Genomic DNA, 115,343 nt, shown 5'->3' with positions numbered 1-115,343 from the left:
ATACGATACCGACACGGCGTTTTTCCGGCGGCACGAATTGGCCTTTGCCGGTCACCAGCTTGTCACCAACATAGATCACACCGTCATTCGCCTGTTCAAATCCGGCAATCATGCGCAGCAATGTCGTCTTGCCACAGCCGGAAGGCCCAAGCACGGCAATAAACTCACCATTGGCGATATCCAGAGACACATCGGTCAAAACTTTTGTGTCATTAAAGCTTTTGGAAAGCTGAGAGATAGTCAATCCCGCCATGGCAGAACTCCGTCAGGCAGATATCTGGCGAACATATTGGTCACCAGCATCAGTAAGAATGTAATCAGCACGACCAGCACAGAAACTGCCGCCGCATAGGGTGAATCGCCACCCTGCTCAAAAGAGAAAATTACCACGCCCAGCGTTTCCGAGCCTGACGACCATAGTAACGCAGAAACTGTCAGTTCTGAAAAAGCGGTCATAAAAATCAGCACACCGCCAGCCAAAGTTGCCGGTGCCACCAGCGGAAACACAATGGTACGCAGGCGTGTCATCAACCCTGCCCCTGCCACCTGTGCTGCCTCTTCCAGAGCACGGTCAATCTGATGCAGACCAGTAATGGTCGGGCGCAAGGCCAGCACCAGAAACCGTGCCAGATAGGCGTAGAGAATAATCCAGATCGTATTATAGAGATGAAGCCCGACAACCGGCAAAGGCTTGAGGAACATCAGCAATGCAGCAATCGACAGCACCACACCTGGCAGAGCATAGGGCAGTTCGGCGGCAAGATTGAGCAAGCGTGTCCACCAGCGCGACCGCCATGTGATGAGATAGCCGAGCGGCACCGCCACCAGCACCGCAAAACCGGCAGCAGCCAGCGACAGGGTGAAGGAATTGACCAGCGCACGGCGAGCACCGGCATGGTCAAACAGCACGAATTTCAGATTATCCAGTGTGGCCGTCTGCCAGCTTAATGGAATACCGAAAGCCGGTACCAGCGCCGTCAGCAACAGACCGAACATCGGCAGTACCAGCACCACGGTAATCAGCAGCCAGCAAGCGATCTCGACAATCAATCGCCATGAGCCAAGCTCGAAAGGCGCAGCAGGCAGCGAGGTTGAAGCAATACGATAATCGCGGCGGCGCGCCATATAATCCTGACAGAGAATACCCGCCATCGCGATCACACCAATCAGCAGTGAAAGCACAGCGACTTCAGACAATACAGATGGGCCACCACCGGCGAGTTTTTGATAAATCAAGGTCGGCAACACCAGTACATTGGCCGGAATGCCCAAGAATGCAGGAATACCGAAATTGCCCACACAGGACACAAAAGCCAGTGCAGAGGCACCAATCACCGATGGCGTCATCAGCGGTACAATAATTGTCCGCGTCACCTGCCATTTGCTGGCACCGCTACTTAACGCTGCCTCCACCAGCTCACGCGGCAATTTACGCAAACCGGCGCGGACAATCAGGAACACCAGCGGTGCATATTGAATGCCGAGCAGGACAATAATGCCGGTAGTCGAATAAAGCGGATTACGGCTGCCAAGCTCCGGCGCCATACCGATCATTTTAAGAAAAGGGCTCGCAGGGCCAAAGAGTTGCAGCCATGCCAGCGCTGTCACCTGCGGCGCAATCAACAGCGGCACCACAAACATCAGCACGAACACGCCGCGCCCGCGGATATTGGTAAGACTCACCAGCAGCGCCACAGCACTGCCAAGAATGACAGCCGCAAAGGTGCCGCCAAAGCCGGTGATTAAAGAATTACGGGTGGCAACCCATGTCGAAGTTGAAGAAAGCGCCGAGCGCAAAGCACTGTCAGAGAGCTGACCATTCGGCGCGATAATCTCGCTCGCCAGTCGCAGCATAGGCCACAAAGACAGCGTGAACACCACTGCCGCCACAAGGAGGATCAGAGCCGTATCCCGGCTCTGACCAAATATTTTATCTGACATCAAAGAATGCCTTAACCGCCGAACAGCTCAGAAAAACGCTTTTTATCGGCTTCTGTCACACCCAGAACTTTGAGCGTATCAATCGGCATGATGTTGATTTTGGTGCCTTCCGGCAACCAGCTCGGGCGACCGACAGATTCTTTGGCAGGCAGATAGCCCTGCTCCAGCGCCAGTTTCTGGCCGTCATCCGAGAGGATGAAATCGACGAACTTTTCCGCACCGGCAACATTCTTGGCTGTCGCCATGATTGCAACAGGCTCAGTTACCGCAGGCACGCCTTCTTTCGGGAACACGAACTCAACCGGTGAGCCTTTTGCCTTGGCATTCAGCGCCATGAAATCCACGAGGATACCGTAAGGCTTTTCACCGCTGGCAACGGATTTCAGCACCGCGCCATTGCCGCGCACGCTGATCAGCTCATTGACTTTCAGCTTTTCGAAATAATCCCAGCCAAGTTCTGAATTCAGCGCAAAACCGGAGAGCATATAGGCAGCCGCACCGGAATAGAGCGGGCTCGGCATCACGATCTGGCCTTTGTAATCTTCTTTGCCAAGATCAGCCCAGCTTTCAGGCTTGCTTTTGGCCTGCGTATTATAGGCAATACCGGTAGTGATCAGCTTGGAACCGAAATAGGTTTTGTCCTTGTCAAAAGAACCCTCGGTCAGACCATCAGTCTTCGCACCTTCATAGGCTTTCAGACGATTGTCTTTTTTCAAAAGCTCCATCGACACAGCATCGGCGATCAGCAGCACATCCGGCTGCGGTGCACCGGCAGCAAATTCAGCGGCCAGTTTGCTGAGGATATCGCTGGTGCCCGAACGGAACACCTGCACATCAATATCAGGATTGGCTTTGCGGAAGGCTTCAACAGTCTTGGTCGCATCGGCTTCCGGCTGCGACGTATAAAGATTGAGCGTTTCTGCATTGACCGCCGTTGCGCCCATAAAGATCGCCAGAGCAGTAGCCAGAACTGTTTTACGTGACGTGCGTTTCTGCAACATGATTCTTATCCCTGAAATCATTCATCCGATACCGGAGCGAGCCGGTTACTCGCCGCTCATTTATTAAATGAACACTACAAGTATATGACAAAGAATAAACTCACCACAGAAATCAAAAAGAAACAGGGCATTGAACCAACAATGCCCTGTTAAAAATCTGTTGAGCTTGTTCGCTCAGAGAGTTTTCAGCACTTAAAATCGCGCGCCGGTAAAATGTGCAATCTGTGCGCCGGTTTCATAATAGGCTTCACGGACACCGAGGAAAGACTGTGTTTCCGGCTCAGATACCGGCAATGGCAGATCAGCTTCGCTGAGTTCACCACTGATGTGACGCGCCAGCAAATTGCCAAACACAGTACCAGTGGCAATACCACGGCCGTTATAACCGCTGAAACCGATCACATTCTTGTCAAAGCGATGAAGTTTCGGCAGGCTGTCATTGGTCATGCCAATCAGACCATACCATTCATAATCAAATTCGACTTTACCGAGCTGCGGGAACAGACGCTTCATTTCGCGCTTTGCCCATGCTGTATGAATGCCGGTACCGGTGTTGCGCAATGCGCCCACACTACCAAACACCAGACGACCTGCCTGATCATAGCGATAGGACGACAACACTGTCTTGGTATCCCATACGCCCTGACGTTCCGGCAGAATCTGCGCCTGCTGTTCTTTAGTCAGCGGCTTGGTCGCCAGATTGAAGTAAGGCAGGTGCATAATTTCTGCACGGATCTGCGGCCACGGTGCCTGTGTATAGGCATTGGTTGCCACAACAATCCACTGCGCGCGTACCGTGCCTTGTGCGGTTTTCACCACCCAGTCATTGCCCTGACGTTCTGTGTCGATCACCGGCGATCCGGTGAAAATCTGTGCTCCGGCAGCAACTGCCGCGTGAGCCAAACCACGCACATAGGCCAGCGGCTGAATTGTACCGGCGCGCATATCCAGCAGCGATCCGGTATAGGCTTTCGTACCAACCTTCTTTGCGGTTTCTTCAGCGCTCAGCAGCGTTACCGGCGCACCACGGCGCTGCCATTGTTCCGCACGATCCTGCAATTCGCGTAAGCCTTTCTGACCGACAGCGCAATGCAATGTACCGGTACGGGTCGCTTCACAGGCAATATTGTGCTTTTCAATACGCTCGAAAACCATTTTCGGGCCATTGCCGAGTTCTTGCAGCAGACGGTCGCCATATTTCTGGCCGAGCACACCCGGCAGATCATCCGGCATAACCCACATACCGGCATTGACCAAACCGACATTGCGGCCTGAACCGCCGAAACCGATTTCAACACCTTCCAGCACAGCAACTTTGCTGCCGCGTTCACTCAAATTCAATGCGGTTGAAAGTCCGGTAAAACCACCGCCGACAACAACAACATCAACGGTCAGATCGCCTTTCAGCGCAGAAGTAACCGGAGCAGCCGGTGCGGATTTTTCCCAGAGACCGTGCGAACGAGGATTATTCAACATGTCAGTTCATTTCTCAAAAACAACGTTGCCACTTGCATCAGCCTGTATTGCAACAGCAAGCCTGCGATTATGCGCCTGAAAATACACGCATCACGCAAGAACGCTGAGACAAAAGGTCAACGATCAAAATGGATAAAGAGCGCCGTATATATAATGCGGATACACACACAACACTCTGAGTGTTTGAAATTTGAAGCACAACACGGAAAATCGTCCGGTCTGTCATTTACCAGTGTTCTTATAGTCTTTTTCTTCTGGCGCCTGAGTAGCCATACACCTTTCGGTTTTGGCAACAGTAGCAATTTATGCGCAACAGATCATTCATTCACGGAATGACCTGTTACACTTTAGTTGTATTATATATCTTATTCTGCGTTCAAATGCACCAGCGCCATATAGTCATGCTGTCCGACCTGCCCGCGAATCCAGCCGGAGAATGTCTGTATCAGCGGATTTTCATGCTTGCCTTCCGGCACCACCAGATAATAGTCATTCTCGGTACGCATCGGCTTGTCGAACAGAATGCGCAGACGACCTTCCTGCAATTCCTGCTCAATCAGATATACCGGCAGCAGGCCGATGCCAAGCCCGGCAGCCGCCGCCTCAATCACCATAGAAAACTGATCAAAACGGTGTCCGCTATAGGTGGTACGTGCATCAACTTCGCACTGCTCAAACCATTGTGTCCACATTTTCGGACGGGTGGTCAGATGCAGCAGAGGCTCTTTCTGCAAATCTTCCGGCTCAACAATGCGGTGACTTTCAATCAAAGCGCTGCTGGCAACCGGCACAACCATTTCACTGCACAGATAGTTACAGGTGGCATGTGCCCAGACCGGCTGACCATAATGAATAGCCATATCAAACGGATATTCTTCAAAGTCGAATACGCCGGTGCGTGAACCGACATTAAACGCCACGCCCGGATTTTCTTCGATAAAATTCGGAATACGCGGCATCAGCCAGCGCGCGCCGAATGTCGGCAATGTCGCCACGCTGAAAGCCGAAGACGATTGTGCTGAAGCCATCGCCCGCAACATCGTGTCTTCAGTCTGATTCAACAGACGACGGACTTCCGGTAAAAACTTGCGTCCCGCATCGGAAAGCAGGATGCGCTGACGGATTCGTTCAAACAGCAAAACGCCAAGCTGGCCTTCAAGATCCTTGATCTGACGACTCACCGCACTTTGCGTCAGGTTCAGCTCGTGGGCTGCCTGTGTAAAACTTCCATGACGTGCAGCGCATTCAAAAGCCTGCAAAATGGCGATATCCGGTATCAGCCGGCGACTGAGCTTCATTCCTGCCTCGCATAAACATAGTCGATTTCGTCGCAATCATGCGGCCACTACAACTGATATGATCAATTTTAGTCATGATATCAACATCTGATACGTGTTTCCGACAGTCGAAAATCGATTTAAAAAGAAATTACGTGTCAAATTTAAAGCATATCCCGAATTCTGGCTGACATTTTTCGGATCAGATATGCGTTTATAGCAACATCAGGATGGTTTTGTGCTGCTCCCAAACAGCATAGATCCTTCCCGAAAAGCAGTTTCAGGAAAAACGCCCCCGATTTTCTTTATGAAACCGCATCAAGAGCAAAACAGACAGGGCTTTATCTTCTCCCAAGACAGATAACAGCTCCCAATACGGAAAGCCCCTAAGGAGGCAAACCATGAACTTCGTATCAGCCGACAGCATCCGCGCTGCATTCTCGGCCGCAATGTCCGCAATGTACCGTACAGAAGTGCCTGCTTACGGCACGCTGATGGAACTGGTTGCAGATGTGAATGCTGCGACACTGAAAGCCCAGCCTGAACTGCTCGCCCGTCTTGAAGATACCGATTCTCTGGATCGTATTTCCGAAGAGCGTCACGGCGCGATCCGTCTCGGCACCGCCGCTGAACTCTCCATGATGCGCCGTGCTTATGCGGTTATGGGCATGTTCCCTGTCGGTTACTACGACCTGTCCGCTGCCGGTGTACCTGTGCATTCCACAGCTTTCCGCCCGGTTGCAGATGCATCGCTGAAGATCAATCCGTTCCGCGTTTTCACCTCGCTGCTGCGTCTCGACCTGATCGCGGACGAAAAGCTGCGTAAGGAAGCTGAAGAAACACTCGCACAGCGCAATATCTTCACTGCCGGTGCGGTTGAGCTGATCGAGATTGCTGAAAAGCAAGGCGGCCTGACACAAGAACAGGCTGACAAGTTTGTTGCTGAAGTTCTGGAAACCTTCCGCTGGCACGATAAGGCCAATGTGAGCGCAGAACTCTACCACCGTCTGCACGACGCCCATCGTCTGATTGCTGACGTTGTGTCCTTCAAAGGCCCGCACATCAACCACCTGACACCACGCACACTCGACATTGATGCCGTACAGGCACAGATGCCAGCGCGCAATATTTCGCCTAAAGCTGTTGTTGAAGGCCCGCCAACCCGTAAATGTGCGGTTCTGCTGCGTCAGACCTCGTTCAAAGCTCTGGAAGAAGCTGTTTCTTTCACCGATGCTGCAGGCGAATGGAAAGCCGGTACACACACTGCCCGTTTCGGTGAAATTGAACAGCGCGGTATTGCACTGACACCAAAAGGCCGCGGCCTTTATGATACGCTGCTCGACAAGACCCGTGCACGTATCCGCCCTGCGCCGGATGGCTCGAATGCTGCTGAATATGTTCGAATCTTAAGTGAAGTCTTTGAAGAATTCCCGGATACATGGGCAGAAATCCGTGAACAGGGTCTCGGCTACTTCGCTTATAGCATTGCAGACCGCTCGAAAGCCAAGAGTGAACTGACCGCCGCCAATCTCGACAGCCTGATTGCTGAAGGCGCAATCCAGTTTGACCCGATTGTCTATGAAGACTTCCTGCCGGTCAGTGCCGCTGGTATCTTCCAGTCCAATCTCGGTGACGATGATACACAGGAATTCACTGAAAGCCCGAACCAGAAGCGTTTCGAAGCTGATCTCGGCGCAACCGTGCTCAATGAATTTGAACACTATGCCCGCATCGAGCGCGAATCTGTTGAGGGTGCATTGAAGGCTCTCGCCTTTACTGCCGCTGCAGAATAACTACATAACATATGAAAACGGCAATCTGCCCTCAAAGCGGATTGCCGTTCAGCTGTTTATACTAGAGCGTGTCCATTTAATTGAGTCCGCCACGCTCGCTCTAGTTTCATGAGTTGTCGCATTATCGCGGTCGTTAACTGCAACCAGTTAACTGCGAAATGCTCCGGAGCAGATTACTGCTCCACCGTACCAGATAGAATATCGAGCCTGTTCCCTTACCCGAACAAACGCCTGATATTCTGAACGATAAACAATAGGGAATGCGATTTATGAGCACCGAAAATAAAAAAGTGAACGTTAAGCAGGAAGCTGCTGACATTCTCGCCAAGCTTGGCGTTGACAGCGCTGCCTATACAGGCGGTGATCTTGCCTCGTTCAGCCCGGTTACCGGCGAACAGATCGGCGCCCTCAAGACTCATTCGGCTGCAGACACTGCCCGCATGATCGAAGAAGCTGACGCAGCATTCCGCACATGGCGCGATGTTCCGGCTCCTCGCCGCGGTGAACTGATCCGCCTGCTCGGTGAAGAACTGCGCGCTTCCAAAGCTGATCTCGGCCGTCTCGTTTCCATCGAAGCCGGTAAAATCATCTCTGAAGGTCTTGGCGAAGTTCAGGAAATGATCGACATCTGCGATTTCGCAGTTGGTCTGTCCCGTCAGCTTTACGGTTTGACCATTGCGACTGAACGTCCGGGTCATCGCATGATGGAAACATGGCATCCGCTTGGTGTTGTCGGCGTTATCTCCGCCTTCAACTTCCCGGTTGCTGTTTGGTCATGGAACGCAGCTCTGGCACTGGTTGCCGGTGATGCTGTTGTCTGGAAACCTTCCGAAAAGACCCCGCTCACAGCACTTGCTTGTGAAGCGATCTTCAACCGTGCGGCTGCCCGTTTCGGCGCAGATGCTCCTAAGGGTCTGTCCGCTGTTATCATCGGCGACCGTACAATCGGTGAAGTTCTGGTTGACCATCCGAAGGTTCCGCTGGTTTCCGCAACCGGTTCAACCCGCATGGGTCGCGATGTAGGTCCACGTCTGGCCAAGCGTTTCGCACGCGCTATCCTCGAACTCGGCGGCAACAATGCCGGTATCGTCTGCCCGTCAGCCGATCTCGACATGGCTCTGCGCGCGATTGCTTTCGGTGCCATGGGTACTGCAGGTCAGCGTTGCACCACCATGCGTCGTCTGTTCGTACACGAAAGCGTATACGACACACTGGTACCACGCCTGGTCAAAGCCTATCAGAGCGTATCCATCGGCAACCCGCTGGAAACCCCTGCACTGATCGGCCCGCTGATCGACAAAGCTTCTTTCGACGGTATGCAGAAGGCTCTGGCAGATGCCAAAGCACACGGCGGTAAAGTTGTCGGCGGTGAACGCGCATCAGTAGGTAGCGACACAGCTTACTACGTACAGCCAGCAATCGTTGAAATGCCAGAACAGGCAGGTCCGGTTCTCGAAGAAACCTTCGCACCGATCCTCTATGTGATGAAATACAGCGATTTCGACAATGTTATCGAACTGCACAACGCAGTTGGTGCCGGTCTGTCGTCTTCGATCTTCACACTGAACCTGCAGGAAGCTGAGCGTTTCCTCTCTGCATCCGGTTCGGATTGCGGTATCGCCAACGTTAACATCGGTACATCCGGTGCTGAAATCGGCGGTGCATTCGGCGGTGAAAAAGAAACCGGTGGCGGTCGTGAATCCGGTTCGGATGCATGGAAAGCTTACATGCGCCGTGCAACCAACACTGTAAACTACTCCAAGGCACTGCCGCTCGCACAGGGCGTATCCTTCGATATCGACTAATCGTCAGTACTGATGACAAAGAAAAGCCCCGCTATGCGGGGCTTTTTTATTGACTAAAATCGAACACAGGGTCTCTATTACATACGGTATTTACGTATATCTCATCGGAACTCTCCACAATGGAGGCTCGCATGCGTTTCGCTTTAGCCGTGCTGATAGCTATCATTTATATGGTGCATAGCCCGATTGTTCATGCGAGTGAGAACAATGCTGTGTTCTGCTCTAAGCTTGGTGAACTTGCAGGGCGCTCTATGGCGGCACGCCTGGAGGGCAAACCTCTGACGGATCTTCTCAAGGTTAAATTCGATCCGGCGGTCAGGGAAATTTTTCAGACGATTATCAGAGAGGCTTATGCGAGACCGCTGGTTGACGGTGATAATGCGTGGGTCAGAAATATGTCTGATTTCCGCAATGATGTTGAAGAGAAATGCCAGTCGTCTTTGAATTAATAACAAGAAACTAGAGCATCACCATGAATTAAGTACGCCTTCACCATGTCTCAATCTATATGCTGAATCGCTATAGTTTGAAGTGAATTTAGCCAGTGATGCTGCCTCACTTCCCAAGCTGAAATTGAAGGTGCTGAGAAAGCAGGGTCTGCAAAAGCTCCAACGGCAACAGCAACATGATCAGGCAATGCTTCTCCCTCCCAATAAACGGTTGACCCGCATGATGGGCAAAACTGAAATGATACTGAACGACCGGCATCAGACTGACGGGTAAACTGCGTTGATTGACCCGAAATTGTCACCTGCTGTTGCTTGAACCATGCCTGATTGCCGAAAACGGCTCCGGTTCGACGCTGACATTCAAGACAATGACACATCGAGACCCGCAGCGGTTCCCCCTCACAAATGATTTGCAGTTTTCCGCAGCTACAGGCAGCCAGATAGCTACTCATAAGATGCTCCATTTAATCAGCAGTGCTGGACGTTATGTTGCCCACTGCAATTGACAGGAGTGCCTACATTAGCATCGCCATCTTCTTTGAATGATCCCAACAAATTCTAAGACGTGCAAATTTTGGTTATGGCGTGGCGAAAATGGTGATTTTTGAGAACCGGCGCGCAGCGTACCCGCATAATCCTTCATCCTCTGATAAAAGGATTATGCAGTCTTAAAAATCACGGCAACCTTTACACGTCCTATTGGACGTGCGGTGCCGTGTGTACGTGAGCACCGGAAGCGCAGAAAATCGCCATTTGCAGCCCGTCAGAGCCGAAATTCTCTTAGCCCATGCGCTCAGAAGCGTAGGAACCCGGGCTCGCCGGAAATACGACGGTACGATTACCATTGAGGAAGACGCGGTGATGGATATGCGCATGGATGGCGCGTGCCAGAACCTGCGCTTCGACATCGCGGCCGATAGAAACATAATCGGCAGCCGACTGCGCGTGGGTAATACGGGCCACGTCCTGTTCGATAATCGGCCCCTCATCAAGATCGGCAGTCACATAATGCGCTGTCGCACCGATCAGCTTCACACCGCGTTCATAGGCCTGCTTGTAAGGATTGGCACCTTTGAAAGACGGCAGGAAGGAGTGGTGAATATTGATGATCTTGCCGGACATTTTCTGGCTCAGCTCATCAGACAGAACCTGCATATAGCGTGCCAGAACCACCAGTTCAGTGCCGGTCTGGTTGACGATATCCATCATCTTGGCTTCGGCTTCAGCTTTGTTTTCCTTCGTCACCGCAATGTGGTGGAAAGGAATATCGTGGTTCACAACAACCTTCTGATAGTCAAAATGGTTGGAAACCACGCCAACAATATCAATCGGCAGGCCACCAATTTTCCAGCGATAGAGCAGATCATTGAGGCAATGGCCGAAGCGCGAAACCATCAGCAGGGTTTTCACCGGCTTACGAGTATCGTGGAAATTATAGACCATGCCGAATTTGTCAGCTGTTTCCTGAAAACTGCCGGAAACCTCTTCAAAGCTTTTGCCTTGCTCGGAAATAAAGCTGACCCGCATGAAGAATTTATCAGCGCTGAGATCATCGAACTGGGCGCTGTCAACGATGTTACACCCCATACCCGCAAGATATCCGGAAATAGCGGCAACTATACCGAGGCGTGACTGGCAACTGACGGTCAACACATAATTCTGCATGGGGGTATCCCTTAAGCTTCAATGTTCCAATGATTACAGAGCCGAAAATTCCGGTTCCGTATGAAGCTCTTACACAGAATTTCCAGGCATAACAGTCCCGATTACGCTTTTGTTTGACGGATTCCTGCCATTTGCAGACAAATATGCAGAACCTATAATCTCAGGCTATAGACGTTGTTTTCTGAGATTATAGTTCGCAGCCTGTTTCAAAGATGCGGGTTACGCGCTTTGTATTTTTCGATCAAGCGGTCATTGATTTCTGTTGCACCCGGCATGTTAGCACTGCGATAGACCGGCACATCACTGCCTTCTTCTGCCAGTTCCGCCGCAACGGCGGTAAAGATCGCATGAAGAATGGTTGCGCAAACCGCTGTCGAGACAGCTCCGGCCTTCATCTCGCTGTTGGGCAAATCCATCATCGCATCACCCGCCGGAATTTCATTATCCAGCACCAGATCAGCCAGTTCGGATAGTCGTACACGGCCATTGGCAGCGCTGGCAGAATAAGAAACCGAAGTCAGCGCAATCACTTTTGCACCAACTTCGCGCCCGTATCGTGCAGCATCAACCGGCGCAGCATTCACACCGGAGTTGGAAACAATCAGCAGAATGTCCCCCGCACCAATATCATAGCGCTGCAACAAAGGCAGCACCATGCCACTGATACGCTCAAACTTGGTGCTGGAAGACGCGCCCTCATGCAGCATCGTAAAGGCTGAGAGAACCGGCACGGTAATCGCCAAACCACCGGCACGATAATGCACTTCTTCCGCCAGCATATGTGAATGACCGGTACCGAACACGAAAACGCGCTTATCATTGCGCGCAGCTTCGCCAATCATGGCAACAGCCTGTTTCATTACTTCGGCCTGACTGTCACGCAACTGCATAAGATGCGCTGTCAGCTTGTCAAAATAGTCATTGATAATGCTCATGCCCGCTGATCCTGTCGCTCACCGGAAATCCACGTAGAGCGAACATGGCACTGGTCATCCAGCCAGACCAGATCGGCTCGTTTTTTCGGTGCCAGCACGCCACGGTCTTTGAGCCGCATAAACTCTGCCGGATAGGAGGTTGCCATGCGCAAAGCCTCCTCGCAGGAGAGATCCAGCATCGCCATACCATAGCGGATACCCGATGCCATATCGAGATCAGAACCTGCTAATGTCACACGGTCTTCCAGCACCAGTTTCGGACAATAACCACCCTCGACGCGATAGACTGTACGACCGTTGAGCTGGAATGTATCGCGGCCTGAGCCGACCAGCGACATCGCATCAGTAACAAAGAACAAGCGCCCCTGCCCTCGTTTTGCCCGTAATGCCACCCGCAGAGCTGCAGGCTCAACATGATGACCGTCCGCAATAATGCCGCCCCATACGGACGGATGATCCAGTGCCGCACCGACAAGATTAGGCGCACGATGGCCGAACTGGCTCATCGCATTGAACAGATGGGTCACGCCACGCGCACCGGCATCAAAACGCGCCATCGCCATTTCATAAGTGCTGTCGCTATGGCCGATACTGACAATCACGCCGCCTTCAGCCAATTCACGCACCTGCTCCGGTGTCACCTGTTCGGCAGCCATTGTCACCAGCAGACAACCGATTTTCTGTGCCGCTGCAATCATCGCCTGAATATCGGCATCCTGCACAGGACGCATCAGTTCAGCCAGATGCGCACCTTTTTTCGCCGGTGCCAGATGCGGGCCCTCAAGATGCAGGCCGGCAACCCCTTTGTCTGTTGCAACGGCTTCAACCGCAGCAACCATTGCCTGTGCCGTTACATCACCGGTATCGGTGATTAAAGTCGGCAGCAGGCTGGTTGTGCCGTAAGGACGATGCCCTGCCGCAATGGTGAACATGATTTCCGGTGTCGGGCCGTCATTGAGCATTGCTCCGCCGCCGCCATTGACCTGCGCATCAATAAAACCGGGGCTGAGAATGCCGCCCTCCAGTTCAATGACCTGCACATTGTCCGGCAAAGCATCGCCATCCTGTACGAGGCGGACAATTTTGCCCTCCCCGATCAGCAAGGCTGTTCGTTCATGAAAACGATTGCCGTCAAAAATACGCGCACCACGCAGCAGCTGAAAATGCATCAGACAGTCTCCGTTACCTTATTCAGATTAAGCGGCTTATCAGGGTTGAAACCACGACGGCGGGTAACCGCCTCGATAATACGATAATAAGCGCCAAGTGACACCAGCGGATCAAGCAGAGCCGAACCCGTAGCCGGTGTTTTAATCTGGCTCCACGGTAAATCCAGTGGGGAAATTGTCAGGATATTACCGCCAATGCTTTCCAGATGTTTCAGTGCCTGCATATTGTGCTGATAGGCCTGATCCTGTGAAATAAACGCCACAATCGGGAAGCCTTTTTCCACCAGACGCATCGGTCCGTGCATCAGTTCGGCCAGCGAGAAAGCCTCTGCATGAATGGCTGAGGTTTCCTTTGCCTTCAATGCAGCTTCAAGCGCAATTGCCATCGACGGCCCGCGACCGCCGATAAATAACGACTGCTTTTCAGCCAGTGTATTTTCCAGCGCATTGCCTGCATCGACCTGAACCGCAGCCAGTGCATCCGCCAGATGATCAAGGCCGCTCTGCATCTCATTATCTTTGCTGACCGCAGCAATCACACCGGCCAGAGCCGCAGCAGATGCAATAAAGGATTTAGTCGCCGCAACACTTTTCTCAGGCCCTGCACCAATCCCCAGCACGATGTCGGCCTCATTGCCGAGCGGGCTATCGGTGACATTAACCACTGCAACCGTGACCGCACCGCCTTTTTTAGCCGCGCGCTGCATCGCCACGATGTCAGGGCTGGCACCGGACTGCGAAACCGTGAAATGCACGGCAGAGTCAAGTTGCAGCGGCGCATCATAAACTGACGCTACCGAAGGGCCCAAGGCCGCGACCGGTAAGCCGAGCTGAATTTCAGCGAGATATTTAAAAAATGTCGTCGCATGGTCAGATGAGCCGCGCGCGCAGGTCGAAATCAACGCAGGCTTGCGGGATGCAAAAAGCTTCGCGATTTCTTCAAAAACCGGCTTCTGCTCTTTCAGCATCTTCGCGACAACAGACGCTGCCTGTTCGGTTTCCTGAAGCATAAGTGTTGGTGATGCGGTCATCGGACCTCCCCCGTTTTAAGTTCCGCAATAAAATCATAAGCATCGCCGCGATAAAGCGAGCGTGTATATTCCACAATCCGGTCTGTCTGAGTGCGCGAGACGCGTTCCATCTGCAGTGCTGCGGCCTTATCCGCCACGCCAAGCAAACGTGCATTGACCGGATCAAGCACCACAGCCGTCAGACGCTGCAGAGCGCGCACCGGCTTATAACCCTGATCTTCCAGTGCTGCATAAAGTGACAGTGCACCGCTGAGCACCGCCTGTGCCAACTCGGTTTTCTGCCCTGCTTCATCGCGCGCAAGCGTCGCTGTTCCGAGCAATCGCTGCGGCACCACAGCACGCTCAATCGCCATGGGCATATCATCGGCAAGGCGCAAACGCTCAACACGTACCACCAGATCCTGCATGGAAATGCCAAGCTGAAACGCCTCTTCCGGTGACGGATGTCCGATATCACCGGACAGGATACGCACACCCGGCACTTTACCACGGGCGATCATATCCTGCGAGAAGGAGGTGAGCTGCCAGAGCGGCTGACTGATCTTTTTCGGACGTTCGCAAATATAGGTGCCGCTGCCGTGGCGGCGCTCCACCAGCCGGTTTTCCAGCAATGCCTGATAGGCCGAGCGGATGGTGACCCGCGCCAGTCCAAGCGCCTGCGCCAGCTCACGCTCCGGCGGCAGACTGCTACCTGCGGCAAGACTGCCATCTTCAATCAGATTGGTCAGAACCACGGCGACCTGCTTATAAAGCGGCCCGCCGGTCGTTTGCGCTGCTAATCCGCGCTGAAGAAGAGGAAGCAATCTGGTATTATCCATGGCACTGATACAATACCATTTTAAGACCAGTTGCAATTGAAATTATCTGTTTCACAAAAATAAAAGGGCAGCTCCGTTTCAGAAAGCTGCCCTGTATTTTTTTAAGTTACTGCACCAAGACCGGCTCGGCCGGCGGCACGTCAGAACTGCCTTCCGGCTCCTGCGGTTCCGGCTCTTTTATACGGAACCATGCCACGTAAAGCGCTGGCAGGAACAACAGCGTAATCACTGTGCCGACAATAATCCCGCCCATCATTGCATAGGCCATCGGGCCCCAGAACACTTCACGCGAAATCGGGATCAGCGCCAGACTGGCAGCCGCTGCCGTCAGCGCAATCGGGCGCATACGATGCTGGGCAGAATAATGAACTGAATCCCAAGGATGCATGCCCTCTTTAATATGATCCTCGACCTGCACAATGAGGATCACCGAGTTGCGTATTAGAATACCGATCAGCGCCAGCACACCGAGAATAGCCACAAAACCAAGCGGCTTTCCGCTCGGCAGCAAGGCCGCAACCACACCGATCAGGCCAAGCGGCGCGACCGCCACCACCAGAAACAGCCGCTGGAAACTCTGCAACTGGATCATCAGAATTGTTGCCATTACGAACAACATCAATGGCACAACGGCAGCAATAGGCCCCTGACTTTTAGCACTTTCCTCAACCGTACCGGCAATATGAACGGAATAGCCGAGCGGCAGTTTCTGCGCAAAAGCGTCAACCTGCCCCTTCATTTGCTCAACCACCGTATCCGGCATTGTCTTGTCGAGAATACCGGCAGATACCGTAATCGTCGGCATACGGTCACGGCGCCAGACCACAGGCTGTTCAATCTCGTAGCGGAAGTTGGCAATCGAAGCGAGCGGAATGGATTCCCCGTTACCCGTGCCGATTTGCAAGTTACGCAATGTTTCAATCCGGTCACGCTCCTGCGCCTGTGCCCGTACCACCACATTGATGAGATAGGTGGCATCGCGCACCTGCGTAATCGCCAGACCGCCGACCACACTATTCAGGGTCATCGATATATCTTTGGAGGAAACGCCGAGTTTGCGTGCTTTATCCTGCAATACATCAACCCGCACCACACGTGCCGGTTCGTTCCAATCAAAGGCGACCACACCCAGACGCTCATCTTTGCCCATAATATCGGCAACCTGATGCGCATAATTACGCACCGTCTGAATATCCGGCCCGCTGACGCGATATTGCACCGGACGACCAACCGGCGGCCCCAGCTCAAGAAATTTTACATAAGCATCCGTGCCGATATAATCCTTGCGCAAAACCGCATCAAATTTCTGCTTAAGGCGGTCGCGTGCTTCCACATCCTTGGCAACAATAATCATCTGACCGAAATACGGATTGACCGGCTGCACATCAAAGGTCAGCACGAAACGTACCGCACCCTGCCCGATATAGCTGCTCCAGTGATCAATATCCTCATTGCCTTTGAGCATAGTGTCTTCAAAACGCAGCATCTGCGCCTGTGTTTCGGCAATGGAGCTGTTTTCCGGCAGCTTCCAGTCAATCACCAGTTCCGGACGATCCGAAGACGGAAAGAACTGACGTTCAATCAGCGTTACGCCGCCCAGCGACACCAGAAACAGCGCAATCGTTGCAAAAATCGTTGTCCAGCGATAGCGCATACACCACAGCAAAGCAGCGGAAAAAGCCGCTGTCACACGACGTGGCTTTTCCTCATGTTTCTTCATGGTTTTTGGCAGGATGGTCACGCCGAGCAGCGGTGCAAAGAGCACCGCAACCACCCATGACACCACCAGCGACACCCCGATCACGACGAACAAAGTATAGGTATATTCACCGGCCTGACTGCTGTTGAGGCCAATCGGGATAAAACCGGCAATCGTCACCAGCGTCCCTGTCAGCATCGGAAAGGCCGTATGCGTATAAACATAGGTCGCCGCTTTATTGATCGGATCACCCGCCTCAAGCCGTGCAACCATCATTTCCACCGCGATCATCGCATCGTCCACCAATAGACCGAGCGCGATAATCAACGCGCCGAGTGACACACGTTGCAGCGAAATATCCATATATTGCATGGTGAGAAACGTGATCGCCAGCACCAGCGGGATCGACAGTGAAACCACAAAACCGGCACGCACACCAAGACTGATAAAGCTCACCGCGAGAACGATAACCACCGCCTCAAACAAGGCTTTGGTGAAACCGGACACCGCATCATCCACCACTTCCGGCTGATCAGCGACCTGATGCACTTTAATACCAATCGGCAGTTCGCCTTCGACATGCACCATCAATTCATTCAGCGCTTTACCAAAATCCAGCAGATTTTCATTCGGTTTCATACCGATTGCCAAACCAATTGCCGGTTCGCCATTCACACGAAACAGACTTTCCGGCGGATTGGTATAACCACGCTTGATCTCCGCCACATCGCTGAGGCGGAAGAAGCGGTTATTGACACGAAGATTAACCGCCTTCAGGCTTTCTTCCGAGGTGAACTGTCCGCTCACCCGTACCGAAAGCCGTTCAGGACCGGCATTAATCACACCGGACGGCGTAATCGCATTCTGATCCTGCAAGCTCTTTAAAATCGCCTGCTGATCCAGTCCCAAAGCTGCAATCTGTCGGGAGGAGAATTCAAGAAAAATCACCTCATCCTGCGCACCGATCAGATCAACTTTGCCTGCACTTGGCAGTTGCAACACCTGTGTGCGAACCGTTTCCACATAATCGCGCAATTGTCGGTGACTCAGACCATCTGCGGTGAAAGCATAAATATTGCCAAACACATCGCCAAACCGGTCGTTGTAATAAGGTCCGTATACGCCTTCAGGAAAGTTGCCTTTGATATCATTGATCATATTGCGGGTCTGGAGCCAGATTTTCTCCACATCCCGTGCTTTTGTCGTTGCTTTCAGATTAACGAAAATAACCGCTTTTCCGGGCGTCGTCACCGATTTGGTAAAATCGAGACTGTCCAGCTCCTGCAGTTTCTTCTCAATCCGGTCAGTGACCTGATTGATTGTCTCATCCACCGATGCGCCGGGCCAGTTGGCCTGTATCAGCATGGTTTTAATGGTGAATTGCGGATCTTCTTCGCGCCCCAGATTAATATAGGCAGCACTACCTGCAATCAAAAACACCAGCATGAAATACCAGACCAGCGAACGGTGATTAAGCGCCCAGTCAGAGAGATTAAACTTCTTCATTATTTCTCTCCCTGCGGCAGCTTAACTTTTTGACCATCGCGCAAACTGTTCACACCCGCACTAACAATATGCTGACCCGCCTCTATTCCCTGAACGATAAAGTCCTGATCTGTGCGGCGGACAACTTCAACCGGCTGACGGCGAACAGTCTGGCTTTGCGCATCGGCAATCCAGACATAGGCCTTGCCATCCCGCTCCAGCAAAGCAGAAAGCGGCAAACTGATCTGTTCCTGATGATTACCATTACTGCGTAACGCCGTAATGGTTGTACCCAGACGAAATGCTTCCGGCGCTTCATCCAAAGTGATTTTCACCCTGCGCAAACGGGTTGCACTGTCGGCCTGTGGTGCGATTTCCCGCACATGACCTTCTGTTTGCACAACCGGATCAGCTTGCAAGAAAATGATAAATTTATCTCCGGGTTTAACGTCTTCGGCAATATTATCCGGCACATCCACGACCGCTTCACGCACATCAGGCCGCGCAATGGTCACTACACTTTGTCCTGCCGACACAACCTGTCCGACCTCGGCACTTACCGCAGAAACCACACCGGCAAAGTCGGGCTGTAATTGCGCAAAACCACGCTCATCCTCAGCTTTACGCAAGGCAGCTTTAGCCTTTTCCAATCCGGCAGCAGCGGTATCGCGCGCCTGTTTGGCATTGTCATAAATTGCCTGAGAAATACTGCGCGTTGCCAGCAGGCGTACTTGCCGCTCTTCGGTGGCCTGCGCATTAGCATATTGCGCCTCGGCACTGGCCATATCCGCCTTAGCAGCCTGCAAATTCAGATCAAGTTGTGCGGGATCAATCATCGCCACGACCTGACCTTTTTCAACCATATCACCAATATCAACATTGCGCTGGATCAGCCGCCCGAGCACACGAAATGCAAGATCGGTGCTATATTGCGGCTCCACTGAACCGGCAAAGCCTGTTTGCTGGGATGGTTCTGCCTGCGCTGTCACAAACAAAACAGGACGAACCACTTCCGCTGCTTCGTCCTGTTTTTCACCACAGGCAGCAAGCATCACCAAAGATCCTGCGACTGCGGCGCCGAGAAGTTTGCGTTGCATTGTTCTGACGCTCACGACTGTCTTTGCTCTGCTCATTGCGTAACACTCTTTTCATCTACCATCAGCAGATCAACAACAGAGCCTTCACCAAGCATCTGCCCACCGCGTGTGATCACCATCTGACCATCCTTCAAACCGTCAGAAATGATAATTTTCTCACGCTCATAATCCAGAACATCTACCAGCACAGATGTGACACTATTTGTCTTCGGATCAAGAACCCAGACGGCAGGTTTGCCATCCTGTGCGGTCATTGCGCTCCACGGCAAAACCACTGCACGCACTGCCGGTAAAGACAGCGTGCCGGTGACCGGTGCCGCGAGCGTCATTGCTGCCGGTGGTGTATCCAGTTCTACTTTAATGCGCACAGTACCGGTCGTGGCATTCACCACCGGCGCGATTTCACGGACATGGCCGGTTGCCGTAACTGTCGGATCAGACACCAGCGACAGGCTCACCGGCGGCAAGCCTTGCATGTCAGGCTTGCCTCCAATGGTTTCAGCATGGGCGGCCAGAGCTTCCTGCACATCAAACACAGCATCACGCTCACCATCTGCGGCGATCGTAAAGGCCGTCTGTGCAGCCTGCACCAATTGTCCGGTTTCAATATTACGCGCCGTTACCACACCGGAACGCGGTGCACGCAATTCGGTGTAGCTCATCATATCCTGTGCATTTTTCATCTGGCTCTGAGCAGAAATCAGTGCAGATTCTGCCCGCTGTTTATTTTCTTCCGCCGTGCCGAACTGCCCGCGTGTGGTAAAGCCTTGCTTCAGCAAAGCCTGCTGACGTACATAATTCGCTGTTGCCTGTACCAGCTGTGCCTGCGCTGCGTTCAAAGAGGCCTGAGCGGAACGTAAAACCGCTTGCTGCTCAACAGCGTCTATCCGCGCCAGAAGATCTCCAGCCTCGACCTTTTGCCCGACATCAGCGTTGCGTTCCGTCACCTGACCGGAAGCCCGAAAAGCAAGATTAATCAGATTACGTGCAGCGACAGTACCGGTTAAAACCAGTTGCGGGCGATATTCCGTGACCTTCACGGTTTCAGCACTGACAGCCACGCGATGTGCACTATAAAGGGCTTTATCTTTCAGTTGATCTGTTTGCGACTGTGCTACCGCAACGGAAGCTGTGACACACAACAAAATCCCTTGAGAAAACAAACGTAAAATAAGCTTACGCGCACCGGTTATCATCAGTACAACCTTTTAAAAATCATCGTTGTACAGCAAAGATAGCTGAACATCCGTTTTTTAACAGCCAGTCTTGTACTGACCTTATAAAAATTGAATAATATTAAATAACTTAAGAAAAAAATTCAGAAAGCAAGCACTATGAGTACTGTTCTTGAAATCGCTGATCTGAAAAGACTGGCTCAACGCCGTGTACCGAAAATGTTTTTCGATTACGCAGATTCCGGCGCATGGACAGAATCAACCTATCGCGCCAATGAAAGCGACTTCGCTAAAATCAAACTGCGTCAGCGCGTGCTGGTCGATATGACTGACCGCTCATTAGCCAGCACCATGATCGGCCAGAATGTTGCGATGCCCGTAGCCCTCTCTCCGACAGGTCTCGCAGGTATGCAACATGCAGACGGGGAAATTCTGGCAGCGCAGGCCGCAGCAGAATTCGGCGTGCCTTTTACGCTTTCCACCATGAGCATCTGCTCGATTGAAGATGTGGCAGAGGCAACCAAAAAACCATTCTGGTTCCAGCTTTATGTGATGAAAGACCGTGATTTTGTACGCAATTTGATTGAACGCGCCAAAGCGGCCGGTTGTTCTGCTCTGGTCTTGACCCTCGACCTGCAAATTCTTGGCCAGCGCCATAAAGATCTGCGCAATGGTTTGTCTGCCCCGCCGAAATTCACGCCGAAGCATATCTGGCAGATGATGACCCGCCCGCAATGGTGCCTTGGCATGATGGGCACCCAGCGCCGCACATTCCGCAATATTGCCGGCCATGCCAAGGGCGTCAGCGATCTCTCCTCCCTGTCCTCATGGACTGCGGAGCAGTTTGATCCGAAACTGAACTGGGATGATGTGGAATGGATCAAAAATCTCTGGGGTGGCCCGCTGATCCTCAAAGGCATTCTAGATGAAGAAGATGCCCTGATGGCTGCAAAAACCGGTGCCGATGCGATTATCGTCTCCAATCATGGCGGCCGCCAGCTCGATGGCGCACCATCTTCCATCTCCATGCTGCCACGTATCGTGGATACAGTTGGCGACAAGGTGGAAATCCATCTCGACGGTGGTATCCGCTCCGGTCAGGATGTGCTGAAAGCCGTCGCCCTCGGCGCCAAAGGAACTTATATCGGCAGACCGTTTCTCTATGGCCTTGGCGCAATGGGCAAAGCCGGTGTAACCAAAGCACTGGAAATCATCGCCCGTGAGGCCGATGTCACTATGGCATTGTGTGGCAAACGCCGGATCACGGATGTGGACGCCTCAATTTTACACAAAGACTGAGCATTACAACAAGCGCAGAGCGCCCATCATTTCACCGGCGCTCTGCTCAAAAGCACACTGCGGATTGAGAAGCTTGAGTGAATACGAACCACTCCTGGCAGACGTGAGAGAATTTCTTTGTGAATGACCTCATAGGCCGCCGTATTTTCTGCCTCAGCGCGCAAGATATAATCCGCATCACCGGTCATCAGATAACATTCCTGAATCTCCGGATGACGGCGCACCGCTTCTTCAAACCGGTTGAGATATTCCTCCGTCTGCCGCTCCAGCGTAATACGCACCAGCGCCACCAACCGGTCATCAGCATCAGGTGCCGCAACAATCGCCGTATAACCGCGGATAACCCCGCTTGTTTCCAGCATCTGCACCCTGCGCAAACAGGCCGATTGTGATAAGCCCACCTCTGTGGCAAGCTGACTATTGGTCATGCGACCGTCACGGCGCAGACAACGGATAATATTACGATCTATAGCATCTAAGGTCGACACGCAGAATATTCCAATTCTCAGTATTTTATCGTGCTAACTTACCCATAATTCGCATAATTTGCGAAAAATAGCAAAAACATTCGAAGACTATTCGATTAAACTTCGAAATAGGGAGAGAGATACGGCTCAGCATTTCGCGCATGAAATTCCGGCGCTGAAGCGATGCTGCCTCTTATACAAAATTGTTTGCCCTTTCTGCGGTATTTGCCTCAGCCTCGTCACCGAACAGCACCGGCTGTTTCGCCAGACAGAGGTTCAGGCTAACCGCATGAAAGGCCAGACATTGACAATGCGGAAGTGCTTATGTCTGTAATCTTTGCTGATACTCGTACGCCTGAGTCAGTTGACACCTCTGATAACCAGTTGGCACTGGCTGCAGGCGGCATTCTGACCATCGATCTCGGTGCTCTCCGCGCCAATTATAAGCACGTCGCCGATGCGATCACTCCGACCCGCACCGCTGCTGTTGTCAAAGCCGATGCCTATGGTCTAGGCGCAGATAAAGTCGCCCCGCAATTTTATGCAGCCGGTTGCCGTGACTTTTTCGTTGCGCATCTGGGTGAAGCCCTCAACCTGCATCCGCATATCGGCAAAGACGCCACGATTTATATTCTGAACGGCTTACAGCCACAGACAGAACAGCTCTGTGCAGGGCATAATATTGTGCCGGTGCTGAACTCCCTTGAGCAACTCAGCAACTGGGCAGCTTTAGCCAACTCCCAAAACCGCAAGCTCCCTGCCCTTCTGCAGCTCGACACCGGCATGTCCCGTCTCGGTCTGTCTGAACAGGAATTGCAGACACTCGTCGCCGACCTTTCCCTGCTTGACGGCGTGGATGTAAAATTCATCATCAGCCATCTGGCCGCCGGCGATAATGTTCAAAGCCCGCAGAATAAAGCGCAGCTGGAACGCATGCAGGCAGCACTCAAGCTTTTGCCGCATCATGCCGTTGCCTTTTCCAATTCCGGCGGCACTTTTATGGAACGCAGCTATCATTACGATCTGGCGCGTCCCGGCATTGCCCTTTATGGCGGCGCTCCGCAGGAAAACCTGCCAAACCCGATGCGGCCGGTCGTATCATTACAGGCGCGGGTTATTCAGTGCCGCACCGTACCGGCCAAAACACTGGTCGGTTATGGTGGCAGCTACGAAACACAGGCTGAAACTCGCGTTGCAACAATTGCAGTCGGCTATGCTGACGGCTGGCTGCGGCACCTGAGCAATAAAGGCTGCGCCTATTATGGTGATGTGCGCCTGCCAATTATCGGCCGCGTTTCCATGGATTCGATTACACTGGATGTCAGCGCATTGCCGGAAGGCACATTGAAGCTCGGCAGTCTGGTTGAACTGATCGGCCCGCATCAGACACTGGAGCAAGTGGCTCAGGATGCAGGCACCATTGCCTATGAGGTGCTGACATCTCTGGGGAACAGATATCATCGCATTTATATCAACGACATTCTTGCTTGAAAATATATCGCGACTGCATAGGCAGCATTTCAAGCCAAGCTCTGACAGAGGCAGACCATGAAAGTTACAATACTCGGCAGCGGTGTTATCGGCGTAACAACCGCCTATTATCTGGCAAAAGCCGGCCATGAAGTGACAGTGATCGACCGTCAGGAAGGACCGGCGCTTGAAACCAGTTTCGCCAATGCCGGCCAGCTTTCCTATGGTTATTCCACACCTTGGGCTGCTCCGGGTATTCCGCAGAAAGCGGCGATGTGGCTGTTCAAAAAACACTCCCCGCTGATTTTCCGTCCGACCTGCAATCCGGCAATGTATAGCTGGCTGATGTCGATGCTGGCCAATTGCACTGCATCGGCCTATGCGACCAACAAAGCGCGTATGCTGCGTATTTCCAACTATAGCCGCGAATGCCTGACCGAACTGCGCAATGATACCGGCATCAGCTATGATGAAGGTTCAAAAGGCACCCTGCAGCTGTTCCGCAGTCAGAAAGATTTTGACGCGGTTATGACCAAGGATATTGAAAGCCTGCGTCAGGACGGCATTAAATTCGAAGTGCTTGATGCGGAAGGTTGCACTCAGGCAGAACCTGCTCTTGCCAATGTAAAGCACATGATCGCCGGCGGCCTGCGTATGCCAGATGACGGTACAGGCGATTGCTTCACTTTCACCAATAAGCTGGCCAAAATGGCCGAAGAGCTTGGCGTTAAATTCCACTACAATGTGGATATTAAAGGTTTCCAGCTCAACAGCGGCAAGATCGTTGCGGTTGAAACCAACAAAGGCACCTTTACTGCTGACCGTTATGTTGCAGCGCTCGGCAGTTTCACCCCGCATCTGGTAAAAGGCCTTGGCCTCAATGTGCCGATCTATCCGGTGAAGGGTTATTCCATCACTATTCCGATCATTGATGAATCCCGCGCACCGGTTTCCACCATTCTCGATGAAACTTACAAGATTGCGATCACCCGCCTCGGCGACCGCATCCGCGTTGGTGGGATGGCTGAAGTCACAGATTATGTGACCCGCCTGTTGCCGGAACGCCGCGAAACACTGGAACTCTCTGTTGGCGGCCTCTTCGGTGGTGCCGGCGATCTGTCCAAGGCAACCTTCTGGTCTGGTCTGCGTCCGATGACACCGGATTCAACCCCGATCATCGGGGCAACCAAATATGATAATCTTTACATCAATGCCGGTCACGGCACACTCGGCTGGACAATGTCAGCCGGTTCTGCCCGCGTGATGGCCGATCTGATCTCCGGCAAAAAACCGGACATCGATACATCCGATCTCGGATTGTCGCGCTATAAATAATCGCGATCACTCCTCCCAGAAAAGCCGCTACATTTTGCAGCGGCTTTTTTTGTTCAGAGCAAACCGATCAGATGCGCCTTCATCACCGCATGAACTTTGTTAGAAACAATTAGTTTGTTCAGCACATTATTCATATGAAAATGCACTGTGCGCGGTGTGATGTTCAGAATGATAGAAATATCCTCAGCGGTTTTACCGTCCCCTGTCCAGCGCAGGATTTCCCGCTCACGCAGCGTAATAATCTGATCTTCCGTATTATACGTCTCATCAAGATGATAAAAATCATAGATTTTACTGAACAGAGACAGACTGATCTGGCGCAACTCCGGCTCAAGATCTTTTAGTTCGGCTTTACTGATCGCTCCGCTCTGCCGACTGAATGATAGAAAGCCTGCGATTGATTGCGGCCCCCAACATGACTGGGTAACGCCAACGGAATGCCCGTCGCGCTTCATCTCCTGCCACAAAATCTTGTTCTGCTGATAGAGCTTTTCAGTCCAGACCACTGGCCTGGAGGAGCGCATAGCCATCTGAATAGCAGGGTCACTCAGGATACACTCATTATGCGCATAATAATGACGCCAATTTTCTGAGTAATTATCAAAACCCTGAATTTTCGGGCGGGTCAAAGACTGCGGAATCCGGATTACAAAACTATAATACTCAAAACCAAACCGGATAGCCTGGCTACTGATAATATCGACAAGTTCAAATTCCTGCATATCTGTTAAACTGGCATCATAAAGTATCGGCCGTGATATGTTCATCGGAAAAACCTTATATTATTGCGAAGTATCAATAAAAATAAAAAACATAAAATTCAGAACACCCAAACAATAACAATACAAATAAAAAATAACAATAACTTAGATTAAAATTCAATAAAAACAACAAAATCACAAACAACACATATTTATTTCAAAATAAAAATGTTTATTTATTGAATCGCATTGATCATAAATTAATTCAATCTAAATAAAAAATGAAAAACAATAACAGTTTTTTTATGGCGTGACATTTTTGCCATGCTTTTCTGAATGTGAATCTTACGATTTCTGAATTACCTATTCCAGATCTGACGGAAAATAAAAAAGCCTGCTCTCAGAGCAGGCTCACTATTTTAGAAATCCAGAAAATAAACTATTTCTTTTTGCTCAAGACCTTTACGAGCTTATAGTTCAGGCTGGAAGCATCCGCCGGTGGGTTCTTAACTTTGGTTATATTCACCCTCAGCTTATATTTATAACCCGGTTCATAGTCGAAACCGTCAATTCCGTTATAGAACAGTGTCCACTCACCCTTAGGGCTGGTACGCACCTGCATACATTTTTGCGGGCCCACACCAACACAATCCACCAGCTTGTTATTCACATAGAGTGTCTCGGTTTTACCGGCGGCATTTGCCTGCGCCACCGGCAACAAAGCCGTGCTAAAAAGAGCAGCAGCAATAGCCGGAATGATCAGGGTCTTTTTCATAAGCATCTCCATGGTTGCTTCTTACTTGCGTCAGCTTCGAACTTAGCTAAAACAAGCTGAACTGCAGGTGAACCGAATGACATTGACAAACACAACCACAAACAACGCGACCATTGCGATTATCGGCGGGGGCCCGTCGGGACTTGCTGCTGCCGAAATTTTATCCGCAAACGGACATGATGTTACAGTTTATGAAGCAATGCCAACCGTTGCCCGCAAATTCCTGCTGGCAGGAAAGTCCGGGCTCAATATCACCCATTCAGAGCCCTATGAACGTTTTCGCACCCGATATGGTTCCGCCGCACAGCAATTAATTCCGGCACTTGATAGTTTTACACCCACCGACATCTGCGAATGGACAGAAAAGCTGGATATTGAGGTCTTTACCGGCAGTTCGGGACGCGTTTTTCCAAAGCGCATGAAAGCCTCTCCGCTTCTGCGCAACTGGGTCGCACGACTGGAAACGCAAGGCGTCAGCATTTTAAAACGCCATCGCTGGAAAGGCTTCAGAGGTGATGCCCTGTTATTCGATACGCCGGAAGGTGAGATCGAGAAAACGCATCATGCTGTTTTGCTGGCTCTGGGTGGCGCAAGTTATCTTCGCCTTGGTTCTGATGCGGCATGGGTGCCATGGCTTGCAGAAAAAGGCATCGTCATTGCGCCGTTTCGCCCTGCCAATTGCGGATTTGATGTTGAATGGAGTGCGCTGTTCCGCGAACGCTACGCAGGCGCACCGCTGAAATCGGTTGCCGTCACTTCACCCGCAGGCCGGATTGAGGGTGAATTTGTTATCTCGCAACACGGTATCGAAGGCAGCCTGATCTATGCGCATACTGCCGCATTACGCGATCAGTTAGAGACAAATGGTACAGCCAGCTTCTCCCTTGATCTCACACCAGCCCGCTCGCTTGAGCGGTTGATCCGTGACATCACCAAACAGGGCAACAAAAGCAGCTTCTCCAATCGCCTGCGTAAAGCCACGGGCTTGGAAGGCGTGAAAGCCGCATTATTGCGTGAAATGGTGCCGGATATCCATCAACTGACACCGGAAGACCTTGCCCGACAGATTAAAAATCTGGCAGTGCCGCTGCTGCGCCCGCGTCCGATTGCGGAAGCGATTTCTTCTGCCGGCGGCATTGTCTGGGATGAGGTCAGCGAAAACTACATGCTGCATAAATTGCCAGGCGTTTTTGTTGCCGGTGAAATGCTGGATTGGGAAGCGCCGACCGGCGGTTATCTGCTCACCGCTTGCTTTGCCACGGGCCGCGCTGCCGCTGAAGGCATGATGGACTGGCTTAAAGCTTATAGCATTTCCAGCAAAAGTGCGAAGCGGTTTTGCGTTGGATAATGCGTAAAAACAAACAGTTACAGCGGTTCCAACGATTCAGTCTTAACTGGAACCGCTGTAAGTTATCTTCGCCTTCACAAACACATCATAACGCGTGCTCTTGCCCAAAATCTGATGCGACGGCTTGCGAATACCTGCCATCGACTCGGCACGCAGCGGCCATTTCAGCACAACACGGTTGAGCGCAACGTCCAGCGCCACCTGCATCAGCTTTTCCGCATCGGGGTCAGTGCCGACAATCTCACGGATCTGGCGCATTTCCTTTTTGACCAGCGCTGTATTTCCGCGCGGCGGATGCATCGGGTCGACCAGCACCACTTGCGGGTTCAACGCCGGCAATAATTCAGAAGAATCCCCGTGCAATAATGTCATACGCGCCACGGTCTCCGCTAAGCGCCCGCCTTCAGCCGCCGCCCGTTCCAGTCCTGCCGCCAGCAATGCATGCATTTTTTCGGAGCGTTCAATCAGCGTTACATTCGCGCCCAGTGAGGCCAGCAAAAATGCATCGCGGCCAAGCCCGGCTGTGGCATCCACAATATCCGGCGTAACACCGCGCACCAGTCCTGCCGCTTTGGCCAGCGCCTGCCCGCGCCCCTCACCGGAGCGGAAGCGATGCCCGACTGCACCGCCGACAAAATCAACAATCAGGTCATTATCATCTGTTTGCTGCATATCTTCTCTCAAAACGGACAAGGGATGGTAAAATTCACAGTGCGCCCATCTGGATGGCGGAAGCTCAGGCTTTCCGCATGCAATAATAACCGGTCTGCAGCCTGCAATGCAGCGCCTTCCGCATAGAACTCATCGCCAAGCATCACATGACCGATGGCTCTCATATGCACACGCAGTTGATGCGTGCGTCCGGTCAGCGGAAACAAGCGCACACGTGTTGTCTGTTCATTGCGTTCCAGTACCTGCCAACGGCTTTGTGCAGATTTACCATGCTCATAATCCACACGGTGACGCGGCTTATTCTGCTGATCAATCGCCAAGGGCAGATCAATCAGCCCCTCATCTTCCGCCACATTGCCCCAGACTACAGCGACATAAGATTTCTCCGTACTGCGCTCTTCAAACTGTCTGGCAATCAGCGCATGAGCTTTGCGATTCAGCGACATCAGCACAACGCCGGATGTATCCTTGTCCAACCGGTGAATCATCAGAGCTTTAGGAAACTGCTTCTGTACCCGTGTTGCCAGACTATCCGACAATGCAGGATCGCGCCCCGGCACAGACAATAAACCGCTCGGCTTATCCAGCACCAGAATATCCGCATCCTGATAGATCACCGAAAGCGGATCCATAGGCGGATTATAAACAGGGGAAACTGAAGAATATGCACTCATAGCCCCCTCTAACATAATTTGTCAGCTGCATAGAAGAGCGACTTTGAAGGTAAGCTGAGAAAAACCGGAACTGAATGGGCAGTTCAGCGGTTTATAAAAAGCGTTACCCGCAAAATCTGCACCGTTTCCGCACTTAGAAAAGGATTGTGATGCACCATTTCCGATATTTTTTATCACTTTTTATGCTCATAACCATTTTCGCAACCACTCCGGTAATAGCGGGATCTGTCCCCGTTCCGGCCATAAAACCCACTACCGAGCAACCTCAGGCCACATCGCCTTTACCAAAGCCAGAACCAAAACAAAGCCCTGCCCCCGCAGAACCGGATACGCAAAAATCCGAACGGGTTTATCAGGCGGCTTGCCTGCCTCTGCTGCAAAAGGAGATTATCGGTAAAGTCCTTCCGCCGGTTCAGGACGGCCAGTGCCAGATCAGAAGTCCGCTTGAAATTACCGCTTTCAGCCAACCTGTTGCCATAGAACTCGATCAGCCGGTAACAACAAACTGCACCATGGCTGTTGCGCTCAATGAATGGGTGCAGCAGGCCAATAGCCTCGCAAAAACCCATCTTGGCAGCGATATTAAAACCATTGGCACCGGCTCGCATTATCAATGCCGCAATGTCAATAATGGCGCAGGTCGTCGTGTCTCAGAACATGCTTTTGCCAATGCGCTGGATGTCATGTCGTTTACACTGGTGAATGGTGAGACGACCGAGCTTGCAAAGGACTGGAACGGCAAAGACAAGCAAAAGCAGTTCTGGCGTGCATTACATGCCAAAAGCTGCACGCTTTTCATGACAGTTCTGGGGCCGGAAGCAGACGAAGCGCATAAAACCAATCTGCATCTTGATATGGGCTGTCATGGCAAATCCTGCACCTATCGCATCTGCCAGTAATCTGATGTACAGAAAAATAGACGCCCGATTTTCGGCGGCACAGTTCACGAACCATGATAGAGTTCAGCTATGCTATTCACATTACCAGATCCGAAAATCCTCTATCAGGCCCTTCTCGATCGTGACCAGTCCTATGACGGCCATGTTTTTGTCGGCGTCACCAGCACCGGCATTTTCTGTCGCCTGTCGTGTCCGGCACGTAAGCCCAAATTCGAGAACAGCCGTTTCTTCGATCATCCTGCGACCTGTATGGAAGCGGGTTTTCGTCCTTGTCAGCGCTGCCGCCCGCTGGATTACTTCCGAGGTAAAGAGCCGGTCGTTGCCAAACTGCTGGATTGTCTTGATGCACGTCCCGATCATTTCTGGTGTGAAGACGATATCATTGCCATGGATCTTGATCCTTCAACCGTGCGCCGTGCCTTTAAACGTCATATCGGCATGACCTTTCTGGATATGGCACGCCTGCGCCGCAAAGCCCGTGGTCTGGAAAGCATCGCGGCAGGACATTCGGTTATTGATGCACAGCTTGAAGCCGGTTATGATTCAGGCAGCGGCTTTCGCGAAGCAATCACACAGTTGATCGGCGATACGCCTGCACAACTCAAAGGCCGCGAACTGCTCAAAGCTGATTGGCTGGAAACGCCCATCGGTTCCATGCTTGCCGTTGCTGACCAGCACCATCTGCATTTGCTAGAGTTTTTTGAACGTAAAGGCCTGCCGAATGAGCTGAAAAAACTGCGCCAATATACCAAATCTTCAATCAGCTTTGGCCGCCTGCCGCCGATTGATCAGATTGAAACAGAGTTGAAACTCTATTTTACGAGCGGCTTTACGGGCTTTAAAACACCGCTGGCTCTCTATGCTCCGGCCTTCACCCGCTCGGTCTGGGATGCACTGCAGGAAATTCCGCTGGGGCAGACTTGTTCCTATGCCGAACTGGCAGAGAGAACCGGCCGCCCGGATGCGATCCGCGCCGTAGCCAATGCCAATGGCGCCAATCAGCTATCCATTATCATCCCGTGCCATCGCACCATAGGCTCCGATGGCGCGCTGACCGGATATGGCGGCGGATTATGGCGTAAACGCTGGCTGCTGGAGCACGAAAAGCGATGGCTGCACAATCCGCTGCCTGAGGCCAAATCAGAAGCCTTTATGGGTTTTCAGGAATTCAGTTTCTTCCGGCGTATTTTTGCGCCCAAGAACCGCATTGCGGTGCGGGAAACGACCAAATTCCTCAACAATATCGCGATGCTCTTTGGCAAAACCCAAGGCAAAATCATTGCCGAGCGCCTTGTAGAGCTTCACACATTGCTCCTGATCTTCCACGACTTCACTATGCATCAGCGGCAGATAAAAGAACTGGCGCGCCTTCTCATCAACAGCCTGATCATAGCCATGCTCCAGCGCATATTTTGACAAGGCGCAGGCCAGCGGATCACTGGCAAAAGCTTTGGGGCTGCCACGGAACATATTGCGCGGAAACTGGTCAAAAATAATCGTTAGTGCCAGAGCGCTTTTGGCATCCTTTTTCCAGTCTGCAAGCCCGCCTTCAACGGCCAGTTCATAGGCAGCACCGAAACGCTGCTGAATTTGCTGATCAAGATCATCAGAACGCACAAACCAATGTGCCTCAGTGGATTCTGAGAACCAAAAATCCAGAATGTCCTGCGGTGTTACCTGCGCCATTGATCATCTCTCCTGTTACATATGTACTCTAATATACATAGAGCAAATCCTGCCACTTACCAGTTCCCGATATTTTTATGGCTAGAGCGCATTCCGAAAAGTGTGAAGCGGTTTTCGAAATAAAATGCGCGTAAACAAAAAAGGAGCCGCAAGCGGCTCCTTTTTCTATCTCTGCCTGTCAGATCAGGAGGAGAATTCTTTGTCTTTGTGACCAAGAATAGCCAGCAAGGTTATGGCCGCTGCAACCAGCAGATACAGGCCCACATGTGCAAGGCTGTAGGTTGTTGCCAGCCATGTCGCAATATACGGCGCCAGAGACGCACCAAAAATACTGGCCATGTTAAAGGTCATCGAAGCACCGGTATAACGAACAGCTGTCGGGAATGGCGAAGCCAGAGCCGCACCGATCGGGCCATAGGTCATGCCCATCAGCGCGAAACCGATGATCGAGCACAAGACCGCACCAACAACACCTGCACTCAGCAGCGGCGCCATAACCAGACCAAACAGACCAATACCGATTGTGGTGAGGATCATGATAAAGCGGCGGCCAAAACGGTCAGACAGCAGACCTGAAACCGGAATCAGCAGACCGAAGAATGCAACACCAACCATCTGAATGAACAGGAACTGCTCACGGGTATAGCCCATACCTGCCTGCTCCACAGGACGGGTCGCCCATGACAGCATGAACACGGTCATCAGATAGAACAGCACGAATGTTGCCAGCGCCGAGAAAGTACCCAGTACCAGTGCACGTTTGTGGTCTTTGAAAACAGCGGCCAGCGGAACCTGTACGCGTTCCTGTTTATCCATAGCCTTCTGGAATTCAGGCGTTTCAGTGATTTTGATACGCACATAAAGACCAACGGCAACCAGCAGGATTGAACCTACAAACGGAATACGCCAGCCCCAGCTCATGAACTGTTCATTGGTCAGAGTTGCACCGAGAATGATGAATGTACCGGCAGAAAGGATGAAGCCGATCGGCGCACCAAGCTGCGGGAACATCGCATACCATGTACGCTTACCGGCAGGGGCGTTTTCTGTGGCGAGCAACACGGCACCGCCCCATTCACCACCAAGACCAAGTCCCTGACCGAAACGGCAAAGCGCCAGCAACAGCGGCGCAGCAACGCCAATCTGAGCATAGGTCGGCAGCAGACCGATAATAACGGTCGAGAGACCCATCGTCATCAGCGCGGCAACCAGAGTTGCCTTACGGCCGATCTTGTCACCGAAATGACCGAAAACCATAGCGCCGAACGGGCGGGCAAAGAACGCGATCGAGAATGTCGCAAAAGATTGCAGCATTGCCGAGGTCGGATCACTGGCCGGAAAGAACACGGCAGGAAACACCAGCACTGCAGCCGTGGCGTAAACGTAGAAATCGAAGAATTCGATTGTGGTGCCCACAAGGCTGGCAAACAGCACGCGTGCAGGCGAATTCAATACCGGAGCTGCCTTGTCATTTTTAGTGGCAGCTTTACCGGAAGCACCGGAAACACTCATTTTCTTATCCTGTTTATACAGGTTTCCGGCTGTAAAATGATCCAGTACGGAACCTGCAGAGATATCAATGCAGAACAACGTCTCAAAAATATACTTGTTCAGAAATATGGGACTGTGCCGAAAACCGGCAGGTCTACATATTATGATCGAAATGATTTATCCGATTAAAAGCAAGAAAACTATCCGAATTATCATTATTTCTTTGAAAAATTGCGCAAAACGCACGGTAAAATTTGCATATGTCACCGAACCATGCCTCTTTGCTAAATATTCTGATTGCGACAATGCAGTCCGGCCAAGTTTTCACAGGCGACGACAATCCGAGTCATCATAAATAAGTCGCAGAATGGTCATTCCTGTTTCATTGAAATTGAATATTCTGCCTGCGAACACGCTATTCGGAGCGTTCGTCGATGCATACGCAGCCACAAAATCACAGAGACAAAATCCAACCGCCATCCAAACGGATTAATTGCGGCGGCAGTTGCTCGTCTTCTATATGGTTACCCCGCTGGCTGGCACATGCATCCGGTAAAGCACGGCGTGACCGGTATTAATTCAGGTGTCTATTTTATAAAAGCAAAGCCCCTGTGCTGAACACAGGGGCTTTGCAATATTGATGATACAGCAGACAATCAGAATTTCGAAGTCATGCTGACCCAAAGACGACGACCATCAACGGAGGTGTTGAAATCACTCTCCTCAATGCGCTTATCGAACAGGTTGTACAGCGCGGCGTTGAAAGAGACATTCTCACTGAACTCATAGCTCGTACCAATGTCGAAAGTCATATACGCATCATATTTACGGGCAATAACCTTACCGTCTTTATATACAGGCTTACCGTTGGTTCCGATACGCGCACCGGCATTCGTTTCCGATCCGTGATAATTGGCAGCAGTCCAGGCAGACAAGCCCTCAACCGGTGTCATCCAATCCGCACGGATATTACCCATATGTTCAGGGGTACGAGTGAGTGGCAGACCATCAAAATCGCCCCCCTTCTGGCGGGAATGCGTATAGGTATAGCTTGCGCGCAAACGGATATCGTCTGTTGCTTCCCAGTTCGCAGTCAGTTCAACACCCTGCATTACAGCATTATCGATATTGAAATTTTTCCACAGACGGTAATTCGGATCCTGATCCCAATAAACAGGGTTACCATTTGAATCCAGAATCTGGCGATTGCTGATTTTGTCTTTGAAGTCGGTATAGAAATAGGTTCCGCCAAGCTGCAAGCCGTTCTGGTTATCCCACAAGGCAGCCAGCTCATAGCTTGTGCTCTTTTCAGCTTTCAGGCTGTCGTCACCGATAATAACACCACAGGTTTTACCAGTATAGCTGCAGCCACCACCGCCAGTTGTGTAAGCATAGCCCGGTGCAATCGTACGGATTTCCGGTGCTTTAAAGCCCGTGGAAATACCACCCTTGAATGTTACTTGTTCGTTTGCATGCCAAACCGCATAAGCACGCGGGCTGAAATGCGAGCCATAAACCTCGTGATCATCCATACGCAGACCACCGGTCAGCGCGAAGTCCTGTGTGACCCACCATTCATCTTCCATGAACAGCGCCCACTGACGGATATTGAATGTTTCGTCCAAATTATTACGGCGACCCGGATTCTGATCCTTCAGATGTGCGTCAAAATACTGCCCGCCAGTAACCAGTGTATGATCTCCGTAAAACTCGAACGGCGTCGTAAACTTGCCATCCAGCACAGAATTGCGGATTTCCGGGATACGGGTGTTTTCAATAATGGCTTGTTGTTTATTATCCCAATTCCAGCTGGTGCGTTTCGCCCATTCCTGCTGGAATGTAAATTCAGACGTTGTCGGCCCCCAACGGCCCACATGCGTCACCGACCAATGTTTACGATCATTGTGATTGTAGTTGTAAGCGCCGTTTTCCGCCAATGTATAATCCGGATTGGCTTCACGACGGACGCGGGTAATACCACCTTCAAGGAAGATATCATGATCTTCATTTGGTGTGAGGGTCAGTTTACCGGAAATGTCACCGTCGCGCTGTTCCTGCGTGCCATTCAAAACCTTATCTTCATTGCGCTTCATTCCGCGTCCCCAAACCTGGAGACCAGCCACTTCCGGCACCAAAGGGCCGCTGACATAGAATGAAGCCTGACCGCTGTTACCATAGCGGGATTTATTCTGAACCGTACCATCGACGGTCACTTCGCCATGCCATGCATCATCAACTTTACGGGTAATGATATTGATAACACCACCCATTGCGTCGGAACCATAAAGCGATGACATCGGGCCACGTACAACTTCAATACGCTCAATCGCAGAAGCTGGCGGCATATAGCTTTGTTCATAGCCGGAAATATTACTGTTTGTGCGGGCATCACGCGTACTTTGGCGCTTCCCATCAACCAGAATAAGCGTATAAGCACCAGGCAAGCCACGGATCATAATATCCTGACTGTTCGCCCCGCCAGTCACTGCCACGCCCTGAACATTTGCCAGAGCGTCTGTCAAACTACGGAAAGAGCCCTTCTCAAGCTCTTCACGCGGCACAACCGTAATGCTGGCAGGAGCGTCTTTAACATTCTGCTCAAAGCCTGTCGCCGTAACCACAATCTGATCCAGACGAATAGTACCGGCATCCGCTGCCGGTTGTTCTGCCTGCGCCTCTGTCGTTACAGTCTTCTTTTTAACGGCCTGCGCATATGCAGGCAGTGTCAGAGATAACATTGAACCGGCCAGAATTGTGCCACAAGCAAGTGCTGCCAAACGGCGCAATTTTACCTGTTTCAACACGTCAGATGCAAAAACTGCCTGAGTTTCCTCTTCCAAATGCCCGGTCTTTGTCATTTCAATTGCCCTCTGCCACAAATATGAGTTATTAACTCCCCTTATTGGTGACGTGTTGGCAGGTCAATCGCCATGTTTCAGACTTATTCCAACATCAGCTTTTTGCATTCCGCAAAGACAAGACAACATCAGACATAAATATGATGCTGCGTCCGGATAATGCCGAAAGAAACAGTTAAATACGGGTTAATACTGTGCCGGACGAAAAAAACACCACAGCAAACAACAATAATAGCTCTTTGCCCTCCTCCAGATTAGGGCAATTAAGACTGTTGATAGCTTTGGATACACTGCTGGTGGAAGGCAGCGTCCAGAAGGCTGCACAGCAAATGAGCCTCAGCGCTCCGGCTATGAGTCGTCTTCTTAACCAGATTCGTGAAGCCTTTGATGATCCTATTCTGGTGCGTTCCGGCCGCCGGATGATCCCTTCGCCAAAGGCTGAAAATTTGCGTTTACGTCTACGTGCTCTCGCAAATGAAGCTGAAAGTCTGCTGACGCCTGAGATAAATACCCAATCCCAGCCAGAAACCGGATGGCAGCAACCCGCTCTGCTGGCAACGCCGCCTCTGTCCCTCAGAGCGCCGCTCATCGGCGGACAGCCCACGCCGCAGCAGCTTGCCAATCAGCTTGCTGAGCTAAGCCAAAATCACGATCCTGTCCTGCGATTTTCCAGATTTTTGGGTATTCTTGGTCGCGGCGCCGGAAATAGTCGTCCGCTGACAATTGAAGAAACAGAAGAAGCTTTCTCTCTTATCCTGTCCGGGCAGGTCGATCCCATGCAAGCCAGTGCCTTTTTAAGTCTGATCCACTATCGCGGGACAGCAGCACAGGAACTCGCCGGAATGATCCGTGCGGCACGCAACCATTATCAGTTAAACACTGCCACAACATTGCAGGCAGATCTTGACTGGCCGGCCTATCTCTCACCCAACTCGCCCCGCGCACCTTGGTTTTTACAGGCAGCCAATCTCCTTGCGCAGGCAGGGTATAAAGTTGCCATACATGGTAGTAACGGCAGCGGCTCCAATGGCGGAAAAATTGAACAAGCTGCCTGCGCCCTTGATATTCCTGTTACGCACAATCTCTCGCAAGCAAACCACTCTCTGACAGGCCACAACATCACCTATTTACCGCTGACAGGTTTTGCCCCTGCACTTGCCTCAATGATGGCGCTTTACCCGCTTTTTGCTGCACGTTCTCCGGTCGGAGATGTTGTGCATCTGCTGAACCCTCTTCAGGCACGTGCCAGTCTGCTGGGGGTATCAAGACCAGCTTATCGGGAACTGCACAGGGATGCTGCCCGGTTAATGCAGGAATATGTTCAGCCAGCTCACAGACAGAGCAATCTGCCGGTACAACTCAATGTTCTGAGCGGCAATCGCGATGTGGCAGAGTTTTACCCCTTCCGCGTCACAACCCTGCTGAGCCTCACGGGTTCAGACAGCGCAGATATTATTATTAAAGCATTACAGGAACCGGAAAGTCTGCCGCGGATTGGTATGGATTCCTTTGAATATTGGCAGGCAATTTGGCAAGGCACTGCAATTGATCCTCGCCTTGAAACTGTTATTACGGCAACAGCTGCACTTGGTTTAATGACAATCAATCCTGATCTGGATTTTGAACATTGTCACAACAAAACCCGTGAATATTGGCAGCAGAGGAATAAAGCTTAAACCCCGCGTACTCATAATAAAAAACCGCCGGATATTCCGGCGGTTTTTTTTAATATCAGCGCTTTTTATAGCTCAAACCGCGGGCAAGCCAGCAGCCGATTGTAAGCCCCGTGATCGCACCTGTTGCATCACGCTCGGCAACGACAGTCCAGCCCCCCGGAGCCGGAGCATCCATGCCACGCTGGCAAGGCAGCAACCAGATATCCTCCGCAATCGCATAAAGCGGCTGCATCGGTCCTTTACCGAGAAAGCCTTCAAACGCTGCATAGGGTGCATTACCGGCAATTTCACAGACAAAAACCGCATCCATTTCCGCACAATAGTAAGAACCGGCAATATCCGCACGCCCCTCTCCGGAAACACGGTGCATCTGCACTGACAGATTTTCAGCTTCTCTACGCAAAGAAATAGCATCACCGTTTCGCTGCAAAATCATACCAGTTGACCGCAAGCTGCCATCCGTCTGCATTGCCATCATTTCCGGCGACGTCGCAAAACGTGCATGCACCTGCCCGTCCATTGCCGGTGCAAGGCTGAGGCTCAGCTTCGTTTGCGGGTCGAAATAAGTGCCATACCACTCCGCATCTACAGGCAGAGTTTGCGTTTTTGCTTTTTGAAGGCCCAAAGCAGCCCGCATCAATTGCTCAGCCGCCCCTGAAGCGCCGCCCTGATGGTTGAACATTGTAATCACCGAAAGGCGATGCTCAGCCGCATGGAAACGCTGACAACGCCAACCACGCAAAGCACCGCCGTGACCGGTAATTTTCACACCGTCAAAATTCAGATGGTTCAGACCAAAGCTGTAGCAGGCCGGTTTTCCGTCTTTATAAAATTGCGGGCGGGACAGGCGGTTATAGATCCCATTCTCATCATCACGTGTTGCGTCGATAAACTGATCCCACGCAATCATATCATCAAGCGATGCACAAACACCTGCATCACCGCTCCAATGAATATTGTTCACAGCTGGCGTAAAGCCGGAAACAATATTGCCTTCATAACCGACAGCGCCACCTGGTGTCACCGATGTATCGGGGAACAGGCCCGCTGTTTTCATACCTGCTGGCAGAAAAATGCGCTCACGTAACAACTCATCAAGCGAGCGGCCGGTTTTCTCTTCAATCAGGAAAGAGAGAAGACGGAAATTACCATTATTATAGGAGTAATGCGTGCCGCTTTCAAAATGGGTTGTACGCAGTTTACCCAGCAACTTGCGGGCATCATCAGGCGTAAATAGCCCTTCCGGATCAGCACCGCAGATCACAGTCAGCGCCCAGTAATCCCGCAAACCTGACTGGTTGTTACATAAATCAACAACCTTAGGACGCGCACCTTCAAAATCAGGCAAATAAGCTGCGAGAGCATCATCCAAAACGGAAGGTTCACCAAACGCATCAAGTAGCGCAGCGCAGGTAAATTCCTTACTGACAGAGCAAATCGGCATCAGAGTTGCCGCGCTCATTGGCACTCTTTTATCCAGATCGGCATAACCCCAGACGCGTTTTGCAATCACCTCACCATCTTTGATGACAGCAGCAACGCCTCCTGGTCCTTTATACTGATCAGAAAGACCGCGCATAACGGCATCAATGGCTGATTTATCAACGGCTTGCATAAGTATAATTCCCGCATTTTGCTATTTTGCCATCAGGGATAAGCCAGACATCTGCATAGCTCAAGAGGGATTTTCAGCCTTCCTTGTTACAGCTAAAAAAGAGTGCTGCCGGAGATTGAAAATACAAGCTATCAAAACAGTATTTTATAAAAAACCGTCTTTCATTTACTAAGTAATTAATAAAATTAGGCCATTGGCACGATGGGAACTGTTGGTTAGGCTTTGCTCCTCTTTGTAGGAGGGAGAATAATGTCAAACAGTCATGCCTTGATTGGTGAGGAAAACGAACAGATCGGACTGAAAACCCGCGCTGAGAAAACCAAACTAATTGCTGCTGCCGGTGTCGGCAACTTTCTCGAAATCTTCGATTTCACCGTTTATAGTTTCTTTGCTGCAATCATCGGCAGAGTATTTTTCCCGTCAGATAATCCGCTTGTATCCTTGCTGATCGCCGTTTCCGTCTTTGGCGTCGGCTTTATCATGCGGCCACTGGGCAGTATTCTTATTGGTGCCTATGCAGACCGTAAGGGGCGTAAATCAGCAATGTTGCTGACGATTATGTTGATGGCTGCTGGCAGTGCACTCATCGGCTTTGCTCCGCCTTATGAGATGATCGGCTGGGCAGCACCTTTGCTGATTGTCCTTGGTCGTCTGCTACAGGGCTTCTCCGCAGGTGGCGAAATCGGCGCGGCCACAACATTGCTGATGGAATCTGCTGGCAAAAATGAACGCGGATTTTTCGTCAGCTGGCAGTTTATCGGTCAGGGTTTAAGCTCCATGTGTGGTGCGCTCTTCGGCGCAGGCCTGACCTATTTTCTTTCGGATGAAGCACTCCATAGTTGGGGCTGGCGTGTCCCGTTTATCTTCGCCCTGCTGATCATTCCCGTCGGTCTTTATATCCGTGCGCATATCAATGAGACATTTGTCGGTGCGGAACATGACAGCACAACAGGCACTACAAATCCGGTTAAAGAGCTGATTACCACGCATTTTCGTCAGTTCATCATCGCTATTTTTATGGTGATGCCGATGACTTTGCTGATGTATATCATGGTCTTCTATATGCCGACCTATCTCAAAGAAATTACTGAGATGGACGCAACCATGTCTTATATGATCAGTGCTGCAACCAGTATTGTCATGATCATCTTTGCGCTTCTTGCCGGTCTTGCTTGCGACCGGCTTCCAAAGCGTAAACCACTGGCACTGGTGATTATTGCCATCAGCCTGATATCCTCATGGCTATCATTTCAATTGGTTACACAGTTCTGGCCGTTCTTTATCAGCCTGCTGGTAACCATCGCCGCGCTGGGAGCATTGCTCACGACAGGTCTGCTGATCATTATGGAAGCATTCCCGCGTACAGTGCGTGCCTCAGCAACTGCTATGACTTATGGGATTGGCGTGACCATTTTTGGTGGCACAGCGCAAATTGTCGTCACATGGTTGCTGGAAATAACCAACAAAAACCCGATGGCACCATTCTGGTATCTCGGCGTCATGTTGGTTATTGCATTTATCGCCTATGCGCTGTTCAAAGAAGAACGGTATATTTAATCACACGACACACATATCTATGGCGTATACTTGCGCCATAGATACCAATTCTGAGAATGTGCTACCATGCAGAAGACTGAGCCTGAGATTACAGCACAAACATTAGCAGCTTCGTCAATTTTAAAAGAAATCTTACAGGACAAACTACTCGGAATTTATATTCATGGCTCAGCTCTGGGTGGCGCATTAAAACCGCAGAGTGATATTGATCTGCTAACGGTCATCAAAAGCTCTTTAAATACAGAAGAGCGTACAAAGCTATTGACTGCATTAATGCAGCTTTCCGGTCGTCATCCCGCTCAAAACATTAATGAGCGCTGTCTTGAAGTTATGTTCTTCACACAAGCGGACTTAACAGCGAATGAATTTCCTGCTCGTGCTGATTTTGTTTATGGCGAATGGTTACGTGATAGTTTCGAAGCAGGTGAAGTTCCATTACCCAACAGTGACCCAGAATATACACTCGTGCTGGCACAGGCTTATAGTGAAGCATTCGCTCTTTATGGTCCGGCAGCACAGACACTTCTGCCGCAAATCACATCAGAACGAATCAAAGCTGCGATGCGTATTCTGCTGCCTTCTTTAGTGAAAGGTCTTCATGGTGATGAGCGTAATGTACTGCTGACATTGGCACGAATGCTTTACACAGCGACGACTGGTCAGTTTACAAGCAAAGAACGCGCTGCTTTATGGGCTATGACGTTATTGTCTGAACGTTCTGCAGATCTATTGTCTTATGCACGAATGGCTTATTTGGGTGAGATTACTGACTCTTGGTCTTTACGACAGGTTGAGGGTGTCGCTTTAGCTGATGATTTGTGCTGTCGGATTTCAGGTTTGTTGGGTTGAGTTGGAGCTTTCAGGCTTCTCCTCCCCTCTCCAAAGTTCAGACGTTGTTTATTGTTATCGCGGACAGACTGTAAACGCCCGTAGTCCTGTCTCTTTCGAGCAGGGATATTTTAAAATCTTATGGAGTTTGTTTGTGATTTTGGTTGCGAGGGCAGACTTTGAACCGTTCGTCGGGCAAACGATACTTAATCGTTTGCATTTCCTCCTTACCCTTCAGGTTATGAGCCTGATGTGGTGAGAGCGTTAACAAATCGATTGATTATCGATTTGAGCTCGAACGGGCTGCTCCAAAATGCGTTGCCACCTCTATGAGGATGAGGTCTGGATCATGGTTTCATTGTTTTGAGAAGATTTTGGTTGCGGGGGCAGGATCTAATCTTTACTGGCTGCCCGAGCAAGTAAAGATGGTTGCGGGGACCGGCGTTGATCATGACTTGCGATGCAGTGAAGGTCATCAATTGCCTGTCGGCGCAGCGACTAACGTCGCCGCGGATGCTAATCGACAAGGCGGCATTCTTTCGGTCCTCTTTCGAGCCGCCGCGTAGGACCTCATGGAGGTGACGCTCTGGGCCAGGCTCACGGCCGCTGCGCTTGCGTCACGATGGGAAGTAGCCGAATTTGAGTAGGAGCCCCCCCCAGAGGATACGTTCGAAAAGGTCACGGCGGGGGAGACGGGAGGCAGCTCGTGACGCACGTAATCGTCGACGTAGCCGAGATCACGGTAACCGACTGCCGATGGGCAAGATCTGATTTGGTGATTCTGGTGAGGCACCCTGTTTCTGAAAGGGAGAATGTCACCATTTTTGTCACCCTTAGTACAGGAGCGTGCGAGAATCCGCCTCCATAGCAGCTTCCGGCCGAAAACTTTGACAGAAAATGCCAAATTGATATAGATAACTATGTCACCCATATTGAGGCCACGGATGCAAAGGAGGCACCCATGGCGTTCAAGGCAGAACTTCTCCGAGAGAGGCTCAAAGCAGAGGGCAAATCGCGCGACGACCTCGCAGCGGCAATCAAGAAGCACAAGCGCACCGTGAGTCGCTGGCTGGCAGGAACCAACCCGCCCAAGCCCAAGGATCTGGAGGCGATTGCTCGTATTCTGAACTGCAAGCCTCAGGATTTCGATCCGTTCTTCGCTGACATGGGCTTGGGAGAGGTCTCGATCCAGGCCCATGTGTCTGCAGCATCCCACAACGCGTACGAACTGATGCGCTGGCGTTACGGGGTCAGCCAGAAGCAGATCATGGAACTGGCACCAGTTCTTTTTGCAGTCGTGGCGGGACACGCGCTAAAGGTGCCGGATCAGGATGAGGCGCTTGAGCGCGAGGCTCAGATGCGCGGCCGCGCTAGCACGCAAATGATCGGTGACCACATCGATCGGCAAGCCAGCAAGCTGAGGCGGTGCTTTGGTATTGCATCGCCAGACCCAATCAACGAACCCTCTCGGAATCTCTTCGACACCGCAATCCATAGGCTGTCCGTCCAGGCCGCCGACTACGTCGATGCCAGCTGGTATGTTGGCGCCGAGGCAGGAGATGTTCCGGGCGCGGCGGGATACATCCCGGATACGGACTTCCTAGCGCAGATCACGGACGGCGATCGGGCACTGGCTGAGGCAATCGTCAAGGGGCGCATCCGCCTGTCCACGGTACTGCAGCAAGCCAAGGAAGGAAAAGACCAGGTTTCGGTAAAGCAGTTCGCAGAGGCCATTCGCCGTGCGAACTCTGAAGGTATTGAAGAAAAGCGGAGAGCAGGCTTCAAGAAACTCCAGGCATGGCGGGCGTACTACGCCGACCTGTATCCGGAACTGGCCGAGGAGTACGACGGCCTTGTCGCGCAGCACTGCTATGAAGAAGGCTGGTACCCAGACAATTACACATCTGATGACCGCATCCAGAGCTGGGTGAATCCCTTCCACGAAGATCGGCACATCAACAGGGATACGCTCGTCGAGTTCCAACGCCTTCAGGCGGCAGGCACTGAAGAGGGCAGGATTGCGATCGTTCTCCCGCACGAGGATCCGATCTACCGCCGTTTCCACGAACTTCAGCGTCATCGTGCGAAAATCAAGAAGCAGTTCGAGGAGACTTGGGCATGATGTCGATCTGCGAGAACGACGCGTTCAGGCTCAGCACCCACGCGGCAACGCGAATGGCCCAGAGAGGTATCCGGCCCGAGATCCTTGACGTTGTCCTTTTGCATGGGACGCCTACGAAGGCACAGAGAGCCTGCGATGAGTTCAGCCTGCTGGACCGAGCAGCTCGGCAACTGGTCACGACAGGATACGACCAGAAGACGATATCTGCTGCGACGAAGGTGCGGGCGATCGTGGATAACGACGGTACGATCGTAACTTGCTACCACAAACGGAACGGTCGATCGCGAACGACCAGCCGAAATGCGCGCCCTCGGGGTGCCAAGCACATTTGACCTCCACAGCGCCTACAGGTCTGCTTTTCGTGTCGGCAGTACATTCGTCAATGACTCCGTCGCGCACTCTCTCAAAGACCAGCCAATCGAAGGAAACATCATGACAGCCATTATCTACCAATCGACAAAGTTCGACTATGCCCGGGAGCAGTATTTTGCGGTGGCGGGTGGGCACACGTTGCTTCGGCTAACCATTGGGTCCATCGGTGGACAAGTGGGGGGAGCGGTTAAGACAGCCACCACGAGTGACTTTGGGGCGGCGCCAGCCTATCGAGACCGGGAAGTCTTGATTAATGCCATGTGCCTCGGCGTGCAGAACCTCGGAGGGAGACCCGACGATGTGAGCATTGAAATAGATGGCAAAAGCCGCCGCTTTGGGGAAATCACATTGCCGGGCTCGCGCGAGCTTCTCATCGAAGCGCTTCAATATCTAGCTGAAGAAATGGAGCCTCACCTCGGCCGACCGCTGGAGCACGCCCACGATAGCGGATACGGCGATCTGCGCGAGCTTTACGACGACCTGTGTCACGTCGAAGGCGAACCAGTGTATCTGTCGGACGGTGTGTACCTGGGGTCTGACGGGCGCCTGTTCGAGTAACAACGCCGAAATGCTGGCGTCCCTCCGTCACAAGATCTTCATCCTATGAACAAGAAGGTGCCTGAGAAATCAGCCTCATCACCGGAATGGGCTGGTCTCTTCGTGAGGCCGACTTCTGTGATGATGATTGGTCTGACCCGTGCATATACTCCTAGACCCAGACGCCGGGCTCGTCGATGAGTATGGGAGACCAGAGGGTCTTGACCCTAGACTAGCCGAAAAACGATAAACAGGATAGGTACTTCAGGAGTGAAATCAGCATCTGAAGATGCTTGCAGCGTAGCTGGCTTGAATGCAGAGGGGACAATATGGGAATGACGGCTGCTCAAGCCGCAGGTTCTGTGGAAAGCTTCGGATTGCTAAACCCGTTCTGGCCCGACCTGCATACCTTGGCCATCGAGGCAGAGCAAAACACTGACAAGCTCCCCGACTTCACAATGATCCGCCTGCGCAGCTTCTCAGAGGCAATGGTCTGCCATCTCTTCCGGCACCATGACTTGCCACTGAACAGCGATGAGACCCACTTCGAACGCTTGCAGTCGCTTCAGTGCAAGCAGCTTCTTGACAGGCGGATTCTAGGATTATTCCACACAATCCGTAAACTGGGGAACATCGCAGCACACAATAGACGTCCAATATCCACAGATGAAGCCCGGGATCTCGTCGAAGACGCCCGCTCGCTTGCCGCTTGGTTCTGCCTGCACATGAGGCCCGACATCGACTGGAGCACGCAGCGATCATCCCCTCCCATTGCGACTACCACGTCTCGCGAAGCTCCGCGCGGCGTGCATCCTGTCGAGCTGAGAGAGAGCAAAGGCCAGGAGCACATCAACGGCTTGTTGACCGGGATCAGCCCGCGGATCAAGCCACCGCAAACGAGGATCTCGTTGTGGGATATGTTCGAGGAAGATCTCACTGCCGACCAGCAGAGATGCATCGCGGCGCTTGATGGTTTTCTGTCAGACGACAGCCAACGGGTGTTCTTGCTGAAGGGCTATGCGGGAACTGGGAAGACGTTCCTTGCCGCCGGCCTGACCGAGTTCTTGCTTACACAAGGGCGGATGTTCTCGCTGGCTGCCCCCACGGGACGGGCGGCCAAAGTGATTTCGAAGAAGACTGGACAGCCTGCACGCACCATCCACAGCCTTATCTACGACTTTAGCAATATGACCGAGCACACCGAAGACGGCGACGACGAGTCAGCCACCTTCAAGATGATCGCCAAGATCCGGCTGAACGAGGATCCAGTGGATGCGGTCTACATCGTCGACGAAGCCTCGCTTATCTCGAATGTGTACTCTGAAAGCGAGTTCTTCAGGTCTGGCAGCGGCCATCTACTACAGGATCTCATCGCGCACGTGGGCTCAAGCCATCAAGGCAACGTCCGCAAGATAATCTTCATTGGTGACCCAGCGCAGCTGCCTCCTGTTGGCATGTCCACCTCTCCTGCACTTGACGAAGACTACCTGCGCGAGACGTTTGGGCTTGATGCCTCCAGCTATGAGCTGGCCGAAATCGTTCGTCAGAAGGCTGACAGCGCGGTGATCCGCAATGTCATGCCCTTGCGCGAAGGCGTCGTCAGCGGTCGTTTCAGCAGCCTTACCTTTACATACGGCGATGATGTGATCCGCCTTGCCAAGGACAGCGTCACGCCGCTCTACATGAAAATTCGCGAGGGGAGAGGCCCCCAGGCGCCGATCATCGTGACCCACTCGAATGCCGAGGCTGCCAGCTTCAACCGAGCAATCCGGGCAGTGCTTTTCCCTGGGGTGGCGACCGTTGCTGCCGGAGACAGCGTTATCGTCGCCGCCAATGGTTTTTGTGGCCCGCACTATGTCGCCAACGGAGAAATTCTGCGGATAGATTCAATTGAGTCCGCTGTCGAGCGGCGTTCGGTGCAGTTGCTTCAGAAACTCGGAAGTAGTGATATTTCTGAACCCTTAAATGTTGCCCTGAATTTCCGGGATGTCATGGTTGCCCTGCCACAGCCGGATGGCGACGATCTGATCCTGAAAGCCAAGATCCTCGACGACTTCTTGCACGGCGATGATGCGAGCCTCGACTCGGCGCAGCAGCGCGCACTCTACGTGGATTTCCTTAAACGTCACCGGCATATCGATCGGAAAAAGCAGCGTGACGAGTTCCAACTCGCGCTGCGATCAGATCCGTATTTCAACGCACTCCGGCTCCGGTTTGGCTATGCCGTCACCTGTCACAAAGCGCAGGGCGGCGAGTGGAGCCACGTTATCGTCAGCTGCGCCACGCGGCAGAACCCGCGCTCGTCGGACTATTTCCGTTGGCTATACACGGCGATGACCCGGACCAGCGGCAAGCTGTACCTTATTGATCCCCCGGAGATTCGACTGCAGCAGGCAGGGATTGGATGGAGTACACCGGCTTCGGCCGAAGCGGGTTCGTCAAGCGGCGAGCCGAAACTTCCGGACAGCGGTGGCAGCCCGCCTGAACCGATCGGATCGCAATCACCGGCCCTGTCGCCGCAGGCAATGTTCCGCGGCTGGTTACAAGCGGAAATCCGCAACCGGCTGGATGGCACCGGAGTGGAGATAGAAGACATTGCGCATCACCAGTACCGGGAAGCGTACTTCTTCAAACGTGGCGCCGAAGCTGCCCGGGTCGACATCGGCTATAAGGGGAACTGGAGGGTCTCTGGCGTGACCAGCCCCAAGCCTGACGACTTCGCGGAAGATATCATGGCGCGCCTTGCGTCATTGGCAGGTCAAGAGCCCGGAGCAGGAGCGTCCAGCGCAGCCGGCGAAAGCGCTCTGGAGCGCCCCTTCCTAAAGAATTTCCATGATCGCCTAGTGGCCGCGCTGACACAGAAGGGCGTCGTTGTGGTCAGCCTTAAGGAACAGGCTTGGAGCCAGCGCTACGCCCTCGCACGCGGATCGGATTCAGTCACAGTCGACATCTTCTACAATGGAAGGAACCAACTGACGAAGTTCATGCCGGTCAACCCGTCACCCAAACCGACGCAATCTCTCGTTGAACTGCAGGATGATGTCATGACGGTGCTCTCCGTTGAGGTTCACCCTTGAGTTTTCGGATCTCTCGCACGAATGGCAGGGGAGTCGGCGGCGGCGGCTGGAACCATCGCTCCAAGGACGTCACCAATCTCAGGAAGGGCGGTCAGCTTGAAGAAGCATATCGTCTTTCGGTGGAGCGTATCGCTGACTCTGAGGCCGATGACCACGATCGCGCAGCGTACGCATGGTGCCTCATCGCGCTGGTGAAGCATCACTCTGCGGATGGCAATCGACAAAAACTTTCCGGGCATCTGGACGAGCTGCGGCGCTTTGAAGTTCCGGCTACGGATGAGATGTTGGCAGAGCACCGCGAGAAAGCGCTTGCACTCGCTCAGCCTGACCGCCGTGCGGTATTGAACGCGCGGAACTTGAGCAAGCAGGGCAATCATCGAGAGGCCTCGCGAATATACGCCGACCTTCACTCCAAGGGCAGCTTGGAGTCGGAAGATCGGAAATCGTGGGGCTGGGAACTCTTCCGCCTGATCAAAGCCGAATTGGAAGGAAAGCGCGACGACGAACTCACATCACCAGTTGTCCAACGTGTAAAGCGGCTTCTGAACACTTATCTGAAGCTGGCAATCGGAGGCCCTGATCTGCTGCACAGCCTCATGCTGCGTCAAGCGTTGCGGCTGAGCAAAGGGAACCACCTCAAGGTGCTCCCCTTTCTCCGACTGTGGAACCCTGAGCAGTTCAGTGTTGAGGATTTCACTCAGCAGTCGGGAAACGACGGCAAAATCTATCCGTCGCTTGTCGAACAAGTGATTCATGCCGCTGCGTCCGAGGCTGCCGACAGCGATAGAGCAGATGACCGCCACTTCATTCTGCCGCATGTACAAGAATCAGTGAAACGTTTCCCTGAAAACATCTGGCTAAAGCTGAGCTTCATGAAACTCCTTCGGGGCTTGGGGCGCATCGACGAAGCCCGAACGCTGGCCATCGAGTTCACCCGAGAAAAGGCCTCCGAATACTGGGCGTGGGAATTGATCGGAGACTTGACTACAAACGACATAGATCTGAGACGCTCTTGCTATGCCAAGGCGCTGAGCTGCTCACAGGACGAAAACTTCGTCGGCAAAGTGCGGCTAAAGTTGGCAGAGCTACTGGAAGAATCCCACCCCACCCAGGCCCGGTTCGAGGTCGAACGTGTGATGACTCATCGCGCTGGGGCCGGATACCAGGTTCCCCACGAAGCACAGGCGCTTGCCGAAAGACTAGCAGCTTTCAATTCGGAGCCAACCGATCGCCCCTTCTATGTTGGGCTTAGTGACGCGGCGGAAGCACTACTCTTCTCGCATCTGCCGTGGACCCATGCTTGTCTTGGGGATGCGTTTACAATCAAGGGCCGGGATGGTCAGAAATCTAGACGGCGGCGGCGCGTTTACGTGGAAGGCGACGCCTTCGCAATGGAACTGAGCCTCCCTGACAACCACGCGGACACCCGCGGACTTCCCGAGGGCGCACCGCTCAAGGTGCAGTACGAGACCTCGAAGTCCGAACCATGGCGGGCAACAATTCATCGGATCAGCCCCCGAGAAGACGGCACGCCCATGGATATTGTGCCCTACCGAATTGGAGTCATTGACCACATAAACCATGAGAAATCCCTTATCCACGTGATCGTCGCCCGCGGGATCGACGGAACCTGTCCAATTTCACTCTATGGTGGGCAAGCCAAGATCGGTGATGCCGTCGCGGTTCGGCTGGCCCAGCATTATTCCAAGAAAGGCGTACGCACGAGGATCGTTGAAATCCGCTCCACGGATGTGTCCCCTTCCGCAGATGTCTGCCGCCATTTCCGAGACACAACGAACGTGACCGAGAATGGGTTGGGGTTCACCCGCGGAGACATCTTCATTCCTCCACATATGATCACCGCAGCGGGGATTCAGGCCGGTGATCTTGTTGAAGGGATTGCGATTGTCAGTTTCGATAAGAAGCGCGGGAAATGGGGAATGAAGGCAATCGAAGCCAAGCGTGTTTCAGGAAGTCGCTTCGATTTCGGGAACGTTGCCGATGAAAACTACGATGACATTGCTGACCCAGCATAATTCTAGGACTCAGTCTTCTGGGGCGAGCCCCTTTCACTGCTAGTACGGCATCGTGTCAAGATGCGGTCAGCGCCGGCAAAGATGGTTGCGGGAGGCTGCAACCACCATTACTTGCGACCTACTAACAGCCATTTTCCTATCAACGCCAAATCCAACGCGGGGAGAATGGTTGCTAAAAATAGCAGCTTTCATTCCGTCCTATTCCGAACAGCAGCGTGAGTATCGGTTACACTACAACTCAACCGCCACGTTTTCCCGGCGAAAAATCCGGCACTGCGCGCCGAACGCGGTCAGCGCAGGTTCGTTTGTCATCTATCACCTCTGACCGAGCTGGAACGGGACGCAGGACATCGCCATGCAACTGCGCCCTCAGTTCCAGCCAACGCGCCTTGAGAACCTGCCAGTTGTGATCGTCGTATGTGCCACTGACGACAATAGGGTGAACCCGAATGCGGGGCGGGAGACCATCACCATGATCCCTCCATTTCCGCCATTCGCGAAGCCAAAGACTGTTCTTGCGATCCACACGCCCAATCTGCTGCTCGACAATGCCGGGATTCCACTCCGCGTGCAGTAGAATCACTGTGCGACAGGCCTCATGCAGATTCAGGCCCTCACGCCCGACGCGGGATTGCGCGAGGAGCACCATCGGCCAACTGGACGACCGGTTGAATGCAGATTGCAGCATACGCCGCGTTTGCGGTGCGGTTGCGCCTGACATCATCCTGGCGAAGTTGCCCTCGCGCCCGGAATAATCGTTCAGCCAGGCATCCAGCCGGGCTTTCTGCGTATCGTTGTTCTCTGCTTCATCATCCCCGGCAAGCTCCAGGAGCAGTTTTTCGAACAGCCCGAGCATTTCCCGCCCCGTCCAGGAAGCGCCCGCAACTTCCCGCCTGCCACCAAGTGCCTCGAGCAAAGCCCCGAATTGAAGGTCTTGTTTGCCGTCCTCATGGCGCAGAATCTCTGACAGAAATGCAGCAGCTCCTCCCTCCAGCGCAAGGTCTTCCAACTCCCGATGAAGCCGTGCGAGTTCAGCCCGGCGCTCGCTCGCCCACTCCTGATAGCGGGTTTTCAACATCACATCGATTTCGTCGACCCCACCCGCCACCGCAAGATCAGGATCCCTCATCGCCGCAATGACGGCTGCTATATTGCTTTCCCCGATCCCACTGGCAGGCCAGTGCTGTCCGTCTCGCAAACGACGCAGCATCTCACGCGCGTCCAGCAGTCTGGTCAGCACATTCATCGGCGTCAGGAACCTGCCGAAGACGAGCACTTTCTCGCCGGCCCGTGTATAGGCCTCGATTTGTCTCACAGCCGCCAGGATCGCAGGGTGGCTATAGATGTCGTTGCTCTCAGCGGTGAAAGCTTCCGTCCAAAACCCCGCCGGACCAACGAGGTTTGCATCTGTCATGCCAGAAGGGCTGTCTTCCTCATCCTCTCCAAAGCCGAACCCATACCCCTGGGCAACGGCGAGCCTGACCCGTTTCACACGCGGATCATCCTGAGGGAGTAACGACAGCGCCTCAGCCGCACAAAAGCGGCGCAGCCAGTCACGGGTAAAACCCTCTGCCTCCGGTGAAACCGGGATATCGGTGACCTCACGATAATCACCATGACTGTCTTTAAAGACGCAGAATTCGGGGTCACTTCGTTTGTCCCGGCGCAGGACGTGTGGTCGCAATGCTGCGTAGAACTGCCGGGCGGAGGTCTCGAATTCCCCGGTCAGCGTCTCGTCCAGTTCTTCGGTTTGAATCCGACGAACAACATTCACATAGCCGGTGATCCATTCCGTCAGCGCTGCGAGCGCAGTAATATCCTGATCGTCATCGCGACCATTGAGCCGCTCCAGCGTGTCGATCCACTGGCTGGAGTCCAGCTCGACCGGGGTGGCGGTCATGCCCAGACGAAAAGGATCATCCGCTTCCCAGCTTACCGGGCCGAGAATGCGCGAAAGGCTTGAATCTGCGCCGCGCGCCTTGTGGGCTTCGTCAACGACTATGAGATCAAACTGACCCAGGCCATAGCCGATCAGCGGCAGGATCCTGTTCTTGTAATCGTCCGCCGAAAGCCATTTCTGATCGCCGTTAATGGCATCGCGCGGCAGTTCGTGGTCCAGAATCGTTTGGGCAATGTGCCGCGCCGCACGGCGACTGGCATATACATAGCCCACCTCACCCGAATGGAAATTTTCGCGCATGAAGTTGCGCCGTCGGCCGTCAATCAGGCGGGCGACGTTGGGTAAGAGCTCCCGGCGCCAGCCTCCAGCGGGGCCTTCTCCACGATTGGGAAACTGCATGTTCGCGAAGGAATGAGAGATCATTATGATCTCTTCGGCGGCCCAGCCGTTCTCCGGCAACTCACGCTGCTTGCGGCGATCCGAAAGCCACTCCTTATGGCTGTGTAACCGTCTTGCGCTCCCCTCCGCATCGGTATCGTGCAAGAAACCGGAGATGAAACCATCATAGCTGCGCAGCGGCAGCAATGTCTTGTCGTCGGCGTTGAACCGTTTCAGTTCCTGTTGCCATTGTGTCCCAAGGCCCGCGGGCAGAACAATGGCGCTGCGCCCGCCCGCCTCCCGCACCGCTGCGATCAGCGCCGCCGCAATGCGGGTCTTGCCCATACCCACCTCATCAGCCAGCAGGGCCGAGCGTTGGCCCGCCCGGATACGGCACGCTAGTTCTGTGACACTCGCCTTCTGGCCATGATCTAGCAGGGCATCATCAGACGTCCCTGCGATACGATCCAGAATGCTCGCGACCTCGTTCCAGTCCACCATCACGCGGCCTCCCGTTCCCAGAGCGATGGGTAAGCGCTGAGCTCCCACGCGACGGACACTGCCAAAAGCGCATATCTCAATAGGTCTGGCGAAACCCCTTCCGGGCGCATACGCGGATCTGCCAGAGCAGGCAGAGGATTTGCCCTGGCGTTCCGGAAGAACTCGAGCATCGTTTTTTCGCGAGACGCGATAGCGCAAAGGTTCTGTTGCAACTCCCGACACCACCTTTGCCAGTCCCGCGGGTCCAACCTTGCCTGTGTCTCACAAAGACGCACCAGAAGTTCCATCATCCTGCGAATGGGATAGGCAGCTGGCGGAGCTTCGGTGGTATCTGAGGCGTCGGTGAGCGGCTCTTCGCCTTCCTCACCCTCATCTTCGCTGTCAGCATCACCTGGCTCGGGAAATGAGCCAAGGCTGGCAAGGATATCTTCGACCGACATATCGGAGGGGCGAGCGACAACAAGTGCTTCGGAAGAAATGACAGGCAGCCGCCAGCCGCCCTCCGCGAGTGTCACAATCGCTGGAGCCGGTGCAGGCCATGGACAAGGTGTCTGGGCCTGAGCCGCATCGACACCAATCACCATCACCGATTTGTCTTCGGGGGCCGAGAGCACCCCGTCTTGCCATATAAGCCACGCAACTGGCGGCTGGGTTTCTGGCTCATCGGGGCGCACAAAGCCTTCCCCTTGCTGCAGGGCCTCGGGCGTCATCACATCAGTGAACTGGATCGGCAAAACAGCGGCGATACCGTTCCGCGTGTCTCTGCGTCGCGGCCATTTCAGTCCTCCCGGCAGATCGACGATCACACCTGCCTCAAGGTTTCCCCCGGCGCTTGCGGCACGCTCAAACCCGTTCATGCTCAGATTGCCGGATCCAAGATAAGCCCGTCCCGAGGCCTCGGTCTCGCCTGACGCCAGCACCACAAATTTTGCATGCAGGCACCCATCAGTTCCATGCAAGACAGAGCGCGGAGGGCGCAAATTCCAGCCTGCGTCAATCAAGGCACCGGCCCGGGCAGCAAGCCCCTGACAGGAGGACGGGTTGAGAAACAGGTCGAGAGCCGCTGTTTTCGTCAGGGATTTCTCCTGCACCAATGCGCGGCGCAGTCGCTCTGGCAGGCCAGCAGCACCATCGCCGTCGCTCTCGAAATAGCCAGACCCGAGGATGAGACGGTCGGCCTTCTTCTTGGTACCCAGGCGCTCGACCACCTGAGGAAACAGCGCCTGATTGCGGCTGTCGATGAAGCGGGGACGCGCGGATGACGTGGGCAAGGCTGTGATCGCGGCCTCCAGCAAGGCGTCTGGCCGGTGCCCGTCAAAACTGCGTTCGATCAGGGCGCAATCTGCCCGCTCGCGCAGCCAGCCAAACATCTCATGCGCGGCGCGGATATCGGCAATGTCCTGTGCGTCAGGCACAGCAGAGTCCAGATCGATCGACCAGAACAGGTCGATGCTGCGAGTAAGCGGATCCTGTGTCCAGTTCCCCGTGCTGACAGCGAGGCGAATGACATAGCCATCTCCGCCGCGCTTGCGAAAACCCAGAATCGCCACCTTGGCATGGAGAAGGTTGTAGCCGCGTCCCTCGAGGCGCATCCACATCCAGGCAAGTCCCGGAACGTCCGAGATCGCATTCACGGTTGGATGGATGAAGGCGGCCAGCACCGGGCGCGCCATCTCGCCTGTGAATGTTCGGCGGATCTGCCCCAGGACCTGCCGCGTCGCGGTGAAGCCGCACATAAGGCCAAAGTCGCCATAACAATCTTCGGGCGGCATGAAGAGGGAGTAGAGCGTCGTGTTCTGCATCAGACGGCCTCCTATCCCGCGTCACGGCTGCCCGGGTTCACCTTTCCGGACAGCTCCGTCACCAGACAATGAAGATTGTGCAGCCGGAAAAGCTGCGGCGCGAAGGCCTCGTCCTGAGGGGGCCGATTCTCGTCCTGGGTCTCCGAGCTGCCCCGCAACTCGCCCGCAGCCGGCCCGAGAACAATGTGGCCTTCGCACTGAAAAATTACGGTAGAATCGCGCGCGGCCAGCCTCTGGATCAGCTGCTGATCGGACAGATTTCGGATTTCCGCGATAAATCTGCGGCTAGTCTCCTCATTGCCCTGATCGACAAGCGCGCCTTTTGCCGAGGCCAGATCGCGCAATTGTTTCAGCGGCTCGGCGGCGACTTCGGCTGCCTCCGCTTCTGACAGGCGCACAGGCTGATTATCGTCGCGAAGCTTCAGCAAGTGCTGTTCCAACTGGTCCAACACCGACAACGCAGCATCGCGCAGATCCATAAAAGCCGCTCCTGCGCGCAAATCCGACCAATGATCCGGCGCCAGCCCCGCCAATGCGGTTTCCTGGTCCAAATGCGCGGAGCTGGGGCCAGTGCCGAGGCGCGCCAGGGCCCGGCGCCGGGTCGAGCCGGGATCATTTCCGTCGAGCAATCGGGCAAGGATCAGTTTACGCACCGCTTCCGGGACAGCCCCAACCGGGGAAAGCACTGTCAGGGCCTCCTTCAGGCCATGTGGCTGCCTGCCATGCGCCCAGGCACCAAGCAAACGGCGCGGTTCTTTCATCGCATTCAGCTCCAACAGCTCTCTTCCAGCGCTATGTATGCGGAACGCGCCGTAGCGGCTGCCCTGCACGAACCCCAGTGCGACCAGAGGCTGCACCATCGCCATGCGGATCGGCTGAACCACATAAGTTCCGCGACGCCTGAGATTGTGGAAACTGCTATCCTTCAAGCCCTGCATCTTCCTCGCCCCTCGCACACGGCGATCCTGCGGGCCCGCGATGACTTCAAGCATGACGCGCGCTTCGACCGCGTTGCCGACAGGCAGTGCCGGCACACCAAGTTCCTCGGCGATAGAGATCGCCAGAACCGACCAAAGGATGGGCATGGGAAACCACATGCCGCCGATTCCGGGGACCGCCCGATCATTGAAATGACGAACCGCCGCCGCAAGCCCGAGGTTCTGCTGGCGCCGTTGCGAAACCACGGTATCGGGCGCAAGTATTCCCCAGGGCATCAGTTAACTCTGGCCTGTGCGAAAGCTCCCGCTGACGCGCCCTCATCTGCCAGTTCCAGCCAACCGTGATCGACCCAGAACACCGCCACGCCCTGCAGCGGATGCTGCGGGTATAGTCCGGCCAACAGTCCGGCATAGCTGGAAAGCTGTGGCCAATAGGGGCCAAACCCGTCACCGCCGCCGCCGGATTTATGGTCGATCAGCATCGCGCCTGCCGGGCCGATGGCGAGAAGGTCGAGGGTACCGGGGATCTCTGCACCCTCGGGCGTGTGGCCAAGCACCGGAATCTCGGCGCGCAGGTCCGTATAGCCCTGATCGGCAAGCCAGGCTTTCAGCGCCGTGGCGCGCTCGGCCACTAGCGCAAGAGTGGCGTCGTCAAGCCCGGTCGCGAGAGCCAAAGCCGGGGCCAGATCGGGCCGGGTCAGGTATGTGCGCAGCGCCAGATGCAGTGCTGTGCCGCGGTAGGCATCGTTCAGTGCCTTTGGCCAGGGTGCTCCGATGTTGATACGGCGGGACACGGGCGGCACCCCCGCACTACGGGTTTGCGAGGGCTGCAGCCGCCAGGGCGTCAGCGGTGTCACGGGCAACGGCGCAGCGGCACCGAATCGCAGCGCTGAGGCTGCCGCACCGCCTGCGTACTCGGTAAATCCCGCCTCTTCAGGCAGTTGCGTGATCAGCGCCGGGCAATCCACGCCATTGATGCGCAGGCTGCCCGCCCCGATCTGCGGCGCGCAAGTATCGGACAGGATATGAAACAGGTTCGTAGCCTCGGGCGCGTCTTCTTCGCGGTCCTTCAGAAAACCCGGCCATTCCAGCACCATCCGGTCACGGGCACGGGTCAGGGCGACATAGAGAAGGTTTTTCGCATTGGTTTCAAAATCGGCGCGGCGGTCTTCGATGAAACGGCGGGTCGCCTCGGGCGCGGCAAAGCCGGGCGTGTGGATCAGGCTCGCGGACCCCAGCACCACCGCCATATCGTCGATGCGGTCCAGGGCATCGAAACGGGTCGCAGTGGCCCCCGCACGTTCCTCAATGCCATAGTCGAACTCGGCGACGACAGTGATCGGCCATTCCCGCCCTTTGGAGGCGTGCCAGGTGACGATCTCCACCGCCTCGGCGCTGTTGGCGGAAGGATCGGGATGACGGTCGAAATCGCGCTCGCTCCCACGGGCGTCGAGCCAGCCGAGAAATATCTTGGCAGTCTCGCCGTGGAACCCCGAGGCGGATTTGAGATCGCGATGCGCGGCTTCGAACTCACCCGCCTCAGCCTCTAGCCGCAAAAGATCGGCACGGGATTGGGCGGCGTCAGGCTGACGTTCCGCCCAGAGGCGCAGGCCGGCGGCATCCAACACCAGATCAAGGGCCGCAGCCACCGGCAGGCGGGCCAAAAGGTTCGACAGAGCGGCGAGCCGCATCAGCACCGGGTCATCCACCAACCGCCCTTCCATTTGGGCGGATAGCGCCTCCTGCAAGGGCAGCGGGTCCGGGCCAAGCGTGCGCAAGAGCAGCCCGGCATGGATATCCGCCGGATTGGCGGCAAAGGCCAGCGCGGCGCGGGCGGCAACAATCACCGGGCTTTTCGCCCAGCCATCCTCGGCGATCCGCACCGGAACGCCGCGCGCGCGCAATTCCTCGGCATAGCGGGCGGCGGTGGTGTGGCGGCAGACCAAGAGCGCGATATCCGAAGGCCGCGCCGGCCGGGCGGCCTTCGTGTGGCGGTCGGTGATGGTCTCAGTATCAGTCAGGATACGGGCGATGCGCTCGGCGATGTGTTCTGGGGGCTGCGAATACTTTTGTGAGCGTCGTCCCTGCGTAGCGTTCAGAACCTCGATCGCGGGACCTGCGACCGCATCGCGGGTCGGCGCCAGCGGGTTATAGCCCTGCCCAAAGAGGCCAGCCCCCATCGCATTGACGAATTGCATGATGGCTGGGGTCGAGCGCCAGTTGCGGTCCAAAGGCTGGGTCGCATCGGGGTTTGCCGCCGCCAGCGCTATGGATAGGCGCGGATCGGCGCCCTGAAACCCCATGATCGACTGTTTGACATCGCCCACCAGCAGTGTACGCGGCGCGTGCTGGCCCAACTGCCACAAAAGCGCGAATTGCACAGGGTTGGTATCCTGGAATTCGTCGATGATGACGCAGTCGATCTCGTCCAGCACCGCTTGCCGCACGGCGAGGTCGGTGCGGAGCAGGTGCTCAGCCCCGGTGATCATATCAGCAAAGTCGATCAGGCCGAGCGCCTTCTTGCGGGTCTCATAGGCCGCCATCACCTCTTGCGCGCAGGCGATCAGGCAGGACAGGTGCAGCTTAGCATCGGCCAGCGGGCCGGGATGGCAGGGCAGCACATCCGCCGCCGCCATGATCGCCGTGGCAAGGTCGTCATATCCCGCAGGCGTCTTGCTGGAGCGGTTAGAGATGAACAGGCTGCGCAGATCGTTCCAGACCTGCCAATCCCGATCCAGAAGATCGGGCGCGCGATCAACACGTTTGAAAAGCGCGAGGTTTTTCTCCAGCTTCTCGACATTGGTTTTGGCGGTTATCCCGGCCATGCCTCCCTCGGGAAAGGCTGCGATCATGACCTGCACGGCCGTCTGCAACGCGGTGGTCGCGGCGATAGGGTCATCCAGAACCGGCCCGTAAACCGTATCCAGCCGCGTCAGTGCCGGAGCGATCAGGCCAGCGTCACGCCCCTTGTCCCCAAGGCCGCGCAAGAGGTCGATCATCGATAGCACCCGGGCGCGCAAACTGTCTTCGACCGTCTCGCCCTTCACGAAGTTCGGGGCGTAACCGAACCGCTCGGGCACGGCCTTGATCGGGTCCAGCGCCTTGGCATGTGCCAGTGCCTGACGGATCAGCAGATCCCGCTCGGCATCGCCCAGATGGCGCGGCTGCGGCGAGGCGCCAGCCGCCAGAGCATGTTCGGTCAAAAGCCGCAGGCCCAGTCCATGTATGGTCGAGACATAGGCGCGCTCGACCGCCATCGCCTCGGCGACCAGTCCATCGGCCAGAAGGCCGGCACGGATCCTTTCGCGCAACTCGCCAGCCGCGGCCTCGGTAAAGGTGACGGCAAGGATACGTTCGGGCCGGACAATGCCGCGTTTCACCCAATCGGACAGCTGGGTCTTGATGCGGTGGGTCTTGCCCGCGCCGGCACCCGCGGGAACGATGACCAGACCTTGATCTGCATTGACGGGGGCCATGGTCATTCCTCCTCGAGCGTGCGGATGAAGGCGGTGACCAGGGCCGAGCCATCGGTCAGCGCATATGGGGTGAAGCCGGCTTCTTTCTTGAAGAAGGCCGCATCCTCAGAGGTGTTCAGCACGACCCGTCCTGCACCAAGTTCGGCCAAGCGTTCCGCCAGCTTGGCTACCGCCCCGGCATTCACCGCATCGCCCATGTCGCGGGCGGGCGAGCCCTCGGGCAAGACCAGACCCGAAGTCAGCAGCCCGCCATCATTCATCAGGTGATAGGCGACCGCCACCTTGCGGCCGATCAGCGGGTCCATGCCGTCACCCTCGCGCCGCATGGGCCGCGCTATCATATCGGCGTAAAGCCCTGCCTGCAGATCCCAGCCCGCCTCCATCCGCTGCCGTCGGCCCTTGGTGCCGCTTTTCTTGTGATCGATGATCAAGAGTGCACCATCAGGCAGTTCAAGGATCGCGTCGGCCTTGCCATGCAGATTGATGCCATGCGCCTCACCGGCCAGCCAGATTTCATTGCCGATGATCTTGGCATTGAGCGCCAGCAAATGGTCGCGCCAGCGCAGGGCCGCCGCCATGATCTCACGCTCCAAACCGTGGCGCTCCATCTCCCATGACGGGCTGCGCAGATAGCCCGCGTGACGGGTGAGCGCGCGGTCATAGGCCTCGGCGATCAGTTCTGCCAGCGCCTCGGTTTCCGGGAACGGCTGATCCTTCAGGAAGACATGCTCAAAGACATCATGGGCGATATTGCCCCTTGCCATCACGTCGAGTTCTTCGGTCGACCAAGACATATCCTCGGCCCCAACCTCGGCCAGAAGCCAGGCGAGCGGGCTCACAAGCAGCGTCTCGAGCCGTGAGGGCGATTGCGGTTTGGCGGTGCCGTCATCGCGCCGACGAAAGGACAGAAGGTCATGCCCCGGGAAAGCAAGCTCCTCAGGCAATTCCGCGGGTTCCGGCACCGGCATCAGATGGTGATACGCAATCGGCCATTCCGCAGGGCTCTGACGCGACAGATCGGTGATCAGATCGCTGGCATCCTCAACGCCCGCCACCGCCCGCGCCACCAGCGACAACCCGGCCGAAGGTTGCAAGCGCCCGCCCGCCAGATCGCGCCATGGGATGAGGAAGGTGACGCTGCCGGAAACCGCCTGAAGCTGTTGATCAAGTAACGCGAGGCTTTGCGCCAGCCCCTCGGCCCGACCGCGAAGGTGAACGCCGGTTCCCGCGTGTATCGCAGCGATCTCGCTGTCAAGAAACAGCGGATTGGCACGCGGGCGAGTCGGGTAAAGCCCGTCGGTGAAATCGCTGACGATCAGATGGCGGCATGGGCGCCACGGGCTTTCATGCGCGGACCAGAGGCTGACGCCTTCAAGATTGCGGTCGGGGTCCGCAACCATGGGCGGCGCGATCTGAATGCCACGCAGGATTATCTCCCAATCCGGCGTGCCTTCGCCGGGGGGGACAGTCAGCCGCGCGCGGACCTGATCGCCTTTTCCGATCCGCTCGCAGATCCGGTCCAGCAGGAATCGCAGCTGCGGCAAGCTGCCGGCCGAGGCGCGGATATCGTCCCACAGTTCCTTATGTGCGGGCGTGTCCGTGAGGATGGCGCCTCGGAAATCGCCACCCATGAGGCTTTCGGCAAGATCGCGCCCGGTCTGTGCCGCCCAGGGCATCAAGGGAGAAAGCGCGAGGCTCGCCAAGACCATAGCCGGAGTTGGCGGTCGCTTGGCCAGCGCCAGATGTAGCGCGGTCTCGCCAATGACATCTCGCTCGGGTAATTGGCCCGGAAGGCCCGAGAGCGGCACTCCCTGGGCTGAGAAAGCGCGCGCGATCTGGCGCAGTTCATCGCCCGACAGCACGGCGATTTCACGGGCCGAAACGCCGGACTCAATCAGCGCCCGGGCTTGGGCGGCGGCGAAATCGGCGCAGGCGGCGGGATCGCGCAGACCATAGAACGCGAGGCTGTCATCCAGAACCCCGGCCTCGATATCCTGCGCTGAAACACCGCCCTGCAGCGCGTGCAGGCGGCTGCCGATTGCGGCCCGGGGCGTATAGGCGCTTGCGGGAACAGTGCCGAACTCGTCCCGCAACCGGGCAAAAAGCGCCTGCAGCGCCGCAGGAGCTAGAGGATCCAGCGAACCTTCAACCACCGGCAACGAGCCCAGGAACGACCCATGCGGCAGGGCCAGCACATGGGAAATCGGTGCCAGCCCCTCTGGCAGCGCATCCCCCAACCTTTGCCACAACGCGACCAGCGCCAAGAGATGCCGCTTGGCGCGGCTGTCTGGCAGGTGATCGACGTTCGGCACCTTCAGATCCGGCGTGGCCAGCACAAGATCCGTCAGCGCGGCGGTCACCGCCGAGATCGTCTCGACAGGCGCATTGGCAAGACTTTCGGCCCAGACCGGGTCAGGCGCCTCGGCAATGGCACGCCCCGGCGCCCATTCGGCAGAAATGGGGGCAAGGGACAATTCGGCAAGACCGGTATCGGTCAGGCGGTATTGCAGGCCGGAGCGCGGATCAGTGACGAGGAAGGGGTAGTGCATGAATGGCCTGCAATCTGCGGATCAGGAAAACTGTAACGAGGATGAGGGCTTGGGCATCGAGGTCGACTTCTTTCTTCCCGCCGAGCGCGTAGCCGAACCTGCACCGTCAACACGGTCGACGAAGCTAAAGGTTCTCGACATAAGTCACGTAGAAACCACGGACCATCCGGTGCTCCTGCATCCGTTCTCCCAGCGAGAAACCGTTCATCTTGCGAGGCGTTGGCTGGAAAATATCCAATCCGCGATCCAGAACCATCTTCCAGCCAGTATCCGTCGTGATGTCGCGTGCATGGAGAGTGCCGCTCCCATCGAAGGCCCATGTGAAATCGACGCCCGTGCCTGTGCAGGCTTCAGCAATCCCGTCCAGGCACTCTCGCTGCTCCTGAATGTTCCCATCGTCCGGAGCCGTGACAAGATGCACAGCGATCTGATCTTCAGGCTGTTTGCGCCTGATCAGCATCTCGATCAGTTCCATCACGTTGCGCGCCTGATGGAACTTTCGGATATAGGGGTCTGTGATGATGATCCGCGTCGCGCCATCCGTCCAAGGACCAAAGATCTTGTCGAAACTGATGCCCTTGCGGTTTTCTGTGAAAACGACATGTCCGGGAGTTGGGGGTGAGTGCGGGGCAGCGGCAACGGCAGGTGCTGCGGAAGCAGCCACCGTTGAGACCGGCTCTGCCGGTACCAACCCAATCTCTTGTTGATTCGTACCTTCACTTCCATCGTCGGTTGATCGACGGTGGTAGAACTGGGGGAACTCCTCTTCCTCCAGCGTGGCGACGGCGCGCTTTGCGCCATCCGATGCGATGTAATGGAAATCTGCTGCCTCAAAGGTGCTGTCGATCCGCAGGAGCTGATCCTTCACCCGCTTTCGGCATTCAATCGCAAAGCGCAGCAGTTCTTCAACTTCGGCTTCTGTCTCGCCTCCATTCGGGAAGATCAGCTTCAGCAGACCTGACATGGTCTTGTTGATCGCCGCACGGTCCCGGATATGGGTCTGAACCGGAATGGTGAAATAGCGATCTGGCCGGTGCGAGAAGTCCTCCGCACGCAGATGGCGCAGGATTTCGGCGAGATAGTCAACAATGAACCCATAGCCAGATGTGAACATCTCACCCCGGATGATGTCGACCTCCCATCCGGGCAGATAGGCATGCAATCGATCAATAAAGGCGCTGTCGTGGAACTGCGGCGGCAGAGCTTCGAACAGGTCCGTATTTTTCAGCATCCAAGGCACGTTATGGTCCGTGTTGCCGACGAAGGCGAAGCTGGCCTCGGCGCCCATCGGATTTACACCACGAGAGAACTGCTTGTTTGCCATGTAGTTCTTCATGATATCGACAAGCGCCTTGTTGGCCGTCTTCTCGCGGCCGGCAAATTCGTCAAAGGCCACGACATCCCAAAAGCCGACCAATCCGATCCGGCCATTGGAATTGTTCACGAAAAGCTTGGGAACCGTGATTTCACCGCCCGAGATCAGCTGACCATGTGGTGAAAACTCGGAATAGATATGAGATTTTCCCGTCCCCTTGGGACCAAGCTCGATGAGGTTGTAGTTGCGCTCAACAAATGGCACCAGGCGCAACAGTTGCAAAAGCTTTGACCTGCGCCCGAACAGTGACGGATCAAAGCCGATGCTCTGCATCAGCAGATCGATCCATTCCTCGGTGGTGAACTTATCCCGCGTCTCGCGATAGCCGTCATAGTCCACACGGGCGATCTGGATCGGCTTCAACGTGTCGATGATCCAGGGGGAGATCCGGCTGTCTTCCGAAAACTCGTACTGCACATCGGCGATGCACCAAATACCCGTAACCAGCAGTTTCGGGTGCGCCTTTACCGTGGCGCTGTCGATGGCAACCCGCTTGATACCGAGGTTTTCAAAGACCGCCTCATAGGCATCGGTCTTTTCATTCAGCGCCACGCTAACCTGATCGATGACCTTGTAGCGGCCACGCTCCTTGATCGTTGATTGTACCAACCCCGCTTCGGAACGATGGACGTAGTGCTTGCGCAGGATGTCCTTGACCGTTTCGATGCCTGTCGCAATCGAGGCTTCGTCATCGGTCGCGCAATACTGGCCGAGAAGGTATTCGAGCACATAAGTGGGGACAATGGCGTTCCCCTTCACGGCCTTCACCAGGTCCTTACGGACCACGAAACCGGCAAAATGCTCATTGATCTTGTCATCAAGGGTCGACATCGGCACCTCAGAAATCGAAATCTGTACTGATCCCGCGTTTCAGCAGCAGCGGCTGCGAAGCGTGATCTTCGAAATGGCTTGTCTTACCAATGCGCGTACGCAGCTTCAGGAAGACTGTCTGATTGTTATAGGCGTCTGCCGCCTTGGACAGCAGAAAGCCCCGCGATAGCTCGCGCTCACGCGGGTTCTCGGACGCGAAATCGAATTCCAGCTCGGCTTCGTCAGAGATGAGCGTTCCATCGTCCGCAAAGATGGCAGCATACACCTGTCGGGGCTGCTGCTTCTCGGTCACTGGCTCCGCCTGATAGAAGGTGATCTGGATCTGACCCGTGGTGATCTGGGCGCGGGCTGGCGGAATAATCTGCACCGATACCTGCCCGACATCCTCCTTGCGCTGCTTGCCGACACGCAGGACCGGCAGGACGATCTCTTGCAGGCTCGCCCCGCCATGGACAAATCGGCTGCCTGATCCCTTTACGCGCAGGCGGTTGATCGAGTTCGGGATCAGGATGTCCTGATCACCCTCCAGGCCAAGCTGAGCAGCCGTAAACTTCTTCATGCCACCGCTGCTGCTGAGGCCCCGTCCGATCACATAGCGCCGGTTGCGTGTAACGATGTCGCCTTCCGGCTCGCTCAGCGCAAAACCGCTCTCTTCCAACGCCTTGTGCTGCCACAGAAACCCGTGGTCGGCGGTGATCAGGATGTTCGAGAAATTGGCCGAGGTCAGCTTGCGCACCAGCTTCACCAGATCCTCGATGGCGGTCTCTGCCGCTGCGGGAACATTCTCCTCGGTGGCGAGCTTGTCGCCGATCGCGTCAATCTGATTATGGTAGAGATAGAGGATGTCATGATCGCGGAAGAGGTCTTTGCCCTCTGACGATCCAAGATTCATGAAATCCTTCGCCGCCAGAACCTTTACTCGGTCTCCAGCCCGGCCCGCTGCCAGCGCCTTTTCACGGGCGGCGGCGCCCATGGTGCTTTCACCATCCAGAAGCACCAGATCATTGTCATCGCGGATCGCCAGTTGCCGGTGCGGCAAGAGCGCCGCCATGCCGAGCTGGGTATAACTGGGCAAGGCCCCGATCATCGGCTTCAGATCGGCATCAAACCGGTTGAGCTTGCGGATCTCGCGCAGTGCCTCTTCGGCCACCTCATAGCGCAGCGCGTCCGAGATGATGACGACGACCTTCTGGTCCTTGCGCCTGAACTCTGCCGCCTGTTCGCGGTAGAAATCCACCTGCCGCGGGAAGCCCGGAATCGCCCAATCCGTCAGGCGAGCAACCTGATCCTGCCAGGCATCGTTCAGCTTCAACACGAAATTCGTGGTGTAGCGATTTTCGACCGCCTCATAGAGGGCGGACAGCAGGCCCGACTGACCGCTTTTCTGCATGTGATAGATGAACTTGCGATAGAGTTGATCCAACCGGAACCAGCTTGCGGAATAGCGCTTTACGCCATCAGACAGGCTGGTCATCGTCAGGTCGGCTTCGGCCAGAGCCTGCTGGAACTCGGTCGCATAGCCGATGGCCTGATAGACATCGGCGTAACGGCCATACCAATGGCTCTGGCGGCGGTCGCGCGCCCATTTCAGTACATCGGTCGCCGGCAGGCTCTGCTGGGCCAGCCCGTCAACGATGGCGACAACGATCCGCCGGTCCACTTCCTCGAAATGGTCGTGCGGGATCAGGGCGCGGAAATCCCGTGATGCCAGATCGTCCCTGATCTTCAGCACATCCTGATAGTCTCCCGACAGCTTCTCGAACGCCTCACCCCACCGGCGCGAGGCGCTCCAGCGGCGGAACATCAGCGCGGCATCGGTGTTCAGGGGGGCAGCTTCTCCCATGGCCCGCGCCCAGGCGCTGGAAAACAGCGTGATGGCGAAATCCTGAAAATCCGGCGCATCCGCCGCATAGCCATAACGCGCGGCCACTTCTTTCCAGAAGAACTCTGCCAGCTCGACCCGATCCACCAGCTTCAGCGCGTCATCACGGCCTTCGGCCAGTTCGGCCAGCAACGCCTCGATCACCGTATCGAGATCGCCATCCGCACCAGCGCAGACGGCCAGCATCTTGCGGCGGACATCGTTGGCGCTTTGCGAGGGCCGCTCGCGCTCGATGGCGCGCAGCGCTTCCAGCCGCTTACCCGAACGGTAGAATTCGGTGTGATCGCGCACGGCTGCCTCATACTTCGCCGGAATGCCAAGATCAGCCACCCAGATCGCTGCCTGATCGGCACGGAACACGGCGCTGGCCAGTTGCACATCCAGCAGCCAGTTCTCGGGCATCGGCGGCTCGGGGCCGTCTTTATATAGCAGGAACCGTGCCTTCGGCTCCTGCCGCAGCATGCGGTATTTCAGGCCGAATTCATTATTGGCGATCTCCACCTTGGTCACGCCGGGCAGGTCAACCGCATCGAACGCCCCGCGCAGATCGCGGGCGGCGTCATACCAGAAGACGGTGCGATGGCCCTGATCCTCATAGAGCCGCATCAGACCGGCGGTGATGCGGTCAGTCATCCGCAGCCCCCAGCCCCTTGATCGGCTTCAGCGCACCGGCGAACAGCGGATAGTTGCGCTTCACCCCTTCATCCAGATCGATGGCGATCTTCTGCTGTGCCATCGGATAGACGACTTCGCGTTCCCATTCGGTCAGCTCAGCGATCTGCTTGATGACCGTAGCCGTTTCCTTTTGCGCCTTTGTCTGCTGGGCGGGCGTAGCCGCAGGATCGACAGCCAGCTTTTCCAGTCGAGCGCGCTCTACCTCCAGCTTGTGGATGAACTCGCGCACATATTGGTTCAGCACGACCGAGACGGTGTCGGGCCGGTAGCGGTGCATATAGATCAGCGCGTTGAAGCTGCCCTTGGGGCTGGAGAACATCCAGTAGATCGGGCGCTTTTTGTAGCGGCGGACATGATAGTCGAAGAAATCCTTCGTGAACCAGCGGCGCAGATCCTTGCCGAGCGCCGCCTCAATAAAGGCGAGGTTTTCGCGGAACTTCGCCTCGCCAAAAGTCACGCGCAGGAAGTCGCGGGCGCGGGTGACGATGTCATCGGCGAACCAGTCGGCATCCAGCACCGGGATGACATTGTCACGGTCAGGCGCGAAGGTCGGTTCCGGCACGCAGGCCAGATACTCCTCCACCCCCTCTCCCTGATTGGCGAGGATCAGGCCCGGCGCGCCGAGGCTGTAGCGCCCGAACATGCAGCCCACGGCATAGTGGAGGAATTCGGCCACCGTATCCTCACGCAGCCGCACCTCGCGATCCTCCTCCGAGGACTTCATGCCATAGCGATAGGCCGGGTTGCACGTGAGGGTGATCTCCTCGATCGGCACCTCGGGGGTGAGTTCATCAGCCAAACCATAGGCGTCGATGAAGACGCGGTTGTTCTCTTCCTCCAGCCGCTGCATCTCGTCCGTCGTACCCTGCCAATGGGCGCGGAGGGCGACGTAAGTGGCAGCGAGCGTTTCTCCCCGGTGGTCGGGGTGGAGCAGCGGCAGCGTTGTGAAATCCCAGGAGGTTTCGAAGGTGTCCCAATCTATTTTAGACAAAGTACACAAGCGTGTCACGTTGTCAGACGTCGGACCACTAACCCGAATTACAGGGATCGAAGAAATATTCCCAACTGTATAGTTTAGAGTTGGAGAAAGAAGACCAATAACCCCAAATACAGCCTTCGAATTTAGTAGGCCGCAAATTTCATCGAGCGGCACACTTGAAAATAAGCACAAGCCTCCAGTATCAAATGCAAATCCAGAACCAAATCGCCTAAAACTCGGATAGCCAGAAGAAACTTTTGACCATGTCACCCCTGGCAGGAAATAGTACTTCTCCCCTCTCACAAATGAGCCGGCATAATTCTTTACATCCCTTCCGTTATCCTGCCAATTAATTACATATTCGTTATTTCCATACCACTTTCTGTACTCGCCGCCCTTATTGTATGGAAACCACTTCTGCCTTCCACTCAATAAACTTCTGTCTTTTGTATTTTGCCTGCTAAAATCTTCCGCGGAAATCTCAGTCCAAAGCTTGAGAAACCGACCCACATCACCCGTCGTTGTTCCTTCCACAACATTTGATATCTCGCCGAGCTTTGGATTGTCCGCAAACATCCGAACCTGCTGATGCGATGCCCAATAAGAAATCGGGCTGCCCGGAATTTTCTCAAAATCCTCGGCCGAGGCGCGATAGAACCAGCCGCAGTCCGGGTTCTGGATCGCCTCCAACGCCTTCGGCCCTTGATTTACCGCGCCTCGAAAATCAGACAGCTTGATATATCCGCCTTTCAATTCGGGATGATGGATATTCGTCAGCGTGAAGGTGCAGATAGGAACGGTCGCACCATCAAAACCCGAATACTCAAGCTGAATCAGACTCGTGATCGTCTTCTGATCCAGCAGGAACAGACGTAATTTTTCATAGGATGAAATGAACATCCACACGAAGGGCGTCATGAAGCCAAGCTGTGCCTTGGGAAGCGCCATAATGGTATTACGCACGATGAAGGCTGAAAACAGGTCTGATTTCACATCGGCATAATTCAACTTGAGATAATCCCCAAGCGCCCCATTCATCCCTTTCCCGCCCATATACGGCGGGTTTGCCACCACCACATGATACTTCGGTGACAGGGCCTCGGCCATGCGCAGCACGGCCACGACGCGCTCCTGCACCTCCTTCAGCAGCAGGTCGGAACCGAAATCCCGCGCCTCAACCACCCGCAGCGCCTCGGCCGGATCGCGCAGTTTCGGCACGATCAGTGAACCGAAGTTCTTGGCCTGCTCGAACTGCCCCAGCGTCTCGCGCAGGTCATCGGTGAACAAATCCTTGCCCACCACGGCGGCTACGTCTTGCATCTCGGCAGGCGTGAAGCGCACGTCTTGCAGCACGACAATGTCGGGCTTCGCCTCCATCCGCAGGAACCGCCGCCTCCCCAGCTTTGCCGCCGCCTTCATTGACAGCGCGAACGCCGCCAAGGCACCGGCGCGGTCGTCAATCTCGATGCCGGTCAGGTTATGCTTCAGGATCAGGCCGGGGATCTCGGCCGAGTCATGGCCTTCCTCCGCATAGATTTCGTAGAGCAGGTCAAACGCATAGGTCAGCATATGGCCCGAGCCACAGGCCGGATCGCAGATGCGGATATCCTCGGGCCGGGTGATGCGCAGAAAATCCGTCTCCGGCTCTTCCGGCGCGATGTAATAGTCCATCTTCGCCGCCAGCTTCGATTGCGGGCGGTTCAGCAGCCACAGCCGCCCCAGCGAATTTTCCACCAGATAGCGGACGATCCAGTGCGGGGTGAACAGCTGCGTCGCGGCGGGGATATTCTCCGCCGTGATCTTCTGGTTCTTTTTCAGGCCGGCAAAAACCTGATCCTTCTTCTCGCTGATATAGAATTGGTAAAGCCAGCCGATGATCTCGACATCCTGGCAGGCCTCTTCCGTCATCACCTCGCGCAGGCGGGCAAGGATGCTGTCCGGCGACAGAAGATCGTCGGGCATCAGCAGTTCGGTATAATCATCGGCCCGGTCGAGCATATCGGCGCGCTCGAACATATAGGGCATCGCGCCGTGCCATTCGTTGCAGGCATGGATCAGCAGCAACCGATAGGCTTCGGCCTGCCCGTCATGGGCGGGGCGGGTGCCGTTCAGATATTCGGCAATCTCGGGCCGGGCGCGATTCGGCAGGTTGCCCGCCATCGCCTCGGCGAGAATCTCGGGCCGGGTAGCGCCATCGGCAGGCGATACGACGCGCGGGTTGGTCAGGCCTGTTGCATCCATGAAGCGCAGCGCGGTGAAACGATTGAACCATGTATAGGCTGCCTGTTCGATCACATGGGCGCGGCTGCTGTTGGCTGCGGCTTCCAGCTTGGCAATTGCCTTGGGATGCTCGCGGCGGGTCGGTGCGCCCTCGGCCAGCACCATGTCCAGCCGGGCGGTGACCTGATCGATCAGCAGGTTGCGCGCGCTTTGCGCAAATTTCTTCAGGGCGTTGGTATCCATCAGACAATCACTTTCTTGCCCGCGCCGATCTCGGCCAGCAGAGTCTTTTTCATCTCATCGAGGTAGCGGGTCACATCGTCCTCGTCTTCGAGATAGGTTTTCGCAAAGGGGACAGTGATCGACTGCGCCTTGATATATTGGGGCTTTGCAGGGGGTGGCGGCACATATGGCGCAGGCTGAGGTTCGGCTACGCCACCGGTAGGTTCGAGTTGAGGCGTGGGAGTCGGCGCCGGTGCAGGCGTCAGTTCGGCAATCCGCGTCAGCGTGTCGGCCAGAAGATTGGAACGCACTTCTGTCGCTCGATGGCGCAAGGCCGGGATCAGAGTTTGCGAGGCCACGCTGGCTTTCTGCGCGGCAAGCTCATCGCGGATACGTGTCTGCTGCTCTGGCGGGAGCGCTCGGAATTCCGAGGTCTGGGTGGTTTTCTCGGCCACTTCTTCAATCGCGGCGATGACGGCGTTGCGCTCGGCCAAAACCGTTTGTTCGATGCGTTCCTTCAGCGCGTAGAAATCCGCCTTCAGTTCCTGAATCGCGGTGCCTTTGAAGCACTGCGGATCGGCCAGCGCGTGACGCAGCGCATCGGCGGCAGGAGCGTCGGCAAAGATAACGTTTTGATCCTGTGCTGCCAAGAAAGCGCGCACCTCGTCATAGATGCCCTTCTGCGGCCCGGACATGAAGCTGCGGGCCTTGTCGAGGATATCCTCCTTGGCATCCAGAAGCTGGTCTTCCTGCCCCAGCGGGCCGGTAATGAACCAGGTCGCCGGCTGATCGCGCATGCTGTCGAGCAGGATCCGCAAAGGATCGAGAGCTGCAACAAACGGGTAGCCAGTCGCCTGCCGGCCAAGCGCCTCCAGTTCGCCGGTCAGCTTGCGCAACTGCGCTTGCCATTCCGCACCAAGACTGCGCGCGTCATTCCCCGAGGCGGGTAGGTCGAACAATGCCTGAAACAGTTCGCGTGATTTGCGGATCTGGGCGGCAGTGAACTCGATCTGCGGAGAAAGCAGAATATTGCCGAGGGCATGGCTGTTGCGCAGCCCCTGCACCAGCGCATCCCCTTCCAGCAGAGCACTGTCGGCCCGTGCCTCAAGCTTGCCGCGCGCGACAAGGCTTGCGGTCAGGCACAGTACCGCAATGGGAGGCCAGCCATAAGGTTTGGCGCCGAACTTCTCGACCAAAGCCTTGACCGAGACGCGCGTGCCAAGACGCATCTGGGCCTGAGCGTGATTCAGCACGTCCTGCTCGGCTTCGGTCAGACCGCTGCCTTCGCCGCCGAAAAGCCCGCCATCGATACGGCCGGCACGCCCAAGATCGGCTTCGGTGTAGGTGGCGCCGCGCAGCACAGGCAGGCTGGTATAGACCTTGTCGACCAGGACCTGGAAACCTTTGACCAGCCGTTCCTGCGGGTCTTCGCCTCCGATTTCCAGCTCGGCTCCACGCACGAAAAGGCGAGCATCCGCGATCAGAGTGCGGAGACGCTGCACCAGTTCCTTTTCGCGCCGCGTATTCTGGTCACGCTTTTCCGCAATGATGCGATCACGACCGGGCTGAGCGTCACCGCTGGTGACCTGACGGGCAAATTTCACGGTCTGGAGCCAGAGGACGAGATCGCGCGTGAAGCGCACATCACGTCCCAGCAGGACAACCATCTCATCGCTTGCCATGCTGTTCGAGCGAACCACATCCGGCGCGTCGGAATCGTCGCTGAAGGGTGAGATGATGTTCACCGACAGCTCATGCTCCCGGTTCAGGCTGTGCCCGTCGAGCTTGCGGGTAAAAGCATAGTCCACACTGGTGCCGGCATGCTTGATCTTGCTGTGACGGAGGATCGCTCCAAACGCCAGTTCATCGAGCTGCCGTTCTATCTCGGCGGGATCGACGGCAATCGCCTTGATCTCGGCCTCGACGTCCTTTTCTTCATTGGTGAGGAATTCATAGACCTCGCCGTTGCGCTGGATCAGCGTCTGACGCTCCAGAAGCGACAAAGCCTCCTCGATATTGCGGCGCTGCTCGGTCTGGTCCGCCTCGAACCGGGACAACAGGAGGATCGATATGTTGCGGGCAGTCGGCTTGAATTCCTTGACGTATTTCACAAGGAACAGGACTTTCAGAACCCGAACGGCGAAATCATCGCCAAGGTTCTTCTCGGCCAGCTGGATCGACTGCTGAACCGAGGATTTGAGGGCAGTGCGAATCCCCTCGAACATCAGGTCGAAGGTCGCCAGCCCCCCGACTGGCGTATCCGCCAGCTTCTTGGCCACCTCCTGAAACACCCCCAGCATAGAGCGCTCGCCGACCGAGCTGTGCTTGCCCTCAAACGCGTTATGCTGCGAGAGGCCCATGATCGCGCGCTGGAACAGGTCATACTGGTAGTTCGGGAACGGGTAGCTCGCGACGAACTGGTCTTTTCCGGAGAAGTTCCTGAACTTGAAGGAATTATCTCCAAAATCGAACAGGGTGCGCAGGTTGTTCTCCTCAGCATCGTAAAGATTGCCAAGGGTGATCTGACCAGCCTCGGTCTTAGCCAGAAGGCGGCGCTGGATGACTTCGGCCACATCCTGGGAATTCAGAGGCATCCGGTTGGCGAAGCGTGCCTGGATTTTCGAAAAGTCATTTTCTTGCTGCGCGGTCAGATCCCCGATAACCGAACCCATGTCCTGCTGGGCAGTGACAACAATCCAGGCCTGCCCCTTGCACTTAGTGTTCAGGCTTTCGGCAATGGTTTGCAGGTTCGTCATGAGCTTGACGTTGTCAGCGATATACTGCCCCACCTCATCGACGAAGAAATTCAGCCGGAACTTCGGTCCCTGCGCATCGATCCATGACTTCACCATATTGGCAAAATCTTCGATCGAGACCTTCGTATCCTTGCGATACTGACCAAGAATATCCTTGACCTCATCGCCCGTGACCTCGGCAAAGGCGGCGGCAATGTGCTTGCCTTCCATCAGAGCCTGTTCGCGCCCGCGCTCCCAAGGCTTTCCGGAAGACTGCGCAAAGGCCGCTTTGAAGGCATCGAGCTTGCCGCGGCTGTCGAGATCACGCTCGAACTGCGCGATATGCGGGAGCTTGCCATAATAGCCGCACATCTCGTCAAAGACCTTCTGGAAGACGGCCAGAAGTGCATCGACATCCGTCTTCGAGATCACATCCGCCTTCTGGTCTATATTGAACAAGACCGACCGGGACGGGATCGACACTGCCTTGCGCAAGGCCCCCGCCAGCATCGGGTTGCCCGCGAGCTTGCGCTCAAATATCTCGATGGCGTGCTGCCCCTCGACCTCGTCGTTCTCCAGCAGAAGAGCGAGCATCTTCAGCAGGTGAGACTTACCTGATCCGAAGAAGCCCGAAATCCACACGCCGTTCGCGGTATCGTAATTGTTGTAGGCGTCGAGGAATTGCTCCAGTCGGGCGCCGATCTCGTTGGTGATGACATATTCATCAAGCTCGGTCAGGAGGCTGGCCTTGTCGTCAGCCTTGATCACCCCATCGATCGAACGGTCGACCGGCTTGGCAAAGATATCACGCAGAAAAGTAGCCATCGGTCAGACCTCGTAATTCATGATATTGAACGCGCGGTAGTATTTGTCGTCATGGAGCAAGCCGAACAATTCCAGCGATGCTCCTGTCGCCAGCGCGTGTGTGTATTTTCCCGGAAAGAACATGACCGTCGGGCGATCTTTCGCGGTGCTTTGCAGGTTGTTGAGTACGTTGTGCGACCTCAGGTAAGGGTAAACCTCACCTACGCCTGACAGGAAGATCACGTCGTGCGGGACTTCTTCGATGCGCCGCGCAATCTCTGGAATGAGGTGCGCCTGCGGGTCCAGAACGCCCTGCAACAGCTCCTTGAGCTCCGCCTTTTCCGTTTCGACTTCAACCTCAAGGATTTGCTCGAAGATACCCCGGTCTTCGAGGATCCTGATCGAAAGGTCATAGAGATCGATATCAAGTACGCGCACACCGGCGTGGCTCAGCCGGGCGATCAGATCCTCACGATCCTCGCCCAGGCTCAGTCCGTCTTCGGCATCAAAAGCGCAGATGAAAAAGGGAACCTCGTTTCCCAGCCCTTGCTTTTGCAAGAACCGATCGCTGGAAACTACCCTGAATAGGTGCTCGGCGCGGGCGCGCCGATCAGTTTTCGTGCCCACCATTACCCCCCATTTCCGGGAAAGACCTGCAAGTCCGCCGGATTACTCACCTCAATCAGCCGCTTCATGCGCCCCGATAACCAAATCGGCTGAATTCTACCCTCGACGCTTATCAAACCAACTTCACGCAATATCCGAAACAAGACCTGACGCAATTTCGCGCAGGTTGAAGCTGAAAGAGCGGCGAGGCCGGGATCGCTTTCAGCCTTCTCCGCGAGAAAGCGGTCAAAAACCTCATGACCCAGGTCAAGCCGCCATGATTGGTAGCGTTCGCTGATCACCTCGACTGCGAATTCGTATATAAAGCGATAGGTCCGGCAGACCGCCAGCCACACCATTGCCTGCTGCTCAGCGCGGTCAGCCTCTGCCGACAGGTACTGGCGCTCGGCATCCGAGAGATGGCCTATCCGGTCATACACTTCACGAAGCGTGCGGGTTTGCGAGGCCAGTTTGGGCAAGGATGACGCGCCCTGTGCCAGCAAGCGCACACGAGCAGATGCCCAGCTCTCACCGGGTTGATAGCTTTGCGCAATCGCGAGGCTCTCATTGAGCATGAGCCCGCCCACACCAAAAGACATCCGGTATTTCGGTACGGAAGACATCATCGGGGCGCGCCCCCGCTTGCCATGTCAGCGTCATCGAACTCATGCTGCGCACGCTCAAGGGCGGCGGCAACCTCCTGTTCGTCTGCTGCAACGATATGCTGGGTCCGGGGGTCTCGCAGCCTTGCCCCTTCAAGGAGCCCCAGCCGCTTGAGCACATAGAACAGCATGGCATAGCGAACTGTGAGTACAGCGCGCCCATCCACCATGTTGTAGTCCTTTGCGACCACCGCCTGCTGACCGACCGACAGATCAGGATTCGGCACAAGGGTGATATCGTAGGTTTCCTGCCACAGCCGGTCCTGTGCCGCAGCAGCACCTGGCTCGCCGAACTCGCCGAATCCAAGGACACGCGAGAGCAGGAAATCCTTGAAGCGCTCCGTCTCATGGCACCAGGCCCGCACATGCCAGCGCAGACCATCAAAGCCGAAGGCATGCGGGGTAATCCGCCGCCATGCCGGATCGGGCCGATCGCGGTTCATGGATTGGTAATGAAGGTCCAGCGACCTTTCCTCCCGCACCGCCGCCAGAACTGAACGCAGAACTTCGGTATCGACCTTACGGCGCAAAGTCAGAGCGATATCCATGTCAGGCGGGGCAGCGAGCCAGTTCGCCCCCGCGTCGGCGAAACCTTCCGCCATCGATCGGAGCCGCATGAGATAGGCGTCCGGGTCCGGGTCTAGAAACACCGGCTGAAAATCCGGGCCGGCTACGTAGCGGCGAGCGCTTTTGTCATAGACCGCATTCTGCGGCGCACGCTCCTGATAATGGGTCAAGTCCTTTGACGCCTGCGGAACGGAGACGCCAAACGTATCGATCAGGTCAGAGCGATTGACACCCCCCTCCCAGAACAGGCGGAATTCGATGAACTCCAACCGCCTCTCGACACCCCATTTCAGCATTGCTCGTCCCGCCGCACTTAAAAGGATAAAAAGTATATGGGACACCTTGCGATGTCCGTATACTTTCTATTCTAACAAGCCTCAAACTGTCAAGCCCGAGGAAGGCCGGATGCGCACCGTGTCACCGTACACAAACACGGCGAGGCAAAAGCGCTATCGAAGTCAGTCAGCCTGGACGTGGGCAGCGCCACGACATCTTCGATACCGGCACCGTCGATGTCGATTGCAGCCAATGCTACGGCGTGATCGTACAGTGCCGTCAAACCCTATTTTCGCCGGGCCAGCCCTGTCAGCGATCGTGCCAGGCTCAACAACCGCCGAGACGCCGGATTGTCGTTTTGCGCGGACCAGACCATGCTGAACGGCAGCACCTCATCCGCAAGTTCCCGGTAGGTGATCCCTGGAAACTGGGCGACGGTCGTTGCTTCGCTCGTCAGAGTGAGGCCGCAACCGAGAGCGACCAGCGATAGGATATTGTCGCGGCCGACCTGCTGAGACTGAATATCGAGGTGGCGGCCGAGACCGGCAAGGTGAGCAACCAAATAGTCGTGGATCTCCTGACCCGGCGCAACGTCACTCACAATGAACCGCTCGGAGACCAAATCGCCCCATCCAAGTTCCGGTTTGCCCGTCAAAGGGTGGTTATCGGGCAGCACCACGAAAACCTTCTCGCACCATAAATGCTCCGCCTCACAGCCATCCCATGCCGCGGTTCCCGTGATGAATGCGACGTCCAGACAAAGTTTCCGGACAGCCGCGATGTGCTCGGGCGGATTGCCGTCAATAAGGTCGACCTGCACGTTCGGGTGGCACGTGCTGAAGGCACGCAACAGATCGAACAGAAATCCTGACGCAAGGGACGAAAATATCCCGACCTTGATCAGCCCTTGCTCCGCCCGGCCAACTGCCGCCACCTTGGTCACCCCAATGTCGATCTGGCGAAGAGCATGGCGAGCGTTGCGCAGGAATTCCCGCCCGGCAACGGTCAACCGCACCCCGCCAGCATGACGCATGAAAAGCGACGCCCCGAGTTCATCTTCGAGATCACGGATTCGTCGGCTGATGGAGGATTCCTGCACAGAAAGCGCGGCAGCAGCCTTGCGAAAACTCCCATAATCGACGGCGGCCACAAAATATCGCAACTGGTTCAGCCGGACCGCAGATGTGCCGGGTTTCCCCTCAACGACCTTTGTGAGGCTATCATCAGGCGAGGTCTGATTGTTCCCGATCACAGCCATGGTGCATCATCCCAAACAGCGTTCGGTTTCTGACGGGCACCCCGCCATCATCAACGCGAAAATCGATCTGTGTGCGTTCATCGGCTCTCCGCACATCCTCAAACTAAACGACGTTCAGTTACCGAATGCTGCTTCTTGACTTCCGGCCCGTCAACGAAAAAAGTAAATGTCGTTTAGTTTTCACGACAAGTTGCAACAGGCATCCGAATGGCCCGTCCCCGGAAAGAGCAAGAACTTGATATTGCTCGTCGCGCGATCGACGAAACGATCCGGCTGCTGTCAGAACGTGGCGACCTCGACGTACCGCTGACTGCGGTCGCGCACGCCATCGGTTGCACAGCGCCAGCGCTTTACGGCCATTTCCGCAACAAAAGCGCCTTGTTGCGCGCCGTTCGGGACGAAGGTTTCAACCAGCTCTACAGGGAAAAGCTGGCGGTCTTCCAGCAGATGCGCGGCAATCCATTCGGCTATTTGCGTGATGGCAGCTATGCCTATGTCCGCTTTGCCCTCGAAAACCCCACGCTGTACCGACTGATGTTCACACCGCCGCCACGGCTCGGAGTCAGCGATGATCCATGGTCGGGCGAAGCTGGAAGACAGATACTAAATCTGTTGCTGGCGGGACTTCGCTGCTCTCAGGACCAAGGCTTTTTGCCCGGCATGGATCTGAGCCGTTACAGCTTCATGTTCTGGTCAACGGTACACGGCGCGGTGAGCCTCACCCTTCAGAACCGGGAAATGGATCAGACCGCCAAATGGGATGCGACACGAAAGGCCGTCGATACGTTGATGGAAATCATCGCCGCGACGCGCCATGACTCGCTCGGCACCTCATGAGCGAAACCTTCGGGCGCTGGCAAAGCCCCGATCTGTCGCAATGAACCGTTCCAGCATCGGCACAATCAACCTGACAGGATCGGCAGCGGGCTGGCCGGTTTCGCGAGCCAGCACTTCTGCATAGGCGGCAAGATCGCGGTGCAGCGGCCCCGGCAGTTCCACCGTCACCTTCACGGGCTTGTCTTCGATGAGGGGGCCGAGTTTCAGCTTCGTCATGGTCAGTTCCTATAAGGTTCGAGTACGAGATCGCGGGTAACGATGACCCTGACCGGGTAGCCCGGCCGGATCGTCAGGGTCGGCGCGACCTGCAACTGGCGCTGGACGATCTGTTGCCCGGCCTGATTGATGGTATCCTGCGCTCCGTCGCGGATGGCGCGGATCAGACGATCCTCGTCGTCGGTCGCCAGTTCCGTGCCGATGCCGAGCAGCGTGGACAGCCCCGCCGCTTTCATCAGATCCCACCAGTGGTAATCAACGCCATCTTCCAGCCCGGCATAGCCGGAAGCGTCCGCACCGGGCTGGCGCTCCAGCACGATGGAGCGGCCGTTGGGCAGGATCAGGCGGTTCCAGACCAGCAGCACGCGGCGCTGACCGAATTGCACACCGGCGTCATACTGACCGATGATGCGCGTTCCCTGCGGGATCAGCAGCAGACTGCCGGTCGGGCTGTCATAGACATTTTCCGTGACCTGCGCGGTGATCTGGCCGGGAAGGTCCGAGCGGATGCCGGTAATCATCGCCGCCGGGATTACGGCCCCTGCCTGAAGGATGTAGGGCGAGGCTGGCGCCATGATCCGATCCATGGCAACGGTCTGCCGTTCCACCGGCCCATTCAGAAATGCCGTGTGGCGGTCCTGTGTTGCGGGCTGGCCACCAAGGTCAAGGCCAGCAAGGCCCGGCATATTGGAGCCAGGCGTAGTCGCTGATCTCTGCCCCGACTGGAAGAACACGGTGCTAAGACGTGCGGCTTCTTCCTCGGCAAGACGTCGCTCCTCGGCAGGATCACGGGTTGGTGTTACCATAGTGGGCGGCGTAACGGGTTGCCCCCTGTTCTGGGCATCCAGGATCGGGCCACCGAGATCGCCCGGCAATGCCGGCCCCAGGACCGGCCCGGTATAATCCTTCGGCAGACCTGCCAGTCCATCTGCCGTGGCGCGGTTCTCGGTCGAATAGAGTTCTTCACCGTTTCCGCTCATATCGCGCGTCTGGAGCGCATAGATCAGCGCCCCGCCGATGCCGAGGAGCGCGACGGCGCCAACACCGGCCAGCATTTTGCGCGACAGGCGCGTGACGCGCGGCGACTCGGCACGCAGACGCATCGGCGTTGGATTGGTGGTAGCCTCTTCGCTCATGACGGTTGCTCCCTGGTTTTGGCGGGCTGGGCAGCTTGCCTTTGCTCGATGCGAACGATCCTGACCATCTGCTGCTGCTTGCCGCTACCAAGACGCAACTCAGCCGCTCCGAACAGCCGATCAACGATCAAGATGTTCTGGTGAACGCGGGAATTGACGATCTGGGTCTCGCCCTCGGAACCGATGACGAAAATCGGTGGCATCTCTCCCTGCACGATGCCGCGCGGGAAAACGACATAGACACGGCGGCCATCATCGAAGACGGAAATCGGCCGCCATGGCGGCGTATCTCCGGTCAGGCCGTAACGATAGTTGCGTGCCGCCTCGATCGGGATGATGGGTGCTGCGGGAACGGTCTGGCGCTGACCGGCAGGCAGCGCCGGATAAGACCAGGATACGGACGGCATATAGAGCGCCTCGCGGGCGCGCAGCTCGATCATATAGGTGCGCCGATCGGTCGTCACCACGAGATTGGTTGAGATGTCGGATCGGGATGGTTTGACGAGAATATGGACCCGGCGCGATGTACCGCTCCCGCTCTCGGTATCGCCAATGATCCAGCGGGCGGTGTCTCCTGCCGCGATCGGTCCCGCGCCGGTCAGGCTTTCGCCCGGCTCCAGCGCAATATTGGTGATCTGGCCCGGTGCGGCATAGACCTGATAGAGCGCGCCTTCCGACCAGGGATATATCTGGATGGCGTTATAGTAACCCTCGCGGCGCGGCTCGACGCGGGCGGCGGCATTGGCGTTCTCAACCCGGCCTGCCGGTGTTCCGGCAGCGGTTCCGCCGCGTGCGACCGCCCAGGCCGGCGGCGTGTGAAGCGGCCGAGGCCGGTCATCGGTGACAGCGGTCGGCACGACGGGCAACGCTGGCACATCGGCATCATAGCTGAACTGCGGCGTCTTGTTGGTGGCGCAGCCTGCCAGCATGGTGACCGAAAGCAACAAAGCTGCAAAGGCGGGTTTACGGAAAACCGGCAAGGCGGAATTGCGGGAAGACGCGATGGTCATTGGCTCATCTCCCGCGACCATGAAATTGCATTAACGTAGATGCCGAGCGGATTGGCGCGCAGACGCTCGGCATCGCGCGGCGTCTGGATCACGATGGTCAGGATCGCGGTCCAGCGCTCGGTCGTGGAAAGCTGCCCGTTCTCATAGTGACGCTCGGTCCAGGCGACGCGGAAGCTGTCGTTCGAGGCGCGTATGACGCTGGAAACCTCGACTGCGATCTGCTGGCGGCCGACACGGGTGAACGGATCATTGGCGCGGGCATAGTCGTTGAGCGCGGCCGCTCCCCTATCAGTGGTGAACTCATAGGCGCGCAGCCAGTTCTGGCGCACGATGATGGCATCCGCCGGGATCGAGCGCGTCTGCTCGATGAAACGGCCAAGATGGAAGGCGATCTGCGGATCGGTCGGACGGTAATCGGCGGTGGCTGCGGCGACGGTCTGGGCTTGGCCGAGATTATCGACCTGCACCACCCAGGGCACGACGGTCCCTCGCGCCGATTGCAGAACGAGCGCGGCAGCGAAGCCCGCCGAGAGGATCAGCGAGCCGAAGGCCATATAGCGCCAGTTCTTGGCCTGCACGCGAGCCGAGCCGATGCGCTCGTCCCAGACTTGTGCGGCTTTCTGGTAAGGCGTCTCGGGTTCAGGCGATTTGCCGTAATGGGTCGCTGGACGTCTGAAGATGTTCATGAGCGGTCACTTTCGGAAATGTTGACGGAAGAGCCGCCGCCGTGGCTGTCACCGGAGCGGACGGCATGGGCGGCCATGGTCGTGCCGTGATTGAGCGCCTGGCGGCGGTGCATCTGCTGCGCCCATGCAGGCGGTCCGCCCGCCGGTGCGGAGGCGGGTGCGGCACCGGCCACGCTCGCACCGCCAATGGTTCCCTGCGAGGACGATCCACCGGTGACGCCGAGCCCGCCGCGCGCGCCATCGGAGAAGCTGGATTTGACGCTTTCCGCTGCTTTCGAGGCCGCTCGTTTCAGGGGCGATGCGGCGGCGGAGCCTGCCGCGCGGGCAACGCCGCCGAGGCCGGAGGCAACACCGGCAGCCCCTGACTGGCCGAGCGATCCGACACTATAGGCGGCGCTCGCCGCCCCTGCCGCAGCAGCACCGCCACGGACGGCAGCAGCTCCACCCGACAGCGCCGCTGCCCCTCCCTTCGCGGCCATGCCTGCGGCAGCGCCGCCGGCAAGCATCATGCCGCCAGCGGCAAGGCCGGTTCCAACTGCTGCACCTGCGCCAAGCTGCGGGCCGCCAGAAACCAGACCGGAAGCGATGCCGGGACCGAAGATGCCGAGGCCGAGAAGGGAAAGTGCGGCCAGCACGATCGCCATTGCGTCGTCGATGGTCGGCGTCACGCCGCCGAAACCGGCCGTAAACTGCGAGAACAATGTCGAGCCGATGCCGATGATGACGGCGAGCACCAGCACCTTGATGCCGGAAGAGACGACATTGCCGAGCACGCGCTCAGCCATGAAGGCGGTCTTGCCGAAGAGGCCGAAGGGAATGAGGACAAAGCCCGCCAGCGTGGTCAGCTTGAACTCGATCAGCGTGACGAAGAGCTGCACGGCGAGAATGAAGAAGGCCAGCAGCACCAGCGCCCAGGCGAACATCAGACAGGCGATCTGGATGAAGTTCTCGAAGAACGACCAATAACCCATCATGTCCGAGATGGATTCGAGCAGCGGGCGACCGGCATCGAGGCCGGTCTGCGCCACCTTGCCGGGCCGCAGCAGATCGGCGGCGGAAAAGCTGGTGCCCGAACCTTTCAGGCCAAGACCGGCGAAGCTGTCGAAGTTGATCTGGGCGAGATTGTTCCAGTTGCCGATCAGATAGGCGAAGACGCCAATGAACAGCGTTTTCTTGACCAGCCGGGCGATGATGTCGTCGTCGGCACCCCAGGACCAGAACAATGCCGCCAGCGTTACGTCGATGACGATCAGCGTGGTGGCAATGAAGGCGACCTCGCCACCGAGCAGGCCGAAGCCGCTGTCGATATAACTGGTGAAAACACCCAGAAAGTTGTCGATGACGCCGGTGCCGCCCATGGTTCACTGTCCCCCGTTCTGATGCGGAGCGGCGGGCACCGGCGTCCGGCCGAGGAACCGGTCGCGGTTCTCGGCCCAGGTGGCGAGGCAGCCGGGGTCGTTCACGGCGGCCTCGCCTAACTGCTGGCAGTGGCGCAGGCTCTGGTGCAGCGGATCGGCAGGCGCCTGAAGCGCCGGCGCCGAACGGGGCTGTGCTGGTTCGTCCTCGCGTGTCATTTCGATCACCGTCGCGGTGATGGCGATGGCCACGAATATGATCGCGCCAAGCCTGGCCAGCATCTTGCCGTCCATGTCGCGCCCCTCCTGTCCGGTCAGTTGCTGCCGTTGCCGAACATCCGGGCATTGCCGGGCTGATAGCCCGATCCCGGTGTCAGGAAACGCTCGCGTTGGATGCGGCCCTGGTCGGCGGCGGTGGCGCGCTCGGCTTCGATCAGAGCTTCGGAGCGACCATTGGCGGACATCAGCGCGATCAGGTCGGAAAGCTGCTGCGACTGGAGCGCGAGAAGCTGATTGCCCGCTTGTGTCGCCTGCAACGCGCCGGTCGCGTTCTGGCTCTGCGCGACAAGGGCGGACATTTCAGCGCGATTGGTGTCAATATTTCCGACGACACCGGCCTGCACGCGCATGGCGTCCTGCAAGCCGCCGACCGTATTCTGCCAACGGGACCGTGCATCGGCGACGAGCTGGGCGTCGGTCGCGGATAGCGAAACCTTGCCGTATTTCTGTTGGAACATCTGATCGACGTTCTGCACGTCGAAGGCAATGTTCTGCGCCTGGGCCAGAAGCTGCTGCGTGCGCTGGACGTTCTGCTGCAAAGTCTGGAGCGAGGAATATGGCAGACTGGCGAGATTCTTCGCCTGATTGATGAGCATCTGCGCTTCATTCTGAAGCGAGGTGATCTGGTGCTTGATCTGCTCCAGCGTGCGTGCGGCGGTCAGAAGGTTCTGCGCATAGTTGGTCGGATCATAGACGATGCGGCCGAAGCCAAAAGCGTGAGCGGGGCTTGCCAGCATGGGCGACAGTGCAACAGGCATGGCGAGCGTCAGCGCCAGCACGGATGCACTGACATATCGGGAAACGGGGATACGGATCATGGCAGGATCTCCTTTTCTTGGCTGTCATCTGGATGGATTTGATCTGGCGCGACCGACCGAGCGGGCTCTGTCCGTTCGACAAGATTGGTAAGGTTCGGGATCAGATCGACGGCCCATTCGACGCCGCGATCGCGCAGCCAGGCCGCGAGAAAACCGTCCTGCCCATGCTCGGCAACGAGTTCGGCGATACGGGTCTGATCGGATTTGGATGATGCGGCGCAGAGCGCGAGGCCGACTTCGCTGAGGCCAAGCTCGAACAGGCGATTGCCGCGCCGCGATTGGCAGTAATAGTCCCGCTTTGGCGTGGCCCGCGCGAGGATCTCGATTTGCCGGTCATTGAGGCCGAAGCGGCGGTAGATTGCCGTGATCTGCGGCTCGATGGCGCGTTCGTTCGGCAGCAGCAGCCGCGTCGGGCAACTTTCTATGATGGCAGGCGCGATATTGCTGCCATCGATGTCGGAAAGTGACTGCGTGGCGAAAATGACGGAAGCGTTCTTCTTCCTGAGCGTCTTCAGCCATTCGCGGAGCTGATTGGCGAAACCTTCGTCATCCAGCGCCAGCCAGCCTTCGTCGATGATGAGCAGGGTTGGCCGACCGTCGAGCCGGTCGCCGATCCGATGAAACAGATAGGACAGGACGGCAGGCGCAGCCCCAGTGCCGACCAGCCCCTCGATCTCGAAGGCCTGTACATCGGCTGATCCGAGATGTTCGGCCTCGGCGTCGAGCAACCGGCCATAGGCGCCGCCAATGCAGTAAGGGCGCAACGCCTGTTTCAGATCGTTGGATTGCAGCAGCACGGCAAGGCCGGTGATGGTCCGTTCCCCCGTCGGGGCGGATGCCAGCGATGTCAGCGCCGTCCAGATGTGCTCCTTCACCTCCGGCGTGATGCTCATGCCTTCACGCATCAGGATCGCGGCGATCCAGTCAGCGGCCCATGACCGTTCATAGGCATCATCGATCCACGCCAGCGGTTGCAGGGAAACGGAAACCTCCGATCCCTCGGTCAATCCACCGCCGAGATCATGCCAGTCGCCCCCCATGGCGAGCGCGGATGCCCGGATCGATCCCCCGAAATCGAAAGCGAAAATCTGGCTGCGATCATAGCGGCGAAATTGCAGCGCCATCAGCGCCAGCAGCACGGACTTGCCCGCGCCGGTCGGGCCGACGACGAGGGTATGGCCCACGTCGCCGACATGAAGGGAAAGCCGGAACGGAGTCGAACCTTCGGTCTTGCCGTACAGCAAGGGGGGCGCTCCGAGATGTTCGTTCCGTTCCGGCCCCGCCCACACGGCCGATAGAGGGATCATGTGGGCGAGGTTGAGCGTCGAGATCGGCGGCTGCCGGACATTGGCGTAGGCATGTCCGGGGATCGAGCCTAGCCAGGCATCGACGGCATTGACAGTTTCCGGCATGGCCGTGAAGTCACGGCCCTGAATGATCTTCTCGACCAGACGCAGCTTCTCGTCGGCGATACGGGGGTCGGCGTCCCAGACGGTGACGGTTGCTGTGACATAGGCCATGCCGGCGACGTCAGCGCCCAGTTCCTGCAAGGCCATGTCGGCATCGAGCGCCTTGTTGGACGCATCGGTGTCCACCAGCGCCGATTGCTCGTTGGTCATCACCTCCTTGAGGATCGCGGCGATGGATTTTCTCTTGGCGAACCATTGACGGCGGATTTTGGTGAGGAGTTTCGTCGCGTCCGTCTTGTCCATCAGGATGGTGCGGGTGGACCAGCGATACGGGAACGCGAGCCGGTTCATCTCGTCGAGCAGGCCGGGCGTGGTCGCTGTCGGAAAGCCTGTGATGGTCAGGATGCGCAGATGCGACAAGCCCAGGCGTGGCTCCAGCCCGCCGGTCAGCGGCTGATCGGCCAGCAGCGCGTCGATGTGCATCGGCACCTCGGGCACGCGGACGCGATGGCGGTTCGTGGAAATCGTGGAATGGAGATAGGTCAGCGTGCCCGCGTCATCGATCCAGTGGCATTCGGGCATGAAGCCGTCGAGTAGCGCCAGCACGCGGTCGGTGCGGTCGACAAAGCCGCGCATCAGCTCCCATGGATTGACGCCGGATTGCTCACGGCCCTCGTAGAGCCAGGTCTCGGCGCGAGCCGCATCTTCGGCGGGTGGCAGCCAGAGGAAGGTCAGGAAGTAGCCCGACACGAAATGCGTGCCCGCTTCCTCGAAGGCAGCTTTGCGCTCGGCATCGACCAGAGCGGAGGCCGGATCAGGAAATTGGCTGCCGGGATAGGTCGCGGCTTCGCTTCGTTGTGCCTCAACAAAGATCGACCAGCCGGAGCCGAGGCGGCGCACGGCGTTGTTGATACGCCCGGCGACCGCGACCAGTTCGGCGGCAACAGCGGAATCCAGATCCGGCCCGCGAAACTTCGCAGTCCTCTGGAAACTGCCGTCCTTGTTCAGCACGACGCCCGAGCCAACCAGCGCGGCCCAGGGCAGGAAATCCGCGAGGCGGGTAGCGGTACGGCGATATTCGGTGAGGTTCATCATGGCTGCGCCCTCACACCGACAGATGACCGGGTATGCGCAGATGCTTACGGCCCACCTCGACAAAAAGCGGATCGCGTTTGGCAGCCCATACCGCGAGGAAATGACCGACCGCCCAGATGGCGATGCCAACCAGCCAGAGACGAAGGCCGAGGCCGACGGCGCCGGCCAGCGTGCCGTTGACGATGGCAATCGAACGCGGTGCGCCGCCGAGCAGGATATGCTCGGTCAGCGCCCGGTGAACCGGGATGGAGAAGCCCGGCACCGCATCGAGCTGTTCAAACCCGCCCGCCATCAGATGAGCGCCCCGCCGCCGAACGAGAAGAACGACAGGAAGAAGCTCGACGCGGCGAAGGCGATGGACAGGCCGAAGACGATCTGAATCAGGCGGCGGAAGCCGCCGGAGGTATCACCGAAGGCCAGCGCCAGGCCGGTGGCGATGATGACGATGACGGCGATGATCTTGGCGACAGGACCCTCGATCGACTGGAGGATCGACTGAAGCGGGGCCTCCCAGGGCATGGAGGAGCCGGAGGCGTGTGCGGCAGGCGCCAGCATCAGACTGATGGAAACAGTGGCAGCGGCGGTTGCCATGATGCGGCAGCCGCGTGAAATCGTGCGGATCATGAAAGGTTTCCTTTCGGGGTGGTTGCCAAAGTGATGGGATGCGTGATGGCGTAATCGCCGTCCGGCCCCAGCCCATCGACGCGGGCGAGTTCGACCAGCCGGCGGGAAGAGCCGCGTCCGGCAAGAACGGCGACGAGGTCGATTGTCTCGGCGATCAGGGCGCGCGGGACGGTGATGACGGCTTCCTGGATGAGCTGTTCGAGGCGTCGCAGCGCGCCAATGCCGGAACCGGCATGGATGGTGCCGATCCCGCCCGGATGGCCGGTGCCCCAGGCTTTAAGGAGGTCGAGAGCTTCGGACCCGCGCACCTCGCCGACCGGGATGCGATCCGGGCGCAGGCGCAGCGACGAACGCACCAGGTCGGAGAGGGTCGCCACGCCATCCTTGGTGCGCATCGCGACCAGATTGGGCGCGGCGCATTGCAGTTCGCGCGTGTCTTCAATGATCACGACGCGGTCCGAAGTCTTGGCGACTTCTGCCAGCAGCGCGTTGGTCAGCGTGGTTTTTCCGGTCGAGGTGCCGCCCGCGACAAGGATATTGGCGCGCGTAGCGACGTTCAGGCGCAGCACCTCGGCCTGAGCACTGGTCATGATCCCAGCGTTTACATAGTCGTCGAGCGTGAACACCGCAACGGCAGGCTTGCGGATGGCAAAGGTCGGCGCCGTGACGACAGGCGGCAGCAACCCTTCGAAGCGCTCTCCGGTCTCGGGCAGTTCAGCCGACACACGCGGATTGCGGGCATGAACCTCGGCGCCGACATGATGGGCGACCAGCCTGACGATCCGCTCGCCATCGGCAGCCGACAGCCTCTCCCCCGTATCGGCCAGCCCTTCGGAGAGCCGATCCACCCAGATGCGGCCATCGGGATTCAGCATCACCTCGACCACAGCTGGATCTTCCAGAAACCGGGCAATCGATGCACCGAGCGCGGTGCGCAGCATCCGCGCACCACGCGCAATCGTCTCGGGTTTCTGATGTGATGCGGTCATGGCGGCCCCATTCATGGCGGGACGCGCAAAAGACGGACCCCGGATTGGGGTCGATTAAAAGAACCTGATTTAGGGCCGTTTCAACAGATGTTTACGCGTGTGCGGGCATCGGCGGCGCAGGGCGGTAAATAGGATGGATCGAAAGTTCAGAGCTGGTTTCCATCCGCTTCGGACTGGCCTTGTGACGAAAGATCGTGAAGCGAATCCATATCCCGCGACAACTCTTTCAGGAACCTATCGCCGGAAGCCAGGCGCTTGCCCAGCGTCTGCATGAAGCCTTCGAAGCGCTCGTTGCCCTTGATGCGCGCCGATTGTTTCGCGCTATCTGACAGCGGCGGCGTCATGGTGAGCCAGAATTGTACGAACAGCGAAAGCGTCTCGCCGAGGATGGCGACATCTTCGTCCAGCATATCGAACTGGCGGCCAAGCTTATCCAGGCGTCGCGACATTGCGGCTTCCAGCCGTTCGGTCGTGTCACCGGACAGGAAGGATGCTACCGCAGCCTCGATCACTGCGGATTTTGAAACATTGCGACGCAGCGCCAGACCCTCGACCTGCTTCAGCAGATCCGGGGAGAAGTAGACATTCATGCGGGTGCGACTCGTCATGCCTGTCTTCCTTCTCAAAGCTCGATGCCGTCATTTGGGTCGAGTGACGCCTGCCGCGCGACCATGCGCATCCGCTGACGCATGGCACGGGCTTTGACGGCATCGACGTCGGGCTCATCATCGAGAAAATCGAACTCCTGCGATGGCGGCGGTGGCGGCGGGATGATTTCCTCATGCTCGGGAAGCTCCGGCTCACGACGAATACCGGCATTGGCAGGATCGTCGTCGGACGTGTTCGACGTGGGGCCGTGGCCGGCCGCGGCCGCAACAACACGGCTCGTCCAGTCGTCTGGCGCCGATGTTGCCATCTTCACCGACGGCTTGCGCAGATCGGGCGGCGGCAGCACCCGTTCCTGAAGCCGCGCATCGGCATAGTAGCGCGCCTTGGCGGCGCGGATGGGCGGCACACCCGCTACCATGACGATCTCGTCGGTTGGCGGAAGCTGCATGATCTCGCCCGGTGTCAGGAGCGGCCGCGCTGTTTCCTGCCGCGAAACCATGAGATGCCCGAGCCAGGGCGCGAGGCGATGACCGGCATAGTTGGTGGAATCGCGCATTTCTGTCGCCGTGCCGAGCGCGTCGCTAATCCGCTTGGCGGTGCGTTCATCGTTGGCAGCAAAGGCGACACGCACATGGCAGTTGTCGAGAATGGCGTTGTTCTGCCCATAGGCGCGCTCGATCTGGTTGAGCGACTGCGCGATCAGGAACGCTTTGAGGCCATAACCGGCCATGAAGGCGAGTGCCGATTCAAAGAAGTCCAACCGCCCGAGCGCGGGGAACTCGTCCAGCATCAACAGCAGGCGATGGCGCTTGCCGGAGGTTTCCAGCTCCTCGGTCAGCCGCCGCCCGACCTGATTGAGGATCAGACGGATCAGCGGCTTGGTCCGGTTGATGTCCGAGGGCGGTACGACGAGGTAGAGGCTGACCGGTTCTTTTGCTCCGACCAGATCAGCAATGCGCCAGTCGCAGCGGGCCGTCACGCGGGCCACGACCGGATCTCGGTAGAGACCGAGAAAGGACATCGCCGTGGACAGCACGCCGGAGCGTTCGTTCTCGGACTTGTTAAGCAGTTCGCGTGCCGATGAGGCGATGACGGGATGCACACCGGCTTCGCCCAGATGCGGCGTGTCCATCATGGCGCGCAAGGTCGCCTCGACCGGACGGCGCGGATCGGACAGAAAGCTCGCGACCCCCGCCAGCGTCTTGTCCTTCTCGGCATAGAGAACATGCAGGATGGCGCCGACCAGTAGCGAATGGCTGGTCTTTTCCCAATGGTTGCGCTTGTCGAGACTGCCCTCGGGATCGACCAGAATATCCGCGATGTTCTGGACATCGCGGACTTCCCACTCCCCCTGACGGACTTCCAGCAGCGGGTTGTAAGCTGCGGAATGCACATTGGTCGGATCGAACAGCAGGACGCGGCCGTGATGGGACCGGAAGCCGGCCGTCAGATTCCAGTTCTCACCCTTGATGTCGTGCACGATGCAACTTCCCGGCCAGGTCAGCAGCGTCGGCACAACGAGACCGACGCCTTTGCCTGATCGGGTGGGCGCGAAACAAAGGACATGCTCGGGGCCGTCGTGCCGGAGATAGTCCTTGCTATGCCTGCCAAGGACCACGCCATCGGGACCGAGCAGTCCGGCAGCATGGATTTCCTTGTCCTCGGCCCATCGCGCAGAACCGTAGGTGGCGACGTTGCGGGCCTCGCGCGCCCGGATGATCGACATGAAAAAAGCGGCGGCGATAGCGAACAACGCCCCGGACGTGGCGATGAACGCGCCTTCGGTGAAAATACCGGGCGCATAGGCGTCATAGGAAAACCACCACCAGAAGAAGGCCGGAGGATAATAGACCGGCCATCCCGCAACATCGAACCATGGATTGCCGAGCTGGGGCTGAAAGCCAAGGCGGAAGGCCACCCATTGTGTCGAAGTCCAGACCATCACCAGGACAATGGTGAATACGACAATGATCTGGCCCCAGAGTATTCGGCCACCACGCATACAGGCTCCAATCGGCAAGAGAGTCGGAGCCGATCAAAGAATAGACGTTTTCGAAAGCGGCAACAGGAAAAGCAGGGGTGCCGTGTTGCCGGATACTATCGGCGGCACATCGGACAGGCCCTTTCAGATGCCGATGTCGACAGAACAATTTGCGAGGTGCCAGATCGGCAAAGGCTCAAATCCCGAGTCCTCGTGTTCGCCCCATTTGCCACGATACCGATCCACCCTGCACGATGCCCGCAACCTCGCGGCCGAGCTGGCGGTCGATCACTGGCCGCCATGGGACAAGAGTGAACTCGTGGCTCTTTTCGACAATGGCGAACTTGCCGCTCGATAGATGTGCGGTCCCGGTGAACTTGCCGCTGATATTTTCGCCATCGGCAGCCGCCCGGAACGGCAACGCCTTGCTCTCAGCCATCTCTGCACCGACGCGGGCCACTTCCCGTTCCCGCAGATTGGCGAGCAGGTTGCGCCGATAGAGAATGCGTCCATTCTGCTGCCGCGTGGCATCGCCCTGTGCGATATGATGCTCGCGGCGCTGGTCCATCGCCTCTCGTACCTGTTCCCCGAACCCTGCCGGGGTAATATCCGAGGCGTCCGACGTAACCAGTCGCCGGTCCAGCCAGGTCGCACCATCGGCGCCGATCTGCTTTTCCAGGTCGAAGGTCGAGACGACACGGATGCTGGCCTGCCGGTTGCGACCGGCATCATAGGCAGTGGCGCGGCTTTCGAAGTCTTCCGGGATGCGATACCGGTCGGCGTCGATCCGCTCGGCAATCCCGGCCCGGCACAACGCCTCCAGCCGCCGGACATGGGCATCGACATAACCCTCGTAATCCCCGCCCGGCACACGCCCCTCGAACTTCGCCTGTTCGAGGTGGCGGCTCGGGCGATAAATGCCATTCTCCGAGATCGCAGCGATGGTGCGATCGGATGGGCGCTGTGCTGTATCGGCGGGACCGACCTCGATGATGCTGCCAATCCGGGCGTCTTCGACGCGGGCCGGATCAATGCCGGGAAGATGGTGTGTTCGCCCGTCGATGCCGTCGACCACGAGGGTCAGGTTCTCGCCCATCTCGTCGGTGAGATATTTGTCCACGACGCGGCCGGTGATGGGCGCCGCGGGTGCGGCATGGTGAAGCTGGAAGGTCATCGGATCACGTTCCTGCCCATCGGCCTTCAGCGCCTTGTGCATGTTGCGGATGATGTCACCGCGCTCACCGAGTTCACGCAGCGCCGGTTCCATCTTCGCGCCAAGCTCCCAGACGCCGGGTGCATGTTCCGTAGCCAGCCCCATCTTTTCCAGCTTGGCGAGACGGCGCAGGCGAAGTGTGCGGTTGAACTGGCGGCGTGCATCTGCCGGTTCGTGGCGCAGATCGAGGAACCTTTCGTCGGCTTCCTCGGTCATGGCGCGGTCGATGCGCGTGAAGCGGTCCTGATCGATTTCGGCAGACAGCTTGCGGCTCTGCTCGATCTCGGTCACGGGGCCGAGTTCCAGCGTGGTCAGTTCGCTCGCCCGCTCACGAATGCCATTGGCGAGATAGTCGCCATTGATGACCAGGTTCTCGCCCAGATCGTCCTTGCCCCGAACGATGACATGGACATGGGGATGGCCGGTATTGTGGTGATTGACAGCCACCCAATCGAGTTTCGTGCCAAGGTCGGCCTCGATGCGGCTCATCAGATCGCGGGTGTGTTCGGTGAGGTCGGAAAGATCGGCGGCATCTTCGGGCGAGACGATGAAGCGGAACTGGTGGCGGTCATCCTTGCCGCGTTCAAGGAACGCATCACCATCGGCGCGGTCCTCGGTGGCGGAATAAAGCTGACCACGCTCGCCATCACGTGAGGTTCCGTCGCGCTGGATGTAGCGCAGATGGGCAGCCCCTTTTCCATTCTTTCCCGCGCTCTGGACATAACGGGTTTTGACGACGACGCGGCGCACGCCGGCCGCACTGTGCCGCCAACCGCCCGACAGGGTTCGGGCGCGGACAAAGGCCGCACCACGACCACGCTTGACGCCCGGACCTTTGCCAGCCTGCGACGCCTTCCCGCTCTTTCCGGCAGAACCAGATGAAGACGACGAGGATGTCCGTGATGCGAATGAAGATGATTTGCCGGAGCTGTTGCTATGCTGACGCGCCAGCTTCTTCGCCTGCGTCAGAAAGCTCTTCGCCTTGCCCGCCTTCGGCACGTCCGACCTGATGCGGCCAGGCTTCGGGCGAAAGCGGTTCTCGTCGTCGGCGCTCATGAGCGCATCCCATGCCGTGTAGGCACGCAAACGACATATATTCGGCTATAGTGCCGGTCAAAACCCAGCGAAGCCAAGGCTTTGCGCCAAATCGCGGCACGCGAGGCCCAAAAGCAGGGTGCCGTGCGCCGCGCCTCAAAACAGTGTGCAGACAAGGGCTTGCCCAGAAACCGCCCCGACAGGGTGCCGGTTTCCTTTATCTTGCCCTCCGCCTTTCTTTCCCTTTTTGCCCTTCCTGCCGGGAATGCAGCCAGGCGACCCCTTGCCTGACTGCACACTGGAAGCGGACCGAAGCAACGTGGAGACGCCATGCTCATGGCGCATCTCCATCGCTTGCACGGGCCACGAATATGCTGCCGTCCTGCGGCTCCTGATCGACGGAAACGCGCAGAGGAACGGTTGAGCGGATGTCGTTCGACGGCTGATTGGCCACCGCCGAATTGCCGCTGGATTGCGCAACGAAGAGCGGAGCTTCGCGCCAATCCGGCGATGGCGGCGGCACGATCATCGGCACATCAGGCGCAGTCGCATGCCCAAGAACAGGTGCGAGCGTGGCGACATAGGCGCGTGTTTCTGCGGGCAAAGTGCGGCCAGTCGCCAGATGCTCGTCATAGCGACCGGGACCGGCATTGTAGGCCGCCAGCATGGCGGCGACATTGCCATAGCGGTCCCACATCTCGCGCAGATACGCTGTGCCTGCGAGAATGTTGTCGCGCGGATCGTAAGGATCGCGCCCGAGACCATGGCGGCTGCGCAGGCCCGCCCAAGTATCGGGCATGACCTGCATCAGTCCCATTGCACCCGCCGATGAGATAGCGCGCACATCGCCCGCGCTTTCCACACGCAGCACAGCCCGAATCCAGTGCTCTGGAATGCCGAAGCGCTGTGACGCCTCGGCAATGAAAGCAACATGGGGATGCGCGGTAACAGGCGCGGGTTGCGGCGTGACCTGCGCAAATGCAGGCGTCAATCCGCTGCCAGCCGACAGAAGGGCCGTGAAGAGAAGAAGGGCGCGGGATCGCATGATCTCAGTCTCGATCTTCGTGGGGCCGCGGGCGGCTCCAGTGCAGCGACCATGACGAGCCTGCATCGTCGTCGCGGAACAGATTGGCGCGGATCGGCTGCGGCAAGGCGGGATCGTCAAGCAGCACCGAGAGATATTCGCCAGCCTTTTCGCCGGTGCGTTTCCATGCAGCGCCGACCTCTGGCCCGTCATGTTCAATGTAATGGACGCGATAGTCCGGCGCATTCTCCGCATCGGAATGCTCAGTGGGTACGATAACAAGATCGCGCTTCATGGTGAGCGTGACGAGCTGACCGGCGAAGCCGGATGCGTCACGCGCGAATTGACCGATCTGTGGCATGGTACATCTCCTGTGTTGGTGGATTTGGCGTGGGTTCAATGCGTGGTCGCCCGCCATTTGTAGCGGCCATCGCCTTCCTCATCGGTCCACAGCGGGAGCGCCCGGCCGATGACGGAACTGGCGGGAACAGGTCCGAAGTAACGGCCGTCGAGGCTGTCCCGGATGTCCCAATTCATGAGGAAGAGTTCACCCTCGCCGATGATGCGGCAGCCCTGCCAGACCGGCAGATCGCGGCCCATACGGTCGCGCTCCAGTGCGTCCCCCATCTCGACATTATCGACGGTGATCGTCGCACCGCTGCGGCAGACGCGCTGTCCTGGCAGGCCGAGGACGCGCTTCAGCAGCGGCACGCCGCGTCCGATATAGCCGCGCTCGACCATGGACTGCTCCAACGGCTCAGACGGCATGATGGCGACCAGTTCGGGAACTTCGAGCGCATTGGCGGGAGCAACTGTGTAGAAGCCGATGGGCGCGCTGGCAGTCGCATTCCAGATCAGCCGGGTTGGCAGATCGGCAACCGCCGTGGCGACAAGTGTTCCGACAGCCAGCATGGACACCGCGAGAGTATGACGGCGGCTCATGGCGCAATTCTCCGGCGGTTGACCCACGCGGCATGGCGCTCCGGGGTGTAGGGATTGGGTTCCTGACCGGCACTCAAGCGGTTGTGGACGTGCCGCCAATGGTCCGGCGCAACATCCGCCGGATCGACGCCAAGCGCGTCCACGGCATCAATCAGGGCCAGCACCCGCTGGACTTGTCGCCAGCCATCATTACGCAGCAGGATCTCGCCGCCAGGACGAACGAAAGGCACGGTCTGGTACGGTTCGCCGCGACCAACGGCGCGCAGGATGTCGAGTCGCGAGACGATGGTGCCGTAATCGTTGGAGGCCCAGCGGACGAAGGCGAAGATGCTTTCGGGCGCAAAACCGATCAGACTGCGGCGGCGGTCGATGATCTGTTCAAAGCTCTTGCGGCCGAAGCGTATCCATCGCTCGACCTTCCTCTTCTGGAAGGTCAGTTCGACCAATGTGGTGAACGGTGCAGGCCCGTCCGCCTGCGGATGTTCATGAGCAGCGCGCATGGTTTTGCCGGTCATGACTGATCTCCTTCGATGGGTGGAAACTCGCGGACCAGCAGCTCGCGCAGCATCACGGCGACGGTGACACCGCGGCGGAAAGCGGCAACCTTGATGCGCCCGCGCAGTTCGGGCGCGATGTCGATGGTCAGGCGGGCGGTGAACGCCTCCGTAGCCGTCTTGCCGGTTGCCGGCGCATCGGCGGCTCTGACCCAGCTATCGGGATTGCCCGGACGCGATGCGAAGCCGGATTTGACGGGCGGACGTGTCATGGCACGATCCTCCCGACACCGAGGCCATTGATCTCGGCCGCCAGCGCTGTGACCTCCTGTGCGGCCCGTTCGCCGCCATCTGTCTCCAAGACCAGCCGTCCGGTCTGTGCGGCTTCGGCGAAGGCGACACGCTGGCCGACCGTCGTGGCCAGCAAGGGCGGATCATGTTCGGCCAGTGTCTCTGCCGTTTCGCGGGCGATGACGGTGCGCGCACCGCATCGGTTCAGCAGAAAACGGGAGGCCAGTTCAGGGCGATAGATGCGGGCTTCGTTCAGAAGCGCCAGCATCTCGGCGGAGGCCCAGCCGTCGAAAGGAGATGGCTGCACGGGGATCAGCACCAGATCGGCTGCAAGCAGCGCAGAGCGCATCAGGCCAGCGACACGGGGCGGACCATCAATAACGACATGATCGGCGTCACGCGCCAGCTCCGGCGCTTCCCTGTGCAGGGTATCGCGGGCAAGGCCGATGACGGCGAACAGCCTTGGCAGCCCTTCATGGCTGCGCCGCTCCGACCAATCGAGTGCGGAGCCTTGCGGATCGGCATCGATCAGGATGACCCGCTTGCCTTGCGCAGCCCAGGCTCCGGCGAGATGCAGCGCCAGCGTCGTCTTGCCCACGCCACCTTTCTGATTGAGGAGCGCAACAATCATCGCCGTCCTCTCGGTTTGCCGAGAGGAAGTTCAGGCGTGCTTGTTGACGCGGGCGATCCCTGCTTTGGGGGTGTCAGCTTGCCTTTATGGGCACCCGATCTGAGGGCCGCACCAGCCTTCGCGATGAGCTTTTCCACATCGCGCCGCCGCTCTTCAAAGTTAGATTCTGTGTTAGACTCTAAGTTAAGGGCGCAATTTTCGCTTTTATTACCGAAGGATAGGAGGTGTTTGGGTTCCCGATAGCACGAGCCTCCGGTTCCTGATGGCACGATAGTCCGGGTTCCCGATAGCACGAGGCTATCCACAGGTTTTCCACAGGCCGGGACAGGCTCGAAAGCGAGCAGCATCCGGCCGCCGGTTTCGACCTCGGCGAACAGGGTGTAGCCGGGCAGTGGCTGGCGGCGGATAATGTCGCGCAGCTCGAAGGCGAAGCGCTTGAACGGCGACAGACTGCCCGATTTCTGGTGCAGGTGACGGAAGTCGAACCGCCAACCGTTTTTCTGCCGCCCACCATGCTTGCGCACCAGGCGATAGAGCCAGCGATCCAACCCGCCGGTCAGATTGAAATAGGCCCGGTCGATGGTGAGGATCAGGGCGTCATCCAGAACCGCACTGTAGAACCAGTCGGGCACGATCATCTCGATGCCGTCCGGGCGGCCATTGGCATCGGTCCGCTCGTGCCATTCGTTGATCCACGAAAAGCGATGTCGCCGTCCATTCGCGCGCTGGCGGATCGAGGTTGCAACCGTGGTCGATTGCAGCCGGTCCAGCGCCGCCTTCAGGCGCTGATAGTCCCTCAGGGAGGTTCCGCGCCCTGTGAATGTCAGGATTTCATAGGGCGTTGCCGCCATCAGGCGCGACGTGCGCAGACCGGCGTCCCGCGCTTCAACAATCTGACTGGCCGCCCAGATCAGAATATCGGCATCCCAGATCGTCGCCATGCCGTGATCGGGAACAGCTTCGACACGGATCGAGACATTGCCCAGGGCAAAGTCAATCGGGCGGATACGGTGCGATTTAGAAAGGGAAAAGAAAGGATAGGCCATGAGATCCTGCGCGTCTCGTGGAGCGAATTCACCGGGAAGCGTCCGAAACAGATCGAGTTGTCCGCGTTCCGAGGCGGATGGATGCTGCGCTGCCATCAGGGGGTGACAACCACGTTCAGCGCGTGATGCGCTTGGGCGAGGTGAACGCGGTCGGGGGCAGAGGTTTCGCCGGGAGAACCTGTCCGCGTAGGTCCGACGTGGAGGTGACTGATCCGCGCGCAACCCAGGCTGCGAGATCCTCGACCGAATAGACAACGCGGCCGCCGAGCTTGTGATAGGCAGGTCCGGTTCCGTAGGTTCTGTGCTTTTCCAGCGTGCGCGCGGACAGGCTGAGGAAATCGGCAGCTTCCTTGGTGCGCAGGTAGCGTGGCGGCAAGGCGGCGAGATCAGGTCGCATGGGGTGGCCTCCGTGGTTGTGCAGGATGCCGCTGACGATCAACGGCATGACATGCGCACGGTGGCGAAGGCGCGGCGGCATGGGGGATGAGGAAGATCGAAGGGGTAAAATCCTCACCCTCGATCAGACGTCAGTGTCAGGGTTTGCGACGATGGCGCAAAAGGTCCTGATAACCGCCGTCGATCAGCGCGGCGGCAGATCGGACAAGGGCGATGACAGAGGCGCGCAAAGCCGATGTCTTCCACGGCTCAGCGCGAACGCGCGCCTCGCCGTAAATGGCGATGGCAATCTCACGATAGGTCGCGTGGTTGGCGTTTCCGTCGGCAGCTTGCATCATCAGGCGAAACCGCCGGCGCTGATACGGCGTCATCCTGGGGTCGCGGCGCGCGGGTCTCCCGGCCAGCATGTGCCAGAGCCTGAGAATGGCTTCGAGCCGATCCGGCAGATTTTCGTCAAGTGGCAGAATGATCGCCGGCTGCGAATTGGCATCGGTGTCGGCGAGGATCAGATATTGAACGCCGTCTCTGGCGTCACAGACACCATATGTCCCCTCTGGTCCGCAGATGGCATCAGCAAGATCTACCGATAAGGCGGACGGAGAAGGCGGAAGAAAATCGGGCGCTGCCCCGAGCATCAGCATGTCGGGATTGGCAACAGGCGACCAGATGACCAGTTGGTCGAGCGCGGAAAAGCCGGGGTCTGCCGGGAAATCGCAACCCCCAGCGATGTTGGACGTGATCCGCAAGGGGAAGATGCCCGGCGCCTTGCGCTACAAGATCATCAAAACTGGCCTGATAGGAGGCGTTACGGCGCAGGCATTCCCAGGCGACACCCTCAACGGGCAGCGCATCGTAGAATTCATACTGGTCCTGGTCTCGCCAGCGGGATGTATCCGGCTTCATTGCTCCGCTCCTGGTTGAAACTGCACAGGTGGAGCGTGAAAGAATTGCGGCGCCTCTACCGAGATGGAAGCCAGAACAAAGACATGGGGTGATGCTCTGAAGGCATCACTGGTGCGACGGCGGCGAGGTCAGGTCCGATCTGTCGGATGACTCAGCAGCTGACGATAGCCGCTCTGTGTCATCCAGCGCGCCCGTGCCAGATGGCTGTCATGGACTTGCCGTGCGCGTTCAGGTTCCCGAACAGGGTCAATTCCGAACAGCACATTGACGACTTCGGCCCATTCCGCCCCATCATCAGCCGCATCGAGCAGTCGCATATAGAGCTTGATATGCGCGCGGTCATATTCGGTCAGCTCGTCGCTAACAGGTGCAATATCGTCGAACGGGGGAAGCGGAGATGTCATGTCGCGGGTCGCCACAGAGCACAGGCCGCCGCAGCGGATCGATGATGCCGCCCGCGCCTGTCAGGCGTCATGGATCTGTCGGTGTCTCTTCTCCTCTTCCCCATGAACCAGCAATACTCCTTGCCCACGATCAGTGGACAGGAGAACAATCCCTGCTGCTTCAAGCGCCCGGCGCACCTGATCCCGCGTTGTCTCATACACCTCGAGCCGGTTCTCGGACTCAAGGCGTTTCAGGGCAGTCAGCGATATTCGGGCCTTGTCAGCGAGCGTCTCCTGCGTCCAACCCAGCAACGCGCGTGCGGCCCGCGACTGTCGAGCGGTGATCATGCATGATCACCTCCCATCGCGACCGGCGCGCATTCCAGAACTACGGCTATTTTAGTCGCCTTCGCCCGGTACGCCATACGAAATCGTCGAATCTGGCCAGGGCGTTATCTGCACGGCTGAGCATGCAGCCCGATTGATTCGTCTGTATGCCGCAATTGCAGCACTTGTGCTGGCCGTAACGCCGACCAGCGCGAGATGATCCCCAAACGCTCCATGAGAAATGATCATGATATGTTTGGAGATCATTTTCTTTGCGTTTTGCGCTGGATATGATACCCATCCAGATCAGTGCAGAAAAAATGATCCGTAAAGGCATCACATGAAGGCGGAAGAAGAAACACTGAGGCTGATCGGCGACCATTTTCGCCGCGCGCGTCTTGCAGCGGGGTTGACCCAGGAGCAGGTGGCCGATCTTGCGGGCATTTCGCGCCCGCGCTACCGCGACATCGAGACGGGGGCAGCAGCCGCGCGCACCACGACTTTGATCAACATTGCCAGGGCGCTTGGGCTGGAAATGATACTGGTCCCGCAGGCAATGGTGCCCGCCATCGAGACGCTTTTGCGCCCCGATGCCGAGGATGATCATCCGGCCTTCAGCCCGCAACCGGAGAGCGACGATGACAGCCGTCCGCACCGCTGAGACCATTACCGCGCTGGACGTGTTCCTGAACAGTGCGAAGGTTGGCACGATCGTCAGGACGCCGGGTGATTTCAACGCCTTCAGCCTTGATCCGGCCTATCGCGCAACCGGCGGCATTCCGGTTCTGAGCCTGTCGCTGCGCGCGGCATCAGGGGGCCTGCGCAAGGATCCGCGACCTGTCGCAGGCAGCCTGCCGCCCTTCTTTGCCAACCTGCTGCCCGAAGACCGGCTGCGCGAGGCGATGGAAAAACACCATGCGGGTAATGTGCGGCCGGGGAATGATTTCGATCTCCTGGCCACCCTTGGTGCGGATTTGCCGGGGGCCGTTCGGGTGCTGCCCAGTGACGGTCAACCCGGCATCGGGGCGGCGCCAACCCAAGGACGGCCCAAGGCCCGCTTCTCGCTGGCAGGCGTGCAGATGAAGCTCTCGGTGATGAAGAACACCGGCAAGGGCGGCGGGCTGACCTTGCCGCTCGGGGATGATGAGGGCCAATATATTGCGAAATTCCCCTCGACCGCCTTTCCGGGCGTGTCGGAGAACGAGTTCGCGAACCTCGCGCTTGCCGAAGCCATCGGCATGAATGTGCCCGAGCGGGAACTGGTCAGCCGAGACCAGTTCGAGGGCATTCCCGAAGAGTTTGAAACACTTGCCGAGGGGCTGGTCCTGCTCGTGCGGCGTTTTGATCGCGGGGCAGACGGGCAGCGCATCCATATCGAGGATTTCGCGCAGGTTTTCGGCCTGTACCCGGCGCGCAAATATGATGGCGCCGCCTCCCACGATATCGCCTCTGTGCTGAATGTTGCGATCTCGCCGTTCGCCGCGCTGGAGTTTGTCCGGCGGCTGACCTTCTCGGTGGTCATGGGCAATGGCGACATGCACCTCAAGAACTGGTCGCTGATCTATCCGGGCGACGGCGACACGCCCGTTCTTGCACCGATCTACGACATGCTTTCGACCGTGCCCTATATTCCGGCAGATGGGCTGGCGCTGTCTCTGGGCGGCGAGCGGGCCTTCAAGGGCTTGGCCCCGGCCCGCTGGAAGACGTTTGCCAGCCGGGCAAGGCTTCCTGAGCCCGCTGTCCTCAAGACCGTCGCCGAAACGGTGCGGCGGATCGATGCGCGATGGTGGACACTGCCGGAGCGCGAAGTGGTCCCCCCGGCCGTGCTGGAACGGATCGACGCCCATGTAAAAACCATGATCCCGATCCTGACCGGCTGAGCAGTTCCAGCCCGGACAGGTCACCGGGCCTGACGGCTTTCCCGCAGGCACGGGAAAGGCCCCGACCTTGCGGTCGGAGCCTTTGTTCCGCGCCTCAGTCGCCGCGGCGACCGTTGGGGCGGGACCAGATGAGGGAAAAGCTGTCGCCTTCTTCGTCATCGAAGAGGTTGGCGTAGATCGGAGCGTTGAAGCTCGGATCGTCCAGCTTGAGGCCCAGATAGTCGCGGCCCTCGTTGGAGCGCTTGGACCAGGCGGCGCCGATTTCGGCGCGGCCGACCAGAACGCGGTGGCTGGGGGCGTTCTCGCCGGTGGCGCGCAGGTCGGGGACGATGCGCACGCCCTTGGCCTGGACGCTGAGGGTGACGATTTCGCCGGTGAATTCGTTCGAGCCGGTCTTCTTGAAGGTGCCGATGGTTGCCATTTTAAGTCTCCGATTTCCGTTTCCGAGCCCGCACCATTGCGGCCTCTATGGCGATCGTCCGGCCGGAGACGAACGCTGGCGCACCCCAAAGGGGCTGGACAGCACAGGAGAAACTTTCTTGTTCCGCGCGGAATGTCGGCTTTGCCGGCAGGGGAAGAAAGTTGTGACGACGCTGTTGCGCTAGGGCGGTCGAAGCGCATCGCGCTGGTCTTCGGCCAGATCAGGCCATTGAAGAGGCCGTTTGGAGCGGTCGAGACACGGGGGCTGAACGGAGATGTGGCAACCTTGAGGCTCCATCAGGACGACCTGACCGGCAACACCGGCCTTTCCTGTCACCATGCGTCTCAGATCATGCGCATCTCTGCTTCCGGCCTGTTCCACCGGCATGCCACCACCCGCGGGTTCCCGTCAGTCTGCACGCGCTGGTGCCGACCGTCCTGCGCTCCTATGGGCCGCGTCTGTGCCCCAGGTTGATCCGGTGATTGGCCGCTGTCTGTCACCATTTTCCTGACGAAGACGGAAAACGATCAGCATCCGCGTCTGGTCGCCATCAACGGATCATTGCGATTCAGGTTCGTGCAAAGCCGCCGTCCGCGTGGTCGGTTGCCGCCATGCCCGTAACGCGCAGGAACGCCGTCACGCCCACCGCAACCGCTCCGATCACCGAGAAGATGAGTTGCCATATCTCCGAGGGCATCATGTGCTTGACAATACCGAGCGTGGCGTAAAATCCGGCCATTCCCGCCGGAGCGACGAAGGCCAGAGCAATCAGCAGACGCGCCCACATCGGGCGGATCAGCATGAGCAGGCCCTGACCAACAGCCAGCGTTAGACCGGCGGCGAGAAGACCAACGACGATGCCGCCGAGCCAACCAGCCCCAGTATCATAGGCCAAGGCGCCTGCATTCAGGCCAATAAAGAATGGCAAAGCGAATACGGCGAGATTGAACAGCAGCCAGCACATGGTGCCGATGGCTGCGATGGAAACGAGGATTCCGAGAACGATCATGGTGGTGTCTCCGTGCAAAAGGTTGGACGGTTGCGCCTTCCACCACCACCACGGCGCAGCCACAGAATAGCAGCATTCCTCTCACCGGGCGAGATGAGATAGTTTGTAAGGTCAAGCCTCTCTGTAAACTTGCCGCTTGAACAAGAAAGCTGATGCGTCTGGTAGACCAGTATCGGCTCTACCTCTACGGTGGTTATATTGTTGGGTGGTGGAAGGCTGCGGGTTAAAGTCTATGGCAGAAATCGATTGGTCAGATCGAGCATTTTACGACGATGGCGAATGGGTAAGCTGGTCAGACATCGATGAGCAGCTTCGTCACAAGGAGTGGGGAGCGAAGTATCCAAACGCCATCCGATCAATGATCCCATATTTTGAGGACCTGATCTCACTCGCTGAGAGCTACCATCTGGAGACTGGCCTGCATTTGTCCGTGTATGGCGACATCGGCGAATTGTTCGGGGCCATCACCTACGGCATCAAGTTGAACAAGACCTACGCGCAGGGTTCGGACGGCAGGCTCGAAAACGATCATGTCGAAATCAAAACCATCACACCTTTCAAGACCAAGGACGTGGTGATGGTGGATACATCGAGGCATTTCAACAAGTTGCTCGTGGTCAAAATAAATGCGGAGTTCCAGGTCTCCGGGCGAATGGTCAGCCGCAAGCAATTGCCAAAGCGCTCAGGCCGTGATCTCCGGATTCGCTGGGAGGACCTGGCGCTCTTGCAGTAGTGCGGAATGGCGTTATGCCGAACCGGCAGCGCTCACGCGCTGCCGGTCCCGAAGCGATAAACTGGGATGCCCATCTTGCGAGCCTTGTCGGCCAGGTTGTCCTGAATACCCGTGCCGGGGAAGATGATGACCCCGATCGGCATGATGCCGAGCATCTGGTCGTTGCGCTTGAACGGTGCTGCCTTGGCATGTTTTGCCCAGTCGGGTTTGAAGGCGACCTGTGCGACCTTGCGGTTATTGGCCCAGGTGGCCGCGATGCGTTCCGCGCCCTTGGGCGATCCGCCGTGCATCAGCACCATGTCCGGGTGCTTGGCGTGGACCTGATCGAGCTTGGCCCAGATCGTCCGGTGATCGGTGGTGTCGCCACCCGAGAAGGCGATCTTCGGTCCTGCGGGCAGCAGCACCTCGTTGTCGGCACGGCGCTTTGCGGCGATGAAGTCGCGGCTGTCGATCATGGCCGAGGTCATCTGGCGATGGTTGACCCGTGAGCCGGAGCGTTGCGACCAGGGCGTGCCGGTAGTGCGCAGATAGATGTCGGCGGCGGTTTCACGGAAGGTCTCCATGCTGTCGCGGCGCTCGATCAGGCTTTGGCCCGCGCCGATCAGGGTTTCGAGTTGGACGGATTTGACCTCGCTGCCATCCTGTTCGCGCTGAAGGCGCTTCTGTGCCTGCTCGTTATCGTTGAGTTTGGTCTCGATCCGCTCGACAGCGCGGTGGAAGGTGTTGACGGTGGACCACATGATCTCGTCGAGGTCGAAATCGAGGCTGGTGTCGGCCATGGTGGAAATCAGGGCGTCGAAGATGTCGGAGACTGCGCCCTGAATGACGTGATCTTCGGGTGTAATCCGGGGGTCGGCCTCGTCTTCGGAGGGGCGGTAGCCGTAGAGTTCGAGTTCTTCGATGGCGTGGCCGGTCGGGGACGTCCTGTGCTCGGGTTCGAAATCGTCGTGCGCGTACATGGGATGCTTCCGTCAGTTGGACCGCGACCGTCGCGGCCTTCATGGCGAGACACGCCCACGGGCGCTCCGGTCTGGCAGCGCGAGCCTCTGGCGAGGGTCTTGATGGCAAAGCCCGGCTGATTTGTTTCGCGCTGTAAAGGCGGGCTTGCCCGCCGACGGAAATCAGTCGGGCGCCGCCATTGCCTGACCGGGACGTTTGTGGGCCGATCGCCCTCTCGGAAGGCCAAGGCGCGGTCCTCTGCTGATGACAGGATGCAGCCTGCGCGCATGACCGGATCGGAACGCCCCCGATCACGGCCCCATACCGGCTATGCTATTGAAGCCATGAAGCGGCTGACGTCCTCGGGGGCGATTTGCACCCGGATATCTGCTAGAACGGCATCCAGCCCATGAGTTACGAGATCTTCGTTGAAGTCCCCCATCATGGGCGAGAGCGTGATGGTCTCGATTCCGACCTCGTGCGCCCGGTCCACCAGGCTATCGCGGGCGCTGTTCCCTGCCGGATCGTTATCACGGACAATATAGAGCCTGCGCAGTTGCGGCGGGAACAGAATAGCGGCGAGATGTCCGGCCGAGAGTGCGGAAACCATCGGCATGGTGGGCAGAGCCTGACGCAACGACAGGATGGTTTCGATACCTTCCCCTGCTGCCATGACATCCCGCGCATCACCGAAACGCACTGCATGTCCGAGCAGGTCGCCCATCGCCTTCCTCGGCGGATCGACAGGTGCCTTGCCGGAACCGTCCGGGGCCAGCCATGTGCGGTGTGCCCCGGTAATCCTGCCACCGAAGTCGGTGACGGCGGCGATCATGGCGGGCCATGTTTCGGTCGGGCCATCGTCCTCGGGCCGCCAGTAGCAGCTGGGGTGGAAGCGCAGATTTGCGGTTTGGCGTAAATCCGTAATGCCGCGTCTGCGTAAATACGCTTCTGCGGTATTGCCGATTAGCGGCTGTGTCATGCACCAGAGACGACGTGCCGCCTCGGATGATCCCGATGGTGCAGGCGTTCGGGACGGACGGGATGGTGGCTGCGGTTCAGGATGCGGCAGGCTGAGGAAGTGCCGGGCTTCTTCGGCAACATCTGCGAAGTCGATCAAACCGAGCGAGTCCCGGATCACGTCGAGCAGATCGCCATATTCACCCGTGGCCGAGTCCTGCCATTTCCCGGCAATGCCCTTCACGCTGTCGTGCAACCGGACGAACATCGAGCGGCCAGCCGTGTTTCGGACATCGCCAACCTGCCAGTAATTGCCCTGTTTGCGGCCATTGGAGAGATAGTGGCGGCACACCGCCTCGGCCTGTCGGCCGAGACGCTGCGCCAGTTCGGAAGCGTTGAGACGCGCCATTATGCGGCCTCCCGCTCACCGATGCGCAAGGCCGGGAAGCGGTCAAGCAGTTTGCCGATGATCTCCGGCCCCGTTGCATCGACGGGCACGAAGAAGCGCAGTTTCCACGAGATGATCTCACTGAAGAGGCCATAGGCTCGCAGCCGGTCACGCATCGCATCGGTAAAGCCGGTCAGTTCGATCCGGTTGGCGCCCATGACGCGGACGCGGCGCAGTTGCAGCCCTTCGGCGAGATCAAGGATCGTGCGACCTTCGATCAGCGCGGCATAGGCGGCATCCGGTGTCAGGCTGTTGGTGACGCCACTGGTCGAAGCATTGGCGGCCCAGGCCGGCGATACCCGGCGACCGATGATGCGTTCGCCCTCGTCGGTCTGGAGCCGATAGACGCGGGCGGAGTCCTGCGGCAGGCGTTTCCAGATCGGCAGAAGCAGCCCTGTCACCATATGCAGGATGCTGTCGGTGAACTCCGGCACCTGGGCCAGTTCCGCCTTCCAGGCTGTGGTGAAGGCGGCACGGTCAGCCTCGATCCAATGGGTCTCGCCCATCGCCCGCACCGGAATGTTCATCGCTTCCATCGGCCGGATCAGCCGCACGCGCCTTTCGATCTCACCATCATCCAGCATGACGCTGGTGGTCGGGACCTGAACGGCAGCGCGACCGGATCGCTCGTTGATGAGCAATCTTGCGCGGGGATCATCCAGTTCCGCCAGGGCGGCATCGAGCGTAACCGGCTGATTGCGTTTGCGCTCGGTGTGCGTCAGGAGCCGGGTTTCCGCCCCGGTGCCGGGATGGGTGTGGATGACCTGCCGGTCTGTGACGATGAAGCTTTCGGCCTTCAGCGTCTCCAGCCCCATGTCATAGGTGCCAGATGCGATTGCTCCGTCGATCCGTGCCTGCAGAAGCTGCTCGAAGGCCGAGAACAGGATGCCCTGCAATTCGATGGTCGGCGCCAGCAGGCGGTTGAGGAAGGTGGTGATCGGCGGCAGTTCGTCCTTCACACCGGTGCTGTCCATCAGCTTCAGGCCGGTGGCGGATTCAAACCGTTCGAGCGAGCATCCCTCGACCTTCCCGCGCACGATGAGCAGATAGAGCTGGCGCAGCGCATCGCGGGCATAGGCGGATTCCAGATTGTCCTCGGGACGGAACAGCCCCTGACCGCCTGTCTGGCGCTGGCCGCGTGTAATCACTCCCAGCGTGTCGAGGCGGCGGGCGATGGTCGAAAGGAAGCGCTTCTCGGCTTTGACATCCGTGGCAATCGGCCGAAACAGCGGCGGCTGCGCCTGATTGGTCCGGTTGGTGCGGCCCAGCCCCTGAATGGCGGCATCTGCCTTCCAGCCCGGCTCCAGCAGGTAATGCACGCGCAGCCGCTGGTTTTTCGCCGAGAGTTCGGCGTGATAGCTGCGCCCCGTGCCACCCGCATCCGAGAAGATCAGGACGAGCTTCTGGTCATCCATGAAGGCCGAAGTCTCTGCAAGGTTGGCGGAAGGCGCACGGTTCTCGACCGCAAGGCGGGCCGATGCCCCGTCGCCCTTGCGCACGATCCGGCGTGAACGCCCTGTGACCTCTGCCACCATATCTGTGCCGAAACGCTGGACGATCTGGTCGAGCGCACCGGGGACAGGCGGAAGCGAACCCAGCTGCTCCAGCATCTCGTCGCGCCGCGCCACCGCTTCGCGGCATTCCACCGGCTGACCATCGCGGAAGACGGGGCGTGACGACAGGTTGCCCTCGCCATCGGTAAACGGCTCATAGAGCTGCACCGGGAAGGAATGCTGCAAATACGAGCCTACATATTCCCTCGGCGTGACATCGACGGAAATATCGTTCCATTCCTCGGTGGGGATCTCGGATAGCCGGCGTTCCATCAGCGCTTCGCCGGTCGAGACGATCTGGATGACGGCCGCATGGCCCGCTTCAAGATCGGCATCAATGGACCGGATCAGGGTCGGGGTTTTCATGGAGGTCAGTAGATGGCCAAAGAAGCGCTGCTTGGTGCTTTCAAAGGCCGAACGGGCGGCGGATTTGGCCTGCCGGTTCAGCGTCCCATCGCTGCCGGTGATGTTGGCGGCTTCCATCGCCGCGTCCAGGTTTCCATGAATGACAGCGAAGGCGGCAGCATATGAGTCGTAAATGTGCCGCTGTTCGTCCGTGAGCTGATGCTCGATCAGTTCATATTCGACGCCATCATAGGAGAGTGAGCGGGCGGTATAGAGGCCGAGAGATCGCAGGTCGCGGGCCAGGACCTCCATGGCCGCAACGCCACCGGATTCGATCGCCTCGACGAACTCGGCGCGGGTCTGGAACGGAAAGTCCTCACCGCCCCAGAGGCCGAGGCGCTGAGCATAGGCGAGATTATGGACGGTGGTGGCGCCAGTCGCCGAGACATAGACGACGCGGGCGTCGGGCAGCGCGTGCTGAAGCCGCAGGCCCGCACGTCCCTGCTGCGAGGCGGCGACATCACCGCGTTCACCTTTTCCGCCACCGGCATTCTGCATGGAATGGCTCTCGTCGAAGATAATGGCTCCATCGAAATCGGACCCCAACCATTCGACGATCTGCTTGACGCGGGAAACCTTCTCGCCCCGGTCGTCGGAGCGTAGCGTGGCATAGGTGGTAAAAAGGATGCCTTCCGACAGCGTGATCGGCTTGCCCTGCGGGAAGCGTGACAGAGGCGTGACCAGCAGCCGTTCCATGCCGAGCGCCGACCAGTCGCGTTGCGCGTCCTCGATCAGCTTGTCGGATTTGGAGATCCAGATCGCCTTGCGCCGACCGCGAAGCCAGTTGTCGAGAATGATGGCGGCGGACTGGCGACCCTTGCCAGCGCCGGTTCCATCACCGAGCATGAAGCCCCGGCGAAAGCGGATCGATCCGGCAGCATCCTCGGGCGCGGCACTCACATTGTCGAAATGCTCGTCCACGGTCCAGGCGCCGGCGAGATGATCGGCGTGGGCTTCACCTGCATAGATCACCGTTTCAAGCTGGGCGTCCGACAGACGCGCGCAGATGTCGGGCGGCAGCATGGGCCGGTAGGACGGCTTGGGCGGTGCGACCGAGGCCATGGCGGCGGATTGCACCAGCTTGGTCGGATGCGGCTGTGCACCAGCGATACGCAGCGATTGCAGCGCATATTCCTCATAGATCGCGTCGGACAGGCGAGCGCCTTCCGGTGGCGTCCAGTCCACGGTCTCATAGGCGAGTTCGACGCCATCAGGATCATTGGCCGAAGCAGCGACAGATCGCGTAACCGCCGAGCGTGCGAGATAGCCCCGCACGGTCTTCGGCGCGGTGGCCGAAGCGGAAACCACGATCTTCGGCAATGACACTGGCAGGCGCGGCGGAACCTGTTCCTCGATCCATCTGATCAGCGTGGCAACATCAGGCGCGATCCCCGGCGAAGCCGGCAAACTGGCGGGATCGTCGGCGGGCAGTTTGTCGATCACGGTCAGCCGCGTGTCGATCGTGGTGCCGTGCTTTGCATAGACCGCGCCATCGACGGCAGCGCTGAACACCACGCGGCCACGGGCCTGCAAGCGGATGAAGGCGTCCCGCCATGCCGGAGCTTCGGGGCCAAAGCCTGCGCCGGTGATCGTCACCAACCGCCCGCCGGGAGCAAGACGGGCCAGTGCCGCGGCAACATGGCGATAGGCCGCATCCGCGACACGCCCGCTGACATTGGCCATGACCGAGAATGGCGGGTTCATCAGCACCACGGACGGGACAGCATCCGGAGCCAGATGATCATCGATCTGGGCGGCGTCGAAGCGGGTGACGGCAAAAGCCGGAAAGATCTGGGCAAGCAGATCGGCGCGGGTCTCGGCCAGTTCGTTGAGGATCAGCGAGCCACCGATGGTCTGCGCCAGGATCGCCAGAAGGCCGGTGCCCGCCGATGGTTCCAGCACCCTGTCATCGGGCGTAATCGCGGCAGCCGTCAGAGCGGTAAGGCCGAGCGGGATCGGCGTCGAAAATTGCTGGAGGTTTTGGCTTTCCTCGGAACGCCGGGTCTGCGTGGGCAACAGCGCCGCGATCTTTGCCAGCACGGAAATGCGTGCCGCCGGAGACGCGGCTTTACGGAAAAGCGCCTTTCCGTATTTGCGTAAGAAAAGGACGGTAGCGACTTCGCACGCCTCATAGGCCAGCTTCCAGTCCCAGACGCCAGTAGCGTCGGACGCGCCGAAGGCCGTTTCCATAGCACGGCGCAAGGTGGCGGCATCGATGCGTTCACCGCGTTCGAGAGACGGAAGCAAAAGATTAGCCGCAGCCAGAATCGCGGGCGCAGCCGCCAGTGGCGTGACCGGATCGGCCACGGGAAACACCATGTTCATGTCGGAAACCTCAGGAGAGCAGAAATGGAAGAGTCCGAACAGCGCTCTCTCTCGACCGCCCGGACTTAACCCCTTCCGGCTCGCCTCTGACTCTCAAATCGCAGCATAAAAAAAGCGCCCCGACCGGACGGCGGGGCGCTTGTCAGTGTCTTCTCGGGATCATCCGAAACGGCGACCGGCCTCGGTGAAGGTATATTCATTGGCTGCGATGGTTTCATCGACAGCCTCGTCCGAGGACAGATAATCATACTCGCGCTCAAGCTGGCGGTAGAGCCAGCGGGCCAGATCGCGCAGCGTCTCGATGATCGTCTCCTCGGCATCGGCGGTCATGTCCTGCCAGGTCGGGCTGTCTCGCTCGACCGAGATCGCCATGCAGTATTCGTGATAATAATGGCCCCGATGGCTGGCATCGGCGCGAAGCTGATAGAAGTTGCGACGCTGGATCGCCTGAAGTGCGTCGGCGATGCGGTGTAGTTCGGTGTCCTGTGGGGCGTATTCCCGGATCAGGCGCGGTGCATGTTTGCGGTAGGAATACCAGGATTCAAAGCAAGCGCCGTCCCCCTGCGAGGAGAAGCCGCGGAACCAGATGCAGGGGTCTTGCCGTGTGCCGCCGCCCATCAACCGGACGGATCGGGTCTTGAGGTTCAACCCGAGGATTTCCGCGATGCGCTGGAAATCCTCATAGACGGCATCGTACCAATCATAATCGAAGCCGCCCTCACGATACCAGGCACGCGCCTTGTCCTTCGCCGCTTCGGACAATTCGTCCAAGCGATAGACAGTGGTTTCGATGATCTCAGGCATAGGGATCTCTCCCTTCGAGAACCGAGGAAAGCCAGCCATCGGTATAGATCCAGTCCACCGTTTCGCCGGTGGCGAGATCGAGGACATGCGCGCCGCCACCAAATCCGTCGATGCGCGGTTTCGAGCAGCTGTTTGCATACTGGAAACCCCATAATCCGCTGAGGCCAAACTCGGCAGCGCAGCGTTTGACAAACTGAACGACATGCTCGGGATCGCCGGTGACGTCATCGCGCATCCAGAGTTGTGTGCCGCCGTGCTCGGGTTGGATCGACAGCAGGAACCCGTCCGATGGTGGGTCCTCAGTGGCATTATCATCCGCCAGCGCGTTGTAGAGTTCGAGCGCACGGGCGGCGTTTTCGGGGGTGCCCACGTCAAGCAGGCAGGAAAAGTGCGTGTAATAATCGGCCATGACGGTCTCCGGACATGACATGGCCCGGCGTATGGCCGAGCCGAATGGGATGAAATGGGTGAAGCTCAGGCGGCCTGCGGCAGGCGGAGCAGATCGGCCGAGGTTTCGCGCCAGAAGGGATCGACCAACCGGGCCTCCAGCGCAGCGGCACGGTAACGCAGCCGTCTCGCATCACCGGGGCCCAAGGCCCGGAACGCCATACCGCGCAGGCGGCTGGCCTCGGTCACGATCCTGCGTGCCTCGGCATCGGATGCGACTGGCTGTTGCCAGAGGATAATGCCGGCGCGGATTTCACCGGCGAGGACCAGGCGCTGATCTCGGTCCTGAATGAGCATGATGCGCGGCTGAAAATACGGGAAGCTGTCCGGCCCCGTGCAAATATCACCGTGCGACAGGCGCAAGGATGCGGCCTGGATGGCCTCTTTCGGTGACGGGCATTCGCCAAGCGGGATCACGCGGTCAAAGCTGTTCGCCGCGTCACTGGCGTCATAGCTGGCCACGCCAAGGCACGAGATGCGCAGCGGCAGCTTTTGCGACCGATAAAGCGCGGGCAGAACATCGGCAGCCAAAATATGACCGATGGAAAGGAAGGTTTCGGAACGGGCAATGGTCATCGGGATCACTCCATGACGGGCGCCGGTGAGCCTCTCTCTCCGACCCTCAACCCGTCACGGCCGAACGGCCCGCACTCTTCCTCTCTGACCGGGGCAGCCCGGTTCCGCCGTCGACGATGGGCAACCATCGCGACGCGCTGAAGGCCCGGTCGCGAGCTTGTCGCGGCCAGGCCGTCGGGGATGAGGCGCGGTCGCGCCTTACCCCCAAGGATCCAGCTCCAGCTTCACCATGTCGTCGTCGCCGTCGAACTCGGCGGCGGGGCAAGCGGCGTGGGTGCCGTCTCCGGCCTGGAACACAACGATCGAAACCATCAGCGTGGTGGCGAGGCTGGCGGCGAAGGCGGTGGCATCTGCATAGGACATGGGTTCCGGCTCCTGTCTTTGGAGGCGGGGGACCATCCCCCGCGCGACAGGCGCCCGAAGTGTCTGACCGGATCTGCAATCACCCGAGGGCGTTCGGACTTTTTCCGAATCCCCGAGGGCGGCACGCGCGCGTAAGCCGACCCCTTTGGGGTTGAATGTCAAAGAGACGGATCGGACCAAGGTTTGCGAATGGAAGCGGGGGTGGTTTTTCGCATCTGACTGGATGCCGGATACCCGTCGCAGATGCTCTGCCGCGCCAGCCTTGCCACTATGCTGGCATCAGGATCGTGTTCCCTTCAGGCCGGAGACGGCACCCACGCCGCTTGTCCTGATGGGAATGGCGGATTGGATGTTGAAGCCGGATTGGACCCGTCCGGTGCAGACCTCCCATCCTCACGGCCAGACACCCTGCGATCAGGTCTTCAGCTCCATAGCCCATCGACAATTTCGCGGGCAATCATCGCGCGCGCTTTCATCATCAGATCATCGCCGGATGTGTCGATATGACCGAAGAAACGGGCACGAGCGCCATGAGCGGTCCACTCGGTGTAGCGGCAATACTCACGGGCATCGAGCCGGAATACCCGCATGTCGTCGGCCCAATGAGGCTTAGGCTCCACGACAACAGTGATGCCATCGCGGATTTCGATCCACGGTAAGGCACGATCCGACGGGGGGAGTTCGCGGTCTTCCAGAAAAATCTTATCGATGTCGATCATGGCCGGCATGGCGGCTCTCCAAAGAAAAAGCCCGATCACGAGGACCGGGCGAGTTACAGAGACGGAGCGGTTGGAACGGGGCGACCGAAGCCGCCCCGCATGAGTGCTATTCAGCAGCGACCATATGCTGTTCTTCCTCGTCGTCAGCCGGGTCGTCCTCGCCATCGCCGGAGAGGAAATCGGGCAGATCGTCGGCTTCCGCAGCAGCGCCCGATGCCGGATCGACTTCGATACCTTCGTCCACCATGCGCAGCGGCTCAGGCAGCCAGCCGGTCTCGGCCAGCAGGCGTTCAGCTTCCTTGGCCATATCGCCCTTCTTGAGGTGCCCGATCAGATCGGCAGCCCGGTCTCCGGCCCCTTCGCGCACGGCTTCAAGGATACGCGGCTTGGTCACGCGGCCGAGATAATTGCCAACCGTCGGCCGCCAGCCTACGGCCACCATGTCGAGGCCGGTCGAACGGGCCAGCCTGTCAGCCTGCGACAGGCGGATGTCCAGCCAGTGCTGGCTGACGCCCGTGCCGCTGTAAGGGTTGGGTTTTTCATAGATCGCGTTGACACCGAAGCTGACGCAATGGGCGAGCAGGTCCATGCGCGAACCATCGTCCAGATTTGTCAGCCAATCCCAGAGGGCGGCGTCGTCTGCCGGGACATGATCGCTCCAGCGTTCGTGCCGGTCTGCAATGGCCTTGGCGGACACGCTATCACGCAGATCCTCGGCCTGTGCGGGCAGATGGACCTCCCGGACCTGTGCCTCCAAGCATCCGCGACTGGAATGCGGCATGAAGCAATCCATGACCAGCCTGTGCAGCAGTGCTGTCATAGCGACATGCGGGTTTACTGCCACCGCATCCCGCAGCGCCAGCGTGCGATGCGCGGTCAGCTCGCTGACCAGGCGATCGGGCAGCGGCTTGATGGTGTCGGCCTCGTCTTCCTCCTCAGTTTCGACCGCCTGGCCACCCAGCGTGATAACTGCACCCATGCGGCTTACCTCCGGTTCCGCCCGCTGGATCACCTCGCCGGTTGCCGGGTCAACGATCTCAGCCTCCGGTTCCGCAGGCGTTTCATCCTCGGCGCGAACATAGCCGCGCTCGATCAGCAATGCGCCATCGGCGTCGATGCTGATGAAGACACCCGCCATGCTGATCTGGTCCGGCTCGAAGGTCATCGGACGGCGCTCGAAGGTTTCCAGCGCCTGTTCGATCTCACCGAGGCGGGCGTCGATCTCGTCCGGCAGTTCGTCGGCCTCGCCATATTCGGCTTCAAGCCGGTCATATTCGTCGCGCAATGCCTCGCGGGTGGCGCGTTCATCTTCGGTCAGATCGACCGTCGTGCCGACAATCTGGCGCAGGCCATGGTCGTGACCATAGGGAAAGGTGATGGCGACCTCGATCCACTTCCAGCCCTCGGCAGCGATGGCTTCGGCCTCGGTCTTCAGCTTTTCGCTCACCAGCCGGTCGAGCAACACCGGATCTTGCAGCCAGCCGCCATCGTCCTGCTGAAAGAGATCGCGCAGCACGCAGCCGCCGGCCTCCTCATAGGCGCCAATGCCGACAAAAACCGCCCGCTTGTCGGCGGCGCGGACTGTGGTTTCGGTCAGCAGGCGCCGGATGTGGTAAGGTTCCTTCTGCCAGCCATCCTTGATCGCTTCCCAGACCTGCTCCTGACGGGCATGGTCAGAACTGACACTGAAGGCCATGAGCTGCTCCAGCGTCATGCCGTCCTCGGCATAGACGTCTAGCAATGCCGGGGAGACGGAGACCAGACGCAGGCGCTGCTTCACCACCTTGGCATCCACGAAGAAGGCGGCAGCGATGGATTCCTCTGTCATCCCCTTTTCGCGCATGGCCTGGAAGGCGCGGTACTGGTCGAGCGGATGCAGCGGTGCGCGCTCGATGTTCTCGGCGAGCGATACCTCGTCGATCAGCACATCGGCGCTGGCTTCCGACACCACACACGGAACCGGCGCAATTTTGGCGAGGCGCTTCTGCCTGACCAGCAGTTCCAGCGCCCGAAAGCGGCGACCGCCGGCGGGCACCTCGAACATGCCGGTTTCCTTGCCCTCGGCATCCACTACCGGGCGGACATGCAGGGACTGGATCAGGCCGCGGCGGGCGATGGACTCGGCCAGTTCCTCGACCGAGATTCCGGCCTTGACGCGCCGGACGTTGGACTGGCTGAGCACCAGCTTGTTGAACGGAATGTCGCGCGAGGACGACAGGGTGATCTTCTGAACGGCAGTGGCCATGTCAGTTACTCCATGACGGACGCCGGTGAGCCTCTCTCTCCGGCTATCAGCCCGTCACGAAGCGAAGCGCCGCCCTCTTCCTCTGATGAGAGCGACGCCGGCCGCAGAACCTGAAACCCGGAAATCAGGCACTCCGGTTTTCTGTATAGGCAGATGTACGGGAAAAACCCGCGCCGACGCGGTAGAGCAGACGCTCGGCGGCGCGGATGCTGCCGGCTTCACGGGCGGCCTCGGCCCAGACCGAGATCGGGAAATCCCCGGTGAACAGCAGATCGCGCTCGATGCCCATACCGAAGGGCAGCCGGACTGACCGCATCTCGCTCAGGCTCCACGACCCCAGTTCGGGAGAACCGAGATCGGCCAGGCCGAACATGATGTCGCCATCGTCTTCCAGTTCGGTGGCGAGCCAGACGCCTTCACCGAGGGGGTTGAAGAACTTCACGACCGGGATGTGATCCTGATCGCGCTGGCGACCATTGGCCAGCAGACGGTCGCGCTGTGTGCCGGTCAGGAGGATCATGCCGCAGCCCTCCGGACGGTTTCGGTTACGCTGGCATCCGGCTCCCCGGTGTCTTCGGCAGGCAAATGCGACAGCAGCCAGTCCGCAGCCTTGCTGGCCTGTGAGGCTGCGCGGACAATGGCGCGGGAATCCTCGCGCATGACCTCCAACCACGACCCGATGTAATCGGCATGGCGGACGGTCGGCACGATCCCGAGCGCGGCGCAGCTGAAAGCCGCGGTCTGTTCAGCAACATATCCTGACAGTCCAGCCCTATTTTGATGTTTTTGGCCGTAAGAGGTGATGTTGGTCATGGGGAATCTTCGTGACTTACGGAGTAAGTC

General features: G+C 57.6%; 95 protein-coding genes and 1 pseudogene (1 of these 96 running past the window's edge). 20 read left to right on the top strand and 76 right to left on the bottom strand.

From position 1 onward, the window contains the following. The 5 genes from DFR47_RS11715 to DFR47_RS11695 form a co-directional block, all read right to left on the bottom strand. On the bottom strand, positions 1-253 hold the 5' portion of the coding sequence (locus DFR47_RS11715) for an ABC transporter ATP-binding protein (RefSeq protein WP_113944614.1). The gene continues 821 nt to the left of window position 1, outside the view; only the first 253 of its 1,074 coding nucleotides appear in the window; it begins with the start codon at positions 251-253; its stop codon lies beyond the left edge, outside the window. Further along, a complete protein-coding gene (locus DFR47_RS11710) occupies positions 241-1,941 on the bottom strand; it encodes an ABC transporter permease (protein ID WP_113944613.1) in 1,701 nt (566 codons plus the stop codon). Before DFR47_RS11710 ends, DFR47_RS11715 begins: the two co-directional genes overlap by 13 nt. Positions 1,942-1,952: 11 nt before the next feature. Beyond that, positions 1,953-2,885: an ABC transporter substrate-binding protein gene (locus DFR47_RS11705; RefSeq protein WP_113944985.1), complete on the bottom strand. Its 933-nt coding sequence runs from the start codon at positions 2,883-2,885 to the stop codon at positions 1,953-1,955. A 249-nt stretch (positions 2,886-3,134) separates the two neighbouring features. Then, the gene (locus DFR47_RS11700) at positions 3,135-4,418 is read right to left on the bottom strand and encodes an NAD(P)/FAD-dependent oxidoreductase (RefSeq protein ID WP_113944612.1); all 1,284 of its coding nucleotides are present in this window, start codon (positions 4,416-4,418) and stop codon (positions 3,135-3,137) included. 365 nt (positions 4,419-4,783) lie between these two features. Next, positions 4,784-5,716 (bottom strand): LysR family transcriptional regulator, encoded by a 933-nt coding sequence (locus DFR47_RS11695; protein WP_113944611.1) that lies wholly within the window; start codon positions 5,714-5,716, stop codon positions 4,784-4,786. 380 nt (positions 5,717-6,096) lie between these two features. Here DFR47_RS11695 and hglS point away from each other — a divergent pair, with 380 nt between their 5' ends. The 3 genes from hglS (at position 6,097) to DFR47_RS11680 (ending at position 9,742) form a co-directional block, all read left to right on the top strand. Then, positions 6,097-7,488, top strand: a complete 1,392-nt coding sequence (hglS, locus tag DFR47_RS11690; RefSeq protein ID WP_113944610.1) for a 2-oxoadipate dioxygenase/decarboxylase HglS — start codon at positions 6,097-6,099, stop codon at positions 7,486-7,488. Positions 7,489-7,757: 269 nt separating this feature from the next. Further along, the gene (gene amaB, locus DFR47_RS11685) at positions 7,758-9,293 is read left to right on the top strand and encodes an L-piperidine-6-carboxylate dehydrogenase (RefSeq protein ID WP_113944609.1); all 1,536 of its coding nucleotides are present in this window, start codon (positions 7,758-7,760) and stop codon (positions 9,291-9,293) included. 131 nt (positions 9,294-9,424) lie between these two features. Next, the gene (locus DFR47_RS11680) at positions 9,425-9,742 is read left to right on the top strand and encodes a hypothetical protein (RefSeq protein ID WP_113944608.1); all 318 of its coding nucleotides are present in this window, start codon (positions 9,425-9,427) and stop codon (positions 9,740-9,742) included. 50 nt (positions 9,743-9,792) lie between these two features. On the opposite strand, the gene DFR47_RS11675 is transcribed toward DFR47_RS11680, so the two are convergent. The 9 genes from DFR47_RS11675 to DFR47_RS11635 all read right to left on the bottom strand — a co-directional run bounded on the left by DFR47_RS11675 (position 9,793) and on the right by DFR47_RS11635 (position 20,837). Then, positions 9,793-10,194 carry a GFA family protein gene (locus DFR47_RS11675; protein ID WP_113944607.1) on the bottom strand — a complete coding sequence of 134 codons (402 nt, stop codon included), beginning with the start codon at positions 10,192-10,194 and terminating at the stop codon, positions 9,793-9,795. A 328-nt stretch (positions 10,195-10,522) separates the two neighbouring features. Then, positions 10,523-11,407: a formyltetrahydrofolate deformylase gene (gene purU, locus DFR47_RS11670; protein ID WP_113944606.1), complete on the bottom strand. Its 885-nt coding sequence runs from the start codon at positions 11,405-11,407 to the stop codon at positions 10,523-10,525. A gap of 206 nt (positions 11,408-11,613) precedes the next feature. Next, complete coding sequence (locus DFR47_RS11665) at positions 11,614-12,342, bottom strand: SIS domain-containing protein (protein ID WP_113944605.1); 729 nt, start codon at positions 12,340-12,342, stop codon at positions 11,614-11,616. After that, positions 12,339-13,511, bottom strand: a complete 1,173-nt coding sequence (gene nagA / locus DFR47_RS11660; RefSeq protein WP_113944604.1) for an N-acetylglucosamine-6-phosphate deacetylase — start codon at positions 13,509-13,511, stop codon at positions 12,339-12,341. The genes DFR47_RS11665 and nagA overlap by 4 nt, the downstream gene beginning before the upstream one ends. Continuing rightward, complete coding sequence (locus DFR47_RS11655; protein WP_113944603.1) at positions 13,511-14,542, bottom strand: SIS domain-containing protein; 1,032 nt, start codon at positions 14,540-14,542, stop codon at positions 13,511-13,513. Before DFR47_RS11655 ends, nagA begins: the two co-directional genes overlap by 1 nt. After that, positions 14,539-15,360, bottom strand: coding sequence for a GntR family transcriptional regulator (locus tag DFR47_RS11650; protein WP_113944602.1), 822 nt, complete (start codon positions 15,358-15,360; stop codon positions 14,539-14,541). Before DFR47_RS11650 ends, DFR47_RS11655 begins: the two co-directional genes overlap by 4 nt. Positions 15,361-15,466: 106 nt before the next feature. Then, entirely contained in the window at positions 15,467-18,565 is a 3,099-nt protein-coding gene (locus DFR47_RS11645) for an efflux RND transporter permease subunit (protein ID WP_113944601.1), read from the bottom strand. Further along, positions 18,565-19,641 (bottom strand): efflux RND transporter periplasmic adaptor subunit, encoded by a 1,077-nt coding sequence (locus DFR47_RS11640; protein ID WP_113944600.1) that lies wholly within the window; start codon positions 19,639-19,641, stop codon positions 18,565-18,567. The genes DFR47_RS11645 and DFR47_RS11640 overlap by 1 nt, the downstream gene beginning before the upstream one ends. A 32-nt stretch (positions 19,642-19,673) precedes the next feature. Then, positions 19,674-20,837 (bottom strand): efflux RND transporter periplasmic adaptor subunit, encoded by a 1,164-nt coding sequence (locus DFR47_RS11635; RefSeq protein WP_113944599.1) that lies wholly within the window; start codon positions 20,835-20,837, stop codon positions 19,674-19,676. 138 nt (positions 20,838-20,975) lie between these two features. Here DFR47_RS11635 and DFR47_RS11630 point away from each other — a divergent pair, with 138 nt between their 5' ends. After that, on the top strand, positions 20,976-22,115 hold the full coding sequence (locus DFR47_RS11630) for an alpha-hydroxy acid oxidase (RefSeq protein ID WP_113944598.1): 1,140 nt from the start codon (positions 20,976-20,978) through the stop codon (positions 22,113-22,115). A gap of 26 nt (positions 22,116-22,141) precedes the next feature. On the opposite strand, the gene DFR47_RS11625 is transcribed toward DFR47_RS11630, so the two are convergent. Next, on the bottom strand, positions 22,142-22,603 hold the full coding sequence (locus DFR47_RS11625) for an Lrp/AsnC family transcriptional regulator (RefSeq protein ID WP_113944597.1): 462 nt from the start codon (positions 22,601-22,603) through the stop codon (positions 22,142-22,144). 303 nt (positions 22,604-22,906) lie between these two features. Between DFR47_RS11625 and alr the strand changes: the two genes are divergently transcribed. Further along, a complete protein-coding gene (alr, locus tag DFR47_RS11620; RefSeq protein WP_113944596.1) occupies positions 22,907-24,073 on the top strand; it encodes an alanine racemase in 1,167 nt (388 codons plus the stop codon). A 57-nt stretch (positions 24,074-24,130) separates the two neighbouring features. Then, positions 24,131-25,387 (top strand): D-amino acid dehydrogenase, encoded by a 1,257-nt coding sequence (locus DFR47_RS11615; RefSeq protein WP_113944595.1) that lies wholly within the window; start codon positions 24,131-24,133, stop codon positions 25,385-25,387. 53 nt (positions 25,388-25,440) lie between these two features. On the opposite strand, the gene DFR47_RS11610 is transcribed toward DFR47_RS11615, so the two are convergent. Both DFR47_RS11610 and DFR47_RS11605 read right to left on the bottom strand, forming a co-directional pair. Continuing rightward, the gene (locus DFR47_RS11610; RefSeq protein WP_113944594.1) at positions 25,441-26,154 is read right to left on the bottom strand and encodes an autoinducer binding domain-containing protein; all 714 of its coding nucleotides are present in this window, start codon (positions 26,152-26,154) and stop codon (positions 25,441-25,443) included. A 373-nt stretch (positions 26,155-26,527) separates the two neighbouring features. Then, positions 26,528-26,863, bottom strand: coding sequence for a DUF4377 domain-containing protein (locus DFR47_RS11605; protein WP_170137491.1), 336 nt, complete (start codon positions 26,861-26,863; stop codon positions 26,528-26,530). Positions 26,864-26,939: 76 nt separating this feature from the next. Between DFR47_RS11605 and DFR47_RS11600 the strand changes: the two genes are divergently transcribed. After that, positions 26,940-28,211 carry a TIGR03862 family flavoprotein gene (locus DFR47_RS11600; protein WP_113944593.1) on the top strand — a complete coding sequence of 424 codons (1,272 nt, stop codon included), beginning with the start codon at positions 26,940-26,942 and terminating at the stop codon, positions 28,209-28,211. A gap of 42 nt (positions 28,212-28,253) precedes the next feature. Here the strand turns inward: DFR47_RS11600 and DFR47_RS11595 are convergent, their stop codons facing one another. Continuing rightward, the gene (locus tag DFR47_RS11595; protein WP_113944592.1) at positions 28,254-28,883 is read right to left on the bottom strand and encodes a class I SAM-dependent methyltransferase; all 630 of its coding nucleotides are present in this window, start codon (positions 28,881-28,883) and stop codon (positions 28,254-28,256) included. Positions 28,884-28,891: 8 nt separating this feature from the next. Continuing rightward, positions 28,892-29,557, bottom strand: a complete 666-nt coding sequence (locus tag DFR47_RS11590) for a pseudouridine synthase (RefSeq protein WP_113944591.1) — start codon at positions 29,555-29,557, stop codon at positions 28,892-28,894. A gap of 182 nt (positions 29,558-29,739) precedes the next feature. Here DFR47_RS11590 and DFR47_RS11585 point away from each other — a divergent pair, with 182 nt between their 5' ends. Beyond that, on the top strand, positions 29,740-30,456 hold the full coding sequence (locus DFR47_RS11585) for an extensin-like domain-containing protein (protein WP_113944983.1): 717 nt from the start codon (positions 29,740-29,742) through the stop codon (positions 30,454-30,456). A 69-nt stretch (positions 30,457-30,525) separates the two neighbouring features. Continuing rightward, positions 30,526-31,551 (top strand): annotated as a pseudogene (locus DFR47_RS11580) (bifunctional transcriptional activator/DNA repair enzyme AdaA); the annotation flags it as partial. A gap of 45 nt (positions 31,552-31,596) precedes the next feature. On the opposite strand, the gene DFR47_RS11575 reads toward DFR47_RS11580, so the two are convergent. The 3 genes from DFR47_RS11575 to DFR47_RS11565 form a co-directional block, all read right to left on the bottom strand. Further along, positions 31,597-32,142, bottom strand: a complete 546-nt coding sequence (locus DFR47_RS11575) for a DUF924 family protein (protein WP_113944590.1) — start codon at positions 32,140-32,142, stop codon at positions 31,597-31,599. Between the two features lie 183 nt (positions 32,143-32,325). Further along, the gene (locus DFR47_RS11570; protein ID WP_113944589.1) at positions 32,326-33,654 is read right to left on the bottom strand and encodes an MFS transporter; all 1,329 of its coding nucleotides are present in this window, start codon (positions 33,652-33,654) and stop codon (positions 32,326-32,328) included. A 635-nt stretch (positions 33,655-34,289) separates the two neighbouring features. Continuing rightward, positions 34,290-36,371, bottom strand: a complete 2,082-nt coding sequence (locus tag DFR47_RS11565) for a TonB-dependent receptor domain-containing protein (RefSeq protein WP_245416555.1) — start codon at positions 36,369-36,371, stop codon at positions 34,290-34,292. A gap of 392 nt (positions 36,372-36,763) precedes the next feature. Here DFR47_RS11565 and DFR47_RS11560 point away from each other — a divergent pair, with 392 nt between their 5' ends. Next, complete coding sequence (locus DFR47_RS11560) at positions 36,764-38,167, top strand: glycosyl transferase family protein (protein ID WP_147245542.1); 1,404 nt, start codon at positions 36,764-36,766, stop codon at positions 38,165-38,167. 55 nt (positions 38,168-38,222) lie between these two features. Here DFR47_RS11560 and DFR47_RS11555 read toward each other — a convergent pair whose 3' ends face one another. Further along, a complete protein-coding gene (locus DFR47_RS11555) occupies positions 38,223-39,782 on the bottom strand; it encodes a D-aminopeptidase (RefSeq protein WP_113944586.1) in 1,560 nt (519 codons plus the stop codon). A 249-nt stretch (positions 39,783-40,031) separates the two neighbouring features. Between DFR47_RS11555 and DFR47_RS11550 the strand changes: the two genes are divergently transcribed. The 6 genes from DFR47_RS11550 to DFR47_RS11515 all read left to right on the top strand — a co-directional run bounded on the left by DFR47_RS11550 (position 40,032) and on the right by DFR47_RS11515 (position 50,311). Next, the gene (locus DFR47_RS11550) at positions 40,032-41,339 is read left to right on the top strand and encodes an MFS transporter (RefSeq protein WP_113944585.1); all 1,308 of its coding nucleotides are present in this window, start codon (positions 40,032-40,034) and stop codon (positions 41,337-41,339) included. A gap of 66 nt (positions 41,340-41,405) precedes the next feature. Continuing rightward, positions 41,406-42,188 (top strand): aminoglycoside adenylyltransferase domain-containing protein, encoded by a 783-nt coding sequence (locus tag DFR47_RS11545; protein WP_113944584.1) that lies wholly within the window; start codon positions 41,406-41,408, stop codon positions 42,186-42,188. 940 nt (positions 42,189-43,128) lie between these two features. After that, a complete protein-coding gene (locus tag DFR47_RS11535; RefSeq protein ID WP_113944582.1) occupies positions 43,129-44,289 on the top strand; it encodes a helix-turn-helix domain-containing protein in 1,161 nt (386 codons plus the stop codon). 432 nt (positions 44,290-44,721) lie between these two features. Further along, positions 44,722-45,219, top strand: a complete 498-nt coding sequence (locus DFR47_RS11525; protein ID WP_147245540.1) for a hypothetical protein — start codon at positions 44,722-44,724, stop codon at positions 45,217-45,219. A gap of 308 nt (positions 45,220-45,527) precedes the next feature. Then, positions 45,528-48,275, top strand: a complete 2,748-nt coding sequence (locus DFR47_RS11520; RefSeq protein ID WP_113944579.1) for an ATP-dependent DNA helicase — start codon at positions 45,528-45,530, stop codon at positions 48,273-48,275. Further along, positions 48,272-50,311 (top strand): DUF7017 domain-containing protein, encoded by a 2,040-nt coding sequence (locus DFR47_RS11515; protein WP_210207308.1) that lies wholly within the window; start codon positions 48,272-48,274, stop codon positions 50,309-50,311. The genes DFR47_RS11520 and DFR47_RS11515 overlap by 4 nt, the downstream gene beginning before the upstream one ends. Before the next feature lie 238 nt (positions 50,312-50,549). Here the strand turns inward: DFR47_RS11515 and DFR47_RS11510 are convergent, their stop codons facing one another. The 13 genes from DFR47_RS11510 to DFR47_RS11450 form a co-directional block, all read right to left on the bottom strand. Continuing rightward, entirely contained in the window at positions 50,550-53,090 is a 2,541-nt protein-coding gene (locus DFR47_RS11510) for a DEAD/DEAH box helicase family protein (protein WP_113944578.1), read from the bottom strand. Next, positions 53,090-54,892: a phospholipase D-like domain-containing protein gene (locus DFR47_RS11505; protein ID WP_113944577.1), complete on the bottom strand. Its 1,803-nt coding sequence runs from the start codon at positions 54,890-54,892 to the stop codon at positions 53,090-53,092. Before DFR47_RS11505 ends, DFR47_RS11510 begins: the two co-directional genes overlap by 1 nt. Positions 54,893-54,903: 11 nt before the next feature. After that, positions 54,904-56,106: a hypothetical protein gene (locus tag DFR47_RS11500; RefSeq protein ID WP_113944576.1), complete on the bottom strand. Its 1,203-nt coding sequence runs from the start codon at positions 56,104-56,106 to the stop codon at positions 54,904-54,906. Next, entirely contained in the window at positions 56,106-59,306 is a 3,201-nt protein-coding gene (locus DFR47_RS11495; protein ID WP_210207307.1) for a UvrD-helicase domain-containing protein, read from the bottom strand. Before DFR47_RS11495 ends, DFR47_RS11500 begins: the two co-directional genes overlap by 1 nt. Positions 59,307-59,308: 2 nt before the next feature. Further along, complete coding sequence (locus DFR47_RS11490; RefSeq protein ID WP_113944574.1) at positions 59,309-61,855, bottom strand: PD-(D/E)XK nuclease family protein; 2,547 nt, start codon at positions 61,853-61,855, stop codon at positions 59,309-59,311. A gap of 124 nt (positions 61,856-61,979) precedes the next feature. After that, on the bottom strand, positions 61,980-64,061 hold the full coding sequence (gene brxL / locus DFR47_RS11485) for a BREX system Lon protease-like protein BrxL (RefSeq protein WP_113944573.1): 2,082 nt from the start codon (positions 64,059-64,061) through the stop codon (positions 61,980-61,982). Positions 64,062-64,068: 7 nt separating this feature from the next. Continuing rightward, positions 64,069-66,576 (bottom strand): BREX-1 system phosphatase PglZ type A, encoded by a 2,508-nt coding sequence (pglZ, locus tag DFR47_RS11480; RefSeq protein ID WP_113944572.1) that lies wholly within the window; start codon positions 66,574-66,576, stop codon positions 64,069-64,071. Further along, positions 66,569-70,060: a BREX-1 system adenine-specific DNA-methyltransferase PglX gene (gene pglX, locus DFR47_RS11475; protein WP_113944571.1), complete on the bottom strand. Its 3,492-nt coding sequence runs from the start codon at positions 70,058-70,060 to the stop codon at positions 66,569-66,571. The genes pglZ and pglX overlap by 8 nt, the downstream gene beginning before the upstream one ends. Next, the gene (brxC, locus tag DFR47_RS11470; RefSeq protein ID WP_113944570.1) at positions 70,060-73,599 is read right to left on the bottom strand and encodes a BREX system P-loop protein BrxC; all 3,540 of its coding nucleotides are present in this window, start codon (positions 73,597-73,599) and stop codon (positions 70,060-70,062) included. The genes pglX and brxC overlap by 1 nt, the downstream gene beginning before the upstream one ends. Before the next feature lie 3 nt (positions 73,600-73,602). After that, on the bottom strand, positions 73,603-74,208 hold the full coding sequence (locus DFR47_RS11465) for a DUF1788 domain-containing protein (RefSeq protein WP_066700610.1): 606 nt from the start codon (positions 74,206-74,208) through the stop codon (positions 73,603-73,605). After that, positions 74,208-74,810 (bottom strand): DUF1819 family protein, encoded by a 603-nt coding sequence (locus DFR47_RS11460; RefSeq protein WP_113944569.1) that lies wholly within the window; start codon positions 74,808-74,810, stop codon positions 74,208-74,210. Before DFR47_RS11460 ends, DFR47_RS11465 begins: the two co-directional genes overlap by 1 nt. Next, a complete protein-coding gene (locus DFR47_RS11455; protein ID WP_113944568.1) occupies positions 74,807-75,709 on the bottom strand; it encodes a BrxR family helix-turn-helix transcriptional regulator in 903 nt (300 codons plus the stop codon). Before DFR47_RS11455 ends, DFR47_RS11460 begins: the two co-directional genes overlap by 4 nt. A 266-nt stretch (positions 75,710-75,975) precedes the next feature. Then, positions 75,976-76,947: a LysR family transcriptional regulator gene (locus DFR47_RS11450; protein WP_113944567.1), complete on the bottom strand. Its 972-nt coding sequence runs from the start codon at positions 76,945-76,947 to the stop codon at positions 75,976-75,978. A gap of 207 nt (positions 76,948-77,154) precedes the next feature. Here DFR47_RS11450 and DFR47_RS11445 point away from each other — a divergent pair, with 207 nt between their 5' ends. Then, on the top strand, positions 77,155-77,784 hold the full coding sequence (locus DFR47_RS11445; protein ID WP_113944566.1) for a TetR/AcrR family transcriptional regulator: 630 nt from the start codon (positions 77,155-77,157) through the stop codon (positions 77,782-77,784). Here the strand turns inward: DFR47_RS11445 and DFR47_RS11440 are convergent. The 26 genes from DFR47_RS11440 to DFR47_RS11310 all read right to left on the bottom strand — a co-directional run bounded on the left by DFR47_RS11440 (position 77,779) and on the right by DFR47_RS11310 (position 98,697). Beyond that, positions 77,779-78,000, bottom strand: coding sequence for a DUF2274 domain-containing protein (locus tag DFR47_RS11440; protein ID WP_113944565.1), 222 nt, complete (start codon positions 77,998-78,000; stop codon positions 77,779-77,781). The two genes, DFR47_RS11445 and DFR47_RS11440, sit on opposite strands and share 6 nt — an antisense overlap. A 2-nt stretch (positions 78,001-78,002) precedes the next feature. Then, positions 78,003-79,103, bottom strand: coding sequence for a TraB/TrbI/VirB10 family type IV secretion system protein (locus DFR47_RS11435; RefSeq protein ID WP_170137503.1), 1,101 nt, complete (start codon positions 79,101-79,103; stop codon positions 78,003-78,005). Positions 79,104-79,132: 29 nt separating this feature from the next. Then, positions 79,133-80,146 (bottom strand): P-type conjugative transfer protein TrbG, encoded by a 1,014-nt coding sequence (gene trbG / locus DFR47_RS11430; protein WP_113944563.1) that lies wholly within the window; start codon positions 80,144-80,146, stop codon positions 79,133-79,135. Next, positions 80,143-80,832: a conjugal transfer protein TrbF gene (trbF, locus tag DFR47_RS11425; RefSeq protein ID WP_020818572.1), complete on the bottom strand. Its 690-nt coding sequence runs from the start codon at positions 80,830-80,832 to the stop codon at positions 80,143-80,145. The genes trbG and trbF overlap by 4 nt, the downstream gene beginning before the upstream one ends. Next, complete coding sequence (gene trbL, locus DFR47_RS11420) at positions 80,829-82,190, bottom strand: P-type conjugative transfer protein TrbL (protein ID WP_113944562.1); 1,362 nt, start codon at positions 82,188-82,190, stop codon at positions 80,829-80,831. The genes trbF and trbL overlap by 4 nt, the downstream gene beginning before the upstream one ends. A 3-nt stretch (positions 82,191-82,193) precedes the next feature. Then, complete coding sequence (trbK-alt, locus tag DFR47_RS11415; protein WP_024707398.1) at positions 82,194-82,481, bottom strand: putative entry exclusion protein TrbK-alt; 288 nt, start codon at positions 82,479-82,481, stop codon at positions 82,194-82,196. Between the two features lie 20 nt (positions 82,482-82,501). Further along, positions 82,502-83,284: a P-type conjugative transfer protein TrbJ gene (trbJ, locus tag DFR47_RS11410; protein ID WP_113944561.1), complete on the bottom strand. Its 783-nt coding sequence runs from the start codon at positions 83,282-83,284 to the stop codon at positions 82,502-82,504. Beyond that, positions 83,281-85,788, bottom strand: coding sequence for a conjugal transfer protein TrbE (gene trbE, locus DFR47_RS11405; RefSeq protein WP_113944560.1), 2,508 nt, complete (start codon positions 85,786-85,788; stop codon positions 83,281-83,283). The genes trbJ and trbE overlap by 4 nt, the downstream gene beginning before the upstream one ends. A 10-nt stretch (positions 85,789-85,798) precedes the next feature. Next, positions 85,799-86,080, bottom strand: a complete 282-nt coding sequence (locus tag DFR47_RS11400) for a VirB3 family type IV secretion system protein (protein ID WP_035746326.1) — start codon at positions 86,078-86,080, stop codon at positions 85,799-85,801. Then, positions 86,080-86,412, bottom strand: a complete 333-nt coding sequence (locus tag DFR47_RS11395) for a TrbC/VirB2 family type IV secretion system protein (RefSeq protein ID WP_009450539.1) — start codon at positions 86,410-86,412, stop codon at positions 86,080-86,082. The genes DFR47_RS11400 and DFR47_RS11395 overlap by 1 nt, the downstream gene beginning before the upstream one ends. Further along, on the bottom strand, positions 86,409-87,401 hold the full coding sequence (gene trbB / locus DFR47_RS11390; protein ID WP_113944982.1) for a P-type conjugative transfer ATPase TrbB: 993 nt from the start codon (positions 87,399-87,401) through the stop codon (positions 86,409-86,411). Before trbB ends, DFR47_RS11395 begins: the two co-directional genes overlap by 4 nt. A gap of 146 nt (positions 87,402-87,547) precedes the next feature. Next, positions 87,548-88,009, bottom strand: coding sequence for a ribbon-helix-helix domain-containing protein (locus tag DFR47_RS11385; RefSeq protein WP_009450541.1), 462 nt, complete (start codon positions 88,007-88,009; stop codon positions 87,548-87,550). Positions 88,010-88,023: 14 nt separating this feature from the next. Then, complete coding sequence (locus tag DFR47_RS11380) at positions 88,024-90,012, bottom strand: conjugal transfer protein TraG (RefSeq protein WP_113944559.1); 1,989 nt, start codon at positions 90,010-90,012, stop codon at positions 88,024-88,026. A 175-nt stretch (positions 90,013-90,187) separates the two neighbouring features. Next, positions 90,188-91,420 (bottom strand): DUF3363 domain-containing protein, encoded by a 1,233-nt coding sequence (locus DFR47_RS22100; protein ID WP_281011643.1) that lies wholly within the window; start codon positions 91,418-91,420, stop codon positions 90,188-90,190. Positions 91,421-92,573: 1,153 nt separating this feature from the next. Next, positions 92,574-93,284 carry a lytic transglycosylase domain-containing protein gene (locus DFR47_RS11365; RefSeq protein WP_113944557.1) on the bottom strand — a complete coding sequence of 237 codons (711 nt, stop codon included), beginning with the start codon at positions 93,282-93,284 and terminating at the stop codon, positions 92,574-92,576. Positions 93,285-93,288: 4 nt separating this feature from the next. Next, complete coding sequence (locus DFR47_RS11360; RefSeq protein ID WP_024707407.1) at positions 93,289-93,624, bottom strand: DUF736 domain-containing protein; 336 nt, start codon at positions 93,622-93,624, stop codon at positions 93,289-93,291. Positions 93,625-93,659: 35 nt separating this feature from the next. After that, entirely contained in the window at positions 93,660-94,205 is a 546-nt protein-coding gene (locus tag DFR47_RS11355; protein ID WP_170137490.1) for a S26 family signal peptidase, read from the bottom strand. Continuing rightward, positions 94,202-94,720: a DUF2840 domain-containing protein gene (locus DFR47_RS11350; protein WP_113944555.1), complete on the bottom strand. Its 519-nt coding sequence runs from the start codon at positions 94,718-94,720 to the stop codon at positions 94,202-94,204. The genes DFR47_RS11355 and DFR47_RS11350 overlap by 4 nt, the downstream gene beginning before the upstream one ends. Then, positions 94,717-94,971 carry a hypothetical protein gene (locus DFR47_RS11345; RefSeq protein ID WP_024708785.1) on the bottom strand — a complete coding sequence of 85 codons (255 nt, stop codon included), beginning with the start codon at positions 94,969-94,971 and terminating at the stop codon, positions 94,717-94,719. The genes DFR47_RS11350 and DFR47_RS11345 overlap by 4 nt, the downstream gene beginning before the upstream one ends. Beyond that, on the bottom strand, positions 94,968-95,621 hold the full coding sequence (gene parA / locus DFR47_RS11340) for a ParA family partition ATPase (protein WP_024708786.1): 654 nt from the start codon (positions 95,619-95,621) through the stop codon (positions 94,968-94,970). The genes DFR47_RS11345 and parA overlap by 4 nt, the downstream gene beginning before the upstream one ends. Further along, on the bottom strand, positions 95,618-96,763 hold the full coding sequence (locus tag DFR47_RS11335; protein ID WP_113944554.1) for a replication initiator protein A: 1,146 nt from the start codon (positions 96,761-96,763) through the stop codon (positions 95,618-95,620). The genes parA and DFR47_RS11335 overlap by 4 nt, the downstream gene beginning before the upstream one ends. Positions 96,764-96,782: 19 nt before the next feature. Beyond that, a complete protein-coding gene (locus DFR47_RS11330; protein ID WP_113944980.1) occupies positions 96,783-97,064 on the bottom strand; it encodes a helix-turn-helix transcriptional regulator in 282 nt (93 codons plus the stop codon). A 136-nt stretch (positions 97,065-97,200) separates the two neighbouring features. Continuing rightward, positions 97,201-97,698 (bottom strand): DUF2285 domain-containing protein, encoded by a 498-nt coding sequence (locus DFR47_RS11325; protein ID WP_245416553.1) that lies wholly within the window; start codon positions 97,696-97,698, stop codon positions 97,201-97,203. Further along, entirely contained in the window at positions 97,634-97,966 is a 333-nt protein-coding gene (locus DFR47_RS22095) for a transcriptional regulator domain-containing protein (protein WP_245416542.1), read from the bottom strand. Before DFR47_RS22095 ends, DFR47_RS11325 begins: the two co-directional genes overlap by 65 nt. A gap of 128 nt (positions 97,967-98,094) precedes the next feature. Beyond that, complete coding sequence (locus tag DFR47_RS11315; RefSeq protein ID WP_113944551.1) at positions 98,095-98,370, bottom strand: DNA -binding domain-containing protein; 276 nt, start codon at positions 98,368-98,370, stop codon at positions 98,095-98,097. 60 nt (positions 98,371-98,430) lie between these two features. Continuing rightward, positions 98,431-98,697: a helix-turn-helix domain-containing protein gene (locus DFR47_RS11310; RefSeq protein WP_113944550.1), complete on the bottom strand. Its 267-nt coding sequence runs from the start codon at positions 98,695-98,697 to the stop codon at positions 98,431-98,433. Between the two features lie 319 nt (positions 98,698-99,016). Here DFR47_RS11310 and DFR47_RS11305 point away from each other — a divergent pair, with 319 nt between their 5' ends. Together DFR47_RS11305 and DFR47_RS11300 are read left to right on the top strand one after the other, a co-directional pair. Beyond that, positions 99,017-99,337: a helix-turn-helix domain-containing protein gene (locus DFR47_RS11305; protein WP_094540689.1), complete on the top strand. Its 321-nt coding sequence runs from the start codon at positions 99,017-99,019 to the stop codon at positions 99,335-99,337. Further along, positions 99,315-100,556: a type II toxin-antitoxin system HipA family toxin gene (locus tag DFR47_RS11300; RefSeq protein ID WP_113944549.1), complete on the top strand. Its 1,242-nt coding sequence runs from the start codon at positions 99,315-99,317 to the stop codon at positions 100,554-100,556. The genes DFR47_RS11305 and DFR47_RS11300 overlap by 23 nt, the downstream gene beginning before the upstream one ends. A 94-nt stretch (positions 100,557-100,650) precedes the next feature. Here the strand turns inward: DFR47_RS11300 and DFR47_RS11295 are convergent, their stop codons facing one another. The 3 genes from DFR47_RS11295 to DFR47_RS11280 all read right to left on the bottom strand — a co-directional run bounded on the left by DFR47_RS11295 (position 100,651) and on the right by DFR47_RS11280 (position 101,986). Then, complete coding sequence (locus DFR47_RS11295) at positions 100,651-100,977, bottom strand: DUF736 domain-containing protein (protein ID WP_094540691.1); 327 nt, start codon at positions 100,975-100,977, stop codon at positions 100,651-100,653. A 180-nt stretch (positions 100,978-101,157) separates the two neighbouring features. Continuing rightward, positions 101,158-101,364, bottom strand: coding sequence for a hypothetical protein (locus DFR47_RS11285; RefSeq protein WP_113944548.1), 207 nt, complete (start codon positions 101,362-101,364; stop codon positions 101,158-101,160). A gap of 181 nt (positions 101,365-101,545) precedes the next feature. Beyond that, positions 101,546-101,986 (bottom strand): hypothetical protein, encoded by a 441-nt coding sequence (locus tag DFR47_RS11280; protein WP_112830899.1) that lies wholly within the window; start codon positions 101,984-101,986, stop codon positions 101,546-101,548. A 232-nt stretch (positions 101,987-102,218) separates the two neighbouring features. Between DFR47_RS11280 and DFR47_RS11275 the strand changes: the two genes are divergently transcribed. Then, a complete protein-coding gene (locus DFR47_RS11275) occupies positions 102,219-102,719 on the top strand; it encodes a hypothetical protein (protein WP_113944547.1) in 501 nt (166 codons plus the stop codon). Between the two features lie 32 nt (positions 102,720-102,751). Here DFR47_RS11275 and DFR47_RS11270 read toward each other — a convergent pair whose 3' ends face one another. From DFR47_RS11270 to DFR47_RS11220, 11 genes are all read right to left on the bottom strand, one after another. After that, positions 102,752-103,678 carry a DUF2493 domain-containing protein gene (locus DFR47_RS11270; RefSeq protein ID WP_113944546.1) on the bottom strand — a complete coding sequence of 309 codons (927 nt, stop codon included), beginning with the start codon at positions 103,676-103,678 and terminating at the stop codon, positions 102,752-102,754. 308 nt (positions 103,679-103,986) lie between these two features. Continuing rightward, positions 103,987-105,024, bottom strand: a complete 1,038-nt coding sequence (locus DFR47_RS11265) for a DUF7146 domain-containing protein (RefSeq protein ID WP_113944545.1) — start codon at positions 105,022-105,024, stop codon at positions 103,987-103,989. After that, positions 105,024-109,346: a strawberry notch-like NTP hydrolase domain-containing protein gene (locus DFR47_RS11260; RefSeq protein ID WP_113944544.1), complete on the bottom strand. Its 4,323-nt coding sequence runs from the start codon at positions 109,344-109,346 to the stop codon at positions 105,024-105,026. The genes DFR47_RS11265 and DFR47_RS11260 overlap by 1 nt, the downstream gene beginning before the upstream one ends. Positions 109,347-109,505: 159 nt before the next feature. Beyond that, positions 109,506-110,150 (bottom strand): antitoxin of toxin-antitoxin stability system, encoded by a 645-nt coding sequence (locus tag DFR47_RS11255; protein WP_113944543.1) that lies wholly within the window; start codon positions 110,148-110,150, stop codon positions 109,506-109,508. Beyond that, positions 110,143-110,559 (bottom strand): hypothetical protein, encoded by a 417-nt coding sequence (locus tag DFR47_RS11250; protein WP_113944542.1) that lies wholly within the window; start codon positions 110,557-110,559, stop codon positions 110,143-110,145. Before DFR47_RS11250 ends, DFR47_RS11255 begins: the two co-directional genes overlap by 8 nt. A gap of 65 nt (positions 110,560-110,624) precedes the next feature. Further along, positions 110,625-111,173, bottom strand: coding sequence for a hypothetical protein (locus DFR47_RS11245; protein ID WP_170137489.1), 549 nt, complete (start codon positions 111,171-111,173; stop codon positions 110,625-110,627). 198 nt (positions 111,174-111,371) lie between these two features. Next, positions 111,372-111,536, bottom strand: coding sequence for a hypothetical protein (locus DFR47_RS11240; RefSeq protein WP_167388153.1), 165 nt, complete (start codon positions 111,534-111,536; stop codon positions 111,372-111,374). A 422-nt stretch (positions 111,537-111,958) separates the two neighbouring features. Continuing rightward, the gene (locus DFR47_RS11235; RefSeq protein ID WP_425373337.1) at positions 111,959-112,255 is read right to left on the bottom strand and encodes a hypothetical protein; all 297 of its coding nucleotides are present in this window, start codon (positions 112,253-112,255) and stop codon (positions 111,959-111,961) included. Positions 112,256-112,361: 106 nt separating this feature from the next. Continuing rightward, on the bottom strand, positions 112,362-114,500 hold the full coding sequence (locus tag DFR47_RS11230) for a ParB/RepB/Spo0J family partition protein (RefSeq protein WP_113944540.1): 2,139 nt from the start codon (positions 114,498-114,500) through the stop codon (positions 112,362-112,364). 124 nt (positions 114,501-114,624) lie between these two features. Next, positions 114,625-115,020, bottom strand: a complete 396-nt coding sequence (locus tag DFR47_RS11225; RefSeq protein ID WP_113944539.1) for a DUF2958 domain-containing protein — start codon at positions 115,018-115,020, stop codon at positions 114,625-114,627. Then, positions 115,017-115,343, bottom strand: a 327-nt coding sequence (locus DFR47_RS11220) for a zincin-like metallopeptidase domain-containing protein (RefSeq protein ID WP_425373336.1), incomplete at its 5' end; no start/stop codon positions are given. The genes DFR47_RS11220 and DFR47_RS11225, both read right to left, overlap by 4 nt.

It is taken from the genome of Pseudochrobactrum asaccharolyticum, assembly GCF_003314995.1.
GTDB lineage: Bacteria > Pseudomonadota > Alphaproteobacteria > Rhizobiales > Rhizobiaceae > Pseudochrobactrum > Pseudochrobactrum asaccharolyticum.
This window is presented reverse-complemented; position numbering and strand designations above follow the sequence as displayed.

What these genes read in the sequence shown, in the direction of transcription:
- DFR47_RS11695 (WP_113944611.1), bottom strand. Translation starts at nt 5,716, where the DNA reads ATGAAGCTCAGTCGCCGGCTGATACCGGATATCGCCATTTTGCAGGCT.
- DFR47_RS11595 (WP_113944592.1), bottom strand. Translation starts at nt 28,883, where the DNA reads ATGCAGCAAACAGATGATAATGACCTGATTGTTGATTTTGTCGGCGGT.
- DFR47_RS11230 (WP_113944540.1), bottom strand. Translation starts at nt 114,500, where the DNA reads ATGGCCACTGCCGTTCAGAAGATCACCCTGTCGTCCTCGCGCGACATT.
- DFR47_RS11590 (WP_113944591.1), bottom strand. Translation starts at nt 29,557, where the DNA reads ATGAGTGCATATTCTTCAGTTTCCCCTGTTTATAATCCGCCTATGGAT.
- DFR47_RS11335 (WP_113944554.1), bottom strand. Translation starts at nt 96,763, where the DNA reads ATGGCAGCGCAGCATCCATCCGCCTCGGAACGCGGACAACTCGATCTG.
- DFR47_RS11275 (WP_113944547.1), top strand. Translation starts at nt 102,219, where the DNA reads ATGGCAGAAATCGATTGGTCAGATCGAGCATTTTACGACGATGGCGAA.
- DFR47_RS11300 (WP_113944549.1), top strand. Translation starts at nt 99,315, where the DNA reads ATGACAGCCGTCCGCACCGCTGAGACCATTACCGCGCTGGACGTGTTC.
- DFR47_RS11260 (WP_113944544.1), bottom strand. Translation starts at nt 109,346, where the DNA reads ATGAACATGGTGTTTCCCGTGGCCGATCCGGTCACGCCACTGGCGGCT.
- DFR47_RS11655 (WP_113944603.1), bottom strand. Translation starts at nt 14,542, where the DNA reads ATGACCGCATCACCAACACTTATGCTTCAGGAAACCGAACAGGCAGCG.
- parA (WP_024708786.1), bottom strand. Translation starts at nt 95,621, where the DNA reads ATGATTGTTGCGCTCCTCAATCAGAAAGGTGGCGTGGGCAAGACGACG.
- DFR47_RS11310 (WP_113944550.1), bottom strand. Translation starts at nt 98,697, where the DNA reads ATGATCACCGCTCGACAGTCGCGGGCCGCACGCGCGTTGCTGGGTTGG.
- DFR47_RS22100 (WP_281011643.1), bottom strand. Translation starts at nt 91,420, where the DNA reads ATGACCGAGGAAGCCGACGAAAGGTTCCTCGATCTGCGCCACGAACCG.
- DFR47_RS11495 (WP_210207307.1), bottom strand. Translation starts at nt 59,306, where the DNA reads ATGGCCCCCGTCAATGCAGATCAAGGTCTGGTCATCGTTCCCGCGGGT.
- DFR47_RS11235 (WP_425373337.1), bottom strand. Translation starts at nt 112,255, where the DNA reads ATGATCGACATCGATAAGATTTTTCTGGAAGACCGCGAACTCCCCCCG.
- DFR47_RS11650 (WP_113944602.1), bottom strand. Translation starts at nt 15,360, where the DNA reads ATGGATAATACCAGATTGCTTCCTCTTCTTCAGCGCGGATTAGCAGCG.
- DFR47_RS11450 (WP_113944567.1), bottom strand. Translation starts at nt 76,947, where the DNA reads ATGGCTGTGATCGGGAACAATCAGACCTCGCCTGATGATAGCCTCACA.
- brxC (WP_113944570.1), bottom strand. Translation starts at nt 73,599, where the DNA reads ATGGCTACTTTTCTGCGTGATATCTTTGCCAAGCCGGTCGACCGTTCG.
- DFR47_RS11535 (WP_113944582.1), top strand. Translation starts at nt 43,129, where the DNA reads ATGGCGTTCAAGGCAGAACTTCTCCGAGAGAGGCTCAAAGCAGAGGGC.
- DFR47_RS11525 (WP_147245540.1), top strand. Translation starts at nt 44,722, where the DNA reads ATGACAGCCATTATCTACCAATCGACAAAGTTCGACTATGCCCGGGAG.
- DFR47_RS11645 (WP_113944601.1), bottom strand. Translation starts at nt 18,565, where the DNA reads ATGAAGAAGTTTAATCTCTCTGACTGGGCGCTTAATCACCGTTCGCTG.
- amaB (WP_113944609.1), top strand. Translation starts at nt 7,758, where the DNA reads ATGAGCACCGAAAATAAAAAAGTGAACGTTAAGCAGGAAGCTGCTGAC.
- DFR47_RS11460 (WP_113944569.1), bottom strand. Translation starts at nt 74,810, where the DNA reads ATGATGTCTTCCGTACCGAAATACCGGATGTCTTTTGGTGTGGGCGGG.
- DFR47_RS11440 (WP_113944565.1), bottom strand. Translation starts at nt 78,000, where the DNA reads ATGACGAAGCTGAAACTCGGCCCCCTCATCGAAGACAAGCCCGTGAAG.
- DFR47_RS11365 (WP_113944557.1), bottom strand. Translation starts at nt 93,284, where the DNA reads ATGCGATCCCGCGCCCTTCTTCTCTTCACGGCCCTTCTGTCGGCTGGC.
- DFR47_RS11665 (WP_113944605.1), bottom strand. Translation starts at nt 12,342, where the DNA reads ATGAGCATTATCAATGACTATTTTGACAAGCTGACAGCGCATCTTATG.
- DFR47_RS11385 (WP_009450541.1), bottom strand. Translation starts at nt 88,009, where the DNA reads ATGACGAGTCGCACCCGCATGAATGTCTACTTCTCCCCGGATCTGCTG.
- DFR47_RS11445 (WP_113944566.1), top strand. Translation starts at nt 77,155, where the DNA reads ATGGCCCGTCCCCGGAAAGAGCAAGAACTTGATATTGCTCGTCGCGCG.
- DFR47_RS11380 (WP_113944559.1), bottom strand. Translation starts at nt 90,012, where the DNA reads ATGCGTGGTGGCCGAATACTCTGGGGCCAGATCATTGTCGTATTCACC.
- DFR47_RS11255 (WP_113944543.1), bottom strand. Translation starts at nt 110,150, where the DNA reads ATGCCTGAGATCATCGAAACCACTGTCTATCGCTTGGACGAATTGTCC.
- DFR47_RS11455 (WP_113944568.1), bottom strand. Translation starts at nt 75,709, where the DNA reads ATGCTGAAATGGGGTGTCGAGAGGCGGTTGGAGTTCATCGAATTCCGC.
- DFR47_RS11640 (WP_113944600.1), bottom strand. Translation starts at nt 19,641, where the DNA reads ATGCAACGCAAACTTCTCGGCGCCGCAGTCGCAGGATCTTTGGTGATG.
- DFR47_RS11545 (WP_113944584.1), top strand. Translation starts at nt 41,406, where the DNA reads ATGCAGAAGACTGAGCCTGAGATTACAGCACAAACATTAGCAGCTTCG.
- trbF (WP_020818572.1), bottom strand. Translation starts at nt 80,832, where the DNA reads ATGAACATCTTCAGACGTCCAGCGACCCATTACGGCAAATCGCCTGAA.
- DFR47_RS11675 (WP_113944607.1), bottom strand. Translation starts at nt 10,194, where the DNA reads ATGAGTAGCTATCTGGCTGCCTGTAGCTGCGGAAAACTGCAAATCATT.
- DFR47_RS22095 (WP_245416542.1), bottom strand. Translation starts at nt 97,966, where the DNA reads ATGAAGCCGGATACATCCCGCTGGCGAGACCAGGACCAGTATGAATTC.
- trbL (WP_113944562.1), bottom strand. Translation starts at nt 82,190, where the DNA reads ATGGGCGGCACCGGCGTCATCGACAACTTTCTGGGTGTTTTCACCAGT.
- DFR47_RS11305 (WP_094540689.1), top strand. Translation starts at nt 99,017, where the DNA reads ATGAAGGCGGAAGAAGAAACACTGAGGCTGATCGGCGACCATTTTCGC.
- DFR47_RS11395 (WP_009450539.1), bottom strand. Translation starts at nt 86,412, where the DNA reads ATGATCCGCACGATTTCACGCGGCTGCCGCATCATGGCAACCGCCGCT.
- alr (WP_113944596.1), top strand. Translation starts at nt 22,907, where the DNA reads ATGTCTGTAATCTTTGCTGATACTCGTACGCCTGAGTCAGTTGACACC.
- DFR47_RS11295 (WP_094540691.1), bottom strand. Translation starts at nt 100,977, where the DNA reads ATGGCAACCATCGGCACCTTCAAGAAGACCGGCTCGAACGAATTCACC.
- DFR47_RS11435 (WP_170137503.1), bottom strand. Translation starts at nt 79,103, where the DNA reads ATGCGTCTGCGTGCCGAGTCGCCGCGCGTCACGCGCCTGTCGCGCAAA.
- DFR47_RS11550 (WP_113944585.1), top strand. Translation starts at nt 40,032, where the DNA reads ATGTCAAACAGTCATGCCTTGATTGGTGAGGAAAACGAACAGATCGGA.
- DFR47_RS11325 (WP_245416553.1), bottom strand. Translation starts at nt 97,698, where the DNA reads ATGCTCGGGGCAGCGCCCGATTTTCTTCCGCCTTCTCCGTCCGCCTTA.
- DFR47_RS11240 (WP_167388153.1), bottom strand. Translation starts at nt 111,536, where the DNA reads ATGTCCTATGCAGATGCCACCGCCTTCGCCGCCAGCCTCGCCACCACG.
- DFR47_RS11615 (WP_113944595.1), top strand. Translation starts at nt 24,131, where the DNA reads ATGAAAGTTACAATACTCGGCAGCGGTGTTATCGGCGTAACAACCGCC.
- nagA (WP_113944604.1), bottom strand. Translation starts at nt 13,511, where the DNA reads ATGCATTTTCAGCTGCTGCGTGGTGCGCGTATTTTTGACGGCAATCGT.
- DFR47_RS11585 (WP_113944983.1), top strand. Translation starts at nt 29,740, where the DNA reads ATGCTCATAACCATTTTCGCAACCACTCCGGTAATAGCGGGATCTGTC.
- DFR47_RS11400 (WP_035746326.1), bottom strand. Translation starts at nt 86,080, where the DNA reads ATGGCGGGCGGGTTTGAACAGCTCGATGCGGTGCCGGGCTTCTCCATC.
- DFR47_RS11520 (WP_113944579.1), top strand. Translation starts at nt 45,528, where the DNA reads ATGGGAATGACGGCTGCTCAAGCCGCAGGTTCTGTGGAAAGCTTCGGA.
- DFR47_RS11315 (WP_113944551.1), bottom strand. Translation starts at nt 98,370, where the DNA reads ATGACATCTCCGCTTCCCCCGTTCGACGATATTGCACCTGTTAGCGAC.
- DFR47_RS11270 (WP_113944546.1), bottom strand. Translation starts at nt 103,678, where the DNA reads ATGTACGCGCACGACGATTTCGAACCCGAGCACAGGACGTCCCCGACC.
- DFR47_RS11610 (WP_113944594.1), bottom strand. Translation starts at nt 26,154, where the DNA reads ATGAACATATCACGGCCGATACTTTATGATGCCAGTTTAACAGATATG.
- DFR47_RS11630 (WP_113944598.1), top strand. Translation starts at nt 20,976, where the DNA reads ATGAGTACTGTTCTTGAAATCGCTGATCTGAAAAGACTGGCTCAACGC.
- DFR47_RS11705 (WP_113944985.1), bottom strand. Translation starts at nt 2,885, where the DNA reads ATGGGCGCAACGGCGGTCAATGCAGAAACGCTCAATCTTTATACGTCG.
- DFR47_RS11605 (WP_170137491.1), bottom strand. Translation starts at nt 26,863, where the DNA reads ATGAAAAAGACCCTGATCATTCCGGCTATTGCTGCTGCTCTTTTTAGC.
- DFR47_RS11700 (WP_113944612.1), bottom strand. Translation starts at nt 4,418, where the DNA reads ATGTTGAATAATCCTCGTTCGCACGGTCTCTGGGAAAAATCCGCACCG.
- DFR47_RS11510 (WP_113944578.1), bottom strand. Translation starts at nt 53,090, where the DNA reads ATGGTGGACTGGAACGAGGTCGCGAGCATTCTGGATCGTATCGCAGGG.
- DFR47_RS11555 (WP_113944586.1), bottom strand. Translation starts at nt 39,782, where the DNA reads ATGCAAGCCGTTGATAAATCAGCCATTGATGCCGTTATGCGCGGTCTT.
- DFR47_RS11225 (WP_113944539.1), bottom strand. Translation starts at nt 115,020, where the DNA reads ATGATCCTCCTGACCGGCACACAGCGCGACCGTCTGCTGGCCAATGGT.
- DFR47_RS11350 (WP_113944555.1), bottom strand. Translation starts at nt 94,720, where the DNA reads ATGACCGGCAAAACCATGCGCGCTGCTCATGAACATCCGCAGGCGGAC.
- trbG (WP_113944563.1), bottom strand. Translation starts at nt 80,146, where the DNA reads ATGACCATCGCGTCTTCCCGCAATTCCGCCTTGCCGGTTTTCCGTAAA.
- trbE (WP_113944560.1), bottom strand. Translation starts at nt 85,788, where the DNA reads ATGATGAACCTCACCGAATATCGCCGTACCGCTACCCGCCTCGCGGAT.
- DFR47_RS11355 (WP_170137490.1), bottom strand. Translation starts at nt 94,205, where the DNA reads ATGAGCCGCCGTCATACTCTCGCGGTGTCCATGCTGGCTGTCGGAACA.
- DFR47_RS11490 (WP_113944574.1), bottom strand. Translation starts at nt 61,855, where the DNA reads ATGCACTACCCCTTCCTCGTCACTGATCCGCGCTCCGGCCTGCAATAC.
- DFR47_RS11360 (WP_024707407.1), bottom strand. Translation starts at nt 93,624, where the DNA reads ATGCCACAGATCGGTCAATTCGCGCGTGACGCATCCGGCTTCGCCGGT.
- hglS (WP_113944610.1), top strand. Translation starts at nt 6,097, where the DNA reads ATGAACTTCGTATCAGCCGACAGCATCCGCGCTGCATTCTCGGCCGCA.
- DFR47_RS11285 (WP_113944548.1), bottom strand. Translation starts at nt 101,364, where the DNA reads ATGCCGGTGGAACAGGCCGGAAGCAGAGATGCGCATGATCTGAGACGC.
- DFR47_RS11500 (WP_113944576.1), bottom strand. Translation starts at nt 56,106, where the DNA reads ATGCCCTGGGGAATACTTGCGCCCGATACCGTGGTTTCGCAACGGCGC.
- DFR47_RS11280 (WP_112830899.1), bottom strand. Translation starts at nt 101,986, where the DNA reads ATGATCGTTCTCGGAATCCTCGTTTCCATCGCAGCCATCGGCACCATG.
- DFR47_RS11345 (WP_024708785.1), bottom strand. Translation starts at nt 94,971, where the DNA reads ATGACACGTCCGCCCGTCAAATCCGGCTTCGCATCGCGTCCGGGCAAT.
- DFR47_RS11570 (WP_113944589.1), bottom strand. Translation starts at nt 33,654, where the DNA reads ATGAGTGTTTCCGGTGCTTCCGGTAAAGCTGCCACTAAAAATGACAAG.
- trbJ (WP_113944561.1), bottom strand. Translation starts at nt 83,284, where the DNA reads ATGATCCGTATCCCCGTTTCCCGATATGTCAGTGCATCCGTGCTGGCG.
- pglZ (WP_113944572.1), bottom strand. Translation starts at nt 66,576, where the DNA reads ATGACTGACCGCATCACCGCCGGTCTGATGCGGCTCTATGAGGATCAG.
- DFR47_RS11245 (WP_170137489.1), bottom strand. Translation starts at nt 111,173, where the DNA reads ATGACCATTGCCCGTTCCGAAACCTTCCTTTCCATCGGTCATATTTTG.
- purU (WP_113944606.1), bottom strand. Translation starts at nt 11,407, where the DNA reads ATGCAGAATTATGTGTTGACCGTCAGTTGCCAGTCACGCCTCGGTATA.
- DFR47_RS11635 (WP_113944599.1), bottom strand. Translation starts at nt 20,837, where the DNA reads ATGATAACCGGTGCGCGTAAGCTTATTTTACGTTTGTTTTCTCAAGGG.
- trbB (WP_113944982.1), bottom strand. Translation starts at nt 87,401, where the DNA reads ATGACCGCATCACATCAGAAACCCGAGACGATTGCGCGTGGTGCGCGG.
- DFR47_RS11680 (WP_113944608.1), top strand. Translation starts at nt 9,425, where the DNA reads ATGCGTTTCGCTTTAGCCGTGCTGATAGCTATCATTTATATGGTGCAT.
- DFR47_RS11575 (WP_113944590.1), bottom strand. Translation starts at nt 32,142, where the DNA reads ATGGCGCAGGTAACACCGCAGGACATTCTGGATTTTTGGTTCTCAGAA.
- DFR47_RS11710 (WP_113944613.1), bottom strand. Translation starts at nt 1,941, where the DNA reads ATGTCAGATAAAATATTTGGTCAGAGCCGGGATACGGCTCTGATCCTC.
- DFR47_RS11265 (WP_113944545.1), bottom strand. Translation starts at nt 105,024, where the DNA reads ATGGCGCGTCTCAACGCTTCCGAACTGGCGCAGCGTCTCGGCCGACAG.
- pglX (WP_113944571.1), bottom strand. Translation starts at nt 70,060, where the DNA reads ATGGATACCAACGCCCTGAAGAAATTTGCGCAAAGCGCGCGCAACCTG.
- brxL (WP_113944573.1), bottom strand. Translation starts at nt 64,061, where the DNA reads ATGTCGACCCTTGATGACAAGATCAATGAGCATTTTGCCGGTTTCGTG.
- DFR47_RS11565 (WP_245416555.1), bottom strand. Translation starts at nt 36,371, where the DNA reads ATGTTATCTCTGACACTGCCTGCATATGCGCAGGCCGTTAAAAAGAAG.
- DFR47_RS11505 (WP_113944577.1), bottom strand. Translation starts at nt 54,892, where the DNA reads ATGCAGAACACGACGCTCTACTCCCTCTTCATGCCGCCCGAAGATTGT.
- trbK-alt (WP_024707398.1), bottom strand. Translation starts at nt 82,481, where the DNA reads ATGGACGGCAAGATGCTGGCCAGGCTTGGCGCGATCATATTCGTGGCC.
- DFR47_RS11465 (WP_066700610.1), bottom strand. Translation starts at nt 74,208, where the DNA reads ATGGTGGGCACGAAAACTGATCGGCGCGCCCGCGCCGAGCACCTATTC.
- DFR47_RS11600 (WP_113944593.1), top strand. Translation starts at nt 26,940, where the DNA reads ATGACATTGACAAACACAACCACAAACAACGCGACCATTGCGATTATC.
- DFR47_RS11330 (WP_113944980.1), bottom strand. Translation starts at nt 97,064, where the DNA reads ATGCGACCTGATCTCGCCGCCTTGCCGCCACGCTACCTGCGCACCAAG.
- DFR47_RS11250 (WP_113944542.1), bottom strand. Translation starts at nt 110,559, where the DNA reads ATGGCCGATTATTACACGCACTTTTCCTGCCTGCTTGACGTGGGCACC.